Raw genomic sequence first — 115343 nt, 5'->3', positions numbered from 1 at the left:
AACCTGATTCTCGGTCCAAGCGTGCAGTCCTTTCTGTTCATAGTATGCCCGCTGCCAGTCCCATACCGGAGCTTCACTGAAGCGGAATCGTTGTCCTTCGTTTTGCATCATTGGTTGAAAACCTGCTTTCCATTCATAATTTCATCGACTTTTTGGACTTACAATTCCATGCACTCATAGACCGTTCCCTTAATCTCTAACGCATTATATCATAAACGATGCCTGATCCAATGAAGTGCTAAACCGCACTCCTGTAAAATAGAAAAAACCTACCTTTCTCAAGGTAGGCCATATTCGTTAATACATTTATGCTTCATTTATAACGAACTGTTGGCAAGGGCGCTCAAAGTTTAGTCCGAATACAAGACTCCATCAAAGTTCTCTGGACCTACACGAATCGTACCCAGCAAGTTAGAGCTGACGAATGCAGTGTACGTCAATTGAGGTGTGACTGGTGGATTGAAATCATCCGCAGAGAACGTAATGATCTGAGGAGCCAGAATGCTCAAGCTGAACGTAGACGTTGCAGAATAGATGACAGGGTCCGTTGCCAAGGTTCCTCTGACAATCGTTATCGTTATTCCAACGAGGGCCAAGGGAAGTTGAACTGAAACGGTTCCTTTGAATTGCACCCTCGGATTAGCACCAATACCCGCGCTAGTTACAAGTCCAATCTGGCCAAATAATTGTGGCGTATTAGTAACAAGAATCGGTATTGCAATGGAGTTCGCCAAACTAGCATTCTGGGACGTTCTCGCATCAATAAATTGGCTCATGAAATCTACCTCCTATTGTTTGGAATATGATAGTATATGTGAGATTTCCTATATGGCATGGACAGACACTGATATTCTGAAAAAAGGGCACACTAAAAAGACACTGCCCGTATTGCTACGGCAGTGCCTCTATCGTTTATCTTTCAAATTTTGCAAAGTAGCGGCTTCAATCTGATTGAATATACTATCTTCAATTTTGGATATTCGTCATTTTAGAATAACTATTCAAGTTTATGCTCGTTTTTCTCCAATTTCTCTTTTAATAATCGAATCTCTTGTTTCAAACCTGAGATTTCCTCTCTTAAACCAGATCTTTTTATTGCCATAGAAAACACAGCATATAAAATCAGACCAACCAAACCAATGAAAATAAATATAGTTAAAATCCCTACAAAACTGACAGCACTAGCACCATTCATAACTTTAAGTTGTCACCACCTTTACAACATATATTTTAACAATGATACCATATATTTATGGTATCAGTTTCGTTTGCAAGTTCGTTCACATGAGCCTGTCAAAGAAAGCTCCGTAGCATTGTGCCAACAGAGCTTTCTTACCGTTGTTTATTTGAAATATTCTCATCATAACTTGGAATTCATCAACTTCCAAAATAAACGTCCAATTTTCCAGTGGGCGGTGTGGTTGCCATCCAAACTGCTGCCAAATTATCGGGAGCATACGTTGTAGCGGTGATATAATCACCAATTAATACTGTAGGTGTAGAGGAATTGCCATTAGGATTAAATGAAGTCGTCGTGAGTCTGCGATTTGCGAAGGTTGCTCCTCCGTCAAACGATTCAGCCACAAACACATCTAAAAGAAACCCGTCAATTTGATTGGAATAATAAATAACCCTTACAGTTCCTGTGAATGGCGATACGGTGATGGAGGGGAAGAAATTTTGTGACCCAGCAGGTGCTCCGGTAATGCTAACGGGATCTGACCATAGAAGCCCATCCGGTGAACTGCATAGGAAAATGTCGGTGTATCCATTCCGCGCATCATTCCATGTTGCATAGACTGTCCCACTAAAGGTTCCATTGGATATGTCAGCTCCCAAGCCCAGGTTCGTCTGAACTCGAAAAGCATAATTCGTGACAGGTAAGGGAGATGGTGCAGGCACAACAGAAGCGATCAACGTGGATTGTTGTTGAATAGGTGGCTGAAACGTAGCCCCTCCATCGTACGAGATGCGAAGTAAAGCGTACGGACTGTCCGGACCCGTAGTAATATAACCTGCATATACCTCACCTGTAAAACCTATAGCTATAGCACTTCTATCATGAAAACCTCTCGGGCTTGAAATTCGGCTTGGAGTCTGCCACGTTGTACCCTGATCTAATGATCTCTGCAAAAAAATGGACGATGCCAAGGTAGCGAGAGGTGTGTACCCCACATACGCGTTGCCCCGATAAGGACTTCCAGGTGTTCGATCCACTGCAATATACGGTTCATCATTATGAACGATAAGACCATATCCCCTGTTCACAAACACAGGAGGAGTCCAAGTCACCCCATCATCTAGGGACGTGTAACTAATAATTGTACCGTCATTATCACCGTTAAATATATGGACTGTCACTATGAACGTACTCGGAAATGTGTAATCAATGGTTGGTGCTTCGGCGCCAGCATATCCGGCAGGTTGCTGCAAAATTGTCGTTGTCCATGTCTGCCCAGTATCAATTGAACGGTAAAACCCAATGAGCGTAGGGCCTGTACTTGTATCTACTGCAACCGCACACATGATATTGGGAAGCAATTCGTTGGTAGCTATAGAAGGTTCGAACTGATTTCCACCAAGTGCTCCTGTAATATTTACAACGGGCAAACCACTCACCTCCAATTCGTAAGTTAAGGAATATTCGTAAATCGGTCAACCCATATCATTTCAGACTGTAAAACGCGTTGAATAATCTCACCCGTAGAATCAATGCCGTACACATGAATGATCGTACTCGTAGCACTAAAGTAGTCCGCTTGGACTTCATAAAAAGCTGCACCATTCAGAGCATAAATCAAGGTCCGAGAAGCTTGGGGTCCTAATTGAAATAAATCGTGCCCAATTGGAATTCTGGCATTCTGAGTAGTGTCCCACTTAAACGCTTCAATCTCGATATTCACAGGAATATTAAGTGAATCATTTAAACAAGTTACAAGAATCTGAGTAGCCATACTTGCACCTGTTGGTGAATTGTAAATCAATCCTGTAGAGTTTGGCAATCGAACCATCCCTCCTCTTTGAACCGCAAATTAACTACACTATTTGTACGCGCCTATCATTTAAAGTAGTACCGGTTCTTTGTTAAAGGAGAACACAATAAAAAAGCCTTGATAAAACAGCAAAGAATGATGATGATCACCATCGGGCTTTTGCAGGCTTGTTCCAGGCTCAGTTAGTATTTATTTTGAGTTTGTAACAATAGAAAAAAACCCTTGCTACGCAAGGGTTTTGAGAGAATGGGCCCTACAGGACTCGAACCTGTGACCAATCGGTTATGAGCCGACCGCTCTAACCAACTGAGCTTGGGGAAAGGTTAAATTACATATAATCCAGTTCACAACTCCCCGTTTCCACTGTTATTTTGGTCAGTGTATTTATCTCTATTTCAGATAGTTCGTTTACAAATCTGTTAGCAGAGAAAATCCTTGAGCTACGCATTACGGGTGCGGAACACATCGGTTTTATAGTGTTTATTAGGTTTTTTAAGCTTTCTTCTGTACATTCTATCACGTATTAAGTTCTACAAGTAGTTTTTAGATATTTTATGACGGTAGAATAATGGGTAGAGGTATATTCACTCAATCCAGTTTCCGTGTCCTGAAGCATATATCTGCTCAGTACGCGGACCAACTTTAAGGTTGAGGGCTTTGCTCATTAAAGGTGTTCTCTTAAAGACTCTCCCAGATCAGCGGTGTATCGGGTCAGACGGAGACTGATCTCAGTTCGCATTACATCACGTATCAGACCGAAACGCTCTTGGTGACCGCGACAATAGATCTTATTGTAAGTGATAAATTCATCCTGTGTATCCTCGACCACTTTAATATTCGGCTTCTTTAATTCTTGCCAGGGCCGGTAGACCTGCTGAGTACGTTGCCAGATAGCTCAATTTCCGCGCTATCGTCCGGCCCTTACAAAGCTGCCGCAGACTGCCGTTCCCACAGTTGTAGGTAAAGCTTACAAGCGTATCAAATTGGTTTTGATTAAGCTGTGCTATCACCGGCACATAGGACGGGTTATTGACATCTCCCTCATAATTTGCGAGATCCGCCACCAGCATGCTATCTGCCTTTTCTTGCGTGATGGTCATCCCTTCTCTTACATCTGGTCCATAGTGCCCCCATCCGATGGTGTAGTAGGTTTCTGTCGGTACCGGCTTATATGCTTTGAGTCTGCATCCCTCGAAAGACTTGATAAGATTTATTCCCACTTGCGAAATTTTACTGCCCATTACTCATCCCCCCCTTCTTGGTCTGTTTGACCAATTGATTACCATACACCGTTACGGCACCGAACAAGATGCCTTGCAGGACACTATCTGGGCTCAGACCTAGCATAAGGCAACAACCGAAATTAAGACCAGAGTTATAATATAGATAATTGTCCAGTCCGGCACACGTGGTGTCTGCTTCAGGATATACCCGATTACCCAGCAGACAGTAAGCACCAGCAATAATTCTGGTTTAATAAAACTTGATACAGCATTCCCTTCCATGATTTAGCCTCTGGTAAGTTTAATAGCTGCTATGATCGCAGCGATGACAACAGTTATGATTGATCTCCCGATAGTACGCCACAACCACCGCTGACCGTCCTCGATACGATCCAACCGGTGATGCGCGGATTTCGTAGATTGCATAGCTTCCCTCGCCAAATCGCGTGTTGTTTCAATGGTAATGGTCAGCGTACGTACACCTTCAATGTCTTTTCTCATTCGCGTGAGTTGTATTTGAATCTCTACAAGCTTATCCTCAGTAGCCACTCCTCCTCCTCCTCCCGGCATCCTCTTACCCCCTCTCAATTAGTCTCCCTGAAACGAAAAAACACGCCTGCAAGAGCGTGCATTATTCTCTATTTTGTTTTGGAAACACTTCGTTCAATTCCTGCATTAATAATGTCGCTACGACAAATTTACCATAGCTATTTGCGTGCCATATGAATTTATACATTTTCAGATTTTTATTTACTGGATCGTAAGACAGATTAACACCTGCACTATACTGAACATTAGAAGCAAGACTATTAACATTATCCAGTTCTGTAAACACTGGTTCTAATTCTGACTGAGTAACAATACGATTTCCGGAGGTATTATCTGATCAGACATAAACGTCTTCACCTTCGGGTGTAAGCATGATGTTTCCACCAGTCATAAATAAACTCTCTCCAGCACTAATTCGAACATCGTTTGATCCGCGTAGCATAATTTCTTTGGTCGCATCTGTAAAAGAGTTATACGCAGAATAAACCCCACTATCCACGAACTCAATCTTACGATCTTTAAGAATTCCTTGAATTCCCATATACAGGTTGGCACCAATCCGTGCGTTTCTTGTGACATTAATGTCCCTATCAGATGTGATGCTACCCCCAACAATTTGCTAACCATAGATATTGCCACCATAAAAGCTTGAAGCCTCTATTTTACCGGAGAATATGGCATTCCCTTCAGTATCCAAGAAAACAACATCGACCCACCCGGAACCTGTGCCGTCTCCCTTCTGAATCTTTATACCTTCAGTAGCGTTCATTACTGTCCTTGCCAACTTATCACTGCGGACTGCTTCAAAACCAACCTCCGGCCCAATCCGAGTCCCGTTGCAGATTTTGTCCTTAACAACAGTGGTCTTCCTCAGGCTGACAACAGCAGCCTTCAGCCAATGAAGGCGTTAGAAATGGTCACTTTGATGTTGATCCGCCGCCGCGGGCTGTAGGAATATCCAACAATACGCTGCTGTTCGTCAATGTCCAACTCAGGATCTCCTATCCCTACCGTATCGCCCCGCTCAAAATACTCCAGCACATCAATCTCGTAGGCGGTGACACGTTCACCAGACCGGACATCCACGTCCTTGACGAGTCCCTTCAAGTTCTCCCTAATTGAAACTGGACAGGCCTTATCGCCCCACGGCGGCCAGCAGCGATATACTATACCGATCAAACCGCAGTTCACCGCCCGATTGCGCCGCGATTTCCATCAGGATTTGCGGGCGCTAATATTTCCCTCTGACAGATCCACGGTGCCAACGTTGAAGCCAGTACCCTCCAGCACCATGACAAGCAGGTCAAACGGAGTGCCTGCATAGACAAATCCTGCTTCCCATTCAAAATTGAGCAGATCATAACTGTCCTGTTCACATTCCATAGCGACCATTGTTGATCCATCCCCAGTCCTAGTGCGACGGTGATGGACGATATTGAAAAGTTGATTCTCAAATTCGTCCAGATTACCATCCCTCAAGTATTCGCTTTTTCCGTCAGGATCTATCAGGGTGGTAAAACTCAATTTGTACTCACCGTTGATAGTCTCATCAACGGTGTCATTGTCATACCGTTCTATGACGGTCAACGGCTGGAACGATGGGTTCCTAATCGTGATAAAAGCAGCAGCACCTTCTTAGAAATGAAGAAGAGCCGCAGGAGGTATCCAGGAGCTCGCTTAGAATTATTCAGTTGTTGCGCAGTAGGGTCCAACTTCACATAAAATTAAATAACACTTAGAACATATTATTTTTAGTATACTTGTAATATAATTATTAACTTATCGATTAAAAGAAAAGAGGTTATTTTTGATGTCTTCTTCGTTAATATCAAATGAGAAAAATTACAACTACTCATTACAAATACTTCGAGGCATTGCGGCACTGATGGTAGTTATCTATCATGTCAAAGGGTATACTAACATAGTTGGAAATTACCCCAACAACTTATACAATTTCGTTCCACAGATTTTCGGGTTAGGAGCACCACTTTTCTTTTGTATATCAGGCTACGTTATGGCAATGTTGATCGAGAGCAATTACCCAAACTTTCTATATAAACGTTTCATGCGGATTTATCCCCCTTTCATAATTGCCTCAGTATTTGTAGTGTTTGCAAAAGCATTATTTTTAGGAAACGTATCATATAACAAATTAATTTATGCTCTGACTTTATTGCCATTAGGAGTAACACCAACCTACCCACTAAATATAGAGTGGACTATGATTTATGAAGTGTTTTTCTATATAGTGTGTTCTATATTCACACTGAAATTTTGTAAAAAGTTATTTCTACCTTTTTTAATTATTTGGGGAGTTGTAATTTTAATAGTACATAACATCTTCGGCATTCAGACAAGTGAGTTAACCACAATTAAACTAATACCTTTTTCAACGTATAATTATTTCTTTATAACAGGCGCAATTGTTTACTATATTCACAAATTTAAAAAAAGCAATTCAGTAAAAATAAATTTCACTATGATACTTTTATCCACGACCACCCTATTTAATTTCTATTATGTCGTGCTAAAGCACTCAATTTTGTTAATGAAATTTAATTTTTTAATTTTTGCAATTCTTTTTGGAATAATAGTCTATTTTGTTGTTAACTTACAAGTTAAGAAATCAAATCTGTATTCGCAATGTGGAGACTACTCTTATGGTATCTATCTAATGCATGCACAAGTTCTTTACATAGTTTTGACTATGTGGGGCAACCATTTTCCTATCAACGAATTAGCAAGTAGTTTTGCTTTAATCATTTCAATTATTATAAGCTGGAATTTCGGAAAATTTGAATATGCTCTTCATAAGAAACTAAAAAACATTAAATTAACCACATTTAAACGAAGTCAAATTATAAAAGCGATTTCAGTCTGTTTGTTGCTGTTCTCAGTGGTTGCTACTCAGTACATTTATAGTATGAAGCCCAAAGAGGCCGTAGTGCCTTTTGATTCTTCAAACAAATTAAACGACAATTTGAATGCAGGTTGGGTTGACACTCTATCAAATTTATATGTGGGAAAAAATCAAAATATTACGTTATCCGGGTGGGCGATCGATCCATTCCTGATAACACCAGCGTCCGAAGTTATAATGGTATCTGATCATAAAATAATCCCGACTCAGTTAATTTGGCATGAAAGAGCAGGTTTGTCTGACGTATTCAATACAGACTCTGTTTTAATGTCTGGATTCATATTGACCGCAAACTCAGACTATTTTAACAGTGATTCCATAAATATAATTGATCTTTATGCAGTAACCAAAGATAATAAATACATTCAATTGCAAGTAGAATCCCCAATAATCATAAATAAGAAATAGAACAATAGAAAAGAGACTATTCATAGTCTCTTTTCTATTACCTTTTACCGTATAGTCCAACTGCGCAATAAACATCGATGAAACACGTATTTTAGCATAATCCATCAATCAAATAATCTTTTGTAAAGATACTTCGAAAATTTCACTCCCGGGTTATCAACCAAACGGTAGTATGCATACGCACACACTACAAGAAAAATAAATGATATTCCAAATGAAATAGTGAAAGCAACCGAATAATTCACACTCTCTACGAGTCTAGTAAAAATAGGGGGGGCAACACTAAATAAAACTGGGATGTGAATTAAATATATTGAAAACGATATATTTCCTAAAAAAATAAATGGCAAAGAACTAAATGTCTTCTGGGCATTCTTCGAGTACAAGAAGAAAAGTACAATTAACACAGCAGCTAAAAAGTGATAAAAAAGATAGTAATCAACATTTAGAAGATTGAGGAAGGGAAATTTTAAGTGTTGATAAAATGTGCCGCTCAAAGCGTTTGTACTTTCTTGGTAAGGAAATGAACCAAAGACAAGGGCTAGTATTAATATGATAGATTTATTTAGAGTTGTATTGTACTTTTCAAAAGCAGAGTGATTAGATCTTAGATCTGAGAGTATCATTCCAAAGAGGAACTCTAGGTAATACGAGTTCCAGAATATAATTATTAATATGGTGTAGATAATCCAACGTTTTTTTACTAATCCGAAAATAGCCAGAAAGGAAAATACCAAGAAAGAACCAGTAAATTCATAATATATAGTCCAAAGGGCAACGTTATAATAATTGCTGTACGTCAGTGTGAAAAAACTCTGGAATGTATTTTGAAAGGCTTCACCAAAACTAGGAGTAAAATTATAGTAACCACCAAGCCATGCTGACAACGAAATTTTTGACATATCAAGGTTACCAAACATATGGAATTTCATAAGCAGGTAAGCGAGCATGATAGAAACTGCAGCAGGTAAATACAATCTTGGAAATCTTCTCACGGATGAGGAAACAAGGGTCCTTGTATCTTTAATTTTAAAAAATGAATTACTCAAGACAAACCCACTAAGAACAAAGAATATACAGACAGCAAAATTTCCATTATAAACTATATTAAATATAGTCTTTGATAGAAATAGATCATAACGACTATGACTTACTGCTGGATCTCCAAGTTGAGACGCTGGGTAAAACATAAACATCGTGTGGCTAAAAACTACCATTAAAGCAGCGACCCCACGTAATCCATCTAAGTGATTTATTCTTTTCATTTCATCCGGCCTCTCACACTTGCATAATAGATTATTACCTACCAATTTTCTGAAATAGTTACTAAAAACTATGTCAAAATAAAGTTTATCAAATACACATTTTTTCTTCCACTAAAATTTATAAAGCTCTAAACTCCTAAAGTATTTCATAGAACCCAGAAATATCAATAATAGAACCATTCGCAGCAGGATACGTATTGTCATAGAAGCGAACTTGCGCATTGATGCTTAATCCAATTTCTACTGTTACTACCTTTCCAGTTAAAGTTCCTTACCGTTCCCTGCTCCTCTCAGCGGAGTATAAGGTAGTGATACTGTCAATGCTCCAGCCCCAGTACCGTTAGTCCCCGATGTTGCAGCAACAGCCGGAGTATATGTTCGAACCCCTTCTAAATCCCTGCTATTCACTCCAATTTGTGTAGTCGTGTTGGTTCGATGCACGTCTCCGACAACAAACCCTTTAACAAATTTTCCAGTAATTTTTTTTCGTTGGTGCACCTGTTCCGAAATCAAATTCGGAAATGGCATAATTATAATTATTTAGTCGCTTGGTTGTAATGAAATGCTGCTTTGGGTCTTCTATGCAATGCTCATCACCGTAGGCCAGAAACCGTCGAACTGTGCACCGGATGCAATCTGTTAGTTCTACCGTACCGAACACCTTGCCGGTGCCACTCTTGATGATTCCGATTGTTCCGCGCTTATTCGTCCGGCTACCTCTTATCTCCCATGTCTTTTGACCAGTTAAAATGAGATCAGCCCACTTTGGTTTAATAATCAAACCGTCCATGCTAAAAAATTCCTTTCTGAACATCATCTTCGAACTGCGCATTAACCGTAACCCACCTTTTCGCCATCAATAAATCGTTATAAGTCACTGAAAAAGTGTTCAGATGAATCAAACTGGCTTTTCCCAATCCTCACGGCAATAGCGTCTGCAAACTCATTATCCGTAGTGTCGATTCCTTGGGCATTCATCCAGTCATACAGTGCAGTTAAAAGCTCCTTTTCTCTACGCTTTACTTTCATGTATTACTCAAAAGTGTTGATAATTCCCTTAGTAACTTTCAACCTTATTCCTCCACAGTTTGCGTCTACTGTGCAGCATTCTAAGCAATCACGTACTGCGTATCAACCCCAGTGTCCGTTGCGCTTCAAAATATCAATAACTTCGTCAGTATTGATAACCAAATACGTATTCCGCGGTATCTTCGATTGCTTCCGCTATATGACCAAGAGCAACCTTTTCTTCGTGTGTAAGCAAATCAATGTCTTCTGCCTTGAAAACAGAAAACTTAAATGCCATTCCCTCAGTGTTTACCTCTTCAACGCTCGGTTGGAAACGTTCTTTAAAGAGATTGTTGTCCCATATTTCCTTTTTCCACTGCCTTGAATTAACTGGAGATAATCAATGACGATAAAGCCAAGACCGTGATTTTCCTTCAACCTGCGGTATCTTGTCCGGATCTCCTGCACAGTGATCACACCCGGGTCAGCGATGAAAATATTCGCATCACCGAGAATCGAAGCAGCTGCATAAAATTTAGCCCAGTCATGTGCCTTCATTTCTCCGGTACGAATTGCATTGGCATCCGGGTTAACTTCCGCGCTCACCATGCGCTGTCCAAAGGATTCATCTTACACTTCAAGACTGAATATCGCTACGGTTTCCCCGGTTTTAACAGCCACATTTTGAGCAATATTCACTGCAAACGCAGTTTTCCCAACAGAAGGATGGGCTGCAACGATAATCAATTCACCCTTGTGTAGCCCTGCCGTAATACCGTCAAAATCCCTATATCCGGTGTAAAGCCCTGATGTGATACCATTCTTGACATTCTCGCATCTTTCTTCAGTGGATTCGATCACCTTGAACAACACTTTTTTGATAGGCGTGAAGTCTTCATCTAAGGAAGCCTGATTCGATAATGCAGCCGAGTCATTTAGCATACTATTTACAACCATTCCGGCATCGTCACTCTCATAAGCAAGCTCGATCTGCTGCTCTGTTGCGTGAATGGCCTGTCTTAAGGTGTATTTGTCCTCAAGAACGCCGATATAGAATCCAACGTTTACAGCGGTCAGCTCCTCATGAGCAAGCTTCAGCAGATAACTTGTACCGCCGATCTTCTCCGATTGCGTCATGCTGTGAAGTTAACTCGAAAGCGAAGGAAGCTCTATCGGGCTGTCAGCTTTATATAGTGCCATGATTGCCTTGAAAATCTGACGATGTGCCGGATTGTAGAAAGCCTCTGGGGGAAGTGCTGATGCCATATCTACAGCATCTCGCGTCTTGTACATAAGGATTGCACCGAGTACTGTTGCATCTGCGGCTGGGCTATTCGGCTGTTCGCGTAATTCCAAGGTTTGCATAAAACGTCTCCTTCCATCCTGCAGGCACAGCACTACATCGGCACGTCCTGTGTCTCTTTGTGCCAAGTATGCGGCCGTTTCTTCCTTCTGCTACTCTATTTCCCGCTGATCGCCTATCTTGCCGCGAATCTGACTGATTTTTGGTGGAAAGGAATTGGTCTGAATGTGCCTACGAACGTTTTCAGCGGCTACGTCAAACGGGAAATCCTTCAGGTGATCATAAAGCCGTTCTATCTAGGCATCGCTGGTGTCGATTTGGTGTGTATATTTTTTTTGAAGCTTAAGCAGCAAGTCAATAACTTGCGCTCTCTTCAAGTTTCCTTGCCTCCTCTGCTTTAGCCCGCAGTTCCGCAAGCTTATCCTGCTTGCTGTTTCGGGGTGAAGTTGGCTTATTGCGTTTCGGCGTACTAGCGGCATTGCCATTCCCCAAGCTTCCTATATCCCTGGAAGGTAATAAGAAAAGCTGTTAGTCTGCTGAAAATCATCGCCCTCACGTTCCTGCTTTGCCTTATACAGGCTTGTCATAGTAGTGAGGGGTAAAGGTTACCGGCATCCCCCGGCGACCATCTTACCCATGGCTAAGCGTTCCGTTTGAGTTACATGAAAGTCGATTTTCTTATGCAACTTGCAGTAAGCGTTCAAAAGGGTAATCATCCCGTCCGTATGAGGATCAGGATTTTGGTTCTCTTTTTCCCACCACTCTTTTTCAAAAAAATAGTAGTAGTAGTAAGATCTTTAATATCTTTTGAATCGGACATTTCAGTCTGATCACTACCCGAATTCGACTTATGATCGGACATATGTGTCTGATCATAAGTGTTTCGATCGGACATTATTGTCTTATCACTGTTGAATGAAGGGACATTTTTATCTGATCGAATCAGAAGGTGCTTACTGTAAAAGTGGATGAACTCAAACGGGCTTCCAAAGGTTGGAGTACATCCGAGCAATTCATGCTGGCAATGGCGTTGCAACTGTTCAATGGCCGAAACAATAATGCCCAAGCTTTTCACCAAAGCGCAGGAGAGTGAAGCAGACCGTCTTGTTTTCTACACCGCCATCCCCTTCTTTATGATTGAAAAGTTAAATTTGTCATCAGTGAGAAGTGAAGCTATAGGATACATCTCCCGGGAATTCAGTGTCCCGCTAAATTTTGCAAAAATACGCTATGAGCAAATTGAAGATCGTATTAGGCAAGGTGAATTTCTATCCGCCATTGAATCAACTGCTGCCACTCGTGAAATCATTCGTGACTCTCCAGAAAGTTACACCGCGAATCGTTGCAACCTATTTATTCGCGCTTATTACAATTGGGATGGCGATTGCTCCCGGCCAGACACCCTGATCATCGAACAACCTGACGGCTTTGACTGGGACAACCCGTTAGTAATCGAGGTTGGTGGAAATTATGTAAGCTGCGACAGACATGCCCTCTTATATGTCCCATGATTCAGCGACTATACTATCCGGGGATCTCTCGATCCGGCAGGATCGCAAGGGCTTCGTTGCTATAAACTTATCGCGCGTGGCATGGCGACTTGGCAAACTGTCGACACGGCTATTTTTATCAATGGAAACAATAGACGATGCTTTGAACTTTTGAAATCTTGAGGGGAGTGTTGCAAACAAAAAATTATTCTTATGATTAAAATTTCTAAGGAGGAACTTATGAAAGGCCGTGTATATCCAAGAGGAAAAACGTACACGTATGTTTTCGATCTCCCCCCGGATGCATTAACCGGTGAAAGAAACCAAAAAAATAAAAGGGGATTTAAAACTGAAGCATCAGCTTGATCAGCTTACAGAAAGGCAATGACCGATGCCGAGAAAGGATTAGATGTTAAGACAACAAACATCACCTTAGAAAAATATCTCTATGAGTATCTTGAAACACATGCAAAGCCTAATTTCAAGCCAACGTCCTACGATACTGAAAAAACCATTATCGAGGCCCGAATTATACCTGTACTCGGTAAAGTGAAGTTGCAGGCACTTACCCCGCGTGCCACCAAAGGCTTTTATGCTTAGCTCAGGAAAAAGTATTCCAAAGATTATGTGAAGCAGCGTCATACTCATGCTTCATTTTTACTAGCGATTGGAATAAATCCAAAGGTTGCCGCCGAATGCTTGGGCATGACTCCGGCGATGTTCAAAGAGAGGTACTCACATCTGTTGCCGATCATGCAGGAAGAAGCCGTTGACAGAATTGAAAATGAACTCAATATCGCAGAAAAGCAACTTGAACCCGTGGAATAAAAGTCTCCATTAGCAAATCCGTTAGCAAGCTTTAAAATATGGCCTTTCCCCACTCAAGCCTAATCGCTCCGAGGAGCCTATAAATAGAAAAAAACCCTTGCTACGCAAGGGTTTTGAGAGAATGGGCCCTACAGGACTCGAACCTGTGACCAATCGGTTATGAGCCGACCGCTCTAACCAACTGAGCTAAGGGCCCTGAACAAAAATGTATAACGTTCAGATGATGGCTGTGAATCATCCAGTAAAACTAAATTGCGGGGGCAGGATTTGAACCTGCGGCCTTCGGGTTATGAGCCCGACGAGCTACCGGGCTGCTCCACCCCGCGTCAGTAAGAAATATTAAAACAGCGACTTAATTAATATACACCATACCTACCCATTAAGTCAAGGGGTAATGTTTAGGGGATAAAGCGTACACCATATCTCCCCTTTTTTGAACGATATACTTCCACTTCAGCCGGCTCGTTATGGCCATAAATCCAACCATCCTGCTCCATCCGTTTTGCAAGACACCCTGCCTGAAATTTGGTTGCATACAATTTGCTGAAATATACCCAGTGCATTCCACTCGTCCTTTCTTGAAGTCATCATTTATCCCTGCTTTTGTAGAATACCCCAATTCCATAAAAATAGCCGCCGAAGATATAAATCTCCAGCGGCTGCATCTATGATTTTATTACAAGATCATCTAACTTTTATTGAAACGTGGCTTTAGGGTTCTTTTTCAATTTCTCCAGCATCTCGTTCCCTTTGGCTGCCCATTCACCAAGCGCTTCTTTTGGTGTTTTTTTGTTCGCAAGAACTTGATTGAAGTATTCCATACCCTTATCACTTACTTGCCACAGGTTCGGCATTTTTTGATACATTTTATCCAAGTTCGTATTGGTCGGAGGTACAGGTTTCAATGTATAGAATGCCTGAATGTTGTAATCCAAACCATCCTTCGGTTTAATGAAGCTTTTCCGAGAAACCATCTCATAACTGCTGCGCGCTTTGATCTTCGCCCAATCTTCACTGTTCATATACTTGATCAATTCCCACGCATCATCAGGGTTCTGAGCTGAACTATTAATGGCCATAAGGTTGCTCAGATAAATATTGCCTCCAATTTCAGGAGCCTCCGGATGAACTGGAGGAGTGACAACATCCCAGTCTACCTTCGTAAAATCTTTCATTTTATCCGCATTTTTATTGGCATCAATCAATTGATTAATGTAACTGTAATCTCCAATCACCATGGCTGTTTTGCTACTCAGGAACAGATCACCCTGAAGCGGATTATAACGTCCACTCTCATCCTGATTATCCTGCGGTTCGTCTCCTTTAGGGATGACTTTATCTAAGGCGAGTTTGCTTATCGTGCTCCATACTTTCTCCCACTGAGGAGAATCTACAGTCATTTTCTCCGCTTTGTCATCAAAAATTTTCAGCTGCAAAGAGTTATAATACTGCGACATCGTATAGTATGGAGAACCGCCTTGATAGGTACTGAAAGAGAAACCAAATACATGGTCTTTTCCTTCACCTTTGGTAAGGCGTGTACCCAAGTTGAAAATATCATCCCAAGTCATGTTATCCGTTGGAGGCTCCACGCCTGCTTTTTCAAACATACCCTTGTTATAGAACAAAGCTGAAGAGGAAAACGTTGGCGTCAAAGCGTAGATGCTCTGATCTCCCAAATCCTTGATTCCTTCGAGAACACTTGGCACAATATCCGTAGTATCAAACTTGTCTTCCTGCATCAGTGGGTCCAGTTGTTTCACCATGTTTTCCTGAATTAACGACTTGACTGTCGCCGTATCAGCCACGATGACGTCTACCGGGTTATCCCCTGTCATAATCTTCTTCAAGCTTTCCATCGTATCCGGAATGTCCTGCTGTTCTTCCTGGTTACCATACCCATACATGCTGCCCTGATCTACCGCTGGTACAACTTCAATCGTTATATTTGGATGTGTCAATTCAAAAGCATCGGTAAACTGCTGACGGAAATAACTGTCATCCTGCCCCCCCCATAACGTCGCTACACGCAGTACACGCTGCTCGTTATCCTTGGACTCACTCGCTGTACAACCCGCAAGCAGCGGCAAAGCCAGACTGGCTGTAGCCAGCACGGCTAGCACCCGTTTTCCCCAAAACCTGTTCTTCATCTCCCAATTCCCCCTCTAAAATTATCTTGGCGGTGTAATGACAATACGTTCACCGTCAAATTCCAATGTGGCACGATTATCAATGGACAGCGCCTCCAGATACTCCTTGGGCACCTGAAGACGTCCCGCCCGGTCAATAATGACAAAAGCTTCATGAATATCCGGGGCTCCTGCCTCCGATAAGCCATGTTCGTCATCCAGATTCGGATTGCGTTTCACAAACTCGGTGCTAGTCAAACCGTCCCGAATCGCCACGATGCGGTCCACCTTACCAGCAAGGGTTAGATCATGAGTAACAATTACAATCGTGACCCCGAGCTCCTTGTTCATTTTGCGAAAAATGCCCATGATGGTATCACATGTCTCTGAATCCACCGAACCTGTTGGCTCATCGGCAAGCAGCAGCTTGGGGCGATTCGATAGCGAGATGGCAATTGCCACCCGCTGCTGCTCCCCACCGGATAATTGATGCAGCTTGTTGTGCATGCGATCCTTCAGTCCAACCCACTCCAGCAGCTGCATGGCATAGGCGCGATCTCTCTTGCCTCCCAAAATCATGGGCGTTTCCACGTTTTCCAGTGCTGTAAGGTATGGCAGCAGGTTACGGCCGTTATTTTGCCAAATGAACCCTACGGTGTGACGTTTGTACTCCACCAATTGGGCATCTGTCATTTTCAGCAAATCCCAATCCCCGACAACGGCTGTACCAGCTGTTGGACGATCAAGTCCACCCAGAATGTTGAGCAATGTGGATTTACCACTACCACTGTTACCGATAATGGCCATCATTTCACCTTGATTGACAGTCAGATTGAGACCTTGAAGGGCAACGACTTCCACATCGCTGGATTTAAAAATTTTGACAAGTCCTTCGCATTGGATCACGTTTACCTCTCCTCTCCCATTTTGACTGCCTGGTGAACACGCAGCCTGCGGATTTGCCACAGCAGCATCGTTGCTCCAATGATCAGCATGACCACGGTCACGCCGTACAGTTGCAACATATCTTTCTCTTCAAATACAATTCGGAACGGAGGTACCTGTGCGGACACATTATCTGTCGTTTGCAGGAAGGGCAGGAACAGACGGCTGGATACCTGACCAATGCCAATACCAAGAATGATGGACAGACCTGCCGTGAACACCTGCTCCAGCAGCAACATACCGCTCAATTGCGCCCTGGATAACCCCATCGCCCGCAGGACACCGAACTGTACTACACGCCCGGATAGATTGAAGAACCAGTACAGAATGTATCCGATTAGGGAAATAATCACCGACACAAGGAATCCGAGACTCAATATGCCGAACACTCCACCCCTTGATGGATGTTTGCCCTGGGATACCAGCTCTGTACGCACATCGCGTACAGACGATAACTCAATGCCTTCAGCTGCAAGTTTCTCCATCAAAGGAGCAACTTTGGCATCCGGCTCCATCTTAAGCCAGACCTCATATGGAATCAGAGGCACCTGATCATAGATATAATCCAGATTGGCAATGAAAAACGGCATCTGATCCGGATACTGGGCAGGCCAGTAAGGTATAATGCCAAAGACCACAAATTCAATCGCCTGGCCCTGTACACCAATGGAGACGAGGTCTCCGGTTTTGAGCTTGAATTTGTCTGCAAATTTGGAAGAGATCAATACGGCCCCTTCATATTTTCCAAGCAAGTCAAGGTACTTATAAGGATGAGCCGGGAACAGATCGTTGCGGAACCACGCCACTTGGGCAAAATCCACATTGTCGATCCCCACCAGCATTCCCTGTCCACCTGATTTGCCAGAGACAATAATATTGCCTTTCGTTTGCAGCACTCTCGCTGCATGTTCGACACCATTCAGGCTGCGGAACACTTCAAAAGGTGGCTCGGAATAGATCATCTTCGTGGGTTGTGAAGTACCACCGCCCCCACCTGTTCCACCTCCACCACCGTTACCGCCGCCTCCAGAACCACCACTACCGTTTCCTCCACCCTGTCCACCGCCTGAACCTCCGTTTTGTCCGGAACCCGTTGGCTTAACCTCAGGTGTGCCTTCCCATACCGTCTGCATAATAACATCCGAACCATAGCGATATAATGTGCGCTCGGTTGAGTTCAGATCAATGGTACGAGCCGCCGCCGAGTTATACACACCGAGTCCGAGTGTCAATACAAGCAGGATCATCAAGGGATAATAAGAAGATGATGAACGCGAAAGTTGCGTCAGTGTCAGATACAGTGGAACCGGGAGAAACTTACGCCCGATCAGCTGTATCAGCTTCAAAATCCACGGGAACAACCGTAAGAAGAACAGTCCCAGTGCAAAGATCGCGAGTGCCGGTACAAAGAACAGAAACGGCTGCACCTGAAGCTGATCTGTCGTCATTCCGGTCTGGAACGTCAACATTTGCCGTTCATAGAACAAGTAGTATCCATATCCTGCGAGCCCCAACAGCGCGATATCCAGGAACCAGCGCTGCCATACCGGCGCACGATCTGTACGTGCTTGCCGACGCTTAGCCGATACAATCGTGGCCCGCGCATAGGTTACTGCCGGAATGAGCGAGGCTATGATTGCCACTAACACGGCGATAAGGCCAAGCAGGATGGCTTCCTTTGATATTCCAATTGGAATGGATTTCCGATCCACGAACGACAGGAATCCGCTCGCTGAACCGATGCTTTTCGCCATAAACCATCCAAGAAACGGGCCGATGACAAGAGCAATCGCTCCCAGGAATATACCTTCAAGCAGATAAAGAGAGAAGATCTGCCGGGCAGAAGCTCCGCGACTGCGAAGAACCGCGATGTCACTTTCCTGCTTTTGTAGTGACTGTCTAGCATTCATGGCTATAAAATAAAAGACCATCGCAATCATCGGTGCTGCCAATGTGAACAGCATGGTCTGCAATTGCAGACTCTGACTGCGGAATTGTTTCAACAGATCCCCGAAGGTGATGTCCACTTTCGTATCCTTCAACCGCTGATACAGATCGATATCCAGCCTTTCCAGCACAGAGGTCAATCCCGAGAGCTGGCTCGTTTGAATCTCTTTCAGATCAAATGCATAATACCAACGTGAATTCTGAAGAGGGATCCCTTTTTCCTTTAACAAAACATTATTAAATACCGATTCATCCACATATAGTCCATTCATCATACCGTCAAATCCCTGTACCCAATACGGGCTGCTAGGATCATCGGCTTTGAAAGAACCTATAATCTTCACACGCAACGTAATATCGAGACCGCTGTAAATCGGATATTCCAGAACATCTCCGATATGCAGATCGTTACGATACATACCCTCTTCGAGCATAACCGCTTCAATCGTATCGTCCTTGACCTGGTTGCCCGGCTTCACTCCCGCAGAATAATTAACCTGTGCATCCAGGCCTGTCATCGTACCCAGACTCATGCTGCGGACCCGGCTGGCATCCACTTTCGTCGGGTCTTCCGGGTTCACTTCCGTGCTGCGGATGGAACGGGAGTTCACATACGTATGAAAAGGAAATCCGATGTCACGAGGCACATCCTCACGAATATATCGATCCACCTCTTCCAGACCACGTGTGTCTGTCTTCACACCACCAGGTGCCTGGTAACTCATGAGCAACGAGCCGGCTGGCAGTCCCTCACTGTTATCCTGCAGCGTCTGGGCCACGACCCGCTTCAGCGCACCATCGGCATACATTGGAATACTAACGGTGAACGCTACCGCCACAATCAGTCCGATCAGTGTGCTGAACGTCATCCAGCGAGTGTTCCACATTTTGCGGAACAACAGTCGAAGCAATGGCAGCCCCATTAGCGGCCCACTACTTTCTGTCCAACGGTCAGACCTTTCAGAATCTCCACATCCGTGGATGTCTGCTGCCCGACTTCTACGTCCACTTCACGCTTGCTTCCATCACTCTCCACCACTTGCACGTACGTTCTTGAACCGATGGAGCGCAGAGCGGATACAGGAATGACAATCGCGTTCTCTGTACGCTGCGTGACAATTGACACCGTTAGAGGTGTACCGCGTTCAACACCCTTCGGCATTTTCGCCAGCGAGACGATCACATATTGATCCAAGCTTTCTTTTGCTGGAGGCGTTCCGCCTTCTCCTGAACCTCCGCCGGTACCACTTCCACTTCCCGATGCTTGGGCAACAGGCATCACTTTGACTTTGCCAGCCACTTTGCCTGCGCCATTAATGTCCACATCCGCCTTCATGCCAGCCGAGAACTTTTCCAGATCTTCCTTGGCAAACGTAGCTGCGACAACCAGGTTGGATGTATCTGCTATGGTCGCAATCGGGTCATAAGCTTTGACAGCCGCGCCCTTCTCCACCTGTACAGCAATGATTGTTCCACCGAATGGAGCGGTCAAAGTGGCTTTACCCAACTGATCCTCCAGATCGGCGAGTTCCTGACGTAGCTCTTCAAAGGCAATCGTGGACTCTTCGAACTCTACCGGGTCCATCTCATCCCGTTTGCGAAGCGTTTCCTTCATTTGCACTTCCGATTTGCGAATCTGCAGGTTTTTGGCCCGGATTTCCTTCTCCACGCTCTCTACATCAAGAACAGCGAGAAGTTGACCTTTTTTCACTTTATCCCCTGGTTTTACATTCAACTCTTTGATATGCATACCGTCCAGCGTAAAATACACCTTTTCCTCCCGCTGGCTCATCATCTTGCCGCTTCCGCTTACTTTCTTCTCCAGCGTCTCCGTCCGAACTTCATATTCCGGCTTCTTGGAGATCGTTGGCGGTGTAATCGGCGGAAGTACTTCTTCCTCTGTCTCAGCCGGCAGCAAAGAGCAGCCGGACATCGTTGCAGCCACTATCGCACTAAGCACAATAAGCGCTGCGCGTTTCCCCCTCTTCGGAGCGGCCCCTTTACTTGATAAATCTGCCGTCCGCCATTTCATAAACATGGTCCGCAACCTCCAAAATCGTAGGATCGTGTGTAGTCATACAGATCGTTACTTGTTCAACTTCAATAATATTGCGAAATACAGCCATAACCTGTGCTCCCATTTTGGAATCGAGTTCAGCTGTCGGCTCATCCGCGAGCAATAATCTCGGTCTGTGGGCTATCGCCTTGGCGATGGCCACCCGCTGCTGCTCTCCCCCGGACATCTCGAATGGACGGTGCTTGACCCGTTTGGTTAGTCCGACCAGATCCAGACAATGACCTACCCGGTCCTTCCATTCCGAACGCGGCACGTCCGCCATGCGCAGCGACAGCTCTACATTTTCCCAGGCAGACAACAAAGGCATAAGTGCATACGCCTGAAAAATAAAACCAATTTCTCTGCGCCGCAAAGCGGTCCGCCGCCGGTCGCCCCAATCCTGAAGAGGCTGGCCGGAGAACAGAATATCTCCACTTGATGGCTGATCCAGCCCACCCAACATATTGAGCAGCGTCGTTTTCCCTGAACCTGACCGCCCTTTCAACATCACCAGCTGTTGCGGGTTCACTTCCATATCGATGCCTTTGAGCACATGAATAATACGGCTACCCGTCTGGAAACTGCGATGAACATTGCGAACCTCCAGCACAGGTCCGTCATATGGAGGCAACAGATCCTTCTTGGAGGACTCGGACTTCACTTCAGGTTCAGCTGCTGCAACCGCAACTTCCTCCTGGCTTGTTTCACTGGTTATGTCGTGCGGATCGATGGATGTATTCTGCGGTTCACTTATGTATGCCGATTCCTCCTGCGCGACTGGTTCCCTATGCTCCGTTTGTCCGACTGCACTGTCCTCGCCTGACTGGCTCTTGGCAGGTCTGATTTTGGAAAATAAATTCTTCATGCCAGCAATCACGCTCATCCTTTCTTCATATCCCGTTCACTTCATCAAGACACTAAAAATAGAAATCTATTCCATACTACACTGCATTATAAACGACGGATCACAACTAAAAGTTACAAGCTTTTTACAACGTTCCCGTGAAAAAGTTAATATTTTGATGAACAAACGAAAAAAGCACCCCAACGAGCGGGATGCCTCTTGAATATTCGATGAATTTGCCTCTATGGCGGCAATCATTACAATTTTGATACCGTTCACAAGCAAACCTTTCAATCCGGTGTGAATGATATTATTTACCAAATGAAGAAGGATCTTCACGCCAGGATTTGAGCAGTTCAAAATCACTTTCCTGAATTGTACCCTCAGCCAAAGCTACATCCATCAGAGCTGTGTAATTGGACAGAGTTTGCAGCGGAATTCCCGCTTCTTCAAAAGCCTTAATGCCTTTGTCCAGCTGATAGCTGAAAATCGCCAGTACTGCCAGTGGAGTCGCCCCAGCTACACGTACTGCTTCAGCAGCCTTGATTGAACTGCCACCTGTCGAGATCAGGTCTTCAATGACAACAACCTTCTGCCCCTCAGTGATCAGACCTTCAATCAGGTTCTCTTTGCCATGTCCTTTGGCTTTATCACGAATGTAAGCCATCGGTAGATTCAGCTTTTGCGCCACCCATGCAGCATGTGGGATACCCGCAGTTGCAGTACCTGCGATGACTTCTGCATCGGGGTATTGATCACGAATGATCGCAGCAAAAGCTTCAGCGATGTCGTTACGAATCTCGGGATAAGACATCGTTAGACGGTTATCACAATAGATTGGTGATTTGATGCCGGATGTCCAGGTGAATGGCTGCTGCGGCCGCAGCGCTACCGCTTTAATTTTCAACAGTTGGGAAGCAATATGGTTAGGAATTTCAGTAAGTTCGATCATGCGTTCAACATCTCCTTCAAAATGGTTTCTGCCGCTTCACGCGGATTGGGAGCGCCCGTAATTGGTCTGCCTACAACAATGTAATGGCTGCCTCTGGCAATGGCTTCACCTGGCGTCAGGACACGAGTCTGGTCTCCGAGGCCACTTCCCGCTGGACGAATGCCTGGTGTGACCGTGTGAAAATCACTGCCACAGGCTGCGCGGATCGCCGGTACTTCCAGCGGGGAAGCAACGACGCCATCGAGACCTGCCTCATGGGCCAGTCCTGCATAACGGACTACTGCTGCCTCAACGCTGCCCTGGATGCCGATCTCGGTATTCATCGTTTCCTGACTGGTACTGGTCAGCTGGGTAACCGCAATAATCTCAGGTCTGCGAAGAGAAGGATCAGCAGCCAGAGCCGCCTCTGCACCTTCACGGGCAGCACGCATCATGCTTGTACCTCCAGCTGCATGTACATTGAACATATCCACTCCCAGACGGGTGATACTTTCAGCACCCCCACGAACCGTGTTGGGAATATCATGCATCTTCACATCAAGGAATACCGAGTACCCCTTCGACTTCAGCTCGCGAATGAAGTCCGGGCCAGCGGCGTAAAAGAGCTGCATGCCCACCTTCAGATAGCAGGGAATGCCTTCTAAAGCTTGTACCAATTCCTGTGCTTGCTCTACTCCGGGATAATCGAGTGCCACCATCAGACGGCCAGCCATTTCGTTGAAATTCGGGTGATTCATATTCCAGCGCTCCTTCCAAAAGCTTGATTTTTCCGTTTTTGCCCGATATAAAGGACATCCCGCCAGCCCGAAGGCTGACTGATGTCCTTGATCAGTGACAAATCGTCTTATTTATTGTACAAGAGCTGGCATAGCCTCAGAGGAGAAGTTGATCGTTTGCAGCATGATCAACAGGGCACGGATCGTATCCAGTGAAGTCATACATACAATGCCGTTCTCTACCGCCTCACGACGAATACGGAATCCGTCACGCTGCGGGGTTTTGCCTTTGGTCAGCGTGTTGAACACAAAGTTTGCTTCGCCGCTGCGAATCATATCGAGAATGTTCGGCGAACCTTCACTTAATTTATTTACCGTCGTCACCGGAATGTTCGCTGCTTCAAGCGCAGCTGCCGTACCTCCGGTAGCCATGATTTTGTATCCCAGTCTATAGAAACCTTCAAGCAGTGGAACAGCTTCCTCTTTGTCTTTGTCGGCTACCGTTACCACGATTGCTCCGGTAGCTGGGATCTTCATGCCTGCACCGATGAGACCTTTGAACAACGCTTTAGCGTAATTCGGGTCACGACCCATAACCTCACCTGTGGATTTCATCTCAGGTCCAAGCGTTGGTTCCACACGACGCAGCTTCGCGAAGGAGAAGACCGGAACTTTTACGGAAACATGATCCGATTCAGGCCACAGACCGTCCACATATCCGAGGTCTTTTAGCTTCACGCCCAGAATGGCTTGTGTTGCCAAGTTCGCCATCGGAATGTTGGTTACTTTGCTCAGGAAAGGTACTGTACGGGATGAACGCGGGTTCACCTCGATGATGTACACTTCACCCTTATGGATAACAAACTGGATGTTAACCAAACCGATCGTTTTCAGTTCTTTTGCAATCTTGATTGTAATCTCTACAATTTTCTCTTTGAGATCCTGGGACAGGTGCTGTGGCGGATAAACCGCGATGGAGTCGCCGGAGTGAACCCCTGCGCGCTCGATATGCTCCATGATCCCCGGAATCAGTACCGTTTCACCATCACAGATCGCGTCAACCTCAACCTCTTTACCCATCATGTAACGGTCGATCAGGACCGGATGCTCCGGATTGATTTTAACCGCCTGCTCCATATATGTCAGCAATTCTGCATCGGAGTACACAATCTCCATCGCACGACCGCCGAGTACATAGGAAGGACGAACCAGTACCGGGTAGCCCAGACTTTGAGCCGTTTCAACCGCATCATCTACCGAAATGACTGTTTTCCCTTTTGGTTGTGCAATTTCCAGACGTGAGAGCAAACGCTCGAACTTCTTGCGATCCTCTGCCTCATCAATGTTTTCCAGATCTGTTCCGAGAATCGTTACACCAGCGGCACGCAGTGGTGCTGCCAGGTTGATTGCCGTTTGGCCACCAAACTGTACGATAACACCTACAGGCTGTTCCTGTTCGATTACGTTCATTACATCTTCGAAGAACAGGGGTTCAAAGTACAAGCGATCTGATGTATTAAAGTCCGTAGACACGGTCTCCGGGTTGTTATTGATGATAACTGCTTCATAGCCTGCTTTTTGCAGAGCCCATACTGCGTGTACTGTTGAGTAGTCAAACTCAATCCCTTGACCGATCCGGATTGGACCGGAACCAAGCACAACTACTTTTTTCTTATCTGAAGGAATGACTTCATTCTCAGTTTCGTAAGTAGAGTAGTAATATGGCGTTGTTGCTTCAAATTCAGCTGCACATGTATCTACCATTTTGTAGACTGGGCGAAGGTTTTCCTCTTCACGACGTGCTCTGACTTCAGCTTCTTTCGTTAGCGTACCTCCTGGTTGACCTTCAGCCCGCAGCTCAGCAATGGCACGGTCTGTGAAACCAAGACGCTTCGCTTGATACAAGGTTTCGGAGGACAATTCGGATTCCTCACGAATGCGATCTTCGAAGCGGATCAGCCCTTCGAGTTTATCCAGGAACCACCAGTCAATCTTCGTCAGATCTTGAAGCTGTTGCAATGTATACCCTCTGCGGAATGCTTCAGCGATCAGGAAGATACGCTCATCGTCAGCTTTGACCAGACGCTCGTTCAGCGTTTCTTCATCAAGGGTTTCGGCATCTTTCAGATACAGACGGTGTACGCCGATTTCCAGGGAACGAACAGCTTTATGAATTGACTCTTCGAATGTACGGCCAATCGCCATAACTTCGCCTGTCGCTTTCATCTGTGTACCCAGTTTGCGGTTCGCTGAGATAAACTTGTCAAACGGCCAGCGTGGGATTTTGCTCACGATATAGTCCAGTGTTGGCTCAAAGCATGCATATGTTTGGCCCGTTACCGGATTCACGATTTCGTCCAGTGTGTAACCCATTGCAATTTTGGCAGCCATCTTAGCAATTGGATATCCCGTTGCTTTGGAAGCTAGTGCCGAAGAACGGCTTACCCGTGGGTTAACTTCGATAACATAGTATTGGAAGCTGTGCGGATCAAGCGCAAACTGTACGTTACATCCACCTTCAATGTTGAGGGCACGGATAATTTTCAGGGAAGCTGAGCGCAGCATTTGATATTCACGGTCAGACAACGTCTGGCTTGGTGCCACAACGATACTGTCACCTGTATGAACACCTACCGGGTCAAAGTTTTCCATGTTGCAGACCACGATACAGTTATCGTTTTTGTCCCGCATAACCTCATACTCGACTTCTTTCATGCCTGCGATGCTCTTCTCAACCAGACATTGACCGATCGGGCTATACCGAATACCTGCTACGACTGTCTCACGCAGTTCTTCTTCGTTGGCACAGATTCCGCCGCCTGTTCCGCCAAGCGTGTAAGCTGGACGGACGATGATTGGATAACCAATCTCATTCGCAAAATCAAGTGATTCCTCAAGTGTAGTTACGATTACACTCTCAGGTACAGGCTGTTCCAGCTCGCGCATCAGATCACGGAACAAGTCACGGTCTTCCGCTTTCTCAATGGAAGTGAGCTGAGTTCCGAGTAGTTTAACATTCTCACGTTCAAGCACACCGGCACGTGCCAGTTCCACAGCCATGTTCAGACCTGTTTGACCACCAAGGGTAGGCAGCAAACCGTCTGGACGTTCCTGACGAATAATTTGCGTTACAAAATCCAGTGTGATTGGCTCGATGTATACTTTGTCAGCCATGTTGGTATCCGTCATGATCGTAGCCGGGTTGCTGTTGATGAGTACAACTTCCACGCCTTCTTCTTTCAGTGCCTGGCATGCTTGTGTACCGGCATAGTCGAACTCGGCCGCTTGACCGATGACGATTGGACCTGAACCAATCACCAGGATTTTTTTGAGATCTTTGTTAATCGGCATGTTATTGTGCTCCTTTCACTGCGGCTGCCAGTACGGCTTGACGCGGCTGTTGCGGGTGAGTAATCTTGTGTTCCCGAATCATCTCGATAAAGCGGTCGAACAGATAGCTGTTATCATATGGTCCTGGCGCTGCTTCCGGGTGATACTGAACGGAAAACGCCGGGAATGTTTTATGTTTTAGACCTTCAATGGTCTTATCGTTATTGTTGATATGTGTCACTTCAAGCTCCGTATTTTTCACGGATTCTTCGTTTACAGTGTAACCGTGGTTCTGAGATGTGATGAAGCAACGTCCGCTCTCCAGTTCTTTAACCGGGTGGTTTCCGCCACGGTGTCCAAACTTGAGCTTCTCTGTGTCGGCTCCTGCCGCAAGTGCGAACAGTTGGTGACCCAGGCAGATTCCGAAGATCGGATATTCGCCGAGCAGTTCACTGATCATTTTAACCGCGTGAGGAACGTCTTTCGGGTCCCCAGGGCCGTTGGACAGCTGGATGCCATCCGGGTTCATGCGGCGGATTTCGTCCGCTGTTACATCATGCGGAACTACGACAACGTCACAGTTACGTTTGCTGAGTTCACGCAAAATCCCTGTTTTTGCACCGTAGTCAACCAATACAATGCGTTCAGCCGTTCCCGGGCTGTTGTAAACATGTTGAGTAGAAGTCATAGGAACCTGATTACGCAGCTCAGCGATGCTGGTGTCTCCCATCATCTCCAGCAACTCTTCCACAGGTTTCGATCCTGTTGTGAGAATTCCTTTCATTGTGCCGTGGTGACGAATCCGGCGAGTCAGCATCCGTGTATCAATCTCGCTGATCCCAACGATGCCATACTCTTTAAGCAAATCGTCTACGCTGTATTCCGCACGCCAGTTACTTGGTGTCGGCTCATGACGGCGTACCACAAAACCATGTACGAACGGACGAATCGACTCGAAGTCGTCACGCGTAATGCCGTAGTTACCAATCAGTGGGTACGTCATGGTTACGATTTGACCGCAATAAGAAGGATCCGAAAGCACCTCTTGATAGCCTGTAATTCCCGTATTAAAAACGACCTCACCTGTTGTTTCACCTTCAGCACCGAACGCTTTCCCGGTGAACAGTGTGCCGTCTTCCAACAATAATCTTGCCTGTGCCTGCATCCCATTTCACTCCTCTGTGTTTATCAACGTTGAATACTTTGAGTTGAACTGGGAGACGTTACGTTTGGTGCGGCTTCGTGGGCAGAAAACCCTTTGATCGCTGTTATCAACAGATTCATTTGAATTAAAACCTCATAGGGTTGAATCTGTTGATAAAGGCGAGCACTTCGTTTCTTCGGGTCTTTTCTGTCAGCTCCGCAGTTACGTTGTTGTCCAAGTTCAAAATCATGACATTCAACTTTGCTTTGTTTCGTATGTTTGACTCTCGGCATGGTCTGCCTCGAGTTAGTTGTAAAGTTGTTACTGGTCTATACATTTTTAATTTAAAGCTATGAAGACTAGTTGTTTGATCAATTATTCAAAACCTGATGATGTAATTGATGTAGCGGTTCAGCAAGATGCCGTTTTACTGTTGTACCGTATTATTCCACACGCTTTTGCCGTCCACCCATGTTTGTGTGGCCCAGCCTTTCAGCTTCCAGCCTGTGAATGGTGTGTTTCTTCCTTTGGTTGCGAATGTTGCAGGATCAACCGCTTTTTCCTCGTTCAGGTCAATCATCGTGATGTCCGCAGGTGCTCCCTCTTCCAGTTTGCCAGTATCCAGCCGGAATACCCGTGCCGGATCAGCTGTCATGCGTTTCACGAGGAAGTCTAGGCTCCAAAGCCCTGTTTCCACAAACTTCGTGTACAACAGCGGGAAAGCTGTTTCGAATCCGACGATGCCGAAAGGTGCCAGCTCCATGCCTTTTGCTTTTTCTTCTTCGCTATGCGGCGCGTGATCGGTAACGATCATGTCCAGCGTTCCGTCCAGCAAACCTTCGATACAAGCTTGCACATCGCGTGGTGAGCGAAGGGGCGGGTTCATCTTCCAGTTGGCATCCATACCTGGGATATCCTCATCAGACAATACCAGATGGTGCGGACATACCTCAGCAGTTACTTTAATACCGATGGACTTCGCCAGGCGAATCAAGCGAACCGACTGCTCCGTACTTACGTGGCAGACGTGGTAGTGAACTCCCGTTGCTTCTGCAAGCAGGATATCACGGCCTACGTGGATGGCCTCAGATTCATTTGGGATACCTTTGATACCGTGACGCTTCGAAAACTCGCCTTCTGTCACATATCCGCCAACAACCAATGAGTCGTCTTCGCAGTGAGCGATGACTGGCATATCCATGCTTGCTGCAAGGCTCATAGCATCTTTCATCATTTGAGCGTTTTGTACGCCAACGCCATCATCCGTGAATCCAATCGCACCCGCTTCTTTCAATGCAGCGAAATCCGTAAGCTCACGTCCAAGCTCGTTCTTCGTAATAGCTGCATAAGGCAGTACTTTTACCAGGTCGGCTTCTTTGGCTTTATCCAAAACCAGCTTAACGACATCCGCGCTGTCGGTTACCGGTCTTGTGTTCGGCATACATGCAATCGTTGTAAAACCGCCTTGTGCTGCCGAACGGGCACCCGTCTCGATCGTCTCTTTATGCTCGAATCCAGGCTCACGCAGATGCACATGCATATCAATCAAACCGGGAATGACCAGTTTGCCTGAAGCATCGGTTACGCTATGCGCTGATTGCTCTGCTTTCAGTACCGCTTCGTCTTCCACTCCAGCGATCTTTTGAATTTTTCCTTCATCTATAATGATCGTTTTCCGTTCAAGTTCCCCTTGTTGATTCAAGATGTTCGCGTTCTTTATAATCTGTAGCATAATTGCCCTCCGCTTCGGTTCTGTCCGACTTGCCAGAAAAGCCGGATGATTTTCTTTATCGTGTACCCTCACATTGCTCTATAAGAACTTCCGTCCCGTCAGCCTATGACCCACAGCCAGACCCTGTTACAGTTTCATCGCACGTTCCATGACCGCCATGCGGATTGGAACACCGTTTGCCATCTGCGGGAAGATCCGCGATGCTGCGCTCTCCACTACCGCGTCATCCACCTCGACATTTCGGTTCACAGGAGCAGGGTGCATAATGATTGTGCTTGGTTTCAGGCGTGACGCCCGTTCTTCCGTCAATCCATAGTGTTCGCGATAATCCTCAGCCGAAGTAATCAAGCCATGTTTATGACGTTCCAGTTGAACTCGGAGCATCATGACTACATCCGCATCGAGAGCTTCTTCCAGACCTACATAAGGTGCGTGTTCTGCGAGCTCCGGTGCCTGCATCGTTTGCGGTGCGCAGAAGCGCACATCTGCACCAAACTTTTGCAGTGCCCACAGATTAGAGCGAGCTACACGGCTGTGTAGGATGTCTCCGATAATTGACACACGCAAACCTTTCAGCTCACCGAAAGCCTTCCGCATCGTGTAGAGATCCAGCAGCGCCTGTGTAGGATGCTCGTTATTCCCATCTCCGGCGTTCACCAGTGGAACATTCACTTTCTGAGCCAGTTGTTGCAGAACCCCCGAAGGTTTCAATCGGATCACCCCTGCGTCGATGCCCATGGACTCCAGTGTGCGTACCGTATCATAGATGGATTCACCTTTCTCCACGCTTGATGCAGCCGCCGTGAAGTTCAGTACTTGTGCACCCAGACGTTTTTCCGCCATCTCAAATGAGAAGCGAGTACGCGTGCTGTTCTCGAAGAACATGTTGGCTACGAAGTGGGATTCCAGTACAGGAACCAGTTTCTCCTTCTGCGCTTCCCAGTGTGCTGCTCTGTTCAGAATGGATTCGATCTCATCACGACTAAGTTCCTTGAGGCCAAGCAAGCTCCGGTCCTTCAATGCTGGTTGTGTAATCATCATGCTTGTTCCCCCCGGTTCTGAATGATCTTGACTTCGTCCTGTCCGTCCGTTTCCATGAGCGCAACCACGATCTCCTCTGATTTGGAAGTCGGCACATTCTTGCCGATAAAATCAGGTCGTATCGGAAGTTCCCGGTGTCCGCGATCTGCGAGAACCGCCAGCTGAATGTTCTGTGGTCTTCCACAGTCCATCAGGGCATCCATCGCTGCGCGAATCGTCCGTCCGGTATAAAGCACATCATCGAACAAAATCACTTTTTTGTTATGAATTGAAAGTGATTCAGGTGTCATCGTCAACAGTTCCTTGCGATTCGCTTTATTCTCATCCAAGCGATCATCGCGATAAGGGGTCACATCGAGTTCTCCCCAAGGGATCGGTGTACCTTCGATTTCTTCAATCTTGGCGGCGATCCGTTCTGCGAGGTATACACCCCGTGTTCGAATTCCGATCAGTACACAGCCCTCAATACCTTTGTTTTTTTCCAAAACCTCATGGGCAATCCGTGTTAATGCGCGGCGGATCGCGGTTTCATCCATAATGACATGTGTCTCTGTGCTCATGCGTTCAGCCTCCTCAGGATTTACCTTTCAGATCATGGCCCCGTGACGAGGAGAACAAAAAAGACTCCTTGCCGTGTTTATTGGCAAGGAGTCTCCGAACTTCAGACCGCTCTGAAGAAAGTTTACTCTCGGGATGCATCGCTTCATTTGCCGCAGCAAAAAAACGATGTATCGTTCACGTTACCTTGCCAGTCTCACGGGACTGATTTAAAGGTGCTATTCATGTCGTTCATATTGAAGGACCTCACAGGGTTCTATACTCAATATGTCCGTTTGTCTTCATGAATTATGACAGAAAGACAACCCTCTGTCAACACCTCAACATCACAGGCGAAATTCCACTACTGTATTCCCTTTAGAACTAGAATCAGCAGTTCGGCTGAAAAACATCCAAACACATCACATTTCATTCGTTATTCATAATTATACAATAATTCTGTATATTTATCCATAGGAAATTGCAGAGGACCTTACAACCAAAATAATCCTCTGTCTATAATCCAAGTTGAGACAAAGCTCTCCCCCTTTGGAACATGCAATGAGTTTAGTCATAACTATTTTAAGTTCTGAAGGCATTTTCAATATGATCCATCTCTTCTAATTTTAGAGTTCAACGTCAAGAAACACGGAATACATGAAGGCTCTGCATTAGTCCCCAGTGAAATGGGTAAAGTTTATAAACATGAAACAATTCATTGATGCTTCAATAAAGCCGATATACATAAGGATTTACAAATACGCGACATAGAAATAAGATAAGACCTACATTTATTTACATTTAGGAGGAAGTTATGCGTCACATTTGGCAAGTTTACAAAACAGACTGGTTGCATATTTTGAAGGTTCCCACAGGTATTTTTCTAATTGTGGCTATTATTTTACTACCCGGGGTGTATGACTGGGTCAACGTGAAGTCCGTATGGGACCCGTACAGTAACACCCAAGGAATTAAAATTGCGGTGACAACCGAGGACAAGGGTGCAACTGTTGCAGGAACTAACGTCAATATTGGAGACGAATTGGTGTCCAGCCTGAAACAGAACGAAAAGCTGGGATGGACTTTTGTGGACCAGGCTGAGGCTGATCGTGGTGTACAAACAGGAGAGTATTATGCAAGCCTGCTCATTCCTGGGGACTTTTCAACCAAAATTACAGGTATCGTTGACGGGAAGCTGGAGCGCCCAGAGGTAATCTATACCGTTAACGAGAAGGTTAATGCCATCGCTCCAAAAATCACAGGCTCTGGTGTATCTGCGATTACAACACAAATCAATGAAAATTTCACGGAAGCCGTCAGTCAGGCTGTTCTAACCAAATTGAAGGAAGCCGGAGTTGAGATTAATGCCCAGCTTCCAACTTTGCGCAAGATGGAGAATGGCATATTCACGCTGGAGAAAAATCTTCCGGATATACAAGCTGCAGGTCAAAAGGTACTGGAAGTAGAAAAAGCCATGCCTGGTATCGTAAAAGATGCTCAAAAGATCGTCGAAATCGAAAAAAAACTACCCGAAATCAATGATGCTGCACAATATGTGCTCAAGGTGCAGGAGTATTGGCCTCAAATTAATGATGCGGCATCCGAGGTGTTGGCTATTCAGGGGCGGATTCCCGATATTCAAAAAGCCGTAGAACGTATTCAAGAAGTGGATGCGAACTTTGGTCAGGTATCTGGTGTCATCCAAACGGCCCTGGATAAAACCGATAAGGCTCTCTCTATCGTAACCGCCGCAGAGCAAGATCTGGACAAAGTATCCCAAATCGCTGGTAGCGGGATTGAGCTGGCCGAAGGCTTGAATCGGTTTGTGGATTCCAGTGAAGAAGCATTTCAGACCATAGGCCCGGCAATCCGGCAAAACCTGCTGTTGGTGCAACAAATCGCAAACGCTGCGTCAGACGTATTTGGGCAATTGCAGAATACGGATCTTACTAAACTGCCGACAGCAGAAGATCTGGACCGGATCGCTGCCCGCTTGGGGATTGCGGTAAAACTCGTCGACAGTATGGCAGAACTACTGGGCAAAATCGACAACTTGCTTCCAAGCCATCCACTTGCTAATAAAATTACGCAGCTGAACACCATTTCAGATAAACTTCAGTTGCAAATCCGCCTGGCTGGGATTATCAGTGATGCTCTGCGTCGCAATACAACTCCACCCGCAGACGTCATCGCCCAGTTAAATGCTCTCTCCAAGGAGATTAGCAGCGGCATTAGCAATTTCATGAACACCTACGAGAGCGAAATATCGCCGGCTCTTGCGGCTGGTGCGGATAAGCTGAGGTCTATCCTTTCCACTTCAGCAGATACACTACAGGGAGCAAGAGATCGAATTCCGGATATTGCGGACATTCTTGCATCAGCCAAAGAAGGCATTACGTTTGGGCAGACTGAATTGACAAAAATCCAGACCGAACTGCCCCAAATACAATCTAAGATTCATGAGATATCGGAGACGCTCGCAAATAAAAGTGAAGGCTTTATCCAAGCTTTGAACACAGTGTCTTCATTAATACGAAACGATCTGCCCAAGCTGGGGACCAAGCTGAATGAAGCGGCTGATTTTGTTCGGAACGATCTGCCCAATGCTGAGAAACAGATAAGCAAGGCATCCGATTTTGTACAAAATCAGCTTCCGGAGGTCGAACAAGGAGTACATCGTGTTGCCACGCTGGTACGTGATGATCTGCCTGCATTGGAAAGTGCCATCAGCAAGGCAGCAGACAAACTTAGAGAAGTCGAAGGCAATAACCAGTTTGCCGAGCTCGCCAAGCTTTTGCGCGGCGACATTGAAGAAGAAAGTGCTTTCCTAGCAAGTCCGGTGCAAATCAAGGAACAGCAGCTTTACCCGATTCCGAATTACGGATCAGCCATGTCACCATTTTATGGCGTGCTGTCCTTGTGGGTCGGCTCAACGCTGCTGATTTCCCTGCTTCGTGCCGAAGCTGAGAATCCAGAAGGCAAGTTCCGGGGATACGAGTTGTATCTTGGACGTCTTGCCACTTTTCTGACGATTGGATTGCTTCAGGCGATCTGTGTCAGCCTGGGAGATATCTTGATCCTCGGCACCTATGTCGCAGATAAACTGTGGTTTGTCCTATTTGCCATGCTGGTGAGTGCCGTATTTGTCACCATAACGTACACCTTGCTGTCCGTTTTTGGGAATATCGGAAAAGGGATCGCGATCATCTTCATGGTGTTCCAGTTCTCAAGCTCCGGTGGGACGTTTCCGATCAGTATGACATCGCCCTTTTTCCAGGCATTGAATCCGTTCATGCCCTTCACGTATGCGATCAGCCTGCTACGTGAGTCGGTCGGCGGCATCCTGTGGTCGACTGCCATTAAGGATATTCTGTGGTTATGCATGTTTATCGCGCTGAGTCTCATCATTGCACTCGCTTTGAAACGTCCACTCAGCAGTCTCACTAAACGTTCAGCCGAGAATGCCAAGAAGACCAAAATCATTGCTTAAAAGCGTCCCAGAGACCCTCTGCGTAATGAACGCAGTGGGTCTTTTGTTTGAAACCAACAGCACATATCGAATGAATCATGCCAAACAAGACAAGGCCATTGGATCTACAGTCCAATGGCCTTGTCTCATTATATAGATAATTAAAACCTCTGATTATTCCACTGTACGTTCCTGTTCCAACTGATCATAGGACTGCTTAATGGTTGTTAATGTTTCTACATGCCGATAGATGTTGTTCCCTGCGGTGACGAGAATACATAACATGATCAAGCCTATTAGCACTTTTTTACCCAGCCCCGGACGGAGACCGATGACGAAGCCCCCACCGAGGAGGAAAAACGCAAACAGATAGTGCCCTGCATACAGGTACATATCGTATTGAAATACCGCAAGCCCAAAACCAACAACGATATGAAGTAAAAATGCAAACAGAATGTATGGCACAAGAGTCCACACTTCCCGTTCACGGATCCCTTTAATAAACCCCGTGAGCGCCAGCAGCAGAATAAAAGTTCCCGTAAGCTGAACATAGATCGGATTAGAACGGGATAGATCCGTTACAAACGCGACCATGCCCGGGTCCAGCAAATGCACTTTCGGTGACAGCATCGGATTAATTGTTAGCAGGCTTAGAGCCTTCCAATGAACTGCGAACTGAAATGGAGTGGCATAGCTTGTTCCCCCATTTTGAATACCAAGCAACCAATTGCTGACCCAACTGCGACCGCCAAACACGATGTACTGTATCCCAGTCAATACGACAATGAAGGCAACAGCCAGTGCCATAATCCCGATATACTTTTTCCAAACAGATTTGTTACGCCACGTACGTAAATTAAAAAACATGGCGGCCGCAAGCGGTACAATGTTCGTCGATGTCAGTCCAAAGTTGATGGATGCCAGCAGCGCATTCGGGATGTAACGGACATCTTTGCGTTCACGGTTGTACTGCATATACAGCACAGAGAACAGGATAACAAACTGTACGTACGGATACGAATCCGGAATCAACGCGGTAAACATCAGATAGGAGCTGAAACCGAACAGTACTGCGAAAAGTAACGGTGTGGTGATTTGTTTATCTTTTTGATTCAAAAACAGAAATACCAGCACAACCGAACCTGCATTCACAAGGGACTGCAGGACAAGAAAGAACCAATTTCCGCCCAACAGTTGAGCACCTGCTTCAAGCGCGACTGCTAGAAATGAAATTAACGGATGAATCACCGAAGAACTGTTATCTCCATAATACATGGAAGGATCGAAGTTAAATAAATTAAGTGGAAACTGCGTCGTACTAAATGGCGTGTATGAGCCAAGCAGCTCGGCATGATTCGCTATGTATGTCACGTAAGGCCCATTCATGAGAGCGTAAAAAAGAGCAAAACCCGCAAACAGGCAAAATGCCGTCCAATTGGTCCTGCGATTATAAAATATGAAGTCCAAAAATTTCATGCGTTCACATCCAGTTTCAATTATTCTAGAAAACCAATAAACACAACCCGCCCATAATACAAGCGACACCGATCCAGCGCAAAGGACCCACTGTTTCCTTAAAGGCAAAGCGCGCTATAATGAGCGTCCACACATACGTTAATGCATTGGCAGGCAGCACAACCGTTAAGGGGAGAAATTTCAACAATACAATATTCAGCAGCGCACCTGTACCGTAAAATCCTAGCCCCATTAGAACATGCAGCTTTTTGCGGCTGGTGGCGTAGGCTTTCAAACCCGCTCCCCCCATCGCTCCACACAGGGTCATTGCAATTAATACAGCAATCATCCAGCTATCGATCAACACTGGTCAACGTCACCCCGATTCCAAGCAGCACAACAGCGGCCAGCTTCTGCACCGTAATTTCTTCTCCTAGCAAAAAGTAACCATAGATCAGCGCAAACACATAGCTGGCACACATCAAAGGATAGGCCACAGACAGCTTTTCCAAAGCAAAAGCCTTGATCATCAAAATGGCACCCAGCCCATAACATAGAAAGCCGATGCCCAGATAGATCCACTCGGTCAGACCCCACTTCCAGAACAGTTGTCCCGTCGCTGTAAGAAAAGCGGAGACAAGCATCAACAGCTTGCCTGTGTGGCGCCCTTTTATCTCCCCCACGACAATGCCTCCATCTCTGGCACGCGCTTGTTAATAAAGTATCGCTGACTCACCAACTGCATCACTGGAAGATCGGATAAGGAGTCAGAGTAAGAGCAGGATTGATCATAATCAATCACCATCTTTTTCTCATCCAGATAGGCCTGAATACGGCGAACCTTCTCATCCCCTTTGCAATTGCTGCCTTCAATCCTACAAGTATAGCCATTCGAGTGACGAACCAGATCGGTACCAATGACATGATCCACCCAAGGGAAATTTTTAAAATATTTCATATAGGCATGCGGAGATGCGGTCACCAGCAATACATGATAGCCTGCTTCCTTACGGTGCTGCATCTCTACACTTGCCTCTGCAAAAATGGCTGTACGCAATCGTGTATCAAAAAAATGCTCCAGATCTTCTTCGGACATGCGCTCTATGCTCTTGAAATAAGAACGTTTGACACGTTCAACGGTCATCAGACCTGCCTTGAACAACGCAGTATGAAATGCAATTACAGGCAGTCTCCATACCTGCCATGGGTAACGCCGAACGCCGTAATGCACAAACTGAAACATGGAATCTCTGCGTATAATCGTTTTATCAATATCAAAGATGGCAACTTTCGTGCTTTTCACCCTGATCCCCCTCTAGCTTTTTGACTCTAGTTTTATTCGAAAATGGCGAAAATAGAAACAACACTGATGACATACAAAACAACGGTGATTAAGATGGGCTTGTCCTCAAATAGAACTCGATCAGGCGAACCCCCTTGGTTCTTCATATGAATCAGATACAGATAACGGAACATGCCGTATATAACCAAAGGAATCGTCCACATTAAATGAATGGTGCGATCGGATGTGAACGTAAAGAGCGAATAACTGATAATGGTCGCCGTTGTGACAATGGTATTGAACTGATCCAATAACGTAATCGAATAATTATCCAATACTTTACGGTGTGAACCGGTATTTCCCTCAAGCAGAGTAAGTTCATTCCTCCGTTTGCCAATAGCCAGGAATAGAGACAAAAGCATCGTACAGATGAGAAACCACGGCGTAAATGGTACATGGATCAGCACACCGCCCGCAATCGCACGAAGTACAAACCCAGCCGCTATAGTCATCATATCCAAAATAACGAGATGTTTCAGTACAAATGAGTACGACACATTCAGAAGGAAATAAACAATACATAACACTCCGAATAACGGGTTCATTACGAAGGCTGTCCCGACCGAAAAGATCAATAACAGTATTCCAAACAGCAAGGCGTGAGCCGGATTGACCTGTCCAGAAGCAAGGGGACGGAACATCTTCACCGGATGCTGACGATCTCTGTCGCGATCTACATAATCGTTTAAAATATAAACGCAGCCTGCAACCAGGCTAAATAAAATAAAACCTAGCAAAGTCGATAGAATGGTCTCCGTCCGAATTTCCTCAAAAGAAAAAAGCAGCGCGGCAAATAACAACAAATTTTTGGTCCATTGTTTCGGTCTCAATAATTTTAGCAATCCTGAAATGGTATTTCCTGTCCCTGCAGCAGGTGTAGACACGGTACTGGTACGTGATGATAACAATTTCCATAACTCCCTTCAAAAGCAACTTCTGACTTATATAAATAACGTAAAGATCTAATCATATGTTGCTTGTATAATTTTGTAAAGGGATTACAGGAAGAATTTATATTTTTTTGCATAAAAAAAGAGACCGTTTCCGGTCTCTTTTTTCTTTACATTACATCATTATGATTATGTGAATTTAAACTAAAATTCGAATTGCACGTCGCTTAGGCGGCGTTTAATCTCAGCGATAACACGTTTCTCTTCTTCTTCCCCTTTAGCTTCAAAGGTAACGGAGAAACGAACAAAGTTACCGGCATCATCCCAAGGCACCGAAGAGATCAGTTTCTCACGAATCAGGAACTGGGAGAAGTCCTCGCCTGATTCAAAGCGGCGGCCTCCGACAATACCTTTTGGAGCTTCAACATAAAGGAAGAAGGAACCTTTAGGTTTCTCAGCCTGGAAGCCGAGCTCGTTCAGTGCAGCTACCAGAAGGTCGTGACGACGGGAATATTTCTCGGCGATTTTTTCCGTGATTTCCGGGTGGTTCAATCCATAAGCAGCAGCCTTTTGGATCGCGATGAACTGACCGGAGTCATTGTTGTCTTTTACGTCGCTGAATGCTTTAACAACAAGCGGGTTACCTGCAACAAAACCGATTCTCCAGCCTGTCATGTTATAGGACTTGGACAGGGAGTGCAATTCTACGCCCACATCCTTCGCACCAGGTACAGACAGGAAGCTGAACGGTTTTTTGCCGTCATAAGTCAATGCTGCGTATGGAGCATCATGTACAACGACTACGCTGTATTTCTTCGCCCATTCAACCACTTCCGTAAAGAACTCTACGGTAGCACTCGCGCCCGTTGGGTTATTTGGATAGTTCAGATAGAGCAGTTTCGCTCGTTTCGCGATATCTTCCGGAATAGCCGACAAATCTGGCAGGAAGTTGTTCTCCTTGGTCAATTGAATGTTGAACACTTCACCACCCAGGTATTTGGTGTGTGTACCCATAACCGGATACCCTGGCACCGTCATAATCGTTACATCACCTGGATTGATGAAGCAAGAAGGCATCATCGCCAAAGCTGGCTTGGAACCGATGGAATGCACGATTTCAGTTGATGCATCGATACCTTCAACATTAAATACATTTTTCAGGTAAGCAGCTGCCGCTTCCTTGAATTCAGGAATACCATTATCCGCGTATCCACGGTTCTCAGGTTTGGAGGCTTGCTCCGCCAATGCAGCTACGATGCCTGCATCTGCCATCTCGTCCGGTTCACCTACGCCGAGGTCAATCAGTTCTACATTGGGAAAATCTTTTTTAGCCGAAGCTTTGGCACGTTTGATTTTCTCGAATTTATAGATGTTGGTGTCTTTACCATAGTTGGAGCCGCCAATACGGTCGGCAAAATTAGTCTGAATGTACGTTTCCTGATATTTATCAATACTCATGATTTTGTTCATCTCCTCATTTGACGCAAATTTCTACACTTTAATATGAAGCATTTGCGCGTTCAAAACCATGGACAAATTATCCGAACATTTGTACTTTCTAGAGCTGTCAGCGGCTACGCAGTGAGGCCAGAACATCTTCCATATCCTGCGGAAGCGGAGCTGTAAATTCAAGGTATTCTCCAGTCGTTGGATGTACAAAACCGAGAATCGCGGCATGCAGGGCTTGTCCCTGCATTTTGATTCCTTTGTTACGACCATACGTCGGATCTCCAACAAGCGGATGACCTATAAACTTCATGTGAACACGAATCTGGTGGGTACGCCCTGTCTCCAATTTCAGCTCCAACAACGTGTAGTCATTGATGCGCTCGGTGACGGTAAAATGCGTGACCGCATGTTTACTGTTACGCTCTGTCACGGTATACATTTTGCGATCATTGGTATCTCGACCAATCGGTGCATCAATCGTACCCTGATCATGGCTAAGATGCCCATGAACGAGTGCAATATATCGTCTATTCACACTATGCTCTTTGAGTTGAGCGGCCAGTGAGGCGTGAGCACGATCATTTTTGGCAGCCATAATTAGACCTGATGTGTCCTTATCAATCCGATGAACAATACCCGGACGCAGTTCGCCGTTAATGCCTGAGAGATCTTTACAGTGATACATCAATGCATTAACAAGTGTTCCTGACGTATGTCCTGGTGCTGGATGTACAACAAGGCCACGCTGTTTGTTGATAACGATCAAATCACTATCTTCATACACCACTTCAAGTGGAATATTTTCAGCAATAATCTCTACAGTCGTCGGTTCAGGGATCAAAAGCTCTACCAGATCGCCTTCAGATAATTTGGTGTTAGCTTTGACTTTAGCCCCGTTCACCGTTACGAATCCGTCTCCGATCCACAATTGAACTTGGGAGCGCGATACGTTATCCATGGATTCTGTAATATATTTGTCAATTCGTTCTTTATTATGTTCAGCAGCAACCGTCCATTCCATACGATCATTGCCATTCAAGAGTTCATCGTCATGCGTTGATGTTTCTCCGTTAGTCTGTTCTTCATTTTGCGATTTACTCATGATGTTCATTCCCTTCGACCTTTGCGGCTGCTTTCTCGCGCCGTCCTTCAAGCAACGTTTCTACAATAATCAATACCACACCGATACAGATCGCCGAGTCGGCTATGTTGAAAATGGGAAACGTATAGCTACCAAAATTAAGCTGGATAAAATCGACAACTTCTCCGGTCAAAGCCCGATCCAGGAAGTTACCAATAGCCCCCCCAAGCACCAAACTAAGCGCTACAGGCAGCAATTTGTGCGGAGTATCTTTTACCTTTTGCAAATACCAAACCAAAGCCACCACGACAACCAGTGTAACCACAATAAAGAACCAGCGTTGATCCTGTAAAATACCAAAAGCTGCACCTGAGTTACGATGTGATGTGATGACAAAGAAATTGCCAATCACCGGAATTTCATCTCTAAGTTCCATCCGGGTTGCAATTAGGAACTTCGTTCCCTGATCGACTAAAAATACGATAAAAGCGAGGATATAATACACCACGTTTGTTTGTCACTCCGTTCTTGTCTTTTCCAAACGATACCAGGCTTTACGCCAGACTTGTTCATTGTAGCACAGCTGTTTGGAAATCGTCCACGACGCGGTTAGCCGCAGCCTGCATGGCAAAAACGATAACATTTCCCTTCTGTAATTCTGCACCAAATGGTACATCCTACAACAGAGTTAAAATCCGGAGTTCATACGGAACAGAAAGGGGAAAATGATGTCACATTTCACTGCCAAGCAACTGCAATCCTTACGTTCCCAATTGATAACTGAAAAGCGCGATATTGAACATAGACTGGAGCAGAACGAACATTATGGTCTTGGTGACTCCATGAAGCTTCAGACAGGCGAATTATCACCGATTGACAACCATCCGGGTGATGTAGCTACCGAGATGTATGATCGCGAAAAGGATATTTCCCTGCTGGAGCATGATGAATTTCAATTGGAGCGCATTGATTCTGCCCTGCATTCCATCGAAGAAGGTCATTATGGAACTTGCGCCGTCTGTCAGCAACCTATCCCCTATGAACGCATGCAAGCTGTTCCTTACACCAAATACTGCAAAAAGCATCAACCGGAAACGGTTGTTTCCGAAAATCGCCCTGTCGAGGAAGAATTCCTCGCCCCTGCCTTTGGCCGCACAAGCCTGGATGAACGTGATGACCAGAACGGTTTTGACGGCGAAGACGCATGGCAGATTGTTGAAAGTTGGGGTACCTCCAATACTCCCGCTATGGCTGAGGGACGCGACATCGACAGTTATGACGTTATGGCGATTGAAGCCACTGACGAAGTCGAGGGATGCGTTGAGGCATATGAGAGCTTTGTTGCAACCGATATCTACGGTCATGACGTGTCCATCGTGCGCAATCGGCAATATCGACAGTATCTGGAGAACCGTGAAGGCGAAGGTCTGTTAGAACCGGATATCGAGTCAGATGACACGTATTAACCTACGGGTACTCTAATAAGTGTTTAATTCCAACTGTCGCTGCACAATCCGTACAATATCTGCGATGTAATCACCCACGATGGGCAGATTAAGCGCGCCTAGCACTTGTAACACGTAAATAATCGTTGCTGCAAAAAAAGTAAAACCGATGGCAATCCCCACGCCCCTTGCGGCGCCAGACAACAGATTAAGTCCGATCAGCTTCCACGGCCGGTTCAGTAATTCCGTATACTGTGCGATTCGTGAACGTTCAAGTTCATTCGCGAGCCGGTTAGTGAGCTTGTGAAGTTCTTCAATCTTGTCCTCCGCATTCTTGGAATGCGTCGTGGATTCTGAATTAGATGGCGATTGGGTATCCTGTTCGTTCATAATTTACTCAGTTCCTTTGATGTATATAGAATGTCTGCACAATAGAAATCATTGCCCATTTGCTGAAAAACCAAACGAGCCAGGACACAGGATTGATCTCCTGCATCTGAGGCTCGTTGGCATGTCTGTCTCTATATACTGTCCTATTTGAAATAGAGTTACTCTGTCCCCGTTAAAGTCTGACAGAGCAATCCTTTCTTCAGGAACGCCTTACGTGAGAATTACAGTATTACCCCTCGATATAAACACCGATGGCTTTGCCTCCAGCTTCAATGCGCTGCATTGAATCATTCGTTCCGAAGGTAACTTCGGTAACGAGCACATTTTCACGCAGCACATGATCAAAAGCCTTAATCGCTTCTTGTAAAGCAGAGTCTACATCCAGCGTCAAACGTACTCTTTTCTCAATCGGCAGATCCAGCTTCTTCCGTGTGTCTTGAACTGCACGAATGACTTCACGGACCCAACCTTCCTGTTCGAGTTCTGCTGTAATCTCCGTATTGAGAGCTACCGTCAGACCATAGCCGGATGCCGAGGCAAAACCGGATTTGGCTTGTTTCTCAACCAGCAGTTCTTCACCCGTCACTTGCAGCTCTTCGCCTTCCGGAGAAACAACGTTCAGAAGATTTTCTGTCACCACTTTACGCGTCTCATCTGCTGACATTCCCTTGAAGAAATTCTGCAGGAACCCTACGTTTTTACCGTATTTTTTACCCGCTACTTTCAGGTTCAGCTTCAAAGTGAAATCAACGAAATCCGCATCATCATGCTCAGTACGAATAGTTTTGACATTGATCTCATCCTTGATGATCTCTTCATAACTTGCCAGATCGAAGCCTTTATCCAGAGAAACAATCAGTTCGGACAACGGTTGACGTGTCTTGATTCCTGTTTCGTTACGGACATTACGGGCAAGTTCCACGATTCGGCGTGCTGTCTCCATATCCTGCTCCAGATTCAAGTCAATCAGCGTTTCATTGGCAACCGGATAATCATCCATGTGCACACTCTCACCGGTAGTCAGGTTCAGATAGATATCTTCTGCAAGCATTGGTGTGAATGGAGCCACGAGCTTGGCAGTAGTCACCAGCACCTCGGTAAGTGTACGGTAAGCGTCCAGTTTGTCTTCTGTCAATCCACTACCCCAGAAACGGTCACGTGAACGACGGATGTACCAGTTGCTGAGTTCATCTACAAACGCTTCAATGGCTTTGGAAGAGTTCAGATAGTCGTTAACAGACAGCGCTTTTTCTACAACGAGAATCAGGCTATTCAGTCTTGACAAAATCCAGCGGTCCAGATTGTGTGAAGACAACTTGAATGGATGCTCCTGTGGATCAAATCCATCAATCGTAGCATACAGCGTCAGGAATGCATGGGTGTTGACCAACGTATCCACCATTTTGGATTTCGCTTCGCCCACGATGCCTTTGGAGAAACGTTTGCTGTTCCATGGTGCGCTGTCAGACAGTAATGCCCAGCGGAATGCGTCTGTACCGTATTCTTCGATAACTTCCCAAGGATCGATAACGTTACCTTTGGATTTGGACATCTTCTGTCCGTTCTCATCGAGAACGTGGCCTGTTGCCATAACTGCTTTGTATGGCGCTTTGCCTGTCAAAAGTGTAGATACAGCCAGCAAGCTGTAGAACCAGCCACGCGTCTGGTCAATTCCTTCACAGATCATGTCTGCCGGATATTGCTGTTCGAATATTTCTTTATTTTCAAATGGATAGTGCTGCTGGGCAAACGGCATGGAGCCGCTGTCGAACCAGACATCGATCACTTCCGGTGTGCGTTTCATTTCATATTTACCACAAGAGCTCATGACTTTGACGTCATCTACATACGGCTTATGCAGCTCCAGATTCTCAGGAACGTCGCCAATTGCACGAGCACGCAGTTCAGCGATGCTATGCGGAGCGAATTGTTCACCTGTCTCTTCGCACACCCAGATGTTCAATGGCGTTCCCCAATAGCGGTCACGGCTGATATTCCAGTCTACGAGATCTTCAAGGAACTTCCCGAAACGCCCGTCACGAACGTGGCCCGGGTACCAGTCTACTTCACTGTTATTGGCGATCAACTGATCCTTGATTGCTGTTGTTTGGATAAACCAGCTGTCCATTGCATAGTACAGAAGTGGTGTATCACAACGCCAGCAGAACGGATAGCTGTGCTCATATTTTTCTTTGCTGAACAAACGTCCTTTTTCAGACAGGTATCTTACGATATCAATATCGCAATCCTTAACAAAACGTCCGGCAAAATCAGTTACCTGTGGCACAAACTTGCCTTCCAGGTCCACCATGTTCACAAAACTGATGCCATTCTCACGACATACACGATAGTCATCTTCACCATGTGCTGGTGCCATGTGTACAATCCCTGTACCACTTGCGTCGGTTACAAAGCCTGCACCCAGGATGATGTTTGCTTTCTCAGCCTGCACGTAGTTGAACGGAGGATCATACGTTTTGCCAACCAGGTCAGAACCTTTCAAGGCACCGATGATTTCATATTCACCTTTGGCATCCTTCATGACTTTCTCAACAAGATTAGTCGCCATGATATACACTTCGTTGTCCTGACGAACACGGGAGTAGTCCATATCCGGGTTCACGGCAAGTGCAACGTGTGAAGGCAATGTCCAAGGCGTTGTTGTCCAGGCAAGCACGAATTCGCCGCTGTCATTCAGCTTGAATTTGGCTGTAGCACTGAGGTCTTTCACGTCTTTGTAACCTTGCGCTACCTCATGGGAGCTAAGTGTAGTCTGACAAGACGGACAGTAAGGACTCACACGGTGACCGCGATACAGCAGGCCTTTTTCATGAATCGTCGCCAGAATGTTCCACACACTTTCGATGTAATTGTTATCAAGTGTGATATACGGATTATTCATGTCTGTCCAGTAACCAATACCTTCGGTCAGATCGCGCCATTGTTGTTCGTATTCAAACACGCTCGCTTTACATTCGTTAATGAATTTCTCCACGCCATAATCTTCGATTTCCCACTTGTGGGAGATGCCCAACTTTTTCTGAACACCCAGTTCTACAGGCAGACCATGTGTGTCCCAGCCTGCTTTACGAACGACGCGGTAACCCTTCATCGTGTTATAACGTCCCACGAAATCCTTGATGACCCGTCCCAGTACGTGACCGATATGTGGTTTACCGTTGGCTGTAGGCGGTCCCTCGTAAAATACGAAGTTCGGCTTACCTTCGCGGTTTTCGATGGATCTTTTGAATGTATTCTCGGTTTTCCATTTGTTTAACACGCGTAGTTCTCTGGCGCGCGCTTTCTCTTTGACGTCAACTCGTTGCATGATAATCTTCCTTTCAAGTATGGATTGTGGACCGTCCACAAAAAGCGTTTCAATCCCCCTAAATCCCCCTTACCAAGGGGGACCCCATAGGCGCTCCGCCCTCTGGACACCCGGAATGGGTTGTCTTTGGCGGGAGCTACGGTGGCGTTGGCGAGGGTGTCTATGTTGGAGTCGGCCCTCATGCGGCTGTCCCCTTCGGGAACGCCGCAGGGCCTTACCGCGAGAAGGGAGTTGCCGGACGCTTCGCTCCTCCGGCGGTGGGCTCTCTCCTTGAGGTCCTTCGGGCCTCATGGGCGTTCGCCTTGGCGAAACCCCGGTGCCGGACGCTTCGCTCATCCGGCGGTGGGCTCTCTCCTTGAGGTCCTTCGGGCCTCATGGGCGTTCGCCTTGGCGAAACCCCGGTGCCGGGCGCTTCGCTCCCCCGGCGGTGGCTCTCTCCTTGAGGCACCTTCGGGCCTTATGGGGCGTTCGCCTTGGCGAAACCCCGGTGCCGGACGCTTCGCTCATCCGGCGGTGGGCTCTCTCCTTGAGGTCCTTCGGGCCTCATGGGCGTTCGCCTTGGCGAAACCCCGGTGCCGGACGCTTCGCTCCCCCGGCGGCTGGCTCTCTCCTTGAGGCACCTTTGGGCCTCATGGGCGTTCGCCTTTTTTTGGACACAAAAAAACCTCATCCCTGGAAAGGGACGAGGTTATGCTCGCGTTACCACCCTAATTCTGTTCATCACAAACCACATCCAATATAAATTGGGTATGCTCTGTCATCAACAGCGCTTATGCCCCGCTTAACTACAGCAGGGTGCCAATGTAACGTTCGGCTCACGGTTTCGCTTACGCACGGCCAATCCTTCACCGCTTCAGCGTCACTTCTCCGGGGAGATATTCGGCTATAACTCATCCATTGGCTTGCACCAGACGCCAACTCTCTGAGGGATGAGATCATAACGTACTGAACCCGTCATGGAATCACTATTCATTATGAATATAGTTATAGCCTCTTTACAGGCAAAAGTCAACCAGGCGGATAGACTAATAAATTTCCTTCATTTCCCGCTCACGGTCACGGACTTCCTGCTCCCGGCTCTCCAGCGCTTCCCAACCATCCTGAGTCAACAATTCAAGCTGTGCTTCCACAAGTGTACGGAAACGGGCACGATAGATGGACGCCTGCTTTTTCAGCTCTTCGACTTCCAAAGCAATTTTGCGTGATTTAGACAAAGATTCGTTTACGATCCGGTCCGCATTTTTCTCGGCTTCCTTCACGATCAACTGTGCTTCTTTTTTCGCATTGTTCTTCACATCATCTGCAGCTTCCTGCGCAATGATGATCGTTTTGCTCAGCGTCTCTTCAATCGTTGCAAAATGATCAAGCTTCTCCTGAACGGACAGCAACTGATTACTCAGCTCTTTGTTTTCGCGAATGACGCCTTCGTAATCTTTGATGACTTGATCCAGGAATTCATTGACCTCATCCTCGTCATACCCGCGCAAACGTCGGGAAAATTCCTTGTTGTGTATGTCCAGCGGCGTTAATGGCATGCTGTCCACCTCCTGTAAAAGTTCCTTCCCGGAATGAGAAGGTTTGCAGCATATGGGTTCCACCCAAGGGGCCGTATATGTGATGCCCAATCCTGGCACGAATACGGAATGCAGGATCAGATCTGATCCTTTGGCGGTCATATCAACCTTTGCACTTTAATGTATATCGGAAACACCGAATGTTTTTTGCACCTTTACCTTAAACATTTCGACAAGAAAGCGGGTTTTCCTGCAACACTCTTAGGCAAATTTGCCGATTTTTACGCGGCAGCGTCCCTTTTTGGTCAATCCATCCTGTTCCATCACCTTGAATCGACCAAATCCTTGAATGGATACCACATCTCCTGCCTTCAGCGCTTTGGACGGATCTTCCTCCACTTTCCAATTCACACGACAGCGGCCAGCCTTGATCGGAACGAGAACTTTACTGCGACTAAGCCGATACACATCTGCACAGATGCCATCCAAACGCAGTGAAGCGACAGTAATATCCATCGTCTCCAGTCTGCTCTCGGACCATTTCAGCTGATCCAGTGCCAACAGCTCCGTAAACACATGTACCCGGTGCACCTGATTCAGTTGAAGCGATAAAAAAGCGCCGGTTTCCGACGCCACCACCGTATGGCATCCGTCCTCCAGCACTTGAATATCACCGATCTTGCCACGTTTCATGCCAAGCCCGAGCAGGGCACCCATATAGTCCCCATGCTCCAGCTCTTTGATTTTCTGATCGTCAGACGTAATGCTCATCACCTGCATACCCATATCCTCATCGTCCAGATACCGATAATCCGGTGCAATCAGCGCACGCTTACGTTCAGCTGTTTCATAACCACCATCCAGACGAATCTGTACATCATCTCGACGGTTCACAAGTGTTTGTAAAATAAAGACCTGCCTGGGATCAAGAAAGTCAGTTAGCTTCATGTCATGATACTTACCTGCCCGTTCAACCCAGTCTGAGGCTTTATCCACAAAATCCCGCTCATCATGACTAAAATGCTCGTAAATCTCACCGCTCATCTATGTTCACCCTACCTTAATATACAAAGTATCGGAGGACGGAGATCAGCCCATTAAGCGCGAGTTGAAGAACGATCAACGCCACAATCGGTGAAATATCCAACACACCGAACAAAGGCGGAATAAATCGGCGGAAAGGTCTTAAATATGGTTCTACAAACTTACCTAGCCATTCACCGATGAAGCTCTCCCGTGCATTGGGAAGCCATGACATCAATATGTAGACAATGACCATGTAAAAGTAAATCTGGTATAACGTGTACAACACGCTTTCAATCTGATACAAAAGTGGCTCACCTCATTCTGTTATAATCTTGCTCGCTGTCAGCCAGTATTTCCGTAATTGAACCCTGAATTTCAACCGTATCTGGCGTACAGAGAAAAATGTTGCCGCCAATTTTTGAAATACCGCCGCCCAGTGCATACACTGTGCCACTCAAGAAATCAATGACGCGCAAAGCCTGATCCTGACGTACCCGCTGCAGGTTAACGACAACTGTACGATGGGAGCGCAGATGGTCAGCAATCTCCTGTGCTTCGTCATAAGAACGCGGTTCATAAAGGACGACTTTAACATTTTTCTGGGAATGAATGCTCACCACATTATTACCCCTTTGGTTTCTACGTTTATCGAGACTTGAGGTTTCAGCTTCCTGCTGATCAGGATCATGTTCCTCTTGTGCCGCCATACGCTCACGTTCCACAATCTCTTCCTCTTCCTGAAGCCCGAGGAAATTCATAAACTTATTCATTACGCCCATTGCGAACCCTCCTCTTTTCCTACGAGAATCGATCCAAGCCGAACCCAAGTTGCCCCTTCTTCAATCGCCACTTCAAAATCATTGGACATGCCCATCGACAACTCGGTCAATGGCTCCGCTGTCAAAGCTTGTCCATTCAAATGGTCTCTAAGCTCACGCAGTCCGCGGAATACGGGACGTGTAAGCTCTGGATCTTCCTCATGGGGTGCCATGGTCATCAGGCCGATGACCTTCAGGTTGTTGAACGAACTGATTTCACGCAAAAAGGAACTCGCCTGTTCAGGCTGCAAGCCATACTTACTTTCTTCACCCGAAATATTCACCTGCAATAATGTTTCCACCTGGATGCCAAGAGACGCCGCCTTTTTATCCAACTCCTTGGCCAGGGACAAACGATCCAGTGAATGTATGTAACGGAATTTACCGATGACGTCCTTCACCTTATTCGTCTGTAAATGACCGATAAAATGCCAGATTCCCTGCTGACCGAATGCTTCCCATTTCGCTTGTGCATCCTGCCAGCGGTTTTCGCCAATATGCTCAAGACCGTGGTCAAGCACAGCTCCCGTTGTTTCAAGTGAGACGTATTTCGTGACAGCAATCACATTCACATCTTCACGTTGACGGCCACTGCGCTGACACGCGGCTTCGATCTTCTGATTTACTAGTTGTATACGCTCCTCCAATGACACAGAGGGTCACCTCTCTTCCAGCCCAATCCAGCTCGCCATTCTCCCGGTAATGCCATTTTCTTTACGATACGAGAAAAATAGCTCGGGATTGCAGCTTGTACACCAAGTTGTACATTCGATATGATCCGGCAATATTCCTGCTTTCATCATAATGTGTCGATTGCATTCTTTCAAGTTTAACATCGTTTTGCCATTTGCGGCAGGTCGATATACTTGATTGGATGCAGAGTTCTTGTATTCATCATTACCCGAGGAGTGGTCCAGCCAAACCCGTACATGCTGCATAACCGCTTCATCCACTTCATAACAACAATCCCCAATAGAGGGACCTATTGCAGCATGGATATCCTGTCTGCGACTTCCATATTCTTGCTCCATCTTTTCGACCATCGATTCGGCTATACCAGCAACTGTACCTTTCCATCCGGCATGAGCAAGCCCCACCGCTTGTTGTACGGGGTCATAGAAATAAAGGGGTACACAATCTGCATAAAAGGAAGTCAGCAGCACACCAGGCACATTGGTAACCAACCCATCCGTATCCTGTAATGCAGACTGTCGATCCAGCAAACCTTTGCCCCGCTCTTCAGCCGTGATGACAGCGACATGTTTACCGTGTACTTGTTCTCCACAAGTCCAGGACTCCAAAGGGAAACCCAGCTTTTCAGCCACAAGTTTGCGATTATTCAGCACGTCAGCCGGATCATCACCCACATGATAGGCGCAGTTGAGACTGGCGTAAGGTGTGCTTCCGACACCACCCTGCCTTGTCGTAAAACCGGCTTTCATATGCTTAAACTGCAATTTCCACGGCTCCACATATAATAACAACGGGTCAGGACCCCTATTTGAGTTCTGGCTTCCCGACCGTATTTCCTTATCCAAAATAAACGGTTCCATCTTCTCACCTCACAACTTCCAGTGTACCAAATGAACCTCGTTCTGTCTCGGTTATATCGTTCGGCGCTGGTTCCGATTTAACCGTTCAATACGTTCCACCCGGTCCATCCGGCTGTTCTGTTCGTCATACAAGCGGGCTTCACGGTCGCGCTCATCGTAGTTATTTTCCTTCATTTCATCCATTTTAACCAAAATCACATCCGAACCGATCTTCACAATGTTTCTCCAAGGGATGACCAGATCCGTCCCCCCGCCAAACAGCCCCATAAAACGACTGTAACCTGGCACAACAATCGCTTCAATTCGGCCCTGCTTCAGATCCAGTTCCAAATCGCTAATCTGACCCAGACGTTTTCCATCCGTAATGTTAATAACATCTTTGGTTTGAAAATCCGAAATTTTCATCCCGCTACCCACCGCTTCACCTGTGTTCACTTTCATTTGGTCCCGCCCCCTGATTAATCCGCTTCTGCCCGTTCTCCGCTTCTATACAATATATGTTTCATACGCGAAAAATGTCCTCTTTTTCGAAGGAAAGGAAACCGAACAAATCCAAATATCTCTGATGTCGAAATCCAAAAAGCAAAAAGACGATCAAAGGAATATATTTCTCCCTTTGATCGCCTCTTCGCTAACCCCTTGTTACGACTTCACATGTTTCTGCATTTGTTGTATCGCTGATTTCTCCAGACGGGATACCTGCGCCTGGGAAATGCCAATTTCATCAGCCACTTCCATCTGGGTTTTTCCTTCGAAAAACCGCATCGACAGAATCATTTTCTCCCTTTGACCGAGACGGTGCATCGCTTCACGCAGTGCAATTTCCTCAATCCAGGACACATCTTTGTTTTTGTCATCACTGATCTGATCCATCACATAGATCGGATCTCCACCATCATGATAGATCGGTTCGAAGAGCGAAACCGGGTCCTGAATGGCATCCAATGCAAAAACCACATCTTCCTTCGGCACATTTAGTACCTCAGAAATTTCGAATATCGTCGGTTCACGGGAATTTTTATTCGTCAGGCTGTCACGCACCTGAAGTGCTTTATAAGCAATGTCCCGCAATGAGCGAGATACCCGAATTGGGTTATTATCGCGCAGGTATCGACGGATTTCACCGATAATCATCGGCACCGCGTAGGTTGAAAATTTGACATTCTGGGATAAATCAAAATTATCAATGGCTTTCATCAGGCCAATACATCCAACCTGGAACAGATCATCGACAAACTCTCCCCGATTGTTAAAGCGCTGAATGACACTGAGTACGAGACGCAGGTTGCCATTCACTAATTTCTCTCTTGCTGAGCGATCATGGTGTTGCTGAAGGGAATGAAACAATTCCCGCATTTCTGTGTTGGTGAGGACAGGCAATTTTGCGGTGTCCACGCCACAAATCTCGACTTTGTTTCGGGTCATCGTGATTTACCTCCCAAGGAGAAACATTAATGTACATTATCTCCGGGGCAGGCTTTTTTATTCGCACTTGGCATCCTTGCCATTAATACCCATTATGAAAAATGCTCCTGTTCAGACCATCTTGTTGAACTCCTTGCGGAGTCTTTTAATGATTCTTTTTTCGAGACGAGAGATATAGGATTGGGAGATTCCAAGCAGATCGGCGACATCTTTTTGTGTCTTTTCTTCCCCATCCGTCAAGCCAAAGCGAAGCTCCATAATCATTCGCTCCCGCTCGGTTAATTTTTCCAATGCTTTATGCAAAAGCTTCCGGTCTACCTGTTCTTCGATATTCCGATAGATTGTATCGTTCTCAGTACCGAGTACATCGGATAATAATAGTTCATTTCCATCCCAATCAATATTGAGTGGTTCATCAAAAGAAACTTCTGTACGAATTTTACTGTTACGTCTCAGGTACATCAAAATTTCATTTTCGATACAACGGGAAGCATAGGTTGCCAGCTTAATTTTCTTTTCCGGGTCAAACGTATTAACGGCTTTAATCAAACCGATTGCACCGATGGAGACCAGATCCTCGATATTGATACCTGTATTTTCGAATTTGCGTGCGATGTAGACTACCAGTCGCAGGTTCCGTTCAATCAGCATGGCACGGATCGCGGAATCTCCAGAAGACAACTTTTGCAACAGAAATTCTTCTTCTTCACGTGTTAACGGGGGCGGTAGTGCCTCACTGCCTCCGATATAATAAATCTCTTCACTTTTCAAACCAAGCAGAAATAATAAACGATAGTACTGCAGCTGCGCCATCAGTTTCCATTTTACAAGCATGTACGTTCCTCCTATACCACATTCAGCGGCTTTTCTGTTGCTCCCGCAGAGATAGCCGTAGACTGCGCAGAAGCAGCGTCTTGCACAAGCTCAGGGTGAATCACGGCCTGGTATTTTCCATCGGATGACAATACGCCCCCGTCCAACCCTATTAATACCTTTGTCGTCTCATAACACATTTCATCCATCGTTACCTTCACCCGGTCTGGCTTCATCGCCAGCATAAACGCAGTTCCTTTGTTAATACCTCGATAGGGTACAAGCCTTAAACGATCCTGCCAGTGGAAGTCCTCCTGATCGAGCTCCATGATAAGGTTGTCCGGCGCCTCATCCTTCAACCTGCCCTTCCAAGCAGCAGGCAGCATGTCTTGCCATAGCGATACCTCCATTACCATGACGGGCATACGTGAAAGGGGGTCTGTAAGTTGATTTCCTGTATCCAGAAGGCCTGTACAAGAAATAGTCACATCATCAATAAAAACCTCCACTTTACCCAAGTACGTTGTCATTCGGTCTGTTTTTCGTTTGGAGCTCTGCACGGCTTTGAATAGAAAAAGCACGGCAAAAAAGACGACAAACGTGAACCAGAAGGCAATTTTCAAATCAAAAGACATTCCACCTGATGCTGTAAACCAAATGCCGTTGAACAATTCCCCAGAGCTTTGCAGCATGTAGTGCACACCCAGAATTCCCCCTGCGGCGACAAAATTGATTACATAGAAGGTACCCAAAGTCCTCATAAATGCCTGAAGACCCTTAAACCCAAATGCAATACTCAGCATCACCAGAGACAATCCAAACTTGATCAAAAAGGTGAACATAAAATCAAACTCCGGCACAAACATCATGACAACGTACAGCGCACCCACGATCGCGGACAGCAACCATCGCCACCAGACCAGCTTCGTTTTGCGCATCCAGGCCGTCAGTCCGATGAGCGCACCGTCAATACACAGGTTCGTCAAAAAAATAAGATCCACATATACAACCACATTCTTCACCTGCCTGCGCGCAACATATCGAAATAACGTTATCCCGATATTCATGAGCATATTCACAAGTATAAGGAGCTCACTTTTCAAAGTCTGTCTAATCATGGGGGGATCGTTCCAACTTTTTTTGTCGGATTTACTCAGAGCAGTTGTTCAGAATTTGTTCAATACGATGTGATAGGATAATAAAAAAAACAAAAAAGACCCGGTTGCTCCATCAGGAGCACCGGGTCTTCAATGAAATCTATTATCGTATTAATCGTTGTTATTATTACGTGAACGATTGCGCAAAAATGTCGGAATATCCAGCTGATCATTGCTCGGCTGATTTCCGAACGGACGCAAATTCGGGGAACGGTTATCCGCAGGCTCACTTGCTGGAGCGGGTTTACGTCCTGGTGGTGGGGAAGCAGGTTTATCTTCAAAGCCAGTCGCAATAACTGTGACTTTGATTTCCTCCTTCAGATCCTCATCAATGATGGCACCAAAGATCATGTTCACTTCCGGATCAGAAGCTGACGTAACAATCTCAGCTGCTTCATTGACTTCATACAGGGACAGGTTAATGCCACCCGTAATGTTCATGATAACCCCGCGTGCACCTTCGATGGATGTTTCAAGCAAAGGACTCATGATGGCTTTACGTGCCGCTTCTGCAGCACGGTTCTCGCCAGTCGATTCACCGATACCCATCAGCGCAGATCCGCGCTCGTGCATGATCGTTTTGACGTCTGCAAAGTCAAGGTTGATCAGACCCGGTACAGCGATCAAGTCAGAGATACCTTGTACGGCTTGACGCAATACATTATCTGCTTGACGGAACGCTTCAAGCATTGGTGTCTTTTTGTCTACAATCTCAAGCAAACGGTCATTTGGAATGACGATCAGCGTGTCCACTTTTTCCTTGAGAGCTTCAATACCTTGCTCTGCATGGCTTGAACGTTTACGTCCTTCAAATGTGAACGGGCGAGTAACTACACCCACGGTAAGTGCGCCGCACTCTTTGGCGATTTCGGCAATAACCGGAGCCGCACCTGTACCCGTACCGCCGCCCATACCCGCTGTAACAAATACCATGTCTGCACCTTTCAAGGTGTTCATGATCAAATCACGGGATTCTTCCGCTGCTTTTTTACCTACATCCGGGTTGGCACCAGCGCCAAGACCACGGGTTAATTTATCACCGATTTGCAATTTATGCTCGGATTTCGCGAGGTGCAACGCCTGAGCGTCCGTATTTACCGTAATAAATTCTACACCTTGTACACCGTTTTCGATCATTCGGTTGACTGCATTGCTTCCGCCGCCGCCTACACCGATGACTTTAATTTGAGCCAAGCTCTCCATCTCGAAATCAAATTCCAACATATTATTCCATCTCCCCCTCAATGTGCATGGATGGCCCGTCCAATTTTTGATTGAACCGAATCAATTTCATATATCGACGAACGAAAGCGTTTATTTTAGAACCAGCGCATTCAGACGGCTTCAAGAATTGTATGAAATGGATTCAACCTTTTATATAAATTCGCTGAACATATTTTTCAGCCGTTCGAACAGACCTGGTTTCTGCTCCGATTCCTGGGCCGTATTCGGCTTAGGACGGTTGGTCGGTTTTTTGTTGTTATTATTGTTGTTGTTATTTCCACCGCCGTTGTTGCTCGAGGGACGAATACGCAAACTGCGGATTACACTGTGCAAAATGCCGACTCCGCTAGTAAAGCCAGGGTCACGCACACCGATATAATCCGGCACCGCAACTCGTACCGAAGCAGCAAGCTCATGCTGAGCTACCTGCAGAACACCCGGCATAGAGACCGTACCTCCCGTTAGTATATAACCTCCAGGAAGATCATTGTAACCAAGACGCTTCACTTCTTGAGAAATCATTTGGAATATTTCTTGAACCCTCGGTTCAATAATAGCCGCCAGATCCTCTTGAGAGAATTCCTTGTCTACGTTGCTGCCGATCCGTGTTACTTTGAACATGACATCCGCAGCAGCATCATCCAGCCATGCGCAGCCATATTTTAGTTTTACCTTTTCGGCTTGATCTGTTAATGTGCGCAGACCATAGGCAATGTCATTCGTTACAAACTCCCCGCCAATAGGCAGCGTTGAAGTGGCAACGAGACTGTCTTCTTCGAAGATGGCGATGGTTGTAGCCCCTGCTCCGATATCCACAAGCACGGAACCCATCGTTTTTTCATCCTTGGACAATGCCAGCTGACCTGCTCCAAGTGACATGAGTACCAAATCACTTACTTTCAAACCCGCTTTTTCCACGCAGCGCAAAAGATTATGTATCGCGGTTTTTGCACCCGTAATGATGGTCGCCTCTACTTCCAGACGAACACCAATCATACCACGGGGGTCCTGTATGCCCTCCAAGCCATCTACAACATACTGCTTGGCGACAACATCAATAATTTCCCGTTCCGGTGGAACCGCAATCACTTCGGCTGCTTTCAACACCCGCTCCATGTCTTCTTCTCCGATTTCACGATCCTCGTTAGACACTGCCACGACACCGTGACTGCTCATCAGTCCGATATGATTTCCCGAGATTCCAACATACACTTCGGATATTTGAATACCTACCATACGTTCTGCATGATCCACTGCATTGCGGATCGATTGCACCGTCTGATCGATATCTACGATTACACCTTTGCGAATTCCCTCCGAGTCGGCAGATCCAACTCCAATAATATTAAAGGTTCCATTATTCATTTCCCCAATAATAGCGCGAATTTTGGATGTACCGATGTCCAAACTAACAATGATGTCATTGTTGCTCAAGTCTGTGGCACCTCCTGACTCCAAATAGTAAAATACGTTCGGGTTTAAACACTCTTAAAATATATTCAACACACTTTAGGCTTTCCCTCTTTTTTCTACAATTTTTTTGGGTGCCAAGATCTGGTTGCGAGACATAAAACCTTGAAGAAAAAAGAAGGAGGCAACTCAAGTGCCATAAGTTCAAGTGTATCATTTTTTCTTCGTCTCAGAAAGAACAACTTTCACTGGATAAAAGGGGCTAAACCCCGATCCCGCCTGGTTTTAAATACTGATCAACCGAATAAAGGCGGAAATCAGGGAGTTGCTCCTGGTTCAGCATCTTCTTCCGGGTTATCCGGAATGAAAGGCACGTACGTATCGGCCTCCAGCATCGTGATTTTCCCTGGACGTTCCGTCTCAATGACCTGGTTGAGATACTCTACCTTATCGGACAATAGAGAAACGGTTGTAATCACTTCAAACTGTGACTTGGTATACATCCGAATCTGATCCGGGAAAGAAGGTGTAGGATTCGGAATAATCTCTGAAATATCCGTCGTTAGTTCATTCGGGATCTTGGCCAACTCTTCACTCAGCTTGGCCTTGAGCGGATCATCCGCCTTCCACTGGGTCAAAATCGGTTTCTCAACCGCAACACCAATGGTGGCAGGGACCGTTAAGCTTGTCCCGCTTGCCAGTATGGCTTTTAGCGTACCGTCAGAACCAAGTTCATACGCAACCGTTGGATATTCCTGCACCTTGATAAGAATAGTCCCTGGAAATTGTTTATCCACAGTTACGGTTGATATAGCCTTGATCGTTTTCAGTCGCTCAATCACATCAGCAGAGGTTGTCCCAAAAAACTGTTCGCCCTCCTTCAGCCCACTTTTCTCCAGCAGTTCTGAAGTTGTTGTGTATACATTACCCGTAATCTCAATTGCCGAAATCCGACTCATCGAAGAACGAAAAAAAAGTACAGCAAGTAATACAATAAAAAGAAGTAAGAGAATAAAAACAATTTTACGGCTTGTGTTTCGTTTGGGCCGATTCTTCTTCAGAACCGGAATTTGACTTTTAGGCATAGGTCGCGCTCCACAAAGCCTCCGGCCCCCTTCCCTTAAGAAGGGGACTCAAAGGACGTTAATTGGCAAAATCCAGCTGCTTCGAAACGGGGGACTGTCGCTCAACCGAAGCTCCAAGACTCTGAAAGAGCTTCTCGATACGATCGTACCCTCTATCAATATGATGCACTTGCTCCACAACCGTTTTTCCCTGGGCAGCAAGGCCAGCAATAACTAGTGCTGCACCTGCACGCAGATCGGTTGCTTCCACTGTAGCCCCGTACAATCGGGGAACGCCACGGATAAATGCTGCATTCAGGTCTACCGAGATATCGGCTCCCATGACATTCAGCTCATCCACATGTTTGAACCGACCCTCGAATACCGTTTCCTTCATCACACTGAAACCGTCGGCCAGACTGAGCAGCACCATAATTTGCGACTGCAGGTCTGTTGGAAATGAAGGGTACGGAGAAGTCACAATGCGGTCTACTGATTTGGGACGGCTCATACAGCTCACCGTCATTATATCATTGCAGACTGTGATTTGAACACCAGTACGCTTCAACACATGTATAAGGGAAGTAAGATGGGCCGGATTGCAGTGTGTAAGCGTTACATTCCCTCTCGTTGCTGCGGCTGCAATCATCACCGTTCCTGCAACGATCCGATCAGGTATAATTTCATAAGAGCAAGGCTTGAGTTTCTCCACACCATTAATGGTGATCGTATCCGTTCCAGCACCGATAATTCGTGCACCCATCGCATTCAGAAAATGTTGCAGATCTTGTATCTCTGGTTCTCTGGCTGCATTAAATATCGTTGTTGTACCCTCAGCTGTAACGGCAGCCATCATAATATTTTCTGTGGCTCCTACACTGGGGAAATCCAGATGAATGTCTGTTCCCACCAGCTTGCGCCCACGGCATATGATCTGCTGATCCAGCTCTTCAATCGAAGCTCCGAGCGCCTCAAGGCCCCGAAGGTGAAGATCAATTTTACGTTCCCCAATGGCACAGCCACCTGGCTGGTACACGGATACTTGCCCAAACTTAGCCAGCAATGGTCCCATCAAAAAAATGGAAGAACGCATCTGCTTCATGAGATCCTCAGGCACATCATATGACCGGATGGACGATGTATCTATCGTCACTGTTCCCTGTTCATGCCGACACGTGCATCCAAGTCGTTCCAGGATATACAGCATCACTTCGATGTCCAGCAAGTGTGGAACGTTGTGCAGCGTAACTTCTCCGTCTGCCAACAAACTTGCGGCCATGATCGGTAAAGCGGCATTTTTTGCTCCATGGATGCGTATGGATCCTGAGAGGGGTTTCCCGCCTTCAATCACCAATTTGTCCAATGTATCACCTCCGGGGTTTACCGTTCACCCACTACGAAGACTTCCGGTACCAGGTTAATACCGTTTTGAGATGATATAGTGTTCTGAATCTGCTGCATTAGGGTGATAACGTCCTCTGCTGTTGCTTGGCCTGTATTGACAATGAAATTGGCATGCATGGTGGATACCTGTGCGCCTCCCCGAGTCATACCCTTTAACCCCGCTGCTTCAATCAGGCGGGCGGCATGATCACCAGGGGGATTCCGGAACACGCTGCCAGCACACGCCATCTGCAGTGGCTGTGTACGGCGTCTACGGTCTTTATAGGCCGCCATCGATTCCGAAATGACTTTGCGTTCTCCCTGCTGTAGTTCAAATGTAGCCTCCAGCGCGATGCCTCTCCGGTCATGCAGAACAGAGTGGCGATAGGCAAATTCCATGTCCTCCTTGCTGTAACGTACCAATTCCCCTGTCTCCAGTACAATCTCAGCGGATTGAAATATCCGTGACACATCCGATCCATGGGCACCAGCATTCATATATACGGCTCCGCCGACTGTTCCGGGGATTCCGCTGCCAAATTCCAAACCGGTCCACTCTTTCTTTGCAGCAACAACACTGAGTTTAACAAAGGAATGTGCCGCTCCAGCAGTTACCCCGCCCTCGTGAAATTCGGCATAATCAAAACCTTCTCCCGGTTTCACGACAACTCCGCGTATTCCCTTGTCAGACACCAGCATGTTTGAACCCCGTCCAAGCTGCATCCATGGGATCTGATGTTTGTGCAGCAATTGGATGAGATTGACCATCTGCTCCTTGTTTTCCGGTATGACCAGCGCATCTGCAGGACCGCCGATCTTCCATGTGGTGTATTTGGCTAGCGGCTCGTTTTCAAGAACTTTGCCGACATTGTTCTGGGATAGTAACGATATCCACTGCTGCATATTAATATCCTCCTTTACTTCAAAACCGATGAGCACGGCAGTTTTCGTTGCTGCAAGCCGTGTTGCGGCGCCATGGAACGATTGTCACGATTTATAGGGTATCTTATGTCAGTCCCGCCGTGTGTGTGACAATCGCCCAAAACGCACATTAACGCCCTGCAGCAAGACGCCGAATCTCGCTCACAAGCACTTCGGCTGCATCAGGTTTCCCCAGCTGCCGGGAGGCTTCCGCCATCCTTTTGCGCGCCGCTTCGTCATTCATAATTCCAGCAATCGCTTTATATAGCGCCTGGCCTGTCAGATCCTTCTCCAGCATCGTAAGTGATGCACCGCCACCCTCAAGCGTACGAGCATTCGCCTCCTGATGATTATTCGTCACGTTAGGTGACGGAATCAAAATGGATGGAATACCTAGAGATGTAATCTCGGCAAGGAACGATGCCCCTGCACGATTTACGATCAGCGACGTGCATGCAAGAACCTCAGGCATGTTGTGTACGTATGGCAACACATGCAGATGATTTGGCATCGTTCCAAGGGAACTGCGGATCGCTTCACGCGTTTCATCAAAATATGAGTCACCAGTCACGTAGACCACATGCACATCTTCAAGCTTGGCCAGCATCGGTGCCATATCCACCATGGCTTTATTAATTGCTTTCGCACCACGGCTACCACCAACCACAAGAACAACTCGGCTGTCCATGGGTACACCCAATGTCGCAAATCCACGATCACGGCTGGCTTGAGCTACCGTTGTAGCCCTTGGATTACCGGTATACACAACCTTTTTGGCTCCAGAGAATGCTTTCTCCGAACCCTCAAAACTAACAGCTACCGTGTCCACATACCGAGTAAGGAACTTGTTAGTTAACCCAGGAATGGCATTCTGCTCATGAATAACACTTGGAATACCTAGTTTGGCTGCTGCATATACGACAGGCCCACACACATAGCCCCCCGTACCGATGACAACATCAGGTTTGAATTCCTTGAGCATTTTCTTGGCTTTACGTACACCTTGCAAAAATCTCATCACAGTCTTCACGTTGTCAAAGGACAATTTCCGGCGAAAACCTGTGATATCAATCGATTGAAACGGAATATTCTCTTGTGGCACCAGTTTGCTTTCAAGTCCACGGGTACCACCGATATATAAAAATGTCGAGTCGGGATTCTCCGCCTCACATTGCCTTGCTATAGCAACGGCCGGATAGATATGCCCACCGGTACCGCCGCCGCTCAGAACGACTCGCATCGTACATTCACCTCGCATAACGGGATAAGTTCAATAATATGCCTAACGCTGTCAACATCAAGGTCAGAGATGAACCACCATAACTGATGAGTGGGAGTGTAATCCCCGTAACTGGCATAAGCCCAATCACAACGCCAATGTTGATAATGACCTGAACAGCCACCATACCCACAATACCTACGCCCAGAAGGCTGCCAAAAGCATCTGGTACCGTCATGGCTACACGCATCCCTCTCCATACCAGGACCAGGAACAGCAATAATACAATCATTCCACCAATGAAGCCAAGCTCTTCTGCCAAAATGGAAAAAATAAAATCCGTCTGTGGCTCGGGTACATAGCTGTATTTTTGCCGACTCATACCTAGCCCCAAGCCGGCAAGTCCTCCCGGGCCGATCGCATATAAAGATTGAATAATCTGATATCCGGCACCAAGTGGATCAGACCACGGATCCAAAAAAGCCGTTATTCGCTGCAATCTGTAAGGAGCTGCCGCAATCAACGCGGCAAATCCCGCTACACCGCCTAGGGCAAGAAGCAAGAGATGCTTCATCCGTGCTCCTGCTGTGAAAATAATGAGCATTGATGCACCCAGCATTACTGTGCCTGTCCCCAAATCGGGCTGAAGCATAATAATACCAAAGGCCAAACCAATCAAACCGAGCGGCGGCAGAAGCCCCGTCGTAAACGTTTTGATTTTGCCGGGTTCCTTACTTAACCAATGAGCCAGAAACAGGATCATACCCAGTTTCATGAATTCCGAAGGTTGTATGCCGAATGAGCCAATGCCCAACCAGCTTCGTGCTCCTCCGCGAACCACTCCGATGCCAGGAATCAGCACCGCAATCAGCATTATAAAACAGGCAATCAGTATAGGCTTTGCATACTTTCTCCAGACCCGGTAGTCCACATTTGCCGTAACAAACATGGCAGCAAGTCCAAGTCCGGCGAACAGCAGCTGTCTTTTGACAAAGTAAAATGAATCACCATAGTCATGAAAAGCAAGCACCGAGCCCGCACTGTATACCATAATAATGCCGATGGCAAGCAATGCCAGAATACAAATTAGGAGCCAGAAATCCGGCGCCGGTCGCGTCTGTTTCATCAGGAGGCCACCCCTTGCATGGAAGTAGGGGCTTTTCCACCCCCCTACTTACAAGTTATGCGCCGCCTCTTTAAAAATGCGTCCCCGCTCTTCATAGGAAGGAAACATGTCCCAGCTTGCACATGCCGGTGATAACAAGACCACATCACCTGGAGCTGCAAACTGTGAAGCTTCCTGCACGGCAACGGTTAACGTTTGGGCAGCGTCCTCCTCATTATCGACGACCTTAATTTGCTTTAATCCCGCCAGTTCCGCGACCTTGGCAATTTTCTCACGTGTCTCTCCAATAGCAACCACAGCTTTCACCCGCTCCTGGAATAATGGCAGCAATTCCATCATGTCTGATCCACGATCCAGTCCTCCGGCAATGAGCACGACCGGTTCCTTGAAGGAATTCAGCGCCATTACGGTTGCTTTGGAATTGGTCGCTTTGGAATTGTTGTAATAGCCCGCTCCATTATGTTCAAGTACATATTCAAGACGGTGTTCAACCCCCTTGAAGTCAGCCAGAGGCGCAGCAAGCACAGATGGATCGGCTCCAGCGGATACAGCAATAGCTACTGCTGCCAAGGCATTTCCCACATTAAATCGTCCTGGTATTCCGATGTCTTCCACATCAATAATGACATGATGGTTGCCCTGACCGTCTGCATAGATCACCTGGCGCTTCACATCATCCTCTTCCCCATCCACGTAAGGAGGATCAGCATATACCCCTGCTTCGAGCTTCTCTGTCAGCGAGAATGGGAGCAGTCTTGCTTTGATATATGGAACTAGTCCGCGGCATACCGGATCATCCCAGTTCAGGATAGCCACATCCTCCGGTTGTTGGTTGGAGAACAATTTGGCTTTGGAAGCCACATAATCATCCATGTCCCCATGATAATCCAAATGAGTCTCCGCAACGTTTAGCAAACTGGCAATACGCGGACGGAAATCGGATGTGCCTTTCAGTTGGAAACTGCTAAGCTCCACCACCATCCAGTTATCCGCAGAAGCCTGCTCTGCCGCCTCACACAATGGCGTTCCAATATTACCGGCAACGATTGGTTTCAAACCGGCAAGCTCCAACATGTTGCCTACCCACGTTGTTGTGGTTGTTTTCCCGTTGGAGCCCGTGATCCCGATCATAGGCGCAGCGCATAAATGGTAAGCTACCTCCACCTCAGTCACCACTTCTATGCCTAAGGCAAGTGCCTGTTGCACAGGAGGCGCCTGATAAGGAATGCCCGGATTTTTGACTACAAGCTTCACATCACTATGAATCAGGTCGTCCGGATGTCCACCGCATACAACAGAAATTCCCAAAGCCTCCAATTCGGATGCTTCGGGACACTGTTCTCTCTCTTTTTTATCATTAACTGTAACGATTGCGCCGGCACGGTCCAGTACTTTAGCGACCTGCACGCCGCTCTTGGCCAGTCCAAGCACGACCACTTGTTGTCCACGATATGATTCAGGATGATTCATTGTTTACAACCCCTTGTTGAGATAAAGTCCAAGAGCGGCCAAAATGGCGCCTACCGCCCAAAAAGTAATGACAACTCGCCATTCCGACCAGCCACTCAGTTCAAAGTGATGATGAATCGGGCTCATTTTGAATACGCGTTTGCCACGAGTTTTGAAAGATACTACTTGAATGATAACGGACAGGATTTCGATGACGAAAATACCGCCAATGATGACAAAAAGAAGTTCTGTCTTCGTCACAATGGCGACGGCACCAATCGCACCACCAATTCCGAGTGAGCCTGTATCTCCCATAAACACTTTGGCCGGGTGTGCGTTATATACCAGGAATCCAAGTACCGCACCAATCATCGCCGCCGCACATACTGCTGCTGGCATCGATGTTGCCTGCATCGCCACAATGGCAAATGCCCCAAATGCGATGGCGCTCACGCCGGACAGCAAGCCGTCCAGACCATCGGTAAAGTTAACTGCATTCGTGATGGCAAGCATCATGAATACCACAAACGGATAGTAGAACCATCCCGTCCAGTCGAAGGAGACTGATGTACCCGGAATCGATATGGCTGTACTGTGTCCATTCTGGATCAGTAAGTAGCACATCACTGCACTGAAAAACAACTGACCAATCATCTTTTGTCTAGCCGTCAGCCCTAGTGAACGTTTGAATACAATCTTGATGTAGTCATCCAGGAAACCGATCAGACCGAAGCCGAGTGTAGCCACCAGCAGGACGTAAAAGTCCGTATTTTTGACCGCTGAAAATTTCAAAAAGGCCAATGTGAACGCGAGTAAAATAACTACTCCGCCCATTGTAGGTGTTCCGCTTTTTTTCAGATGGCTCTGTGGCCCATCTTCCCGCACCTGCTGTCCGAACTTCATTCGACGCAGCAATGGAATCAAGAGCGGTGCAGCAATCACCGCCAAAATAAATGAAACACCGATTGTTAACAGTAATACCTGAAAATCCATGGGTTCACCCCTCTAGTCTACTCTATTCTGTAATGGAGCTATTTTTAGCGCTTCGACCACATCCTCCAGTTTCATGCCCCGGGAGGCCTTAAACAAGACAACATCTCTGGATTGGAGATTCTCCAGTAGATATCGGGTCAATTCTTCCTTGCTCTCAAAAGTGTGTACGGCTTCTGCTGGCATGTTTTGTCTTGCTCCTTCTGCGATACTCGCAGATAAAGGGCCGTAAGCCAGCACCATATTCATTTTGTCGGGTGTAATGTATTCACCGATTCCCCGATGGAGCTCATGCTCCTGAGGCCCCAGTTCTAGCATATCACCGAGCACGGCGACTTTGATCCGATACCCCTTGAGGCCCTCCAGCACATCCACAGCGGCTTTCATGGAGGTTGGACTAGCGTTGTAAGCATCATTAAGCATGGTCAAACCACTGACGCCGTTAATAATCTCGATGCGCATGCCGGTTAATTTCAGACGTGACAGTCCTGCTACAATCTGTTCAGCAGCCACTCCAAAATGACGGGCAACCGCTAATGCAGCAAGACAGTTGACCACATTATGTGTTCCCAATAATGGCAGTGTAAGAGCACTCTCTCCAGACTGCTTGGTGGTAAAAGCGACCCCACTCTGTACATTCATAATTCCAGTAGGATAATCATCATTATCCGTCTGCAAGCCAAATGTATACCGCTGAAGTCCTTCAGGCAGCTTAGTCGCTGGCTCTGCCAGAACCTGCTCAATCAATGGTTCGTCGCCGTTATATATCAACAATCCACCTGGTTTCATTCCAGCAGCAATTTCAACTTTTGCCCGAGCAATCTCCAATCGAGATCCCAGTTGAAGTAGATGGGATTCTCCAATATTCGTGATGATTGCGACATCCGGCTGGGCAATTAAAGATAATTCTTCAATCTCCCCCCGGCCGCTCATGCCCATCTCCAGAATTACGATCTCAGTGTCCGGTTCCATGCTAAGTACGGTAAGTGGCAAACCAATATGGTTATTGAAGTTACCTTGGGTCTTATGCACTTTGAACGTTGTAGAGAGAATGGCATCCACAATGTCCTTTGTTGTTGTTTTTCCATTGCTGCCTGTAATGCCTACAACGGAGGCCTTGTTTTCTCTTAGATAGGAAGACGCAAGCTCCTGTAATGCAACCAGAGTATCCTCCACAATAATCACAGCACCTTGAGGTGCAACTCCGTGATCCTTTTGCCATAAAGCCCCGGCAGCGCCTTTCTCTACACAGGTTTGCACAAATTCGTGTCCGTCAAACCTTTCGCCAACAAGAGGGATAAAGAGACTGCCTTGAACCGGCTTACGCGAATCTGTAAATACACCTTCAACACCAACATCACCATAAGTAGCAACGTCAGTTAGTGTTCCTCCACACATCTCGGCCAATTGTGCCATTGTTCTTTTTATCAATTGGATTTGCCCCTTATCGCTTCTTTCGCTATGATCCGATCGTCAAAATCCGTCTTGGTTGTGCCGATAATTTGATAGGTCTCATGCCCCTTGCCCGCAATCAATACTACATCGGCAGGGCTTGCCATTTCAATAGCCTCATGAATCGCCTGGCGCCGATCCACAATCATCGTATAACGGTCAGGTTGAATGGCATCTTCAATCAAGCCTTGTTCAATATCCTTGAGAATCAGATCGGGATCTTCTGTCCGCGGATTATCGGAAGTGACAAATACGATATCGCTATACTTCGCTGCAATTTTACCCATTAGAGGCCGCTTCGTACGATCTCGGTCACCACCACATCCAAATACACAGATCACACGGCCTTCAGCAAATTCTTTCACCGTCCGCAATACGTTCTCCAGGCCATCTGGTGTATGAGCATAGTCAACAATGACTGCAAACGACTGTCCTTCGTCAACAGCCTCAACACGTCCATCTACGCCCGGCACCGTCTCCAAACTACGTTTGATCTCCTCCAGCGGAATATCTTCAACCAGAGCAGCAGCGATGGCAGCCATTGCGTTGTACACATTAAATTTGCCTACCATGCGTAAACGAATATCGGTGCTGCCTCTGAATGTATCTACATGGAAAGAAGTCCCCTGCGAGGTAATTGAGATCTGGGATGCGCGAACATCCGCATTTTCCTCCATGCCGTATGTAATGACTTCAGCTGCAGTTACAGATATAAAATAGGCAGCAGCTGGATCATCTGCATTGATCACTGCAAATTTGCGCTTGGAAGCATCTGCGGTATATCCGTTACCCAACCGTGCAAAGAATAGTCCTTTGGCTCCGCGATATTCCTCCATGGAATGATGGTAATCCAGATGATCCTGCGTCAGATTGGTAAATACAGCCGTGCGGAATTCCGTCCCCTTCACCCGACCTTGCTCCAAAGCGTGGGAGGAAACTTCCATCACACAACAGTCCGTGCCAGCTTGAACCATATCATTCAGACTGCGCTGCAGATCAAGTGCTTCCGGTGTAGTGCCTGACATCGGGTACGTGCGCCCGTCATAGCGCATTTGAATGGTCCCGATTAATCCTGTTTTTTGACCAAAGTCACTCATGATTTTTTCAATTAAATAGGTAGTCGTTGTTTTTCCGTTAGTTCCCGTTACACCAATCATATTCATCTTGAGGCTTGGCGAGTCAAAAAAGGAATCCGCCAGTACAGCCATGGCGAAACGGCTGTCTTTTACCAGCAACTGCGGAACAGGCAGATCCAGCTCTCGTTCCACAACAAGAGCAACAGCTCCAGCGTTTACAGCCTTCTCAGCATAGTCATGTCCATCAACTGTATGCCCTGGAAGACAGATAAACAGATCTCCCGGTTGTACCTGGCGAGAATCTGTCTGTAGGTTTTGACATTCTGTATTTGGTTCGCCTATGACACGGGCGGTTGTCAGCAATGATGAAAGTTGTTTTAAAAGCACATGAATAACCTCACTTTTTCCAAGTTTACTTCAATTTCAACAGTTCTCTGTAATCATTAATATCGTCAACACAGCCAATTAATGAAACGCAACTCAGTGCATTTTGTTGCGGTGGTGATCAAGAGCCCCATCAGGGCTCTTGTCCTTCCTCCTTGGTATGATCATGAATATCATTCAGAACATCACCCATATAGATCCGTATAGTAGAACCCTGATCAACCCGCGCTCCTGGCTTTGGAGCCTGGTTAATGACATATTTCCCACTGCCGGATTTAGCCAGCATAAAGTTCATATTCAGATCCTCATACAGGTCTTCGACCGTAGCTCCTGTCAGATCGGGAACCGTCACGATTTTCGTTTCTCCATACTTGTATTCTTTGGCTACCTGATCCTTCCGAACCGGAACATTCATATAATGCAGCGCATCCTCTAGAATGTTCTGTACGATCGGTGCAGCAACCACGCCGCCGAACTGAATTCCTTTCGGGTTATCCACCGCAGTATACACAACAATCTGCGGATCATCCGCCGGAGCAAAACCGATAAAAGATACAATATGCTCGGTAGAGGAATAACGTCCATTAATTACCTTCTGGGCTGTACCCGTTTTGCCGCCAACCCGGTATCCATCAATAAACGCCGGACGTCCCGTACCCTTGGCAACGACACTCTCAAGTGCTTCACGTACTTGCTTGGACGTATCTTCCGAGATGACTTGTCGAACCAGTTCCGGCTTGGCCTCTTCCATCACTTCACCCGTTTCCGGATGAACCCAAGCCTTTGTAACATATGGCTTGTATAGTTTACCACCATTAATAGCTGCTGACACAGCCGCTACCTGCTGAATCGGCGTAACGGATACCCCTTGACCAAAAGCAGTGGTCGCAAGCTCCACAGGTCCAACCCGTGACAGTTTAAACAAAATCCCGCTGGCCTCACCACTCAGATCGATGCCTGTTTTGGTGCCGAATCCAAAGTCTTTAATATAGGAGAATAATGATTCTTTGCCCAGTCTCTGACCTAGTGCAACAAATCCAGGGTTGCAGGAATTCTCCACAACTTGCAGGAAGGTCTGGCTTCCATGACCGCCCTTTTTCCAGCAACGCAGGCGAGCGCCTCCAACTTCAACAAATCCGGGATCATAGAACTGATCCTGCGTCAGATTTACTTTCTTCTCTTCAAGTGCTGCTGCAAGCGTAATAATTTTGAACGTTGAACCTGGTTCATACGTCATCCAGATCGGTAAATTCCGGTTGTATACATCGGCCGGATATTGCTGATAATCAGCTGGTTCATATCCGGGTCTACTGGCCATACCAAGGATTTCACCCGTCTTAGGGTTCATTGCAATGGCAAGCGCCGAGTTGGCCTGGAATTTGACCATAGCCTGATCCAGCTCGCGTTCCATGATGGACTGAATCGATTTATCAATAGTCAGCTTGAGGTTCAGACCATCCTTCGGTTCCACATACTTCTCAGATGAGCCCGGCATTAGCCTTCCGGCCGCATCGGACAAGTAGGACACACTGCCATTCAAACCGTTCAGTTTATCATCATACTTTTTCTCTACACCCGTTAAGCCCTGATTATCAATGCCTGTAAAACCAAGAATATGGGCCGCCAGATCATCATAAGGATAAAAGCGTTTATTATCCTCAGCAACAACGATACCCGGAAGCTTCAAATCACGGATGTGCTGAGCCTTCTCCATCGTAATTTTGCGGCCACCGGGTTGTAGTCGTACAATTAGTTCTCTTTTCTTGATGGTTGCCAGCACTTTCTCTTCGGTCATCCCCAGCAAAGGAGCCAGTGCTCTTGCTGTTGTCTCCGCTTCCTTCACCTGGGCAGGAATCGCCATAATGGTTGGTGTGGTTATATTGTAGGCGAGAGAGGTTCCATTTCGATCCAGGATCTCTCCCCGTTTGGCTGAATAAGGAATATTCCGCCGCCAGGACTCTTCCGCTTTCGCAGATAGTTCCGGCCCTTTCCCTAACTGTACATAAGCAAGCCTAATCACCAAGGCTGAGAATAAGAGAACTAAAATCACTAAACTCCATAACAACCTGCGCCGCAGATTTACGCTTGACCCCTTCACGAAAAGATCCCCCCACTCGTCCCAAAATCATGATTGTGTTCAATTCATGAATATTCAGGACAACCGGGGGTTAGAACAAGCTGTCTGTGATCTCTATGGAAGCGAAGCCCCATCCGATGTGTTATCAGATGATTTTGTCTCATTTGAAGGTGGATTTGTAGTATCGGTTTTGCCTGTTTCTTCGGTGTTCGCCGTTCCATCAGCTGCTCCCTGATTGTTAGTCTCGTCCCCTAATGCTGGATCAGAAGACTCGGGAGCTTCATCTGCTATACCGGTAACTGCCGCTTTGGCCGTCTGCAGCACAAGCTCAACCGTTCTCTGTTCGCCTGCCACCTGCTCCGTTTGCTTCACCACATATCCTTCACCTTTAACGGTCACGCCCACTTTCATGAGGGAGAGCACTTCAAGTGCATCTCGTAGTGATTCGCCGGTCAGATCAGGGATCTTCATTTTGCTGCTTTCTTCGGTCAACAGGTAGATTCGTTGGCCAGGATTCATGGCTGCACCTGCCACAGGATACTGGCGAATGACATTTTCACCTTGACCAAGCGTCTCATAGGCAATTCCGGCGTTCAATAGTTGGCTTCTAGCCTGTTTGGCTGTCTTACCTGACAGATCAGGAGCTTTAGCTTGAACGACCGGCGTTGTTTTTGACTTTTTGTCAGTGGTCTTTACTGTATCTTTGGGAACTCCCATGTACTGAAGAGTCTGGCTCACAATCTTCTTGAATACGGGAGCAGCTGCAGTACCTCCGCCAATATTGGAACCATCTGGCTGGTCAATTACAATCAACATCGCGATTTTGGGATTATTAACGGGTGCAAATCCGATAAACGAAACGACGTCTTTGGATTTACTGTATTCCCCGTTCACTACTTTTCTAGCAGTACCCGTTTTACCTGCAACTCGGTATCCTTCGATATAAGCATTGCGCCCTGTACCAATCGTTTGGTCAGCTACAACCTGTTCCAGATAACCGCTCACCAGTTTGGAGGATTCCTTGGAAATCACCTGACGAACAACCTTCGGCTTGATTACTTCTGATGTACCGTCATTCGGGTTAATAATTTCCTTCACCAGATGCGGTTCCATAAGTTTGCCGCCGTTGGCAATTGCCGAAATGGCTGCTACCTGCTGGATTGGTGTTACCTGTACAAGACCATGACCATATGCTGCTGTGGCAATTTCCGATTTATAAACCAGCGGCTTGATTGGTGAAGCCGATTCACTCGGCAGATCAATGCCCGTCTTTTTACCAAAACCGAATTGGTCTATGTAATGACGCAAACGTTCACCGCCAAGCATGTTATAACCCAGATTAACAAACGCAATGTTACTTGAACGTTTGACACCTTCCAAGTAGGAAATCCGTCCATAGGCGTGACCGTTATCACTGATTGGGTAGCCACCAATATAGACTCGCTTGGATTCAAACGTAGCATTCGGATCAAACAGCTTCTCTTCAACCGCACCCGCCAGAGTAACAATTTTAAAAGTAGATCCTGGTTCATAGATGGATTGTATCGCATGGTTGATAAAATTTTTCTGATCCGGCGTTTCCGCATACGTATTAGGATTAAAGGTCGGCCAATTGGCCATTCCTAAGATTTCCATGGTGTTAGGATCTGCTGCAATGACAGTCATGCTCAGTGGATTGTACTGGGCAACAGCTTCTTTCATTGCATCTTCGATGTAGTACTGAATTGTATCATCAATCGTCAGCTTTAAGTTGCTTCCATTCTGCGGTGGAAGGTAGTTGTCCTGGGAATCAGGCAGCTTGTACCCTTTGGCATCATTTTGGTAGTTCAGATAACCATCTGTACCTGTAAGCTGTTCATCATAGGAGACTTCAAGTCCATTAACAGCCTTCCCATCACGGCTCATGTATCCCAGCAAATGAGAGGCGAGCGTTTCTTCCGGATAATATCGCTTCGACTCTTGTGTCATGACAATCGCATTTTGACCCTTGTAGTCATCTTTCAGTTCTTTGCGAAATTCTTCTACTTTGGTAGCCAAATCAGGGTTAATTTTATACCCTTCACTTCGCACTTCACGTTGTTGAAAGAATGTCCCATCTTGCTTTTTCGCTGTTACAAGTGCGCGCATTTCACTCTCGCTTTTACCCAATAAGCTAGATAATTTGTTAGTGACCACATCTTCAATCCCAAGTTGATTAATTATCTTTGGGTTAACGGACACCGTGTATGCAGGCGCATCCGTCGCCAAAATGTTACCATTGCGGTCTGTGATTGTCCCGCGACTCGCCTTGATGGTTTGTTCGCGTTCAACCAATCCAGCTGCTCTTTCCTGCCAAATACCGCCATTAACAACCTGAATAAAAAAGATTCGGGTTATTAATACAAGAAAAAAGAGGGTAATACATCCCCCTATAAGCAGCGTGCGCATCTTTATTCTTTTTACCATCGGTACACCTCTTTTGCTTCAGCACTTTGTAAGGATTGATACAAAATGTTCTACTTATTTGCTGTATCCGAGGACGATTCAGTACCTGTCGAGTTCGTTGTACTTGTTGAGCGAGGTACAAAAATGACATCCTTGCCGGAAGCCTCAACGTAACCAAGCTTGCGAGCATTCTCGATGACCAAATTGTTTAGTTTTTCTTTTTCCACTTGCAAATCTGCAATCGTTCTCTCTGCTTCTCTCACGTCAGACAACGTTGTCTGTGCCTGCTTATTCAGATCATAGATGTGAGCGTAACGCGACATCATAACACCGCCCACAACAATGACTGCAACCAGAGTAATCAGATACAAAAATTTCTCGCGTGCCGGAAGACCGGTACGACGGGTCACCACTTTGGTGGTTTCCTTGTACCGCTGCTGGGTCACACGTTCTTGGGACGCTTTTTCTTTCACTGCCAGATTACCACGTGTATATGCCATACTCCGACTCTCTCCTCCGCTCTTGATTTACAGTTTCTCGGCTACGCGCAGCTTCGCTGAACGAGCACGGGAGTTTTCGGCCAGTTCCGTTTCCGTTGGAATCAGCGGCTTTCTGTTCACTAAACGCATGGCACCCTTACCGCCGCAAACACACAACGGGAAATCGGGAGGGCATGTACATTTCTCCAGATAACTGCTAAAAATCTGTTTGCAAATTCGGTCCTCAAGTGAGTGAAAAGTAATAACAGATACACGTCCGCCTGGTGCCAAGCACCGAACGGCCTGATGTAACGCTTCTTCGAACGCGCCCAGCTCATCATTAACGGCAATTCGTAATGCCTGAAAACTGCGTTTTGCAGGATGTCCTCCGGTACGACGAGCCGCCGCCGGAATACCTTCCTTGATTAATTCCACCAGTTCGCCAGTAGTCTCAATTGTGGACTGCTTCCTTTTTTCAACAATGACACGAGCAATTCGTCTTGAGAATTTCTCTTCACCATAGCGATACAGAATGCGGGCAATCTCCTCTTCCGGCCATTCGTTAACAATCTCTTTGGCGGTAAGGGATGCGTCCTGATCCATACGCATATCCAACGGAGCGTCGTGATTGTAGCTAAATCCACGTTCTCCTTCGTCGAATTGCGGCGATGATACCCCCAAATCGTACAAAATGCCATCTACCTGCGGCACGCCATCTTTCATCGGTACATCCAGTTCTTTCAGTACCTGTTCGAGATCACGGAAATTGGTTTTCACCAATGTAATCCGATCTCCATATAGAGCCAATTTTTCACGCGCGTTATCCAAAGCCCAATCATCCTGATCCAGTGCGATCAGACGCCCCCCTGGACCGAGCTTGGATGCAATCACGGAGCTATGTCCGCCACCGCCTAAAGTGCAGTCCACGTATATACCGTCCTGCTTGATGTTTAAACCCTCTGTTGCCTCTTCTTTGAGTACGGTTATGTGGTGAAACAACCTGCACCCCTCCTGACTTTATAGATCAAAATTAAAATCGACCAGCTTTTCGGCAATGTCGTTGAATGCTTCTTCGGATTGATTGAAATAACTCTCCCATATGCCTTTGCTCCAAATCTCCACCCGGTTCGACACGCCAAGAACAACGCAATCCTTGTCCAGCTTGGCATACTCTCTAAGATTGCCCGGCAAATTTACCCTGCCCTGTTTGTCCAATTCACATTCGGTGGCACCCGAGAAAAAAAACCGGGTAAACGCACGTGCATCGGATTTCATCAATGGCAGTGCTTTGAGCTTCTGTTCCATGACCCCCCACTCCTCCATGGGGTACACGAAAAGACACTGGTCCAAACCCCGTGTGACAACGAAAGACGGTCCCAGAGATTCGCGGAATTTAGCCGGAATAATAACCCGACCCTTGTCATCAATGCTATGTTGGAACTCCCCCATAAACATTGGCCCACTCACTCCTCACCCGTTTCTCCCACTTTGCCCCACTTTCCACCACCTAAGCATAATAGATTCGCACAAAAAAATCAAAACCCTTCTTACAGGCTTTACTTTTTTTAATTTCGCAACCGCAAAAAAACGTCTTTGATCCTGTCACTCAGGATCAAAGACGTTTCCCGTTTACGGGCAATCGCACGTACACCCGCATATGAGCCATATCATTAATAAACCATTTTAAACCCTTTGAAGCACTTAATCAGCTTGTAATTAATGGATGGCTCTTAGAATTTCCAGCTATCCAGATATTTTTCCTGTTCGGCGGACAAGGAGTCGATAGCAATATTCAAGCTTTCCAGTTTGTAACTGGCAACTTGTTGGTCAATGTCATAAGGTACATTAACAACGGTTTTACCCAGTTCCGCATAGTTCTCGCTCACATAACGCAGACCCAGCGCTTGCAATGCAAACGTTGTATCCATAATCTCGGCAGGGTGTCCATCGGCTGCACCCAGGTTTACGAGACGTCCTTCAGCCAGCAAATACATTTTACGACCATCTTTGAAGCGATATTCTTCAATGTTGCGGCGTACGGTACGAATCGAATCGGAACGTTTAGCAAGTTCAGGTTTGTTTACTTCCACGTCAAAGTGACCTGCATTGCTAAGAATGGCTCCATCCTTCATCACATCGTAATGCTCTCCAGTGATCACATCTTTATTGCCGGTAACAGCGATGAAGAAATCCCCCAATTTTGCAGCTTCCACCATCGTCATGACACGGAATCCGTCCATATGAACTTCTACGGCCTTTATAGGATCAATTTCAGTTACGATAACATTTGCTCCGAGCCCTTTGGCACGCATTGCTACACCTTTACCACACCAGCCATAACCCGCTACAACTACGTTCTTTCCTGCAACGACCAGATTGGTTGTACGGATGATACCATCGAATGCAGACTGACCTGTACCGTAACGGTTATCAAACAAGTATTTGCAATAAGCGTCATTGACTGCAACCATTGGGAAACGCAATTGTCCTTCTTTCGCCAAAGCTTTCAGACGAATGATGCCCGTTGTCGTTTCCTCTGCTCCACCACGAATGGTGGCAGCTAGATCAGGACGTTCAGAAGCAATAATAGTGGCAAAGTCTCCACCGTCATCAATAATCAGATCAGGTTTCACTTCAAGTGCACGGAGTTGCAGTTCTTTGAACTCAACAGGGTCCGGATTATGTTTGGCATACACAGTAACGCCGTCTTCCACCAGAGCAGCACAAACATCGTCCTGTGTTGACAATGGGTTGCTATGTGTAATCGTCACTTCTGCACCACCAGCTTGAATGACTTTCGCTAGATAAGCCGTTTTGGCCTCAAGGTGAAGGCAAATGGCTACCTTCAAACCTTTAAACGGAAGATCCTGTTCAAATTGGCGACGAATGCGGTTCAACACTGGCATATGTGCTTCTACCCAATCAATTTTCAGATGACCTTCTGAAGCGAGTCCCATATCTTTAACGATACTGTTTTGCAATGCAGGGGTAGTCATTCCTCATCCTCCTCGATTATCTATTCCTTCTATTATAAAAGGCCACTACAACGTGATCACTTGGTGTTGTCCACGGAATTCGTTCTGACTTTCAATCAGTTGTTCAATCCACTCGGTTCCATAACGGTTCAAGTAAAAGAGCACGTTATGCACTCGTTCCTGCGGTTTGTTCATGGGAAAGAGTGAGTTTTGCACCCCGTTCCAGTGCCTTAGACTCACATCGTGTTTATCTTTGATGGCTTTGTGGGTCTGCTGTTGCAGATACTGCATCTGTTCGCTGATCTTGCCTACATTGGTATCTCCAATTCGGTCCAAACCAGGGTGGATCTCTGAAATTTGATCAAGCAATGGACGATATAGATCGGCAAATGCTTGTTGAATGCGCTCGAACTGTTCATCGACCTGGAAGGTCTCCTGTTGCGCCAGCCATTGTTCCCTCTTTTCATCCATATGATATTGAACGTCCTGGAAAGAAAGACCGTACTGCTTCATATGTTTGTGATGAACATCTTCCATAATGGTAAAGGACAGACGTGGAAGCAAAATAGGCATCTGCAGCTCAAACCGGGCAAACGCTTCACGTGTCAATCCCCAGTACGCGATCTCACCTTGACCTAAGATAACAGCCGCTACAGGTAAAATGGAATCTTGCATCAATGGCCGGGTCAATACATTGTTGCTAAACCGCTCGGGATGTTCAGCCAGTTCCTGAAGCAGTCGTTCTTCTGTAAATGAAACCAGACCTTTACGGTCGCCGTACAAGCCGTCTTTCAACATCAGAAGCAACCGCGCCCCTTCATGTATGTAAAACAGATTGGCCCCATCTTCCGCGACTTCAGCTGGCATGGCATATCCGGCTTGTTCCAATGCGGAGGCACCTTGTGCATATGCTTGGCGTAATGTCCCATTTTCACGAATCAAACGTTCAAATACAGGCTGCTCAAGTCTGCGCAAGTCTGGATCTGCAGCATCCATCAGAATAAGTCCACTGCTGCCAAACAACGCTGAGATTAACCGGGCAAACGCATCACTCAAGTTCGAACTCGACTGATGAATCTCCGTAACCAGCTTTATTAATCCTGGTTTGTGCACCGTATCCGGTAAAAGATGCTCCACCTGCTTCAGCACGGTCATCCATTGTTCTGTTTCCACATGGACATAACTCACAGAATCCCTGCCTGCAAACCGCCCTTGTAACTTGATCTTTGTCATGTCACCGTTGGCGTCAGGCAAGTATGTGTGGTTCACTTCATCCCAATCATGGTCTTCACCTGCAATCCAAAAAACGGGAACGACCGGCCGTTGTAGCCTGTTCTCCGCTTCCCGCGCAGCTGCAACCACACTTGCTGCTTTGTAAATTACAAACAACGGACCTGTAAGCAGGCCGCTTTGCTGTCCTCCCGTAACAACCAACGCATCTTGTTCCGCGAGACGTGTGATGGATTCATGAACAGCACCATGATCGTTCACCCGTTTATTATATATACGTAGATACTCTGCCAGACGTTGACGAGGAATACGTGTGTTCTCCGATTGATCTAGCCACTCGGCACGCGTATGAAGCCCCGATTCCCAGCGAATGTCATACTCGTAAAGGCCACGCGCAGCATCCCTTGAACAGACATAGTCTTCTGCAAGTCGATTTCCGCTGCGGAGTGCCTCGGTAATACCTTTCATGAGGTCTGCCTCCTATTCTGCTTCAAAGAGCCTTTCTTGATTGTACCGAATGAGAGCCCTCTTCGTCAAAAGAAAGTGCATCAAAAAATAAAAAACCGCCGAACAAAGTCGGCGGTTTGATATTCATGGATAAGTCCAAATGAAATTTGTACTTTTTATACGTAAGGTTCTGCAACCCAGTGACCTTTGGATACCTCAATCAATTGAGCGTTCTGCAGGTTGTATGGATCACTTGCAGGACCACCAGATCCATTCTTAAGTGCTTGTTCTTCCGGCAGCAAGATGCGACGTTTGCTCGCTTCTACTTCCGGATCAGGTACAGGGATCGCAGACAGCAATGTTTTGGTGTAAGGGTGAATCGGATTAGCATAAAGTTCTTCACTTTCTGCCAACTCGACCACTTTACCCATGTACATTACAGCTACACGGTCACTGATATGTTTAACCATGGACAAATCATGCGCAATGAACAGGTATGTCAAGCCGAGGCGTTGCTGAAGTTCTTCAAGCAAATTAACGACCTGAGCCTGAATGGAAACGTCCAATGCTGACAATGGCTCATCACAGATGATGAATTTAGGATCTACGGCCAATGCACGTGCAATCCCGATCCGTTGTCTTTGACCACCTGAGAATTCATGCGGATAACGGAGTGCGTGGCTAGGATTCAGACCTACAAGATCAAGCAATTCTTCAACACGTCTCTTCCGCTCTGTCCGACTTGATGCCAGACCATGAATATCAAGAGATTCACCGATGATATCCATAACGTTGAAACGTGGGTTCAAGGATGCATAAGGATCCTGGAAAATCATCTGCATATCTTTACGCATTTCTTTCATCTTGCGTGGGGACAGCTTGTAAATATCCGTTCCATTAAAGTTAACATTTCCGCCTGTTGGCTCATAAAGGCGCAGAATTGTACGGCCAGTTGTGGATTTACCACAGCCAGACTCCCCTACAACTCCAAGTGTTTCGCCTTCAAAAATATCAAAGCTAACATCATTAACCGCTTTGAGAATGTTCCCTTTGCCCAAATTGAAGTATTGTTTCAGGTTCTTCACTTGAACCAGCGGCTTGTTGGCACCTTTGATAATACCAACTGGAGTAGGCTTTTCTTTTTTAGGCTCGTCCAAACGAGGAAGAGCATTCAGCAATTTAATCGTGTATGGATGTTGAGGATTACTGAAGATTTCAGCAGTTGTTCCTGTTTCAACAACTTCGCCTTCCTTCATAACGACAACACGGTCACACATTCCTGCAACTACTCCAAGGTCATGCGTGATAAGCATGATCGAAGTTCCAAGCTTTTGCTGCATGTCTTTCATAACATCCAAGATTTGTGCCTGAATCGTTACGTCGAGTGCAGTTGTTGGCTCATCCGCAATCAGAAGGGATGGACGACATGCCAAGGCAATTGCAATCATAGCACGCTGGCGCATACCACCGGAAAATTGGTGTGGATAATGGTTCATACGCGCTTCCGCATTTTTGATGCCTACAAGTTCGAGCATTTCCAATGCGCTTTTTTCAGCTTCTTTTTTGGACATGTTCTGATGCTTGCGCAGTACCTCGGTAATTTGCTTACCAATTTTGATGGTAGGATTCAAAGAAGTCATTGGATCCTGGAAGATCATGCCGATATCTTTACCACGGATGGCTTCCATCTGTTTATCTGTCTTATTCAGCAGGTCCTGCCCGTGAAAAGTAATTTCTCCGCTTTTGACCTTCGAAGGCGGGGAGGGAATCAATTTCATGATGGTTTGGGCAGTAACACTCTTACCACTACCGGATTCACCTACGATCCCCAGCGTCTCTCCTTTGCCAAGTTCAAAACTCACATTTTTAACGGCATCAAACTCACCAGAACGCGTCGTAAATGACACACTCAGGTCTTTGACTGTTAAAATCGGCTCCATAATCCCACCTCCTATTTCTATTTACGTAATTTCGGATCAAGCGCGTCACGCAAGCCGTCACCAAGCAAGTTAAATGCGAGCATTGTCATAACCATCAAACCTGCAGGGAACCACATCCGCCAAGGATACAGCGTCCAGCCTGTAAGTGCATCATTGATCATAGATCCAAGAGAGGATTTAGGTGCAGATACACCCAATCCGAGGAAGCTCAAAAATGCTTCTGCGAAGATGGCATTTGGGATGGACAACGTCAATGTAACGAGAATTGGTCCGACAGCATTTGGCAACAAATGACGGAAGAGTTGACGTCCAGTGCTTGCGCCCATGGAACGAGCAGCAAGGATAAAGTCTCTGTTTTTGAGTTGCATAATCTCACCACGTACAATCCAGGACATACTGATCCATCCTGTAATGGTGAGTGCAATGATAATCGTTGTCAGACTTGGCTCCAATACAACCAGCAACAAGATAACAACGAGCATGTATGGCAGGGAGTACAAGATCTCGGAGAACTTGTTCATGATGCCATCAACACGTCCACCGTAGAAGCCCATAATGGCTCCATAAATTACCCCGATGACAAGGTCAATCAAAGCAGCAGCCAAACCTACAGTAAGAGACACACGTGCACCTACCCAGGTTCTTACCCATACATCACGACCCAGTTCATCTGTTCCGAACCAGTGTTCAGCACTCGGTGCAGCATTGGCATTTAACAAATCATTGGAATAATAATTATAGCTTGAGAACAACGAAGTTGGACCAATCATAGAGAAAATGACAACAAGGACTAGAACAGCCAAACTAATCATAGCGGCCTTGTTGGTTGCAAGTCTGTACATAGCGTCTTTGAATAGCGACACACTCTCTTGCGATTTCAACGCTGCCTGACTATCCAGGCCTGTGTTCGCCGTTTCATTATTGTTGTTATTCGTGCCAGACAACGTTATGCCCCCTTCCGGCTTTCTAGCTTAATTCTAGGATCAATCAACACGTAAGCGATATCCGTCAGGAAACGTGCAAGCATCAAGAGAATACCATAGAAGATTGTAATCCCCATGATCATCGTGTAATCACGATTCGTAATACTCTCTACAAATACTTTACCAATTCCACCAATATTAAAGATTTGCTCAATAACAACGGAACCCGTGATGATATTTGCTGTCATCGGACCAACATAAGTAACGACTGGCAGAATACCGTTCCGTAAAACGTGTTTAAACATGATAGCAGGCCATTTCAAACCTTTGGCTTTGGCTGTCTTGATGTAATCTGCATGCAACACTTCCAACATGCTTGAACGCGTCAAACGTGCGATAAAGGCAATTGGAGATGCTGACAGTGCGGCAACCGGAAGCACATAGTCGAGTGGGCCATCGAAGCCCATAACATTAAACCAGCCGAGTTTGAATGCAAAAACATATTGCACCAGGGATGCGAGCAAGAAACTCGGTACAGCAATCCCGATAACAGCCAGAATCATCGTAATATCATCAATCAATTTGCGATGGTACACTGCGGCAATAAGCCCCAACAAAACCCCCACAACAATTGAGATAATAATCGCAAAGATTCCTAGCTTCAGCGATGCTGTAAACGTTTGAGTGATCATACCCGTTACATCTTGATTCAGGTATTTCATAGAAACCCCGAAATCACCCTGAATGATTCCACCCATGTACTTCAGGTATTGTTCATACATCGGTTTGTCCAAACCATACTTCACTTCCAAAAGTGCCCGGATTTCAGGTGATACTTTTTTCTCGGATGTAAAAGGGTCACCTGGAATGGCCTTCATCAGGAAGAAGGTTGCTGATGCGAGTATGAAAAGCGATAGCAGCATAAATAGCAGTTTTTTCAGCACGTACTTAACCAACCCTTGCACACCTCCACAAAACAATATTTTGTATACAAATCGATTGTAGAATTAGACAAGAATAATGTCCAATCCATTTATCGGAAATTTCAAGAATTATAAGGAAAATCGGTGCACATACAAAAAAATCGGGATATATATGGAATTCCACATATATATCCCGAAGTAATCATATAGACTTCAGAACAACTTATTTCTCTTCCAGATATGCACGAGTGAAGTCAATAGCTCCACTGAAATCAAGTTGTATGCCTTTCAGGTAAGGCTTAGTCAAAGATACGTTAGTGTAGTAATAAATCGGCAATACGCCCATTTCATCTTGAATCAGGATTTTCTCAGCGTCAGCAAAAGCAGCCATACGAGTAGCTGGATCTGCAGATTTTACAGTCTCTTTAACATCTTTGTCATACTGTTCATTGCTGAATTTGGAATCATTGTTTGTGTTTCCAGTAGTCCACATTTCCAAGAAGTTGTACGGATCGTTGTAGTCAGCAGACCAGCCCGCACGAGCGATTTGGAAGTTTTGGTTTTGACGGTTCTCAAGGAATACGCCCCACTCTTGGTTTTCCGTTTTCACGTCAACACCAAGGTTTTTCTTCCACATGTCAGCAACAGCAAGAGCGATTTTCGCATGACCGTCACTAGTATTGTAGATCAAAGTTACTGCTGGCAATGTTGTGTAGCCTTCTTCTTTCATACCTTCAGCAAGCAATTTCTTAGCTTCTTCTACGTTCTCAGTGAAGTAGTCGTCTTTGTGCTCATCACGGAATTCGGCGTTTTCACCGCGGATACCTGGAGGTACAAAGCCGAAAGCTGGAATTTGTCCACCTTGTGTTACTTTGTCAACAATCAATTGACGCTCGATTGACATTGCAAAAGCTTTACGGATTTTAACGTTGTTAAATGGAGCTTCATTAACGTTGAACTGGTAGTAGTAAGTACTTGCAATACCAGTAGCTTTAAACTCGTCCGGCAATTCCGCTTTTACAGAAGGAATTTGGTCGGAAGGAATTTCACCGTTAGGTGCGCCTGTGTAGTCCAATTGTCCAGACTTGTAAGCTTGCAGTTCGGAAGCACTGCTGTTTGTCAGGGACATATTAATTTCAGACAATTTGATGTCAGAAGCTGCATGGTAGCTATCGTTTTTCTTCACAACGATTTTTTGACCTTTAGCGTATTGATCCATTGTGAATGGTCCGTTAACGATCATGTTTTTGTAGTCTGTGAAGAATTTGTCATTCGTGTCAGCAGACTTGTGTACTGGGTAGTACGTGTAGAATGCTGTCAGACCCAAGAAGTAAGGTGTTGGGTTTTCCAACGTTACTTCCAGCGTGTGCTCATCAGTAGCTTTAACACCTACTTGAGAGAAGTCTGTGATTTTAGTACCTTTATATGTTTCGTCTTTGCTCAGGTTGTAACCCTCAGCACCTTTGATGTAATACAGTTGGTAAGCATATGGAGAAGCTGTTTCCGGTTTCAAAGCGCGTTCCCAAGAACGTACAAAGTCTTCGGCAGTGATTGCATCACCGTTGCTCCATTTAGCATCCGGGTTCAGGTTGAAAACATATTTCAAACCATCTTCGGAAATTGTCCAGTCTTTAGCAACACCTGGAGCTTCTTTGCCATCAGGGTCGATACGCACAAGACCTTCATACAAGAATTTCAGTACAGTGTTGGTTTGGCTGTCTTTTGCTTGAGCCGGGTCTAACGTAGGAGGTTCAGCTGACAGGTTAATTTTCAGGACTTGATCTTTAGCAAGACCATTTCCTTCGGTTGCAGAACCAGTATCGGTGTTACCTGTGCCTTCGTTTTTCGATCCGCACGCTGCAAGTACGGTACCGAACGCCAAAATCAGCGTCAAAAGGACTAATAGACTTTTCCTTTTCATCTAACACTTTCCCCCTAAATTGATGTGGTATATGTTTATAGATTATACAACCACCGGTCAAAAAAATCTACATTACTTTTTCAGAAAGTAATGTTTTTTTCAGTTTTCGACAAAATCGACACATTTTTTAGCCCTTTTGCGTTATGTATCCTCACATCTGTTTCATGAAGTATCTAAATAATCCAAATATAGTAAACAAAACATATCCAAAACTCATTATGACAAAAGCCATGCGCCAAACGGCCCGGAACATTCTACCCCCATCGACCTTACCTTTGAGCCGATTTTGTGCCCCTCCGATGAATCCAAGCGCTATTAGTATGAGTATTAATGTTAAATAAAATCCAAAATTCGAATCAAATGTTAAGTTGAATAACGCCGATACAGAGAATATAAGGAATAAGGTTGTAACATCCATTGCCGAGCGCAGCGCCACACGCTTATCTTTTTTCCATCCATACATGATCCAATAGACAAGAAAAAACGGAAAGAACGGCAGTATGCTCAGCACAATAAAAAATCCCATTAACTCACTCCTTCCGGTTGCATACCTTCAATCAGATGAAGCAGTACTTCATGCGTTGGAGCAGACAGGCCACACCGATACGCCATGCTTACAATTTGCCCATTAATGGATTGTACCTCCGTTTCTTGTCCATGCAGAACATCTGACAGCATGGAAGATGTATTCGAGGCTGTGGAACGACAGACGGAAAGGATTTGTTCCCACACATCTACCTCAAGAAGTATTCCGCTTGCTCTGTATACCGCCAATGCCTCATCGTACAACTGACGCATAAACATGATTCGCTCTTCCTTTGTGATTAACTCCCCGTTAGGAATACGCCATATCGCGGTAAGTGGGTTAATGACAGCATTGATTAACAACTTCCTATAAATCAGCTTATCGATTTCATTCGACACTGTACAGCCAAATCCTGCCTGCTGCAAAAGTCCCTGTAAACGAACGGGTTCATTAGAATCCATTGGCGTTAGAGATGAGATACGTACATCTGCACTTTTGCCCAACCAGGTCTCTCCTATACCTGAACGGATGACTCCATCTTGCTGTCGTTTCGCCCCTTCTGTGGTTATGACGCTGTATACATTGGAATGTGGCATATTGGTTTGCACATGTTCCAGATGCCCAACCCCATTTTGGAAACATGCGATGTTGAGCACTTGCGTCTTCAATGAACCAATTTCACGTATAACATCATGTATCGCTGTCTGTTTCACCATTAATAGTAGCCAATCTCCAGGTGAGTGTTTCCATACTCGATTTAACTCCGTAATCGGCTTGGCCTGGGTATGATCAGGTGTAATCTGGATGGTTTTCTCCTGTTCAATGACCTTAAATCCTTCGATACTAAGTTTGTTTGCCTGTTCGGCCGTTCTTGTCCAAAATCGAACCTCGTTGCCTGCGTCCTGAAGCTTACCTCCATACAAAAGACCCAGTGACCCTGAACCTACAACGTCAATGATCATCCTGCATCCCTACCTCTGCTCCAATAGTTGCTTTTATCTATAATAGAACAAAAACAGCAAACAAAAAACCCATCATACCCGCCGTTATGTAACGGAGGTGTGACGGGCCCTAATCCAATGCTGATCATCAGACATCGTTTGCTTTTATTCAATTCGTTCCAGATTCCCGTTGGCATCCATTTTGAATCTCGTTTTGAGCTCCTCTTCTTCTTCTGTCAGAAATGCAAGTCTGCGAGCACGATCCATAATCTGAATCAACGCTTTATAATCGTCGTTTACAACACGATAATCAGTCTGTACTTCATTCACTTCCTTAGACAGACGATCATTCTCGCAACGCAGTTCATGAAGTTCATCCTCTTTTTCACGAAGCTCTTTCTCAAGCATTTTGAGCTGGCGACCGTTTTCCTGTACAGTTCCCTTCCATTGCCGCAAGAATCGTATAACTGCATCGATGGATAGAGAGTCTTCCGAAATACCATCCGCCTTGTACAGATTTTCTTCTGTATCCAGGGTGGACAAAGCTGCTACTTGTGGTCCAAGCAAAGCCGGTTGTTTGCGGAGATAACTTCGTTTTTGTCGTTGAGCCTTAGCATTGCTTATAGCAGACTCGTATTTCTTACGTACACAGCTGTTCCAGCGAAAACCGCAAGCGGCAGAAGTTCTGCCTATTTTTTCGCCAACCTCTTCAAAAGCAGCCAGTTGTGTACTTCCTTCCCGAATATGACGCAAAGTAACCTCAGCCAAAATCAAATCGTCCTCTGTACTCCAAGCATCCTGTCTCACTGCAGTCATGCTATAATACCCTCCTAACAACATCCTAAAATAACCGTCCCCATAACCGAGTTCCCGGCATGTGAATTAGGTATAAAAGCTGCTTTATTCATTCTTATGCCTCTCATAGAGTTCATAGAATTGATTTCATACTAAAATGTATTTCCACATTTATGAGTACTCATACGTTACATATGCAAAACAAACCATACTTTAACTCTTTTAGGCCAAAAAAAAAGAATTCGCTTTCATATCCAATTTTGTTTACACCTTTTTCCTTTCCCGGTATAATGTTGTGTAGACAATCTATGATCGTACATAGGAGAGGAGGACTTACCGTGGCGCGCATGTTTCGGGTACTCGGGTTCTTCACGCTAGCGATTGGCCTGATGGCTTTTGCGGGAGACCTGGTCGAAATGGCTTTGCTTTTTTTCCTGCAGACTGCGTTTTTTGTCATTTTGGGATATTTGAAATTTACGGAACGTACGTACATATTGCTCTTCTGGGGCTATATGATCGTGACATTCACAGGGTTCAGCTATTGGACCGTATTCCAAATGGATTTGCCGCTCTAATCCGCCAGCAGCATCAAAGCGATCCGGCTAATGTCGGATTGCTTTTTTGTCGTTTTCAGATTAAATGACTATTCTTTGTGTTATGTAACCACTACGGATATTTCACGTATCTATTTCATATATTGTCTGGAAGAGATAAGCCTGATCGCATCATATGTAGGTATGGAAAGGAGAATGATGGGTGAAACGTCGATACGGCATTCCCGGCTTCATCGTATGTATTATATTTTTGATCCAGCTACCTTGGACTTATGCCTATGGAGAGCCTTCATCTGAGGAAACACGCGAAATACTGCAACAAAGCCTATCCATCGTCGAAATCGATCATGAAATCGAACGTATTACAGCAAGACAAAAACAGTTGGACGAACAGCGTCAGACGTTATCCATTCAGCTTCAGGAACAGGAAGACCAGATACATACTCAGCAAGACCGAGCGGGCGCAGTTGTAAGATCCTACTATACCGGGGAGCGTGATAGTCTCTTGATGACGGTACTCGGAGCAAGATCCTTTAAGGATCTGTTCATTCTATACGATTACTATCAGATTATTATTGGCAGGGATCAGGCTGTTCTGGACAAGTATCAAGATCGATATCGCACGATGCAGCAAACGTCTGCCCAGATTAATCAGACCTCTGTAGAGCTGTCTGAACTCAAAAATAATCTTCAACATCAACGTGAACGGGTACTTGCATTGCAGAAAGAAGTGGACGGAAAAGTAGCTGCCAGCGGGGATGCTGCAGCCATGCAAAAATTGATGGATGAGTTGACCATCTATTGGGAGAACATTGGCATATACGAGGTCAAGCGATATTTTAAAGCTTTGGCATCAGCTATGCAGAACCTGCCACAGTTTATCCAAGAACAAAACGGAGGAATCTCCACTACCGGAACATCGTACACCATTCGAATTGGACAAGATGAGCTGAATACGTTTCTTCGATCACAGAATCCGATCTTTGAAGACTTCGCCTTTCAGTTCGACAAAGATCGAATCACTGCTTCCGGGCAGCGTGATCAGTTGCAATTAAGCATTGAAGGTCATTATACGGTCGAAAATGAACCGCAGAATTCAATTCGATTTCATGTCGATAAACTTGTGTTTAATCAGTTAGAACTACCCGATACCACACGTCGTATGCTGGAACGAGAATTCGATCTCGGATTTTACCCACAGAAAATTCTGTCCTTTGTCAAAGCCACAGGGGTATCCACAAGCGAAGGCATACTTGAAGTAAAGCTCGCCATTTCATTTTGACGAGCTTTGCAAGGCAATAATACTTTTGACATATTGATTAGCCGTAATCTCTCCCGCAAGAAGTTGTTGTATCTTTTTTTGAAAGGCAGAAGTTAGTATAGGACTTTCCGTCAATACGGCCTGTGAAGATTCAGCTGGAAACCAGGATTTTACATCAGTCGTATCATACTTCGTTATTAGTTTCTGTGACTCAAGATCTAGTTCCTGTTGCTTTGCTGGTAAATAGTTAGCCTGTTGGTGCCACTCCGATTGCACGGTAGAGGAAGTCATTCCTTCAATCCAGCGGCTGGCCTCTTCCGCCTCAAGTGAGCCAGCAGCGATAACAAGACTTCTTGATCTTAGCGGTTCCAACGCACTGAGAACTATCTTCTCCGATGAGCTCTGATCGCCTGCCACGGCTTTATCTCCACTCAACAAACGAGAAAGCAACGTTACTACCATAGGAGTTCCCGTCTGCTCATCAGAAGAAAAGATCATCGGATTTATGGATTCGGCTGTAATGTGCGACTGAATCTGATCCAACAGCTGTATGATTTGTTGGTATGCCTCCGTCTGCGAAGAAGTTTGCGCTTTCTTAATTTTGTCGGGGGCCATGCCTGGCTCAAACTGATTCAGCCACGCACTTACCGCATGAAGGTCATTTGAATTTATACTTATCAAATCCGTTCCATCTTGTGTTGCTTGTTGTACAAGTTTGATCCATTGCTCCTTATTTTCGGGTAAACCTGCCAAACCGGCTTCGTCTAGGAATGGAGAGCGGGCTGCGAGTACATAAGCGTCAAAATCAAACGGCATCCCCCATTGGTAACCATTCCACTCTGTCATTTCACGTAAGCCAACCACAGTTTCTCCCAAAGACTTGGACAGTGTTGTACCGTTTAACGGATACAGATGTCCTTTTTTGGCATGATATTGAACTTCCGCGCTATCCAGAAGAATAATATCCCCGCTCTCTCCTACCGAAAACTTATTATCAAGCACTCGCTTATATGTAACTGGCTCCAAATTCCGAAGACTGATTTCCACATGTTGAGAAGTTGCTACTTCATTAGCCATCTTTTTAAACGATTTAAAGTCGGTCTCAGACATCGAGACTACAATCTCTAATGGGGCATGTTGGTCTTCACTACGAGATGACGTGTTGGGAAATGCATCTTTTTCCGGATCTCGTTCCTGATTAAGCTGTGAACCTCTAAAATCAAAGCTGGGAGACAGTATCGTTAACGAAAGCAGTAGCACTGCGAACAAAACAACCTGGTGTCCACGCTTCATTAACTTCCCCTCCTTGCTCACCTAATTTTTTCCTGCAACACTCATTGTAACAAATAAGTAGTGCTCTTGTCCTATCCTGCCAAAAAACAGTTTTCCGATATTTTGCATACCTCGAGCATATCGAGTTCTGTGCAATAACTGATTTTTATTTTTTCAGCAAAAAACCGGCCCTAAGAGCCGGTTCAATAGAAACATTTTCCGGGAAATAAACTTCCCGTTACTTTACAATAAATCCGCTGCAAGCTGAGCCAACTTGGAACGTTCTCCTTTTTCCAGCATAATGTGTCCACTGATTCCCTCTTGCTTGAACCGCTCCACAATATACGTCAAACCATTACTTGCTGAGTCCAGATAAGGATGGTCTATTTGCTCAGGGTCACCCATCAAAATGATTTTACTGCCTTCGCCCACCCTTGATACAATAGTCTTCACTTCATGTCGAGACAGGTTCTGCGCTTCATCAATAATGATGAACTGTCCTGGTATAGACCGTCCACGAATATAAGTGAGTGCCTCAACCTGAATACTGCCAAGACCCATCAGAATTTTATCAATGTCGCCTGCTTTTTTGGTATCAAACAAAAATTCCAAGTTATCATAAATCGGCTGCATCCATGGTCTTAGTTTTTCTTCTTTCTCACCAGGGAGATAACCGATATCTTTCCCCATCGGAACAACCGGACGAGCGATCAATAATTTTTTGTACTTATGATCATCCTCCACTTTAAGTAAACCCGCAGCAAGCGCCAACAAAGTTTTACCTGTACCCGCCTTTCCTGTAATCGTGACAAGTGGAATATCATCATTCAGGAGCAGTTCTAGGGCCATACGCTGTTGCGCGTTACGTGCACTGATGCCCCATACATTATCATTACTAAGGAAAAGTGGTTCCAACTTCGTTCCTTCTGTATTTACTTTGAGTAAAGCCGATTTATTGGTTCCCATCTCATCCTTGAGAATTACAAATTCATTCGGGTAAAGCGAATAAGACAACTGTAACGGTTTGATCGGTAGGAAGCGATATGTGTAAAACTCATCAATGACCGAAGGATGAACCTTCAGGGCAGTATAGCCTGGATATAATTCACTAAGGCCTGCCGTTCGATCTGATAAGTAATCCTGTGTGAAAAGACCGAGTACATCCGCTTTGATACGAACAAGCACATCCTTGCTGACCAGAACCACTTGTCGCTCAACGACCTCTTTCTCATTTTCCTCAATCTGATAATTCAGTGCGACGGCCAAAATCCGATTATCGTTGGATACCTCTCCAAACATTTCCTGTACTTTTACAAAACTACGATGATTCAGTTCCACTTTCAGATAGCCTCCATTAGCTAAAGGGACGCCACTGTGCAGATGTCCCAATTCACGCAACCCATCAAGAAGTCTTGATACATTACGGGCATTACGCCCAATTTCATCGGCATTTCTTTTTTTGGAGTCGATCTCCTCCAGTACAACCGCGGGAATGATTACCTCATGTTCATCAAAGGCAAATATGGCATTGGGGTCATGCAGAAGCACGTTCGTATCCAATACAAAAATCTTTTTCATTCAATCCCCTCCAAAGCGGCGTCGTTAAAGGCATGGATAAGTTTGATCTTTCAGCAGCGACATGGACAATCATGCTCCCATACATAAATGTATTCGACTAGGACAAAATAATTGTCAACCATTCTGAAAAACTCCAGGAAAGGATGAACATTTATGAAATATTGGGTTTGCACGCTGCTTCTGATCTTTATACTTACAGGCTGCAACAGTTCTACACGTAATGCCTCGCAGCAACAAGGTCAGCATGCCAAAGGTTACGGAGGAAATGTTACAACTCAGCAAGACCAAAGGAAAGGATCTCACATGCTCAATACTCAGGAAGATCGGTTGCACCCTTCAGCTGTGGACCATCTGACCGAAAATACAGGTGAGGTTCATGAGAAAAACGTTATGGACAACACCAAAGCCGATCGGATGCCAAATGAAAAAAGGGTGACCCACCTCAAAACACTTGCCAAGCAAGTGGAAGGTGTCAAAGATGCCAACTGTGTCATTCTTGGCAATACAGCCGTAGTTGGCATTGATGTCGACGGTGAACTGGAGCGTGCACGAGTAGGTACAATTAAATACTCTGTAGCCGAAGCCCTCCGCAAAGATCCGGAAGGTGTGGATTCCATTGTTACCGCAGATGCTGATGTCACTGAACGCATTAAAGAAATTGGTGAGCATATTCGTCAAGGTCATCCAATATCCGGTTTCGCTTCAGAACTTGCTGACATGGTGGGCCGGATCATTCCCCAACTACCCAAAGATGTCAAAGTCCGTCAAAATCCGGATGAACATGTTGAACGTGAACAACAAATGCAGCAGCTGCATTCTTCAGACAAAAGACAACAAAAAGCCCAGTGATCTCTCACTAGGCTTTTTTCATTGCAGTAAAAACCTGCTCATCTAATTTCTCAGCAGCACGCTGATCATATATTTTGACAAATTGAGGCACAGAAGATAGCTGGGCTCCATAAAAAAGGGCGTTTCTTACCGCTTCAATGGAAATGTCGAAACAGCACATATTAAACGGAACATCCTGTAACGGATTTTGTCGTACGGAAGCACGTCCGTTTACCGCATACACCATCTCTTCTCCAAAAATGGTGACGGTAATAGCCGGGTTCTCGATCATATTGTTCACGAGACGTGAACGATGATCAATCGCCACACGAAGGGTAGAAGCATTCTCCGCATAAATCCAGGAGATTGCTGTTGATGTCGGACCTCCAGATTCAATGTCCACGGTGCTCAAAAGCACAAAGGTTTCGTTCTTGAATTGCTGTAAAAGAGATTCAGTCAATTGTGTGACGGCTTCGGACATCCAACCAGCCCCCTAATCTTCTTTATGCAATTCTTAATTCGTTGTTGATGATATTATAGCATACCATCAAACTTGCTTCCAATCCCAAAAGAATCAATGTTACTCAGCTGTTGGAGATGCTGTTACTTTGCCTGAAAGTGTATCCTGCAACGCCTGTTTGGCATTAGCCAATTCAGTTTCGTTGATATATACATATGGACTTCTCCACTCTCCGGTTACAGGTGTGTAGTGCACATCCGATTTGGAAATATTCCAATAGGTTGAAATGAAGTTCTTCATTTGCTCTGATTCCACATCTGTTGTCATGTTATCGTCAACAGCGCCTATCACTTTACCAATCTTCGTTACGCCTCCCAGTGATTTCAACTGATCCAACATGGAATTCAACACTTGATTCTGACGTTTATTTCGGTCAAAGTCGTTGGATTCATCTGTCTTCGGCTTACAGTTCGATTTACGGTAACGAACAAAATCAAGTGCTTCTTTACCATCCAAATGCTGTGCACCAGCTACCAGGTTAATATCCGTGCCATCGGCCGTATCTTTGTAACACATGTTTTTATCCACTGTCACATCCACGCCACCTACAGCATTAACCGCATCACGGAACGCTTGAAAATTCAATACCGTTGTATAATTAATATCCACATTCAGATATTTTCCCATCATTTCTTTCATTTGGTCCTCTGCATTTTTGCCAGAGGTTTTTTCTTGGGCTTTAAATTTAGGATAATAGGAATTCAATTTATTAGCCTTATATCCATCCAACTGAATACGGGTATCCCGAGGTAAAGATACAATGGTTGCCGTCTTGGTCTCCGGATTCAGAGAAGCTACCATAACCACATCCGAGAGATACGTACCTGTTTCGGGACGGTTATCCGTACCTAGCAGCAACATCGTAATGGGTTTGGTTTTGGCTGACATTCCAGCCGGTACTGGCTTATCAATACCCGTATCAGCTACCTGATTGTATACCCAATAGAGATATCCGCCGCCAACCACAATTGCAATAACCAATAAACTTAAAATCAGTCTGCCAAAGGTTCGCATCTTTTTCTTCTTCTTTGGTTGCTTGCCTTTGCCGTTCTTCGATCCAGAAGCGCCGGATTGAGTCGGTGCCTGTCTCCGTGGAGGCAGTCCGTTCGAATTCGAGTTCATATCTTCAACACCTTTATCACATCTGTTTTGGCCTATATATAAGACAACCGCTTTCCCTAAGGAAAACGGATGGTCTATACTATACAGAATTTATGAGTTTCGAGCGGCAGCTTCCGCTTTTTTCTTTTGACGACCTTCAATAAAATAACGCACTCTCACTAACAACATCAAACCAACCGCGACCAACAAACATTGAATGATGGGCAGCTTGTCGATCTGAAAAATAAGAAGCATGAATGTGCCCATCGCCATCAAAATATAGAGAACGATTTCCTTACCAAGTGGCAATTTCTGACGTACCCGAAACACCTTGTTATATACGTAAGTAATCAATACAAAGATGACGATGTAGGCTACGATCGGGTGTGATGCGAACCATGCTTGCATGCACAGCCAGCTCCTTTCGTGTTCATGCTAGGATATAAGTTAACTATTGTGAAACCCTTTCGATAACTCTGAATAAGACACACATCGGAGGTGACCGTTCCGGTATCGGATCGTTCTTTTGATCGCTGTTATCCCCAGATTTTTTTGATCCATTTACTCAATGGTAAAATCCGGGGATAAAGGCGAACGCTTCGCTTCTGCAGAATCGATTCCGATCCCTTCACTACTTCCACTGTGCATAACATCGTTAACTTCTATGTTCCATCAAACGTTAACTTATATAGTTTATTTTGTTGTTATTAGGCTTTCGAAGCCATTTTACGTTGTTTCTCAGCACGCTCACGCTCGGATTTATTCAGGATCTTCTTACGAAGACGAATAGATTTCGGTGTAATCTCACAATATTCATCTTCATTCAGATATTCAAGCGCCTGTTCCAACGAGAAGATAATCGGAGTTTTAATTTTAACCGTATCATCTTTACCGGAAGAACGAACGTTAGTCAGTTGTTTTTCTTTGCAGATGTTAACAACGATATCATTGTCACGTGTATGTTCACCAACAATCATACCTTCGTAGATTTCAGTACCCGGCTCCAAGAAGAGCGTACCGCGATCCTCAACGCCCATCATGCCATAGAACGTAGATGTACCAGTTTCAGTTGAGATCAGCACGCCTTGGTGACGTCCACCTACTTGACCGGATACTACTGGAGCGTAGCTGTCAAATGCATGGTTCATTACACCGTAACCACGAGTCAATGTCAGGAAGTTGGTGCTATATCCGATCAAACCACGTGCTGGGATCAGGAACTCCAGACGAACTTGGCCACTACCTGTGTTGACCATGTTAACCATCTCTGCTTTACGTGCGCCCAGGCTCTCCATTACGGAACCCATGCTTTCTTCAGGGATATCAATCAACAAGCGCTCTAGAGGTTCCATTTTCTTACCGTCAACTTCTTTAACGATAACTTCTGGTTTGGATACTTGAAGCTCATATCCTTCACGACGCATATTTTCAATCAGGATACCTAAGTGAAGCTCACCACGTCCAGAAACGACAAATGCATCCGGGCTATCCGTTTCGTCAACACGAAGGGAAACGTCTGTTTCCAATTCTTTTAACAAACGCTCACGAAGTTTACGGGAAGTTACCCATTTACCTTCACGACCTGCGAATGGACTGTTGTTCACGAGGAACGTCATTTGCAGTGTAGGCTCATCAATTTTCAAAACTGGAAGTGCTTCAGGATTGTTTGGATCAGCGATGGTTTCACCAATGTTGATGTCCTTGATTCCTGCAATCGCGACGATGTCACCTGCTCCTGCTTCTTCCGTCTCAATACGTTTGAGACCCTGGAAACCGAACAGTTTCTCGATACGTGCAGTTTTGCTCTTACCATCACGCATAATAACCGTTACCGATTGTCCTTGACGGATCACACCGCGGTTAACACGACCAATGGCAATACGGCCAAGGTATTCATTGTAGTCCATCAAAGTAACGAGGAATTGAAGTGGTTCTTCAACATTTTCGGTAGGGTGTGGGATGTGACTAACGATGGTATTGTAGATCGCCATCATGTTGTCATCCTGTTTAGCAGGATCACTTTCCATGCTGGATGTTCCGTTCAATGCGGAAGCATATACAACAGGGAATTCAAGTTGTTGATCGTTGGCACCCAGTTCAATGAACAGGTCCAATACTTCATCAATTACCTCAGCCGGACGAGCCGCTGGACGGTCAATTTTGTTTACAACAACGATAGGTGTAAGGTTGTGCTCCAGTGCTTTACGCAATACAAATTTCGTTTGCGGCATACATCCTTCATAAGCATCAACAACGAGCAATACGCCGTCAACCATTTTCATGATACGTTCCACTTCACCACCGAAGTCGGCGTGTCCTGGTGTATCCACAATATTGATCAGGTAATCTTTATAGGTAATAGCTGTGTTTTTGGCCAGAATCGTAATACCGCGTTCACGCTCCAAATCGTTGGAGTCCATTGCGCGCTCCTGTACCGTTTCGTGATCACGGAAAGTACCGGATTGCTGGAGCAACTTGTCGACGAGCGTTGTTTTCCCGTGGTCGACGTGGGCAATAATCGCAATATTGCGAATGTGTTCTCTTGAATGCATGGTTTGTATCCATATCCTTTCCAATTTCAATTCTTATCTACTAAACTTCCCGCAAATTCGCAGGTTACTCACCCAAAATAAGCGTCGGTGATATCCCGACGCATGCCTATATCCCTTATATTATAGTTGATCATAGGTAAAAATCAAGATATTTCGCTTGAAAGACCGCTGGGAATGTTACCAGCCTCTCCCTTGGCGTCCTCGACCAAACAGCAACCACATCCCGCCTACAATTAAAATTACTGCCAGAACGTAGATAATACCGGTGTGAAGCAGTGTAAATCCAAATAAAATAATTGAAAGGATGCCCACGCCCAATGCAACCGGAAGTACCATTGCAGGTCTTCGATGATCAGCCAGTGCATATTCAAGCAAACCAACGGCAATTCCAAGCAAAAAAGCAGGCCACAGGTTGCTCATCAATCCGCTGCCCCATGTATTGGTGATTCCGAACAACAGACCATAGACGGTTAATGTTCCTGCTGGAACGAGTGACCATGATGGCGTGAGCCTTGCATAATATAATGCATGAAGAGCAATACCAGGCAACAAGATGAGCAAAGGCCAGAAGTGCCGTCCAATAAAGCCAAAAACACCAAGTTTCCCGAGTAAAATTATTAAACCTGCAACAAAAATAAATATTCCGATTGCTTTTTCATTTCTCATCCTCATCTACAATCACCTCTTATAACATTTGGCTATGTACCCCGTAAGATAAACTATAAGCATACCATGATGACTGACTGTTCCCAGCCTTCTTCTAGTGTAGCCGATGTGTATGCAAAAAACTACACTTTATGTCGTACTTCGCCTCTCTCCATTATCCTGTATTACCCTAAAATGATCGGTCTATGACTTATTCAAGTTCACCCATTTCTTCAGAACAAATAAATACAGCAAAAAACTGCCCTTTACGGGCAGTTCGCCAGAAAATTCACATTTCCATTTGCTCAAATCAACTTACACGTTTCGACGAACAAACTTGTGCGCTCCTCCAATCGCAATTACAAGACAAGCCATAGCTACAGGCAGCACTGTATGCGCCTCAGCTGCCAATCCACCGAGCCACTGTCCCAGCTTCGGATCATTCATCACCATCTCACCTGCTGTGAAGGCCAGAATACCTGAACCGGCAAATACCAGAATCGGAAACCGCTTTAACAAACCGACAATTAATCCGCTGCCCCACACCACAATCGGAATACTTATGGCAATCCCGATGACTGTGAGCGCCAAGTCCCCATCCGCGAGAGCAGCAATCGCGAGAACATTATCCAGACTCATGACAAAGTCAGCAATCAAAATGGTTTGGATCGCTTTCCAGGTCGTGGACGCCTTACGAATATGTACTTCATCTTCATTCTGAAGCAGCAGCTTGACAGCAATCCAGAGCAACAGCAAACCGCCAGCAGCCTGAATAAAAGGAATACCCAACAGCAGTACGGCTGCAAAGGTTAACAAACAGCGCAAAACTACAGCGCCGAAAGCCCCCCACCATACCGCCTGCTTGCGCTGTCTCACCGGCAAATCCTTGCTTGCAAGCGCAATAACAACCGCATTATCTCCACTCAGAACCAGATTGATCATTAATATTTCGGTCAACAACCATAGCGTATCCATGCTTCTCCCCCCCACTCTAACTTGTATGTCAAAGTTGTCCATGCTATTCTTAAACGTTGAACAAGCTTTCTCAGGTTTGGATATATAGAAGGAGTGACATCGTATGGAGCTGTTTAGCCCCGCTTTTTGGCTAGCGTTGTTGAACGTTGTATTTATTGATCTAATTCTGGCTGGCGATAATGCCATCGTGATTGGTCTCGCAGCTCGAAATTTGCACCCTTCTGTGCAGAAAAGGGCGATTCTTTACGGAACAGGCGGCGCACTTTTAATTCGTATTGTAGCCACTGTGATTGTGCTCTGGCTGCTTAAAGTGCCTTGGCTGCTTCTTGTTGGGGGATTACTCCTGATCTGGATTGCGTACAAGCTATTGGCAGATCAAGGGGAAGAGCATTCGGATATCAAGGCTGGCAGTTCTCTCTGGGTAGCCGTGCGAACCATTGTCATTGCTGACGCTGCCATGGGACTGGATAACGTCATCGCCGTTGCTGGTGCAGCACAACAGCATTTGGTACTGGTTATACTCGGACTGCTGATCAGTGTACCTATTATCGTGTGGGGCAGTACGTTGTTTATCAAATTAATTAACCGTTTCCCTTGGATTATTTATCTTGGAGCCATCGTGCTGGGATATACGGCTTCCAATATGATCACAGAGGAACACCGCCTTGTTCCTTTCTTCACTGAGCATCCTGCACTTAGAATCTTATTTATCGTCCTCGTCACTGCTGGTGTCGTGTTTGCAGGATATCGTAAACGTGCAAGCAGCAATAAACCAGGTGGAGAGCGGCAGCATTCGTATTCCTAAGCTTTAAATAAGTGAAATTCCCATCAGCCACAACCATAAAAAGGACTGACCGATAATACATCGGTCAGTCCTTTTTCTTCATGCAGATAACATAGTGCTTATTATGTCATTCAATCCAGAATGAGGTTCCTCAAAACCACTCTTCTTTCATGTCATTAACTTCATCCTGTTGATTGGTTATCATAAAGTTTTCACCTGCATGCAGCGTAATTGTTTCTGTCTTCTCCACCGCCTGCTCCACCCATTCCGGTAGTTGACTCATAGTCGCTTCGATTTTGTCCACAATGCGAAGATTCGGGTTCGTTGTTGGGGACTTCGGTACAAAAAGAGTACAACAATCCTCATATGGCAGAATCGATATATCATACGTTCCGATCTGTTTGGACAGAGTAATAATCTCCTGCTTGTCCATCATGACAAGTGGTCGCAGCAACGGCAGATCCGTCGCACGTCCAATGACATTCATGCTTGGCAGGGTCTGGCTTGCTACCTGACCCAGACTATCTCCGGTAATCAGTGCAAGCGCACGTTCACGTTCAGCTAGCTTGGTTGCAATACGTAACATGGAGCGGCGCATCAGTGTGATGATCAAGTTATCCTGTCCCAGTTGGGTAAATGCTGTTTGAATTTCCGTAAAAGGAACCAGATGCAGCTTAATTGTGCCTGCATGATCAGCAAGTGCACGCGCCAAATCAATGACCTTTTCTTTGGCACGCTGGCTTGTGAACGGATAACTGTAAAAATGTACACATTCCACTTCCAGGCCTCTACGCATCGAAGACCATGCAGCTACAGGGCTGTCTATGCCACCCGATAATAACAGCATCGCTTTTCCATTTGTACCCAAGGGAAATCCACCTACGGCCGGAATGACTTCACTGAAGATATACGTGCCCTGGTCCCTGATTTCCACACGTAGTTCAATGTCAGGTTCACGCACGTCTACACTTAACTGCTGGAATTTCCGAAGAATCGGAGAACCCACTAGATGGTTCATTTCATGCGAAGAGTTGGGGAACTCTTTCCATACACGCCGCGCATTAACTTTGAATGTGGTACCGTCTTTGAATTCAGACTCTCTCTCATCCATAAAAGCAACGGCAGTCTCCACGATTTGATCAGTTTCAGATGGAGTCACTTTAACGGGACTGATCGACGTAACGCCGAATACTCGTTTCAGCACAGCAATCAGTTCTGTATGAGATTCACCACCCAGATCAACATACAACCGTCCAAACTCCTTCCACAGACTTGCACCTGGGTAAGGTTTGAGCAGAGAACGTACCTGGGTGATGATTGTTTTTTCGAACCGGGCACGGTTTTTTCCTTTTAACATAAACTCTCCGAAGCGGAGAAGCAGCATATCATATTTCATCTAAAATCACATCCGCCTTTCCAACGGGCGCAGCTGCGCCACCATCTGATGTAAAGCCTGCTCCAGCAGTGCCACATCTTCTTCTGTATGTTCATCTCCAAGACTAATACGCAATCCACCAGCAGCACAAGCATTATCCCTGCCCATAGCAAGCAATACCCTGCTGGGTTCAGCCGATCGCGAAGAGCAAGCAGATTGTGTAGAAACAGTTACTCCAAGTTGTTCAAGGGTATGCAGCGCCACTTCTGCCTTCATTCCAGGATAGGAAAAATGAACAATGTGCGGAGCACCCTCTTTACGACTATTTAACACAAGTCCGGGAATCGTATCTATGACCTCCATAATACGATTTCGCAAAATCGTTGTACGTTGTGCAAAGTCAGCCTGACGTTCCGCAGCGAGACGCATCGCCTTCGCCATACCCACAAGCAAAGGTACGTTTTCAGTTCCCGCTCTCAGTCCCTGTTCTTGAGACCCCCCTGACAATAAAGGGGTAAGCTCCACTCCACTTCGTACGTAGAGAAGTCCAGCTCCTTTGGGACCACGAATCTTGTGAGCAGACAAGCTGTACAAATCTGCGCCCCATGCCGCAGGTTTAGCCTCTATCTTGCCAAAACCCTGCACGCCATCCACATGAAAAAGCACCTTTGGTGCTTCCTTCTTCAGTCGTGCACCAATTTCAGCAATTGGATGTATCGCTCCTGTTTCATTGTTCACATGCATCAGACTCACAAGCACCGTATCCGATCGTATAGCATCCATTGCCTGCTGGGCGCTAACCAGACCATCGGAATCCACGGGAAGCCAAGTGACCTCCCAGCCCCACTGCTGTAGCTGCACAAAACTCTCGTATACTGAAGCATGTTCCGTTGCAGTTGTAATGATGTGTTTGCCCCGAGACTGGTAATGTAATGCCGCCCCTTTAATAGCAAGATTGTTGCTCTCAGTTGCGCCTGAGGTAAATACGATTTCTTCTGGTTTCACATCAATGGCGGCGGCACAACCAGATCGCGCTCGGCGCAACAGTTGATGGGCTCGCTCACCATATCCATGTATTGAAGACGGATTCCCATATTGGGCCTCCATAATCTCGGCCATTGTACGAACGACATCCGGATGAGGAGGCGTTGTTGCCGCATAATCAAAATATTTCAAATGAGGTTCCCCTCCTTGTCTGTTCGTTGTGGAATCTACAGTGAGCATTGTAACACGATCCCCGCTCAACACAAAAAGACCAAACAGGAACTAAGCACATTTAAGGCTGCTGTTCCCGCGTTTGATCTCTTCCTAGACGTACTGTTGTGTTGCCATTTCTGTCGTTTATACCATTTATACCGTATATTTCGACTGTGCTTTCTCCACTTTGGAAATATAAGCCTGTGTTTCCGAAGGGAGGCGGTTAAGTACACTCATCAGTTCAGCGTCACTCGATACACCCAGACTCGAAACCCGTCCCGGGCCGGCATTATAAGCAGCAAGTGCCATCTTCACCTCGCCACCAAAACGCTGAAGCTGGAGAGATAGGTATTTGGTTCCACCATCTATATTTTGAGCGGGATCGTAAGCGTTACTTACTCCCAACCCTGCTGCCGTACCATCCATCAACTGCATTAGTCCTTTGGCACCTGCGGAAGACACAACATTCGGATTGAAACCGGATTCAGTGTCAATGACCGCCTTGATCAATGATTCAGGCACCCCATATTTGGCGCTCGCCGAAGCAATCAAAGATTCAAAATCAGTAGGAACAGATGCACTCGAATCCCCTGTTCCAGTATTTAACAGGGAAGATAAAGAAACCACATTACTGTTCGAGGATGAAACAGAACTTGTATCTGGGTTATACATACTGCCCAGTTGCAGCCACAACAGACCGTCACTGGATCGTTTGGAAATCGCAGCAGAATTCACGTCTTCGCCAACGGTACCAGTATTGTTCAAAGTATTTGAATTCGTCCCGAGCAGCCCGTCCATCATACTGGCAAAATCCACTGTTGAAGCGGAGTTTCCGTCTGATGCATTTGTTTCGTTGAGACTATTGGACAATTGCAGTTCCAGCAACTGCCGCGACGCGCGCGGATCAATCTGCATGAGTTATATTCACTCCCGTATAATGTAAACGTAGATTATGACTTTATTCTACATTATTTTACAGAGAGGTTCCATTGTTTTCAAAAAAATAGACCGATCATACAACTTTATTTCGCACATGCGAAAAAACCTTCTGCAATCCCCATTTAATTAAGGTGGGAGCAGAAGGCTGCAAATAATAAGCTCATATCCTGTTTGGTTAAGCACTTGTGTATTGATTGTTACATCATGTTTGTGCTTTATTAACGGGCGAATGGAATCATGAAGAAATAGCTGAGTGTTGCCACTGCGCCAAGTCCGATGGACCACGCACCCGCCGTTTTCCGCCCATTGACGTAAGCGTAGTAACCAAGTACCGCTGCAGCTGGACCAAGGACAATGGACCACATAAATAAGGATGCGATACCAAAGGCCAGACCCATATATCCGGAGATTCGGCCAGTAGATTTCATAACACCGTCTTCATCTTCACGCTTCACAGGGGTATGATCTGTTCTTTCCGTAGGTTCTGTTCGAATAGAACCTGTTGGGGGCGCTACCTCTGCGCCATACTCTTCTCTGTGGCTACGTCTTGGATAGTCTACACGCTGACGCTGCTTTTCATCTAACGGAGTCGTTTTTGGACGTTGGAACGATTGATCATCTCTACGGTCATTATTCATTGCAAAGCACCTCCATATAAATGGGAATGACTGCTCATTTCGGTTTGAATGTGTGACAGCAAGTCGCAGATGAAGTACGGGCATGATCGTGATGATCGGAATCAAAAGTCTCTCCTGCAAATTCCTCATGTAAGCGACGGGTGGCATGTTGGTCGATGTCAATCATGATGGCATCAGCCTGGCAGAAATTGTTTTCTCCCCAGAAGTGGCAGTTAGCAACACTGCATTTGACGATCGGCTTCTCTTGGCTCATTTTTATCACCTCGACATCTATTGTCTCCGCACCGCAAATCGGCTATTCTCCAACGAAATGCCAGATGATGACATGATCCTTTATCTATAATGCCAGTTGAAGAAAACGCAAAAAAACCGCCACAAGGGCGGTTTTGTCCAATTTGTATATAAGTTGAAAATGTAATTACGCGTGATTGCGTTGGTTTTGCATGCGACGCTGCGTTAGGTAGTCACTTTCATAAAAAGCCAAATCATCGCGCAGTTCTTCGTACGTTTTGGATATCTCAAGAATGACATCACGTACTGCTCGAATTGGCTTATCACGGAAACGGATTGCATCCTGACCAGTGTAAGCATATCTTCCATCTTCGGAGTAACATTCATTTTTAGGATAGAAAAAGCTGTTTATGCTTTGATGATATGTGTTATAGAGAGCCTTTTCGGCAAAATCGACATCAAAATTGGCACGACGCAGCACAACGCCAAGTTTTTCGTAAGAAACTTCAGAAAAAACGAGCAAATGACGGAGATCCGAAAGAAATCCTTTGTAGAAGGCTGATGACTCCTCCGTCTGATTCTGATCCAGTTCAGGCAAGGCATTTTCATTCAAAAATTTTTCGATCCGATCGATAGCCGGTTTTAACTTTTCCCTAGTTGACTCACATGTTTTCTGTACATTGGCTGCTGACATAAAGGTAGCTCCCCCTTAAATAAGTCCTTACATATAGATCGGCCAACGGGAGGTTCTCCCCTGACCTTGAATTCTCAGGTACTATCCTACCATAAAAAGTTGACGAGCGGTATCCCTTAATCAGGCTTTCCCTTTCTGTTCCTGAACATGCCCATTACACACAGCTCACCTGATGTTCACCTGCATAAAAATAACCGCTTTTCCTAACGATAGATATATCCAGTGACAACGATGAAATCAGAGCACTGTAAGATGATTGTCAAAATAAACGAGGAGGTTCCATCCTTATGTCCAGACCGAAATGGGTTAACTGGGCCATTGCCGCGGGTGCGGGCGCACTTGCCTTGACGCTTTTGCTTCCAACGTCCAATCGCCCTGTTCCTGCTCCAAGTGCCATGCCCGATTCTCCACACGAGGAACATGCGAGCAAACAACGTCTTAAAGTCCAGGATGTAAAGTCAACCGATCTGCTCACCCGTGCAGATGCCAAACAGCACCTCAGCATCATGCTTGAGAAGACCTCCAAAATGAATGATGTGCAAATAAGTCAATACGTTAAAGAGCTACAACAAACACATGATCATATACGGTCTATTGATGTAATGAATACCAAGGGATCACGCAGTCGGCACTTTGACAAAACAGCAGCAAAAGGAAGTAAAATGGAACAGCAAAAGCTGGAACATTCTCTCGCCCTAGCCAAGAAAGCAGTGAGCAAACGTCAAAGCTTCGAGTCTTCTTCCTTTCCTCTGGGCAAGGAAAAGTTTTTTGTTATGGCGCAGCCCTCCAAGGATGGAGAACGTGCCGTCATCGCTCTCTTTAGCCAAAATGTACTGAATGCCGTGGAACAGCATCAGCGCAAAAATTTGCGCATGATTCCTTATCCGCGTGAAGGAAAATTCAAAATCGAGTCTGTGCACCCCGACACCCTTAAAGAAATCACTGTAAAAACAGGACATGATAATGCCAATGCCAGCCATTTTTACGAAAATGAAATCGTCATTCGGTTCCGTCAGGATCCAGGTGAACGGGATATGCGCATCATTAAATCTGACCTGCGGACGCAATCGGCACGCAAGCTGGGATACACGTATGTTTTTCGGTCGGAACATATGAATTATGAACAATTACATGCTTATTTCGAACGTAAATGGAATCCGCTGTATATGGAACCCCACTACATGTATTTAACCAATGAGACCGTCCCTGAACAAAAAGATGTAACCGTGCCCAATGATATTTTGTTTTCCGATTACCAATGGAACTTGCCCGCCATTGAGACTAACCGTGGCTGGAATATTACAAAGGGTAACAAGGATGTTATCGTTGCAGTGGTCGACACCGGCGTTGATCTGACTCATCCCGATCTGAAGGGTAAGCTGCTGAAAGGTTATAACGTTGTCGAGCCGGCGAGCCAACCGCTTGATGACGTAGGCCATGGTACACATGTAGCAGGTATCATTGGCGCTGTTGTGAATAACAACGAAGGTGTAGCAGGCATGAGCTGGTATAACAAGGTATTACCTGTTAAAGTGCTGGACAATTCGGGTTCAGGCACAACCTATGCTGTGGCCGAAGGCATCATTTGGGCTGCTGATCATGGAGCCAAGGTCATTAACATGAGTCTGGGTAACTATGCAGATGCCCAATTTCTTCATGATGCTATCAAATACGCTTTTGATCGCGACATTGTATTAATTGCAGCGACCGGCAACGACAATACGGAGCGTCCGGGATACCCTGCCGCTTATCCGGAAGTATTTGCGGTATCCGCTACGGATCCGGACATGAACAAAGCTTCCTATTCCAACTACGGGGATTACGTCGATGTGACGGCTCCAGGGTCCAGCATTGCAAGTACGTATCCGAACAACCAATATGCAGCCTTGTCCGGAACGTCGATGGCCAGCCCCCATGTAGCGGCACTTGCAGGCTTGATTCGCTCACTCAACCCTGATCTGACCAACACAGAAGTCATGGATCTCATGCGTCAAAGCGTCATAGATCTGGGAGACCCAGGTCATGACAAGTATTTCGGTTATGGTCAAATCGATGTGTTTAAAGCATTGGAGGCGGCCTCTGGCAACAGTGCCCCACTTCAATTTTGGCCGCAACATGTGAGACAGCAAATGGACAATACAATGAAAAAGTACATCAAACAATAACCGCTCACTGGATATAAAAAAACAAAAGCAGCTGCGCCCCGGGGCGTATGCTGCTCTTTGGTATGTTCACCTATTTCCCCGGGGCACCCGCTGCACTAGCGTTTGCGAGAAGTTGTGCGGGATTTGCTTGATTTTTTCACGGATTTTTTCTTACCGTTGTGGCTTGAAACATAACAAGGATCTTCTTCTTTGACTACGACAGGATACATGTGATGATGGATTGGCACACAGTGATGTTTTTTGATGACTTCGATCGGGTGAATTACGGGTACGATTTGTGGGATGTAGTAATCTTCAACAACCTGGATTGGGTCACATACAATCGGACAAAGCGGTGGACAGAAATGGTTCATTTCAAACCAACTCCCTTTCAAGTGATACTATAACGTATTGCACTGGGTCCGATGTGGATTGGATGTATGTCCGTGTTCCGAAAAATTATATAAGCGGGAGCCTGTCCGCCGTTGCCCCACCCTGTTGCGGTGTAATGTTATTAATGACCATACATAATACCCGCAGCCCTTCGCATAACAGCTCCTGATTCGTAACCGTGAAGCAAATCCGTAGACTCGCCGTATCCGTTTCCCCCACATAACAAGCAGAGCCTGGCAAAAAAGAAACACCTGCGGCAAGTGACTGGCGGTGCAGCTCACGCATATCCAAACCATCTGGCAATTGCAGCCACAAGTTTAGTCCTCCATCAGGCAAAGTCCAGTACATCCCGGGAGAACCATGTTCCTCCAGTACCGCTGATGCGGCCAGCAGCCGGGAGTATAACTCATTTCTCAATCGCGCTGTATACGCACTGTATTGATGCTGTATAAACGATTGCAACGCCTTTTGTGTTAGCAACGGACTTCCGAGATCCGCAGTGGATTTGGCAGCAACAAGTCGGGTGAGCACACTTCCGTCTGCAACCGCACACGCCACACGACAGCCGGGTGATAATACTTTGCTGAAGCTTTTGATATATATCACATGACCCGTCCCATCCATCGATTTAATGGAAGCAGGTGGAGGATCACGGAAATACAGATCGGCGAACGGATCATCCTCCAGGATGAGACAATGATAACTTTGAGCAAGGTTAAGCAGTTGCGCACGCCGTTTGGCACTCATTGTAATGCCCGTAGGATTGTGAAACGTAGGAATCGTGTATATCAACTTGGGCGGGTATGTATCACACAATCGGGTTAACAAATCAATACGCATACCATCGTCATCCATCGGCACCGTAATAATCTTCGCTCCTCTGCTTGTGAAAACATCAATGGCTCCCGTATAGCTCGGTGCTTCCATGTAAACAACATCACCAGGACCAACAAACGTACGCGCAACAAGATCGATTCCCTGCTGGGTACCGCTTGTAATCAGCATCCGTTCAGGCATTACCCGCAAACCTCTTTCTGCAAAGTGCCCGGAAAACGTCTGACGAAGTTCCCGGTCCCCCTGAAAGGACCCATAGGCTGCCATGCGCTCTGGATGATTCGAGGAAAGCCGATATGCACTGTCGATAATCTCTCGTGTTGGCAACAATTCAGGCTGAATTGCCGACATATGCAGCTCATATCTAACTTGTGGAGATGCATCAAAATGTCTCCAGAGCTGAGCTCGGGGCAGATAATCCACAAGAGCCATCTGCCAGTTCCAAGGTGTGCTGGATTCATTCTTTGCATGAGTACGGTGAGTTCTCTCCATATCCTCCGTTTTCTCCAGCTCTTGCGCGCCACGTACATAACATCCCTTCCCCTGGGAACATGTAATCAGCTGTATGGCTTCGAGCTCGGAATAAGCTTTGGACACGGTGACCAGGCTGACGCCCAGATCAGCCGTCATTTTACGAACCGACGGCAGACGAGTTCCAGGCTCGATTAGTCCAGACCTTATTCGGTCAGCAAGTGTAAGGGCAATCTGAACATACAATTTGGTGCTGCTTCCCCGTTTCAATTCAATATGCACACATGCACCCTCCTAACTGTTATGATCAGCATTTTACTGTTATACTTCTTCCGTCTATTATAGTTTATAATATCAGTATAACAGTGAATAACAGGAGATGAGAATAATATGAATATCCCTTGGTCCAAAATGGCACAAAATACCCCGTCCTCTGTCGTTCGCGACATGCTACAGGCTGCACAGGCGCCTGGAATGATTTCTCTAGCCGGAGGTTTACCTGCCCAGTCATCATTCCCGCTTGAAGCCATCCGTGACGCATACGAGAAGGTATTCATGGGCGGCGCAGCTGCTCTTCAATATGCAGAGACGGAAGGTTTCCGACCATTACGTGCCAAAATTGCAGAACGTCTTGAATCCAAGGGCATTCCTGCTTCACCTGACCATATGCTTCTGACTACCGGTTCCCAGCAATCCATTGACCTGGTGTGCCGGATTTTGCTCGATCCAGGCGACAGCGTACTGGTTGAATCACCAACCTATCTGGCTGCCCTTCAAGTCATTCATTCCTATCAGGCTAAGGCGCACGGTGTTACCTGTGATGAGGACGGCATGTTACCTGAATCACTGGAGGAACAGCTGCAACTGCATCGACCAAAGCTCGTATACATTAACCCTACGTTCTCCAACCCGTCAGGTAAAGTATGGAGTCGCGCCAGACGTCAACAAGCCGTGGATCTGTGCCGGAAATATGGCGTACTGATCCTGGAAGACGATCCTTATGGTGAAATCCGCTTTAAACCGGAACAACTGGATGCCCCTGCACTGGCGCAACTGGATGCGGAATCCTATGAGGGTCCATCCAATGTCATCTACACCAGCACATTCTCCAAAACAGTAGCTCCAGGTCTCCGCACTGGCTGGATACTGGCAGCTCCGGATGTTATCAAAATAGCTGCCCGCGCCAAACAGGGGGCAGACTTGCATTCCAGCAGCATCGACCAAAGAGCACTTCATGCGCTATTGGAGTCTTTCGATCTGGACGAGCATATTCGCAATATCTCACAGGATTATGAACAACGGATGAAAAAAATGACCACTCTCATGGCTGCAAAATCGTGGGAAGGTATCTCTTGGAACTCACCGCAGGGCGGAATGTTCCTATGGCTGCAACTGCCTGAGGGCATGCTGGCCAGCAATCTGTTTACCTATGGAATTCAGGAGAAAGTATGCATTGTACCAGGAGATTCCTTCTATGCGGGTACACCGGAGCTGAACCGTATGCGGATCAACTTTACTCATACTGATCCAGATCTGCTTCCCGAGGCTGTAGCACGTATGGATCGTGCCATTCAACGCTGGCATGCATCATTACAGTCGGACAGTGTAGTTACACTGTAGCGAACTGTCATCCACTGTATCATTAGGAACAATTTCTCATTCCAACGAATAACAACAAAAATAAGGCGTCAGACCCGAGAAATCTCGAAGTCTGACGCCTTATTTATATGACCTGCAAGTGCAGGAATTCATTTGAAGTTTAATCGCGTCCTTCTGATCAGTCAGGCATAATCGTTCTGTTTGCCCATGACTGATAGTGGACTGCACTTGTTACTGTTTGTGTTGTAGTTAGGAAAGCTTACCGTAAGCCGGGTTCTGTGCTCTTCGTGGTTCAGACGGGAACTACCCTCCCACCACAAGCGACAATCATCTATCTAGGCCATACATTGCTGCACAGCTCAAGCGACCAACCTAGACACACCTCGGGCTAAGGCTGCCTTCTCCAAAGAGTCGACTGTGTCCCATTAGGTCTTGCTCCAGATGGGGTTTACCAGGAACGAAGTCACCAGCGTTCCTCGGGGTCTCTTACACCTCGGTTCCATCCTTGCCTGTGCCGGAAAATCCGGCCATCGGCGGTCCATTTCTGTGGCACTATCCTTCAACTCGCGCTGACTGGACGTTATCCAGCATCCTGCCCTGTGGAGCCCGGACTTTCCTCTCGTGGCAACGAAGGCCACCAGCGATTGTCTGTCAAGCTTTCCGAACAACATTACATAGTATACAGGCATTTGAGTTTACAAACAAGCTTAATCTTACTGGAAGCAATGTAACCGGTGCTTTTAGATAAACTGAAATACTTCGGTGTTTACCTCGGATGCAGTCACTTGCGTATCATAACGCTTGTCTTCCAAACGTGAGCGCAGCCAATCCGCAGTTTTCGGTTTCATGATTTTTTCGGCATTATGCCCGGCGTCGATGATACACATACCCGCCATCAGCGCATCGTGAGCGGTATGATAATCAATGTCTCCAGTAACGATGACATCTGCTCCTTTGAACCGTGCTGGAAGGGTATAACGGCTGCCTGAACCGCCAAGCACTGCTGCTTTTTTGATTTTCCGATTGAGATCGCCTACTACCCTAACGTATGGCACATCCAGTTGGGCTTTAACGACCTCCACCAGCTCACCGAGTGTCATTGGTTGTTTGAGTGGTCCCAAGCGCCCCAGACCCAGCGTACGGCCTTTTAAATCCATTGCATACAGGTCATAGGCCACTTCCTCATATGGATGAGCCTTAAGCATCGCTTGTACAACCTTGCTGCGCAGACTCTGCGGTACAATGGTCTCAATCCGCATTTCCTCTACACGCTCCATCTGTCCCTCTGTACCGATGAAAGGTTGTGTCCCCTCTCCCGTTACAAAAGTACCTGTCCCCTCCGTATTGAAGCTGCACTTGTTGTACTGCCCAATACTGCCAGCGCCCGCTTCCAGAATCGCCTGGAGTACCTGCTCATGATGGGTACGAGGTACAAATACAGCCAGTTTGAACAAATGATCTGTATGTACATCCTCAAGTGATTCCTTGCTCTCCATTCCAATGGCTTCGGCCATCCAGTCATTCATGCCGCCTTCAGCCACATCCAGATTGGTATGACTAATATACACCGCAATATCATGCTTGATCAGCTTCTCGTACAGTTTCCCCATCGGTGTATCGGTATTCAATGACTTGACCGGACGGAAAATGATGGCATGGTGCGCAATAATCAGATTGGCTCCAATCCGAATGGCCTCGTCTACAACTTCGTTCGTAACATCAAGTGCGATGAGAACGTGCGTAATTTCCTTTTGCAAACTGCCAAGTTGAAGGCCAATCCGATCGTCCGGCACGGCCAGATGTTTGGGAGCAAGCTGCTCCATCAATTGAATTACAGTTTGACCTTTGGCAAACATGAGAGTACCTCCTTCAAGTTCACAATAAGACGCTCCACCTCTGCCGCCTTGTCCCGTGAAGACTCCTGATCGGATTTGGAGATGGAATGCACAACACTTTGCAGCTTGACGATTTCGCTCTCCCATTTGGCAAAAAACACATCCGTTGGACGGTCAGTTAAATAAGGCCCCATGCGCAGCAGCAAATCTGATGTCAATTCCACTCCGCCTTCAAGTGGTCGTGCGCGATACACTTCCTCATTGGCAATCGGACTGAGTTCTTGCGGCATTGCTGTAATAATTTCGTACACTTTGCCATCTTCCTCAAGCAGCTGTTCTGCAACCACCACCCAGTGATGCTCGAGCAGCCAACGTCTAAGAATATCCTCACCAACATTAGGCTGCAAAATAAGAAGCTTGACCTCATCCAGTTTGGAGAGGCCACGATCCAGAATGGAGGCAATAAGTGCCCCTCCCATACCGGCAATGGTGATAACATCCACTTCTCCTGCAGAGATGACATCCAATCCATCTCCACGACGTACTGTAATTTGTTCCTTCAGGCCTGCATCGCTGACTTGCTTGCGTGCAGCTTCATAAGGACCGGGGTTGACTTCTCCGGCTACTGCACCCGCTGCTTTCCCGCTGCGTACTGCCGCTACCGGAAGCAAAGCGTGGTCTGAGCCAATGTCAGCCAAGCGGCTTCCTTCTGGAATTTGATCATGTATCCGCTGTAATCGATTCGAAAGTTTCATGAAGCACCTACACCATTCATTTAATTTATTGATTTGCATTGAACAACGAAAAGCGATAAAATGAAATCCAATAAAACATTTCAAGGATTAATTACCAAAACCAAGAAATTTAGATGTTCAATTTAAAAATAAAGGAGACCCCGCCGCCGCTTAAGCGTCTTGCGGAAAGTCTCCCATAGTGATGTTATTCGAGGAAATCTTTAAGCCGTTTACTGCGGCTAGGGTGACGCAATTTGCGAAGAGCTTTAGCTTCAATTTGACGAATACGCTCACGCGTAACACCAAATACCTTGCCCACTTCTTCCAGCGTTCTTGTACGTCCGTCATCCAGACCAAAACGCAGACGAAGCACGTTCTCTTCACGCTCAGTCAAAGTATCCAGGACATCTTCGAGCTGTTCTTTCAGCAACTCATATGCAGCAGCATCCGCTGGAGCCAATGCTTCCTGATCCTCGATGAAATCACCCAGATGGGAATCATCTTCCTCACCAATCGGTGTTTCCAGGGAAACTGGCTCCTGAGCAATCTTCGTAATCTCACGAACTTTTTCCACACTCAGATCCATCTCGGCAGCGATTTCTTCTGGTGTCGGTTCACGCCCAAGTTCCTGCAACAGCTGACGGGATACCCGGATCAGCTTATTGATCGTCTCCACCATATGCACAGGGATACGAATCGTACGTGCTTGGTCAGCAATTGCACGGGTGATCGCTTGGCGAATCCACCATGTCGCATACGTACTGAATTTATAACCCTTTTTGTGATCGAACTTCTCAACCGCTTTGATCAGACCCATGTTACCTTCCTGAATCAGATCCAGGAACAACATTCCACGTCCAACATAACGCTTGGCGATACTGACCACGAGACGAAGGTTAGCTTCAGCCAGACGACGTTTCGCTTCTTCATCCCCGTTTTCAATCCGTTTAGCCAGTTCTACTTCGTCATCCGCAGACAACAAAGGTACACGACCAATTTCTTTGAGATACATACGAACAGGGTCGTTGATTTTGATTCCTGGTGGAAGGCTCAGATCATCATCAAAGTGGAATTCATCGTCTCCCTCTCTGGTGTTGTTCTCGGAATCTTCACTAGGGCGAAGGGTTACCTCTTCATCATTTTCGTTCACGACATCAATACCCAGGTCGCTCAGTTGTTCATAGAACTCATCCATCTGCTCTGCATCTTGCTCAAATGGGGAGAGTTTTTCTATAATTTCCTTGTAGTTCAACGAAGCTCTTTTCTTACCTGATTCAATCAATTGATCCTTAACCTGATCCAGTGTCAATTCTGTTTCTAGTTCAGTATGCTGATCATTCGCCATAACTCGACTCCCTCCTCCCTAGAAACATCCAACATTCAGACGTTCACTGTCTCTCTAGGGCAATCATTTCAATTGCAATTTGTGCCGCGCGTACAGAATCACCTGCCCGCTCTGCAGCAATCATTTCTTCTTTTTTCAGATCGTACTCTTTCTTACGCGGATATTTCAGCACTTCCCTGATGCAATCGTCGAGCACTTGAATACTCCATTCACCTGGACCATCCATCATCGAGATTGAACTGACCGTCTTTTCCAGTCGGTCGTCATGCAGTGAAGACATAAAACGGCTTGTATCCGACGGTTTGCCTTGCGCATAATAGGCATATAGATAAGCAGCAATAGCTGCATGATCATCCAAGTTAAAAGCTTCACCAAGATGCTCATTCACGTACTGGGCAGCCTCATCATCCTGAAGCATCCAGGCGAGCAGTTTGCGTTCAGCAGCGTGGTAAGCCGGCAACAGATTGGGTGTAGGCACCTGCCTATTTTGTTGCCTACCATTATTCCACCTTTTCGGGTTATTATCCCCATACTGGAGGTTATTTTTCATGGCCTCCCGTTCTTCATTACACTCCTGCTTCAGTGTTTCAAATGATACATCCACTTCCGCAGCCAGTTCCCGAAGATATACTTCCCGTTCTGTAGGAGAAGACAAAGGAGCAATAAGTTTCACCGCTTCCTTGGAATAAGCGATTTGTCCGCCGCCTTCTAGCAGTATATGGTTTTTTTTAAGGTTTATAAGCTTAAATTTTGTAGTCGTTACGGCGCCGTCCACAATCTGGTTTCGGAACCGCTCTCCACCATGCTTGCGGATAAAATCATCCGGGTCGAGCCCATCCGGTATCAGAGCAATTTTGACCTGCAATCCCGCTTCCTCAAGAATAGGGAAGTTTTTGAATGCCGCAGCCTGTCCTGCTCGATCGCCGTCATAACATACGATGACTTCATCACACATGCCTTTAAGCATCAATGCCTGATTCTCAGTGAGCGCGGTACCCATTGCCGCTACACCATTCTGGATATCCTGATCCCAGGCGGAGATAACATCGCCATACCCTTCGAACAATATGGCCTGCCTTTGTTTGCGAATTGCATTTTTAGCATGATGCAGATTGTAGAGAACACGGCTTTTGTTAAATAACCGGGTTTCCGGTGAATTTAGGTACTTCGGTTGCCCGTCTCCCAAAATGCGACCTGCAAATGCAATCGGCTTTCCACTCCTGCCGTTAATCGGAAACATGACCCTGTCTCGGAAACGGTCCACATACCCCTGACCTTCGTTTCGCGGTGACAGTAACCCGCCCTTTTCCATCTCTTCAAGCGGAAATTCGCGTTTTTCCAGAAATTGTACCAAGGTATCCCAGCGATTAGGCGCATAGCCAATCTGGAATTGGTCAATGAGTTTGTCGCTAAACCCACGTGAGCGTAAATATTCCATAGCCACTTTACCGTGCTCTGTATTTTTCAATAAAAAATGATACAGCTTCGCGGTAAGCTCATATGCTTCCAATAAACGTTCGGTTTCTGGATTAACATGAGCCGATTCACGCCCTTGCCAGTCCCCCATTGAAATGTGGCTTTCTTCTGCCATCGTCTTGACAGCCTCGGGAAAGGATAACCCTTCGATTTCCATCCTGAATTTGATGGCATTTCCACCCGTGCCGCAACCGTAGCAATAGAAAATTTGTTTCTCAGGCGTAACTGTAAACGAAGGGGTCTTCTCAGAATGAAAAGGACAGAGGCCTTTCATATATTTCCCCTGTTTGGTCAGATGTACAAATCGGCTCACCGTATCGACGATATCATGCTGCTGTAACACCGATTCAATAATGCTTTCGGGTATACCGCCTTGTCCGGTACTCATCTTGGTCCACCTTCATCTCTTTAACACGTAAATATTATTCGATAAACTTACACATTCTCCTGCAAATCTTTCAAAAGTTTTGTCAGTTTATGTTGAAAAATTTCCCGATCCTGCTCTGTGAAAGGCTTTGGGCCTTTTCCATAATGCCCTCTTTTTCGTGCTTTGGCCGCAGTATGACGGGAATCCAGCATGAAATCAATATCACGATCATTAAATTCACGACCACGAAATGATAAAACATAACAACGTTTGCCAAGTGCGAGCGCCGCCAGTCCATAATCCTGTGTAATGACCACATCGTATGGCTTGATGTGATTGGCAATGTAAAGGTCTGCACTCTGATCACTTCGATCTACCTGAACGGTGCGCACTCCTTCTCCGCCCTGAAGAAAATGGTCAAATGAAGAAACCATCAATACAGGAACTTTGAATCGGAGAGCTGTTTCTGCGATCTCAGCCTTGACTGGGCAAGCATCACCATCCACAACAATATGGCGTACATTTAACTCACTCAAAGCCAGACCACCCGGTTTCATAAAATATCTGCATATTGTAATATACGACCTCAGCCAGTCAAAATCCTTCTGACCGGTCTATGGAAATCAAAGGCTAAAATACGGAACGGCTGTAAATATAAATTTTTCACAATCCGTTCCGTATATTTATACCCTCATATATCCTTCTTTAATACTGAATTTATGGTTTGCCGCAGATCTGTCTTCTCGGAGTAAAAACGAACCCAACTACCAGACAAGTTTGGAGAAATCAGCAAAAGCTTTCAGATCACGGTCAATGGCTGCAAGCAGTGCCAAACGATTCGCCCGCACAGCCTCATCTTCAGCCATAACCATAACCGAATCGAAGAATACGGTGATCGCTTCCTTCCAAGCTGATGCAATCGCGAGCGCTTCAGCAGCCGCATGCTGAGACAATACCTGATGATATTCCTCATTGGTTTTGCTCCATGCCTCATGCAACTGGCGTTCTCCTTCTTCTGTGAAGAGTTCTGCATGAACCGAAGCATTGGATGCTTTAGCAGCCAGATTACCGACACGGTTGAAGGATTCGACAGTTGTTTTGAAGGCATCTCCTGTTTGGACAGCTGCCATGAGTGCCTCACCTTTTGGAACTACCGCGCTGATATCATCAAATCCGGAAGAAATCAC

111 protein-coding genes, 3 tRNA genes, 1 other RNA gene, 1 pseudogene and 1 other annotated feature (2 of these 117 running past the window's edge) are annotated in these 115343 nt (G+C 46.1%); of the genes and pseudogenes, 15 read left to right on the top strand and 101 right to left on the bottom strand.

Annotated features, from left to right (window positions below; translation table 11 throughout):
- From ACR1R9_RS05555 to ACR1R9_RS05500, 12 genes are all read right to left on the bottom strand, one after another.
- Positions 1–111, bottom strand: partial view of a tetratricopeptide repeat protein gene (locus ACR1R9_RS05555; protein WP_433921546.1) — the beginning only. 1440 nt of this gene lie to the left of the window's left edge; the window shows 111 of its 1551 coding nt (coding positions 1–111); its start codon is at positions 109–111; its stop codon lies off the left edge, out of view.
- 239 nt (positions 112–350) lie between these two features.
- On the bottom strand, positions 351–776 hold the full coding sequence (locus ACR1R9_RS05550) for a hypothetical protein (RefSeq protein ID WP_076288156.1): 426 nt from the start codon (positions 774–776) through the stop codon (positions 351–353).
- A gap of 221 nt (positions 777–997) precedes the next feature.
- Positions 998–1195, bottom strand: coding sequence for a hypothetical protein (locus ACR1R9_RS05545; protein WP_076288155.1), 198 nt, complete (start codon positions 1193–1195; stop codon positions 998–1000).
- Between the two features lie 182 nt (positions 1196–1377).
- Positions 1378–2610, bottom strand: coding sequence for a sialidase family protein (locus ACR1R9_RS05540; protein WP_076288154.1), 1233 nt, complete (start codon positions 2608–2610; stop codon positions 1378–1380).
- Positions 2611–2633: 23 nt separating this feature from the next.
- Positions 2634–3002 (bottom strand): hypothetical protein, encoded by a 369-nt coding sequence (locus ACR1R9_RS05535; protein WP_076288153.1) that lies wholly within the window; start codon positions 3000–3002, stop codon positions 2634–2636.
- Positions 3003–3240: 238 nt separating this feature from the next.
- Positions 3241–3306, bottom strand: a tRNA-Met gene (locus ACR1R9_RS05530).
- Positions 3307–3823: 517 nt separating this feature from the next.
- Entirely contained in the window at positions 3824–4234 is a 411-nt protein-coding gene (locus tag ACR1R9_RS05525) for a lysozyme (protein ID WP_433921548.1), read from the bottom strand.
- 267 nt (positions 4235–4501) lie between these two features.
- The gene (locus tag ACR1R9_RS05520) at positions 4502–4765 is read right to left on the bottom strand and encodes a hemolysin XhlA family protein (protein ID WP_433921549.1); all 264 of its coding nucleotides are present in this window, start codon (positions 4763–4765) and stop codon (positions 4502–4504) included.
- Positions 4766–5102: 337 nt separating this feature from the next.
- Positions 5103–5306 carry a hypothetical protein gene (locus ACR1R9_RS05515; protein ID WP_433921550.1) on the bottom strand — a complete coding sequence of 68 codons (204 nt, stop codon included), beginning with the start codon at positions 5304–5306 and terminating at the stop codon, positions 5103–5105.
- Positions 5307–5384: 78 nt separating this feature from the next.
- The gene (locus tag ACR1R9_RS05510; RefSeq protein WP_433948804.1) at positions 5385–5549 is read right to left on the bottom strand and encodes a hypothetical protein; all 165 of its coding nucleotides are present in this window, start codon (positions 5547–5549) and stop codon (positions 5385–5387) included.
- A gap of 107 nt (positions 5550–5656) precedes the next feature.
- Positions 5657–5872: a hypothetical protein gene (locus ACR1R9_RS05505; protein ID WP_433956422.1), complete on the bottom strand. Its 216-nt coding sequence runs from the start codon at positions 5870–5872 to the stop codon at positions 5657–5659.
- Between the two features lie 108 nt (positions 5873–5980).
- Positions 5981–6352 (bottom strand): hypothetical protein, encoded by a 372-nt coding sequence (locus ACR1R9_RS05500; RefSeq protein ID WP_433921553.1) that lies wholly within the window; start codon positions 6350–6352, stop codon positions 5981–5983.
- 223 nt (positions 6353–6575) lie between these two features.
- Between ACR1R9_RS05500 and ACR1R9_RS05495 the strand changes: the two genes are divergently transcribed.
- The gene (locus ACR1R9_RS05495) at positions 6576–8093 is read left to right on the top strand and encodes an acyltransferase family protein (protein WP_433921554.1); all 1518 of its coding nucleotides are present in this window, start codon (positions 6576–6578) and stop codon (positions 8091–8093) included.
- Positions 8094–8197: 104 nt separating this feature from the next.
- Here ACR1R9_RS05495 and ACR1R9_RS05490 read toward each other — a convergent pair whose 3' ends face one another.
- The 6 genes and pseudogenes from ACR1R9_RS05490 to ACR1R9_RS05465 form a co-directional block, all read right to left on the bottom strand.
- Positions 8198–9358, bottom strand: a complete 1161-nt coding sequence (locus ACR1R9_RS05490; protein ID WP_433921555.1) for an acyltransferase family protein — start codon at positions 9356–9358, stop codon at positions 8198–8200.
- Positions 9359–9818: 460 nt separating this feature from the next.
- The gene (locus tag ACR1R9_RS05485) at positions 9819–10190 is read right to left on the bottom strand and encodes an ASCH domain-containing protein (protein ID WP_433921556.1); all 372 of its coding nucleotides are present in this window, start codon (positions 10188–10190) and stop codon (positions 9819–9821) included.
- 35 nt (positions 10191–10225) lie between these two features.
- Complete coding sequence (locus ACR1R9_RS05480) at positions 10226–10387, bottom strand: hypothetical protein (protein ID WP_433921557.1); 162 nt, start codon at positions 10385–10387, stop codon at positions 10226–10228.
- 145 nt (positions 10388–10532) lie between these two features.
- Positions 10533–10664 (bottom strand): hypothetical protein, encoded by a 132-nt coding sequence (locus ACR1R9_RS05475; RefSeq protein ID WP_433921558.1) that lies wholly within the window; start codon positions 10662–10664, stop codon positions 10533–10535.
- Between the two features lie 11 nt (positions 10665–10675).
- Positions 10676–11308 (bottom strand): annotated as a pseudogene (locus ACR1R9_RS05470) (DnaB-like helicase C-terminal domain-containing protein).
- Positions 11309–11512: 204 nt separating this feature from the next.
- Positions 11513–11731 carry a DnaB-like helicase N-terminal domain-containing protein gene (locus ACR1R9_RS05465; protein WP_433921559.1) on the bottom strand — a complete coding sequence of 73 codons (219 nt, stop codon included), beginning with the start codon at positions 11729–11731 and terminating at the stop codon, positions 11513–11515.
- On the opposite strand from ACR1R9_RS05465, the gene ACR1R9_RS05460 reads away from it, so the two are divergent.
- From ACR1R9_RS05460 to ACR1R9_RS05435, 6 genes are all read left to right on the top strand, one after another.
- A complete protein-coding gene (locus ACR1R9_RS05460) occupies positions 11726–12070 on the top strand; it encodes a hypothetical protein (RefSeq protein WP_433921560.1) in 345 nt (114 codons plus the stop codon). The two genes, ACR1R9_RS05465 and ACR1R9_RS05460, sit on opposite strands and share 6 nt — an antisense overlap.
- 548 nt (positions 12071–12618) lie before the next feature.
- Positions 12619–12762 (top strand): hypothetical protein, encoded by a 144-nt coding sequence (locus tag ACR1R9_RS05455; protein ID WP_433921561.1) that lies wholly within the window; start codon positions 12619–12621, stop codon positions 12760–12762.
- Positions 12713–13180 (top strand): hypothetical protein, encoded by a 468-nt coding sequence (locus ACR1R9_RS05450; RefSeq protein WP_433921562.1) that lies wholly within the window; start codon positions 12713–12715, stop codon positions 13178–13180. The genes ACR1R9_RS05455 and ACR1R9_RS05450 overlap by 50 nt, the downstream gene beginning before the upstream one ends.
- A gap of 192 nt (positions 13181–13372) precedes the next feature.
- Entirely contained in the window at positions 13373–13525 is a 153-nt protein-coding gene (locus ACR1R9_RS05445; protein ID WP_433948807.1) for an Arm DNA-binding domain-containing protein, read from the top strand.
- 18 nt (positions 13526–13543) lie between these two features.
- Positions 13544–13759, top strand: coding sequence for an N-terminal phage integrase SAM-like domain-containing protein (locus ACR1R9_RS05440; RefSeq protein WP_433921564.1), 216 nt, complete (start codon positions 13544–13546; stop codon positions 13757–13759).
- Between the two features lie 27 nt (positions 13760–13786).
- Entirely contained in the window at positions 13787–13987 is a 201-nt protein-coding gene (locus ACR1R9_RS05435) for a hypothetical protein (protein WP_433921565.1), read from the top strand.
- Positions 13988–14109: 122 nt separating this feature from the next.
- Here the strand turns inward: ACR1R9_RS05435 and ACR1R9_RS05430 are convergent.
- The 15 genes from ACR1R9_RS05430 to pyrR all read right to left on the bottom strand — a co-directional run bounded on the left by ACR1R9_RS05430 (position 14110) and on the right by pyrR (position 31383).
- A tRNA-Ile gene (locus ACR1R9_RS05430) sits at positions 14110–14183 on the bottom strand.
- Between the two features lie 56 nt (positions 14184–14239).
- Positions 14240–14313, bottom strand: a tRNA-Met gene (locus ACR1R9_RS05425).
- Positions 14314–14385: 72 nt separating this feature from the next.
- Positions 14386–14550, bottom strand: coding sequence for a hypothetical protein (locus ACR1R9_RS05420; protein ID WP_167666091.1), 165 nt, complete (start codon positions 14548–14550; stop codon positions 14386–14388).
- A 132-nt stretch (positions 14551–14682) separates the two neighbouring features.
- Positions 14683–16137, bottom strand: a complete 1455-nt coding sequence (locus ACR1R9_RS05415) for an ABC transporter substrate-binding protein (protein WP_310853717.1) — start codon at positions 16135–16137, stop codon at positions 14683–14685.
- Between the two features lie 21 nt (positions 16138–16158).
- Positions 16159–17022, bottom strand: coding sequence for an ABC transporter ATP-binding protein (locus ACR1R9_RS05410; protein WP_063567873.1), 864 nt, complete (start codon positions 17020–17022; stop codon positions 16159–16161).
- A 2-nt stretch (positions 17023–17024) separates the two neighbouring features.
- Complete coding sequence (locus tag ACR1R9_RS05405; protein ID WP_175383148.1) at positions 17025–19931, bottom strand: ABC transporter permease; 2907 nt, start codon at positions 19929–19931, stop codon at positions 17025–17027.
- The gene (locus ACR1R9_RS05400; protein WP_099858485.1) at positions 19931–21046 is read right to left on the bottom strand and encodes an efflux RND transporter periplasmic adaptor subunit; all 1116 of its coding nucleotides are present in this window, start codon (positions 21044–21046) and stop codon (positions 19931–19933) included. The genes ACR1R9_RS05405 and ACR1R9_RS05400 overlap by 1 nt, the downstream gene beginning before the upstream one ends.
- The gene (locus ACR1R9_RS05395; RefSeq protein ID WP_433921566.1) at positions 21009–21929 is read right to left on the bottom strand and encodes an ABC transporter ATP-binding protein; all 921 of its coding nucleotides are present in this window, start codon (positions 21927–21929) and stop codon (positions 21009–21011) included. Before ACR1R9_RS05395 ends, ACR1R9_RS05400 begins: the two co-directional genes overlap by 38 nt.
- A 289-nt stretch (positions 21930–22218) precedes the next feature.
- On the bottom strand, positions 22219–22860 hold the full coding sequence (pyrE, locus tag ACR1R9_RS05390) for an orotate phosphoribosyltransferase (protein WP_062326374.1): 642 nt from the start codon (positions 22858–22860) through the stop codon (positions 22219–22221).
- Entirely contained in the window at positions 22857–23597 is a 741-nt protein-coding gene (pyrF, locus tag ACR1R9_RS05385; protein ID WP_433921567.1) for an orotidine-5'-phosphate decarboxylase, read from the bottom strand. Before pyrF ends, pyrE begins: the two co-directional genes overlap by 4 nt.
- A gap of 111 nt (positions 23598–23708) precedes the next feature.
- On the bottom strand, positions 23709–26927 hold the full coding sequence (gene carB / locus ACR1R9_RS05380; RefSeq protein WP_076288147.1) for a carbamoyl-phosphate synthase large subunit: 3219 nt from the start codon (positions 26925–26927) through the stop codon (positions 23709–23711).
- A 1-nt stretch (position 26928) separates the two neighbouring features.
- Entirely contained in the window at positions 26929–28071 is a 1143-nt protein-coding gene (carA, locus tag ACR1R9_RS05375) for a glutamine-hydrolyzing carbamoyl-phosphate synthase small subunit (protein WP_053784194.1), read from the bottom strand.
- 406 nt (positions 28072–28477) lie between these two features.
- Positions 28478–29782: a dihydroorotase gene (locus tag ACR1R9_RS05370; protein WP_163755290.1), complete on the bottom strand. Its 1305-nt coding sequence runs from the start codon at positions 29780–29782 to the stop codon at positions 28478–28480.
- Positions 29783–29908: 126 nt separating this feature from the next.
- The gene (locus ACR1R9_RS05365; RefSeq protein WP_094939311.1) at positions 29909–30820 is read right to left on the bottom strand and encodes an aspartate carbamoyltransferase catalytic subunit; all 912 of its coding nucleotides are present in this window, start codon (positions 30818–30820) and stop codon (positions 29909–29911) included.
- On the bottom strand, positions 30820–31383 hold the full coding sequence (pyrR, locus tag ACR1R9_RS05360) for a bifunctional pyr operon transcriptional regulator/uracil phosphoribosyltransferase PyrR (RefSeq protein ID WP_076288144.1): 564 nt from the start codon (positions 31381–31383) through the stop codon (positions 30820–30822). Before pyrR ends, ACR1R9_RS05365 begins: the two co-directional genes overlap by 1 nt.
- A gap of 791 nt (positions 31384–32174) precedes the next feature.
- On the opposite strand from pyrR, the gene ACR1R9_RS05355 reads away from it, so the two are divergent.
- Complete coding sequence (locus ACR1R9_RS05355; protein WP_433921568.1) at positions 32175–34850, top strand: YhgE/Pip family protein; 2676 nt, start codon at positions 32175–32177, stop codon at positions 34848–34850.
- A gap of 153 nt (positions 34851–35003) precedes the next feature.
- Here ACR1R9_RS05355 and ACR1R9_RS05350 read toward each other — a convergent pair whose 3' ends face one another.
- From ACR1R9_RS05350 to lspA, 8 genes are all read right to left on the bottom strand, one after another.
- Positions 35004–36200, bottom strand: coding sequence for a DUF6080 domain-containing protein (locus tag ACR1R9_RS05350; RefSeq protein ID WP_433956421.1), 1197 nt, complete (start codon positions 36198–36200; stop codon positions 35004–35006).
- A 130-nt stretch (positions 36201–36330) separates the two neighbouring features.
- Positions 36331–36633 carry an EamA family transporter gene (locus tag ACR1R9_RS05345; protein ID WP_076288302.1) on the bottom strand — a complete coding sequence of 101 codons (303 nt, stop codon included), beginning with the start codon at positions 36631–36633 and terminating at the stop codon, positions 36331–36333.
- Positions 36634–36637: 4 nt separating this feature from the next.
- Complete coding sequence (locus ACR1R9_RS05340; RefSeq protein ID WP_090810048.1) at positions 36638–36928, bottom strand: EamA family transporter; 291 nt, start codon at positions 36926–36928, stop codon at positions 36638–36640.
- Between the two features lie 26 nt (positions 36929–36954).
- A complete protein-coding gene (locus ACR1R9_RS05335) occupies positions 36955–37587 on the bottom strand; it encodes an HAD family hydrolase (protein ID WP_433921570.1) in 633 nt (210 codons plus the stop codon).
- Positions 37588–37619: 32 nt separating this feature from the next.
- Positions 37620–38510 (bottom strand): decaprenyl-phosphate phosphoribosyltransferase, encoded by an 891-nt coding sequence (locus ACR1R9_RS05330; RefSeq protein ID WP_310853982.1) that lies wholly within the window; start codon positions 38508–38510, stop codon positions 37620–37622.
- A gap of 210 nt (positions 38511–38720) precedes the next feature.
- Complete coding sequence (locus ACR1R9_RS05325) at positions 38721–39974, bottom strand: LL-diaminopimelate aminotransferase (protein ID WP_063567860.1); 1254 nt, start codon at positions 39972–39974, stop codon at positions 38721–38723.
- A gap of 109 nt (positions 39975–40083) precedes the next feature.
- Complete coding sequence (locus ACR1R9_RS05320) at positions 40084–40986, bottom strand: RluA family pseudouridine synthase (protein WP_240342976.1); 903 nt, start codon at positions 40984–40986, stop codon at positions 40084–40086.
- Positions 40987–41059: 73 nt separating this feature from the next.
- The gene (gene lspA / locus ACR1R9_RS05315) at positions 41060–41554 is read right to left on the bottom strand and encodes a signal peptidase II (protein WP_024628399.1); all 495 of its coding nucleotides are present in this window, start codon (positions 41552–41554) and stop codon (positions 41060–41062) included.
- A gap of 220 nt (positions 41555–41774) precedes the next feature.
- Between lspA and ACR1R9_RS05310 the strand changes: the two genes are divergently transcribed.
- On the top strand, positions 41775–42512 hold the full coding sequence (locus tag ACR1R9_RS05310) for a TraR/DksA C4-type zinc finger protein (protein WP_099858480.1): 738 nt from the start codon (positions 41775–41777) through the stop codon (positions 42510–42512).
- A gap of 12 nt (positions 42513–42524) precedes the next feature.
- Here the strand turns inward: ACR1R9_RS05310 and ACR1R9_RS05305 are convergent, their stop codons facing one another.
- The 37 genes from ACR1R9_RS05305 to ACR1R9_RS05125 form a co-directional block, all read right to left on the bottom strand.
- A complete protein-coding gene (locus ACR1R9_RS05305) occupies positions 42525–42881 on the bottom strand; it encodes a DUF5665 domain-containing protein (RefSeq protein WP_063567857.1) in 357 nt (118 codons plus the stop codon).
- Positions 42882–43110: 229 nt separating this feature from the next.
- Positions 43111–46209: an isoleucine--tRNA ligase gene (gene ileS / locus ACR1R9_RS05300; RefSeq protein ID WP_076288136.1), complete on the bottom strand. Its 3099-nt coding sequence runs from the start codon at positions 46207–46209 to the stop codon at positions 43111–43113.
- A gap of 675 nt (positions 46210–46884) precedes the next feature.
- Positions 46885–47176 (bottom strand) — a binding site (T-box leader).
- Between the two features lie 58 nt (positions 47177–47234).
- On the bottom strand, positions 47235–47744 hold the full coding sequence (locus ACR1R9_RS05295) for a DivIVA domain-containing protein (protein ID WP_063566974.1): 510 nt from the start codon (positions 47742–47744) through the stop codon (positions 47235–47237).
- 240 nt (positions 47745–47984) lie between these two features.
- Positions 47985–48767, bottom strand: a complete 783-nt coding sequence (locus ACR1R9_RS05290; protein WP_175383156.1) for an RNA-binding protein — start codon at positions 48765–48767, stop codon at positions 47985–47987.
- A gap of 16 nt (positions 48768–48783) precedes the next feature.
- Positions 48784–49053, bottom strand: a complete 270-nt coding sequence (locus tag ACR1R9_RS05285) for a YggT family protein (protein ID WP_205524745.1) — start codon at positions 49051–49053, stop codon at positions 48784–48786.
- A 7-nt stretch (positions 49054–49060) separates the two neighbouring features.
- Positions 49061–49528 carry a cell division protein SepF gene (locus tag ACR1R9_RS05280; protein ID WP_063566976.1) on the bottom strand — a complete coding sequence of 156 codons (468 nt, stop codon included), beginning with the start codon at positions 49526–49528 and terminating at the stop codon, positions 49061–49063.
- Positions 49519–50220: a YggS family pyridoxal phosphate-dependent enzyme gene (locus ACR1R9_RS05275; protein WP_433921571.1), complete on the bottom strand. Its 702-nt coding sequence runs from the start codon at positions 50218–50220 to the stop codon at positions 49519–49521. The genes ACR1R9_RS05280 and ACR1R9_RS05275 overlap by 10 nt, the downstream gene beginning before the upstream one ends.
- A gap of 6 nt (positions 50221–50226) precedes the next feature.
- Positions 50227–51120, bottom strand: coding sequence for a peptidoglycan editing factor PgeF (gene pgeF, locus ACR1R9_RS05270; RefSeq protein ID WP_433921572.1), 894 nt, complete (start codon positions 51118–51120; stop codon positions 50227–50229).
- A gap of 51 nt (positions 51121–51171) precedes the next feature.
- Entirely contained in the window at positions 51172–51561 is a 390-nt protein-coding gene (locus ACR1R9_RS05265) for a YlmC/YmxH family sporulation protein (protein WP_375165325.1), read from the bottom strand.
- A gap of 201 nt (positions 51562–51762) precedes the next feature.
- The gene (sigG, locus tag ACR1R9_RS05260; RefSeq protein WP_024628410.1) at positions 51763–52545 is read right to left on the bottom strand and encodes an RNA polymerase sporulation sigma factor SigG; all 783 of its coding nucleotides are present in this window, start codon (positions 52543–52545) and stop codon (positions 51763–51765) included.
- Positions 52546–52656: 111 nt separating this feature from the next.
- Positions 52657–53379 carry an RNA polymerase sporulation sigma factor SigE gene (gene sigE, locus ACR1R9_RS05255; RefSeq protein ID WP_433921573.1) on the bottom strand — a complete coding sequence of 241 codons (723 nt, stop codon included), beginning with the start codon at positions 53377–53379 and terminating at the stop codon, positions 52657–52659.
- An 11-nt stretch (positions 53380–53390) separates the two neighbouring features.
- Positions 53391–54371, bottom strand: a complete 981-nt coding sequence (spoIIGA, locus tag ACR1R9_RS05250; RefSeq protein ID WP_063567038.1) for a sigma-E processing peptidase SpoIIGA — start codon at positions 54369–54371, stop codon at positions 53391–53393.
- Between the two features lie 255 nt (positions 54372–54626).
- A complete protein-coding gene (ftsZ, locus tag ACR1R9_RS05245; protein WP_063566980.1) occupies positions 54627–55739 on the bottom strand; it encodes a cell division protein FtsZ in 1113 nt (370 codons plus the stop codon).
- A gap of 150 nt (positions 55740–55889) precedes the next feature.
- Complete coding sequence (ftsA, locus tag ACR1R9_RS05240; protein ID WP_163755306.1) at positions 55890–57173, bottom strand: cell division protein FtsA; 1284 nt, start codon at positions 57171–57173, stop codon at positions 55890–55892.
- Between the two features lie 293 nt (positions 57174–57466).
- Positions 57467–58234, bottom strand: coding sequence for a cell division protein FtsQ/DivIB (locus tag ACR1R9_RS05235; protein ID WP_163755308.1), 768 nt, complete (start codon positions 58232–58234; stop codon positions 57467–57469).
- Between the two features lie 58 nt (positions 58235–58292).
- The gene (gene murA / locus ACR1R9_RS05230; protein WP_053781219.1) at positions 58293–59576 is read right to left on the bottom strand and encodes a UDP-N-acetylglucosamine 1-carboxyvinyltransferase; all 1284 of its coding nucleotides are present in this window, start codon (positions 59574–59576) and stop codon (positions 58293–58295) included.
- 17 nt (positions 59577–59593) lie between these two features.
- Positions 59594–60499 carry a UDP-N-acetylmuramate dehydrogenase gene (murB, locus tag ACR1R9_RS05225; RefSeq protein WP_433921574.1) on the bottom strand — a complete coding sequence of 302 codons (906 nt, stop codon included), beginning with the start codon at positions 60497–60499 and terminating at the stop codon, positions 59594–59596.
- A gap of 148 nt (positions 60500–60647) precedes the next feature.
- Positions 60648–61757 carry an undecaprenyldiphospho-muramoylpentapeptide beta-N-acetylglucosaminyltransferase gene (gene murG / locus ACR1R9_RS05220; protein ID WP_076288129.1) on the bottom strand — a complete coding sequence of 370 codons (1110 nt, stop codon included), beginning with the start codon at positions 61755–61757 and terminating at the stop codon, positions 60648–60650.
- Positions 61758–61764: 7 nt separating this feature from the next.
- On the bottom strand, positions 61765–62862 hold the full coding sequence (gene spoVE, locus ACR1R9_RS05215; protein ID WP_099858475.1) for a stage V sporulation protein E: 1098 nt from the start codon (positions 62860–62862) through the stop codon (positions 61765–61767).
- A gap of 48 nt (positions 62863–62910) precedes the next feature.
- Entirely contained in the window at positions 62911–64332 is a 1422-nt protein-coding gene (murD, locus tag ACR1R9_RS05210) for a UDP-N-acetylmuramoyl-L-alanine--D-glutamate ligase (RefSeq protein WP_433921575.1), read from the bottom strand.
- A 3-nt stretch (positions 64333–64335) separates the two neighbouring features.
- Positions 64336–65304, bottom strand: a complete 969-nt coding sequence (mraY, locus tag ACR1R9_RS05205; RefSeq protein ID WP_063566988.1) for a phospho-N-acetylmuramoyl-pentapeptide-transferase — start codon at positions 65302–65304, stop codon at positions 64336–64338.
- Between the two features lie 12 nt (positions 65305–65316).
- Complete coding sequence (locus ACR1R9_RS05200) at positions 65317–66729, bottom strand: UDP-N-acetylmuramoyl-tripeptide--D-alanyl-D-alanine ligase (RefSeq protein WP_343054940.1); 1413 nt, start codon at positions 66727–66729, stop codon at positions 65317–65319.
- Positions 66729–68216 carry a UDP-N-acetylmuramoyl-L-alanyl-D-glutamate--2,6-diaminopimelate ligase gene (locus tag ACR1R9_RS05195; RefSeq protein ID WP_099858473.1) on the bottom strand — a complete coding sequence of 496 codons (1488 nt, stop codon included), beginning with the start codon at positions 68214–68216 and terminating at the stop codon, positions 66729–66731. Before ACR1R9_RS05195 ends, ACR1R9_RS05200 begins: the two co-directional genes overlap by 1 nt.
- A gap of 130 nt (positions 68217–68346) precedes the next feature.
- Positions 68347–70311: a stage V sporulation protein D gene (locus ACR1R9_RS05190; RefSeq protein ID WP_053781224.1), complete on the bottom strand. Its 1965-nt coding sequence runs from the start codon at positions 70309–70311 to the stop codon at positions 68347–68349.
- A 93-nt stretch (positions 70312–70404) separates the two neighbouring features.
- Positions 70405–72735: a penicillin-binding transpeptidase domain-containing protein gene (locus tag ACR1R9_RS05185; RefSeq protein ID WP_310853731.1), complete on the bottom strand. Its 2331-nt coding sequence runs from the start codon at positions 72733–72735 to the stop codon at positions 70405–70407.
- Between the two features lie 50 nt (positions 72736–72785).
- A complete protein-coding gene (locus tag ACR1R9_RS05180) occupies positions 72786–73214 on the bottom strand; it encodes a hypothetical protein (protein WP_099858471.1) in 429 nt (142 codons plus the stop codon).
- A 27-nt stretch (positions 73215–73241) separates the two neighbouring features.
- Positions 73242–74192: a 16S rRNA (cytosine(1402)-N(4))-methyltransferase RsmH gene (gene rsmH, locus ACR1R9_RS05175; RefSeq protein ID WP_099858470.1), complete on the bottom strand. Its 951-nt coding sequence runs from the start codon at positions 74190–74192 to the stop codon at positions 73242–73244.
- 18 nt (positions 74193–74210) lie between these two features.
- Complete coding sequence (gene mraZ / locus ACR1R9_RS05170; protein WP_017687291.1) at positions 74211–74648, bottom strand: division/cell wall cluster transcriptional repressor MraZ; 438 nt, start codon at positions 74646–74648, stop codon at positions 74211–74213.
- A gap of 275 nt (positions 74649–74923) precedes the next feature.
- Positions 74924–76189 carry an adenosylhomocysteinase gene (locus tag ACR1R9_RS05165; protein ID WP_433921576.1) on the bottom strand — a complete coding sequence of 422 codons (1266 nt, stop codon included), beginning with the start codon at positions 76187–76189 and terminating at the stop codon, positions 74924–74926.
- Between the two features lie 45 nt (positions 76190–76234).
- Positions 76235–77866 (bottom strand): bacillithiol biosynthesis cysteine-adding enzyme BshC, encoded by a 1632-nt coding sequence (bshC, locus tag ACR1R9_RS05160; RefSeq protein WP_433921577.1) that lies wholly within the window; start codon positions 77864–77866, stop codon positions 76235–76237.
- A 155-nt stretch (positions 77867–78021) separates the two neighbouring features.
- On the bottom strand, positions 78022–79785 hold the full coding sequence (locus ACR1R9_RS05155; RefSeq protein WP_099858468.1) for an ABC transporter ATP-binding protein: 1764 nt from the start codon (positions 79783–79785) through the stop codon (positions 78022–78024).
- 17 nt (positions 79786–79802) lie between these two features.
- Complete coding sequence (locus ACR1R9_RS05150; protein WP_371121656.1) at positions 79803–80684, bottom strand: ABC transporter permease; 882 nt, start codon at positions 80682–80684, stop codon at positions 79803–79805.
- Positions 80685–80731: 47 nt separating this feature from the next.
- The gene (locus ACR1R9_RS05145; protein ID WP_076288118.1) at positions 80732–81664 is read right to left on the bottom strand and encodes an ABC transporter permease; all 933 of its coding nucleotides are present in this window, start codon (positions 81662–81664) and stop codon (positions 80732–80734) included.
- Positions 81665–81854: 190 nt separating this feature from the next.
- A complete protein-coding gene (locus tag ACR1R9_RS05140) occupies positions 81855–83552 on the bottom strand; it encodes a peptide ABC transporter substrate-binding protein (RefSeq protein ID WP_076288117.1) in 1698 nt (565 codons plus the stop codon).
- 151 nt (positions 83553–83703) lie between these two features.
- Positions 83704–84078: a DUF3397 domain-containing protein gene (locus ACR1R9_RS05135; RefSeq protein WP_076288116.1), complete on the bottom strand. Its 375-nt coding sequence runs from the start codon at positions 84076–84078 to the stop codon at positions 83704–83706.
- Positions 84078–85040 carry a ketopantoate reductase family protein gene (locus ACR1R9_RS05130; protein WP_433921578.1) on the bottom strand — a complete coding sequence of 321 codons (963 nt, stop codon included), beginning with the start codon at positions 85038–85040 and terminating at the stop codon, positions 84078–84080. The genes ACR1R9_RS05135 and ACR1R9_RS05130 overlap by 1 nt, the downstream gene beginning before the upstream one ends.
- Positions 85041–85184: 144 nt before the next feature.
- Positions 85185–85835, bottom strand: a complete 651-nt coding sequence (locus tag ACR1R9_RS05125) for an RsfA family transcriptional regulator (RefSeq protein WP_063567002.1) — start codon at positions 85833–85835, stop codon at positions 85185–85187.
- A 317-nt stretch (positions 85836–86152) separates the two neighbouring features.
- Here ACR1R9_RS05125 and ACR1R9_RS05120 point away from each other — a divergent pair, with 317 nt between their 5' ends.
- Positions 86153–86389: a DUF2626 domain-containing protein gene (locus tag ACR1R9_RS05120; RefSeq protein ID WP_053781237.1), complete on the top strand. Its 237-nt coding sequence runs from the start codon at positions 86153–86155 to the stop codon at positions 86387–86389.
- Positions 86390–86570: 181 nt separating this feature from the next.
- Positions 86571–87650 carry a coiled-coil domain-containing protein gene (locus ACR1R9_RS05115; protein ID WP_433921579.1) on the top strand — a complete coding sequence of 360 codons (1080 nt, stop codon included), beginning with the start codon at positions 86571–86573 and terminating at the stop codon, positions 87648–87650.
- On the opposite strand, the gene ACR1R9_RS05110 is transcribed toward ACR1R9_RS05115, so the two are convergent.
- Both ACR1R9_RS05110 and ACR1R9_RS05105 read right to left on the bottom strand, forming a co-directional pair.
- Positions 87642–88922 (bottom strand): hypothetical protein, encoded by a 1281-nt coding sequence (locus tag ACR1R9_RS05110; RefSeq protein WP_433921580.1) that lies wholly within the window; start codon positions 88920–88922, stop codon positions 87642–87644. The genes ACR1R9_RS05115 and ACR1R9_RS05110 overlap by 9 nt on opposite strands.
- Before the next feature lie 222 nt (positions 88923–89144).
- Positions 89145–90479, bottom strand: a complete 1335-nt coding sequence (locus tag ACR1R9_RS05105; protein WP_076288113.1) for a PhoH family protein — start codon at positions 90477–90479, stop codon at positions 89145–89147.
- Positions 90480–90632: 153 nt separating this feature from the next.
- On the opposite strand from ACR1R9_RS05105, the gene ACR1R9_RS05100 reads away from it, so the two are divergent.
- Positions 90633–91328, top strand: a complete 696-nt coding sequence (locus ACR1R9_RS05100; protein ID WP_064636421.1) for a YhcN/YlaJ family sporulation lipoprotein — start codon at positions 90633–90635, stop codon at positions 91326–91328.
- Positions 91329–91335: 7 nt separating this feature from the next.
- Here the strand turns inward: ACR1R9_RS05100 and ACR1R9_RS05095 are convergent, their stop codons facing one another.
- From ACR1R9_RS05095 to ACR1R9_RS05070, 6 genes are all read right to left on the bottom strand, one after another.
- Positions 91336–91788: a pyridoxamine 5'-phosphate oxidase family protein gene (locus ACR1R9_RS05095; RefSeq protein WP_063567005.1), complete on the bottom strand. Its 453-nt coding sequence runs from the start codon at positions 91786–91788 to the stop codon at positions 91336–91338.
- 99 nt (positions 91789–91887) lie between these two features.
- Entirely contained in the window at positions 91888–92949 is a 1062-nt protein-coding gene (locus ACR1R9_RS05090; RefSeq protein WP_076288112.1) for an LCP family protein, read from the bottom strand.
- 90 nt (positions 92950–93039) lie between these two features.
- The gene (locus tag ACR1R9_RS05085) at positions 93040–93336 is read right to left on the bottom strand and encodes a YlaH-like family protein (protein ID WP_036614990.1); all 297 of its coding nucleotides are present in this window, start codon (positions 93334–93336) and stop codon (positions 93040–93042) included.
- 299 nt (positions 93337–93635) lie between these two features.
- Positions 93636–95480 carry a translational GTPase TypA gene (gene typA, locus ACR1R9_RS05080; protein ID WP_076288111.1) on the bottom strand — a complete coding sequence of 615 codons (1845 nt, stop codon included), beginning with the start codon at positions 95478–95480 and terminating at the stop codon, positions 93636–93638.
- 177 nt (positions 95481–95657) lie between these two features.
- Positions 95658–96152, bottom strand: a complete 495-nt coding sequence (locus ACR1R9_RS05075; RefSeq protein WP_063567008.1) for a hypothetical protein — start codon at positions 96150–96152, stop codon at positions 95658–95660.
- Positions 96153–96440: 288 nt separating this feature from the next.
- Entirely contained in the window at positions 96441–97100 is a 660-nt protein-coding gene (locus ACR1R9_RS05070; protein ID WP_315793266.1) for a TerC family protein, read from the bottom strand.
- A 103-nt stretch (positions 97101–97203) separates the two neighbouring features.
- Here ACR1R9_RS05070 and ACR1R9_RS05065 point away from each other — a divergent pair, with 103 nt between their 5' ends.
- Positions 97204–97905, top strand: coding sequence for a TerC family protein (locus ACR1R9_RS05065; RefSeq protein ID WP_062326458.1), 702 nt, complete (start codon positions 97204–97206; stop codon positions 97903–97905).
- Positions 97906–98035: 130 nt separating this feature from the next.
- Here the strand turns inward: ACR1R9_RS05065 and thiI are convergent, their stop codons facing one another.
- From thiI to ACR1R9_RS05035, 6 genes are all read right to left on the bottom strand, one after another.
- Positions 98036–99280 carry a tRNA uracil 4-sulfurtransferase ThiI gene (gene thiI / locus ACR1R9_RS05060; protein ID WP_310853739.1) on the bottom strand — a complete coding sequence of 415 codons (1245 nt, stop codon included), beginning with the start codon at positions 99278–99280 and terminating at the stop codon, positions 98036–98038.
- A 6-nt stretch (positions 99281–99286) separates the two neighbouring features.
- Positions 99287–100435: a cysteine desulfurase family protein gene (locus ACR1R9_RS05055; RefSeq protein WP_099858463.1), complete on the bottom strand. Its 1149-nt coding sequence runs from the start codon at positions 100433–100435 to the stop codon at positions 99287–99289.
- A gap of 174 nt (positions 100436–100609) precedes the next feature.
- A complete protein-coding gene (locus tag ACR1R9_RS05050) occupies positions 100610–101371 on the bottom strand; it encodes a lytic transglycosylase domain-containing protein (protein WP_076288106.1) in 762 nt (253 codons plus the stop codon).
- A 242-nt stretch (positions 101372–101613) separates the two neighbouring features.
- Positions 101614–102033 carry a hypothetical protein gene (locus ACR1R9_RS05045; protein ID WP_076288105.1) on the bottom strand — a complete coding sequence of 140 codons (420 nt, stop codon included), beginning with the start codon at positions 102031–102033 and terminating at the stop codon, positions 101614–101616.
- Between the two features lie 34 nt (positions 102034–102067).
- Positions 102068–102286: a DUF1540 domain-containing protein gene (locus ACR1R9_RS05040; RefSeq protein ID WP_064636410.1), complete on the bottom strand. Its 219-nt coding sequence runs from the start codon at positions 102284–102286 to the stop codon at positions 102068–102070.
- A gap of 165 nt (positions 102287–102451) precedes the next feature.
- On the bottom strand, positions 102452–102958 hold the full coding sequence (locus tag ACR1R9_RS05035; protein WP_063567014.1) for a YpuI family protein: 507 nt from the start codon (positions 102956–102958) through the stop codon (positions 102452–102454).
- 287 nt (positions 102959–103245) lie between these two features.
- On the opposite strand from ACR1R9_RS05035, the gene ACR1R9_RS05030 reads away from it, so the two are divergent.
- Positions 103246–105123 carry a S8 family peptidase gene (locus tag ACR1R9_RS05030; RefSeq protein ID WP_433921582.1) on the top strand — a complete coding sequence of 626 codons (1878 nt, stop codon included), beginning with the start codon at positions 103246–103248 and terminating at the stop codon, positions 105121–105123.
- Positions 105124–105218: 95 nt separating this feature from the next.
- Here the strand turns inward: ACR1R9_RS05030 and ACR1R9_RS05025 are convergent, their stop codons facing one another.
- Together ACR1R9_RS05025 and ACR1R9_RS05020 are read right to left on the bottom strand one after the other, a co-directional pair.
- Positions 105219–105476 carry a hypothetical protein gene (locus ACR1R9_RS05025; RefSeq protein WP_064636406.1) on the bottom strand — a complete coding sequence of 86 codons (258 nt, stop codon included), beginning with the start codon at positions 105474–105476 and terminating at the stop codon, positions 105219–105221.
- 85 nt (positions 105477–105561) lie between these two features.
- Entirely contained in the window at positions 105562–107082 is a 1521-nt protein-coding gene (locus ACR1R9_RS05020) for a PLP-dependent aminotransferase family protein (RefSeq protein WP_433921583.1), read from the bottom strand.
- Positions 107083–107190: 108 nt separating this feature from the next.
- Between ACR1R9_RS05020 and ACR1R9_RS05015 the strand changes: the two genes are divergently transcribed.
- The gene (locus tag ACR1R9_RS05015) at positions 107191–108420 is read left to right on the top strand and encodes a PLP-dependent aminotransferase family protein (RefSeq protein ID WP_433921584.1); all 1230 of its coding nucleotides are present in this window, start codon (positions 107191–107193) and stop codon (positions 108418–108420) included.
- Positions 108421–108649: 229 nt separating this feature from the next.
- On the opposite strand, the gene rnpB is transcribed toward ACR1R9_RS05015, so the two are convergent.
- From rnpB to glyS, 7 genes are all read right to left on the bottom strand, one after another.
- Positions 108650–109059: RNase P RNA component class A (gene rnpB, locus ACR1R9_RS05010), an RNA gene on the bottom strand.
- A gap of 80 nt (positions 109060–109139) precedes the next feature.
- Entirely contained in the window at positions 109140–110255 is a 1116-nt protein-coding gene (locus tag ACR1R9_RS05005) for a Nif3-like dinuclear metal center hexameric protein (RefSeq protein ID WP_433921585.1), read from the bottom strand.
- Complete coding sequence (locus ACR1R9_RS05000; RefSeq protein WP_433921586.1) at positions 110231–110989, bottom strand: tRNA (adenine(22)-N(1))-methyltransferase; 759 nt, start codon at positions 110987–110989, stop codon at positions 110231–110233. Before ACR1R9_RS05000 ends, ACR1R9_RS05005 begins: the two co-directional genes overlap by 25 nt.
- Positions 110990–111173: 184 nt before the next feature.
- Complete coding sequence (gene rpoD / locus ACR1R9_RS04995) at positions 111174–112313, bottom strand: RNA polymerase sigma factor RpoD (RefSeq protein ID WP_024628459.1); 1140 nt, start codon at positions 112311–112313, stop codon at positions 111174–111176.
- Between the two features lie 43 nt (positions 112314–112356).
- Positions 112357–114177: a DNA primase gene (gene dnaG, locus ACR1R9_RS04990; protein WP_076288099.1), complete on the bottom strand. Its 1821-nt coding sequence runs from the start codon at positions 114175–114177 to the stop codon at positions 112357–112359.
- A 47-nt stretch (positions 114178–114224) separates the two neighbouring features.
- On the bottom strand, positions 114225–114713 hold the full coding sequence (locus ACR1R9_RS04985; protein WP_090901596.1) for a YaiI/YqxD family protein: 489 nt from the start codon (positions 114711–114713) through the stop codon (positions 114225–114227).
- A gap of 207 nt (positions 114714–114920) precedes the next feature.
- On the bottom strand, positions 114921–115343 hold the end of the coding sequence (gene glyS / locus ACR1R9_RS04980) for a glycine--tRNA ligase subunit beta (protein ID WP_433921587.1). 1653 nt of this gene lie beyond the right edge of the window; only the last 423 of its 2076 coding nucleotides appear in the window; the start codon falls outside the window, past its right edge; its stop codon occupies positions 114921–114923.

This window comes from Paenibacillus taichungensis (assembly GCF_050994985.1).
Taxonomy (GTDB): domain Bacteria; phylum Bacillota; class Bacilli; order Paenibacillales; family Paenibacillaceae; genus Paenibacillus; species Paenibacillus taichungensis.
This window is presented reverse-complemented; position numbering and strand designations above follow the sequence as displayed.

Bases quoted from the DNA above. Each gene is read 5' to 3' on its own strand.
- ACR1R9_RS05465 (WP_433921559.1), bottom strand. From the start codon at position 11,731: ATGCAAACCTTGGAATTACGCGAACAGCCGAATAGCCCAGCCGCAGAT.
- ACR1R9_RS05345 (WP_076288302.1), bottom strand. From the start codon at position 36,633: ATGATTGCTGTATTAATTGCAATGACCCTGTGTGGAGCGATGGGGGGA.
- ACR1R9_RS05310 (WP_099858480.1), top strand. From the start codon at position 41,775: ATGTCACATTTCACTGCCAAGCAACTGCAATCCTTACGTTCCCAATTG.
- ACR1R9_RS05015 (WP_433921584.1), top strand. From the start codon at position 107,191: ATGAATATCCCTTGGTCCAAAATGGCACAAAATACCCCGTCCTCTGTC.
- murB (WP_433921574.1), bottom strand. From the start codon at position 60,499: ATGCAGCAGTGGATATCGTTACTATCCCAGAACAATGTCGGCAAAGTT.
- ACR1R9_RS05370 (WP_163755290.1), bottom strand. From the start codon at position 29,782: ATGCTACAGATTATAAAGAACGCGAACATCTTGAATCAACAAGGGGAA.
- ACR1R9_RS05100 (WP_064636421.1), top strand. From the start codon at position 90,633: ATGAAATATTGGGTTTGCACGCTGCTTCTGATCTTTATACTTACAGGC.
- ACR1R9_RS05135 (WP_076288116.1), bottom strand. From the start codon at position 84,078: ATGGGATTTTTTATTGTGCTGAGCATACTGCCGTTCTTTCCGTTTTTT.
- ACR1R9_RS05325 (WP_063567860.1), bottom strand. From the start codon at position 39,974: ATGAGTATTGATAAATATCAGGAAACGTACATTCAGACTAATTTTGCC.
- murG (WP_076288129.1), bottom strand. From the start codon at position 61,757: ATGCGAGTCGTTCTGAGCGGCGGCGGTACCGGTGGGCATATCTATCCG.
- spoVE (WP_099858475.1), bottom strand. From the start codon at position 62,862: ATGAAACAGACGCGACCGGCGCCGGATTTCTGGCTCCTAATTTGTATT.
- ACR1R9_RS05290 (WP_175383156.1), bottom strand. From the start codon at position 48,767: ATGAGCGGTGAGATTTACGAGCATTTTAGTCATGATGAGCGGGATTTT.
- ACR1R9_RS05515 (WP_433921550.1), bottom strand. From the start codon at position 5,306: ATGGGAATTCAAGGAATTCTTAAAGATCGTAAGATTGAGTTCGTGGAT.
- ACR1R9_RS05125 (WP_063567002.1), bottom strand. From the start codon at position 85,835: ATGACTGCAGTGAGACAGGATGCTTGGAGTACAGAGGACGATTTGATT.
- ACR1R9_RS05280 (WP_063566976.1), bottom strand. From the start codon at position 49,528: ATGGGCGTAATGAATAAGTTTATGAATTTCCTCGGGCTTCAGGAAGAG.
- ACR1R9_RS05045 (WP_076288105.1), bottom strand. From the start codon at position 102,033: ATGAATAATGACCGTAGAGATGATCAATCGTTCCAACGTCCAAAAACG.
- ACR1R9_RS05355 (WP_433921568.1), top strand. From the start codon at position 32,175: ATGCGTCACATTTGGCAAGTTTACAAAACAGACTGGTTGCATATTTTG.
- pyrE (WP_062326374.1), bottom strand. From the start codon at position 22,860: ATGATCGAACTTACTGAAATTCCTAACCATATTGCTTCCCAACTGTTG.
- ftsZ (WP_063566980.1), bottom strand. From the start codon at position 55,739: ATGTTGGAATTTGATTTCGAGATGGAGAGCTTGGCTCAAATTAAAGTC.
- ACR1R9_RS05440 (WP_433921564.1), top strand. From the start codon at position 13,544: ATGACCGATGCCGAGAAAGGATTAGATGTTAAGACAACAAACATCACC.
- ACR1R9_RS05180 (WP_099858471.1), bottom strand. From the start codon at position 73,214: ATGGCATATACACGTGGTAATCTGGCAGTGAAAGAAAAAGCGTCCCAA.
- ACR1R9_RS05030 (WP_433921582.1), top strand. From the start codon at position 103,246: ATGTCCAGACCGAAATGGGTTAACTGGGCCATTGCCGCGGGTGCGGGC.
- ACR1R9_RS05040 (WP_064636410.1), bottom strand. From the start codon at position 102,286: ATGAGCCAAGAGAAGCCGATCGTCAAATGCAGTGTTGCTAACTGCCAC.
- rpoD (WP_024628459.1), bottom strand. From the start codon at position 112,313: ATGGCGAATGATCAGCATACTGAACTAGAAACAGAATTGACACTGGAT.
- pyrR (WP_076288144.1), bottom strand. From the start codon at position 31,383: ATGAGCACAGAGACACATGTCATTATGGATGAAACCGCGATCCGCCGC.
- ACR1R9_RS05155 (WP_099858468.1), bottom strand. From the start codon at position 79,785: ATGGAGCCGATTTTAACAGTCAAAGACCTGAGTGTGTCATTTACGACG.
- ACR1R9_RS05445 (WP_433948807.1), top strand. From the start codon at position 13,373: ATGATTAAAATTTCTAAGGAGGAACTTATGAAAGGCCGTGTATATCCA.
- ACR1R9_RS05140 (WP_076288117.1), bottom strand. From the start codon at position 83,552: ATGAAAAGGAAAAGTCTATTAGTCCTTTTGACGCTGATTTTGGCGTTC.
- sigG (WP_024628410.1), bottom strand. From the start codon at position 52,545: ATGACCCGAAACAAAGTCGAGATTTGTGGCGTGGACACCGCAAAATTG.
- ACR1R9_RS05415 (WP_310853717.1), bottom strand. From the start codon at position 16,137: ATGAAGAACAGGTTTTGGGGAAAACGGGTGCTAGCCGTGCTGGCTACA.
- ACR1R9_RS05090 (WP_076288112.1), bottom strand. From the start codon at position 92,949: ATGAACTCGAATTCGAACGGACTGCCTCCACGGAGACAGGCACCGACT.
- ACR1R9_RS05035 (WP_063567014.1), bottom strand. From the start codon at position 102,958: ATGTCAGCAGCCAATGTACAGAAAACATGTGAGTCAACTAGGGAAAAG.
- ACR1R9_RS05405 (WP_175383148.1), bottom strand. From the start codon at position 19,931: ATGGGGCTGCCATTGCTTCGACTGTTGTTCCGCAAAATGTGGAACACT.
- ACR1R9_RS05265 (WP_375165325.1), bottom strand. From the start codon at position 51,561: ATGAAAGTGAACACAGGTGAAGCGGTGGGTAGCGGGATGAAAATTTCG.
- ACR1R9_RS05185 (WP_310853731.1), bottom strand. From the start codon at position 72,735: ATGGTAAAAAGAATAAAGATGCGCACGCTGCTTATAGGGGGATGTATT.
- bshC (WP_433921577.1), bottom strand. From the start codon at position 77,866: ATGAAAGGTATTACCGAGGCACTCCGCAGCGGAAATCGACTTGCAGAA.
- ACR1R9_RS05420 (WP_167666091.1), bottom strand. From the start codon at position 14,550: ATGCACTGGGTATATTTCAGCAAATTGTATGCAACCAAATTTCAGGCA.
- ACR1R9_RS05480 (WP_433921557.1), bottom strand. From the start codon at position 10,387: ATGAAAGTAAAGCGTAGAGAAAAGGAGCTTTTAACTGCACTGTATGAC.
- ACR1R9_RS05450 (WP_433921562.1), top strand. From the start codon at position 12,713: ATGGCCGAAACAATAATGCCCAAGCTTTTCACCAAAGCGCAGGAGAGT.
- ACR1R9_RS05490 (WP_433921555.1), bottom strand. From the start codon at position 9,358: ATGAAAAGAATAAATCACTTAGATGGATTACGTGGGGTCGCTGCTTTA.
- ACR1R9_RS05295 (WP_063566974.1), bottom strand. From the start codon at position 47,744: ATGCCATTAACGCCGCTGGACATACACAACAAGGAATTTTCCCGACGT.
- ACR1R9_RS05075 (WP_063567008.1), bottom strand. From the start codon at position 96,152: ATGAGGATGAGAAATGAAAAAGCAATCGGAATATTTATTTTTGTTGCA.
- ileS (WP_076288136.1), bottom strand. From the start codon at position 46,209: ATGCAACGAGTTGACGTCAAAGAGAAAGCGCGCGCCAGAGAACTACGC.
- ACR1R9_RS05235 (WP_163755308.1), bottom strand. From the start codon at position 58,234: ATGCCTAAAAGTCAAATTCCGGTTCTGAAGAAGAATCGGCCCAAACGA.
- carA (WP_053784194.1), bottom strand. From the start codon at position 28,071: ATGCAGGCACAGGCAAGATTATTGTTGGAAGACGGCACACTGTTCACC.
- ACR1R9_RS05365 (WP_094939311.1), bottom strand. From the start codon at position 30,820: ATGATTACACAACCAGCATTGAAGGACCGGAGCTTGCTTGGCCTCAAG.
- ACR1R9_RS05050 (WP_076288106.1), bottom strand. From the start codon at position 101,371: ATGCAGATTGATCCGCGCGCGTCGCGGCAGTTGCTGGAACTGCAATTG.
- ACR1R9_RS05340 (WP_090810048.1), bottom strand. From the start codon at position 36,928: ATGCTTGTCTCCGCTTTTCTTACAGCGACGGGACAACTGTTCTGGAAG.
- sigE (WP_433921573.1), bottom strand. From the start codon at position 53,379: ATGCTTGTAAAATGGAAACTGATGGCGCAGCTGCAGTACTATCGTTTA.
- pyrF (WP_433921567.1), bottom strand. From the start codon at position 23,597: ATGAATCACCCGAATTTCAACGAAATGGCTGGCCGTCTGATGGTGGCA.
- ACR1R9_RS05550 (WP_076288156.1), bottom strand. From the start codon at position 776: ATGAGCCAATTTATTGATGCGAGAACGTCCCAGAATGCTAGTTTGGCG.
- ACR1R9_RS05495 (WP_433921554.1), top strand. From the start codon at position 6,576: ATGTCTTCTTCGTTAATATCAAATGAGAAAAATTACAACTACTCATTA.
- ACR1R9_RS05065 (WP_062326458.1), top strand. From the start codon at position 97,204: ATGGAGCTGTTTAGCCCCGCTTTTTGGCTAGCGTTGTTGAACGTTGTA.
- ACR1R9_RS05070 (WP_315793266.1), bottom strand. From the start codon at position 97,100: ATGGATACGCTATGGTTGTTGACCGAAATATTAATGATCAATCTGGTT.
- ACR1R9_RS05395 (WP_433921566.1), bottom strand. From the start codon at position 21,929: ATGAAGAATTTATTTTCCAAAATCAGACCTGCCAAGAGCCAGTCAGGC.
- carB (WP_076288147.1), bottom strand. From the start codon at position 26,927: ATGCCGATTAACAAAGATCTCAAAAAAATCCTGGTGATTGGTTCAGGT.
- ACR1R9_RS05005 (WP_433921585.1), bottom strand. From the start codon at position 110,255: ATGTTTGCCAAAGGTCAAACTGTAATTCAATTGATGGAGCAGCTTGCT.
- murD (WP_433921575.1), bottom strand. From the start codon at position 64,332: ATGAATCATCCTGAATCATATCGTGGACAACAAGTGGTCGTGCTTGGA.
- ACR1R9_RS05085 (WP_036614990.1), bottom strand. From the start codon at position 93,336: ATGCAAGCATGGTTCGCATCACACCCGATCGTAGCCTACATCGTCATC.
- mraZ (WP_017687291.1), bottom strand. From the start codon at position 74,648: ATGTTTATGGGGGAGTTCCAACATAGCATTGATGACAAGGGTCGGGTT.
- ACR1R9_RS05000 (WP_433921586.1), bottom strand. From the start codon at position 110,989: ATGAAACTTTCGAATCGATTACAGCGGATACATGATCAAATTCCAGAA.
- ACR1R9_RS05545 (WP_076288155.1), bottom strand. From the start codon at position 1,195: ATGAATGGTGCTAGTGCTGTCAGTTTTGTAGGGATTTTAACTATATTT.
- ACR1R9_RS05095 (WP_063567005.1), bottom strand. From the start codon at position 91,788: ATGTCCGAAGCCGTCACACAATTGACTGAATCTCTTTTACAGCAATTC.
- ACR1R9_RS05320 (WP_240342976.1), bottom strand. From the start codon at position 40,986: ATGGAATGGACGGTTGCTGCTGAACATAATAAAGAACGAATTGACAAA.
- ACR1R9_RS05475 (WP_433921558.1), bottom strand. From the start codon at position 10,664: ATGGCATTTAAGTTTTCTGTTTTCAAGGCAGAAGACATTGATTTGCTT.
- ACR1R9_RS05305 (WP_063567857.1), bottom strand. From the start codon at position 42,881: ATGAACGAACAGGATACCCAATCGCCATCTAATTCAGAATCCACGACG.
- ACR1R9_RS05400 (WP_099858485.1), bottom strand. From the start codon at position 21,046: ATGTTTATGAAATGGCGGACGGCAGATTTATCAAGTAAAGGGGCCGCT.
- ACR1R9_RS05165 (WP_433921576.1), bottom strand. From the start codon at position 76,189: ATGACTACCCCTGCATTGCAAAACAGTATCGTTAAAGATATGGGACTC.
- pgeF (WP_433921572.1), bottom strand. From the start codon at position 51,120: ATGGAACCGTTTATTTTGGATAAGGAAATACGGTCGGGAAGCCAGAAC.
- mraY (WP_063566988.1), bottom strand. From the start codon at position 65,304: ATGGATTTTCAGGTATTACTGTTAACAATCGGTGTTTCATTTATTTTG.
- ACR1R9_RS05105 (WP_076288113.1), bottom strand. From the start codon at position 90,479: ATGAAAAAGATTTTTGTATTGGATACGAACGTGCTTCTGCATGACCCC.
- ACR1R9_RS05025 (WP_064636406.1), bottom strand. From the start codon at position 105,476: ATGAACCATTTCTGTCCACCGCTTTGTCCGATTGTATGTGACCCAATC.
- ACR1R9_RS05110 (WP_433921580.1), bottom strand. From the start codon at position 88,922: ATGAAGCGTGGACACCAGGTTGTTTTGTTCGCAGTGCTACTGCTTTCG.
- thiI (WP_310853739.1), bottom strand. From the start codon at position 99,280: ATGAAATATGATATGCTGCTTCTCCGCTTCGGAGAGTTTATGTTAAAA.
- ACR1R9_RS05130 (WP_433921578.1), bottom strand. From the start codon at position 85,040: ATGATCATTGACGTTGTAGGTTCAGGGTCACTGGGTCTTTTGTATGGA.
- ACR1R9_RS05525 (WP_433921548.1), bottom strand. From the start codon at position 4,234: ATGGGCAGTAAAATTTCGCAAGTGGGAATAAATCTTATCAAGTCTTTC.
- ACR1R9_RS04985 (WP_090901596.1), bottom strand. From the start codon at position 114,713: ATGAAACCGGGTGGTCTGGCTTTGAGTGAGTTAAATGTACGCCATATT.
- dnaG (WP_076288099.1), bottom strand. From the start codon at position 114,177: ATGAGTACCGGACAAGGCGGTATACCCGAAAGCATTATTGAATCGGTG.
- typA (WP_076288111.1), bottom strand. From the start codon at position 95,480: ATGCATTCAAGAGAACACATTCGCAATATTGCGATTATTGCCCACGTC.
- ACR1R9_RS05485 (WP_433921556.1), bottom strand. From the start codon at position 10,190: ATGCGCAGTTCGAAGATGATGTTCAGAAAGGAATTTTTTAGCATGGAC.